The following is a 115,343-nucleotide window of genomic DNA, read 5'->3' on the forward strand; positions in this document are numbered from 1 at the left end:
CCAACGGTGTATAGGCTGTAACCTGCCGGTCCAGAAATTGAGCGACCGGGCTCAATCCAGATGGCTGGGCAAGCCAGACCACGTTCAGCACATTGGCGCTGCACACTTTCAATCAGCGCTTGCACCAAGTCTTCTGGTCGGCGGGGCTGGTGCTCATCCGTATAGGCGATTCCAAAGCCGCCGCCCAAGTCCAAGACTGCTGGCTGGAAGTGCCATGACTGGCAGAGTTCAACCAAACGTTGACCGGCTAATTCAAAGCCATCTTCTTCAAAGATTTGTGAACCGATGTGTGCTGATAAGCCAAGCAAATCCAAGTATGGATCAGCCTGCGCAATTTCATAGGCTTCTTTAGCTTGGCCCGATTCCAAATCAAAACCAAACTTTGAGTCAACCTGACCCGTTTGGATGTAGTCATGGGTATGGGCTGAAACACCAGGAACCACCCGGAAAATAATTTGCTGGGTTTGTTGCCGTTCTGCTAATAGGTCTTGCAACAGGGCCAACTCAACAAAATTATCAACAATAATCGTGCCAACCCCCTGGTCGAGGGCAAAGGCCAAATCAGCTTGGCTCTTGTTATTGCCATTGTAGGAAACTCGGTCCATTGGGAAGCCGGCGGTGACAGCCGTATAAATTTCACCGGTGGAAACCAAGTCCAAGTGCAAGCCCTCTTCTGCCACTACTTGGTACATCGCCTGGCAGGCAAAGGCTTTGGAAGCATAGGCAACCGCACCATCCTGATTGGTGTTCGCAAAGGCTTGCTTGAAGGCCCGCATTTGCTGGCGCATCACCGCAACATCATAGACATAAAGCGGCGTGTTGTATTTTTCGGCCAGGTCGGTGGCTAAGATACCACCAATTAGCAACTCATCGTTGTCATTCACCTGCAAATGATCTGGCATAATAAAGCTCCTTTTGTTTGTCAAAATAATTTCTGCTGTTTAAAAATATTCATCGTCTGGTCTGCCCAGATTTAATCAACCAGTTCACGGTTTAACCGCGCTTGGAAACGAATTGTTAACTCCCAGGGGTCGATTTGGCAATAGCGAGAAAAGTCCCAAATGGTGATTTCCTGGTCGCCGTCTGTCCCAATGAAGGTCACCGGCGTCCCAACTGGCACTGGCTCATCAACGGCAATCATTAACTGATCCATCGCCAATTGGCCAATGATTGGGGCTTTCTTACCGTTAACCAAAACTTCAAAGCCTTGGGCTTCACGGGGAAGGCCATCGCCGTAACCAATTGGTAGAGTGGCCACCCACTGGTCCTTGGTGGTTTGATAAGTCGCCCCATAAGAAACGCTGGCGCCCTTTGGTAGTTGCTTAATCATTGCGACCGCCGATTGCAGGGTCAAAACCGGTGCCAAATAGTCATCGGCTCGAATTTCACCGGCCGAAGGTTCAACCCCGTAAACGGACGTTCCGGCCCGAATCACATCGGTGGGGATGGCATCAACCCGGTAAAGGGCTGCCGCCGAGTTGGCTAAGTGAACCAACGGTGGCATTGTCAGGCCATCGGTTAGTTCATGCCAGGTAGCGACTTGCTGGGTAAAGTAAGTCGTATCGACATCATCGGCCGTGGCAAAGTGAGTCATGATACTTTGATAGGTCAATTGTTGGAGGTCTTCTTCGAGGTCGGTAATTGCTTGGCTCAGCTCATCACGACTCCGAAAACCGATCCGACCCATGCCGGTATCAACCGCCAAATTAACTTGTAACTTTGGCCCACCAATTCGCAACAGCTCATTGGCAGTGGCTAACCAGTCGCGGTCAGCAACCGTGGCGATAATTTCATAATCGGCCAGTAGCTGGGCCTGGTCGACCGGTGTCAAGCCCAAAACCAGGATTGGCTGGCAAAAGCCTGCCTTCCGCAAGGCAATTGCTTCATCCAAGACGGCAACGGCTAACCCATCGGCCCCACCCTCAACGGCTGCTTGGCTCATTTCCAACAAACCAAAACCATAAGCATTAGCTTTAACCGTTAAAAAGATGAACTTCGCCTGACTTGACTCACGCATCACTTTTAAGTTTTTGGCAACGGCCGCCTTTGAAATCAAAATGCGACTGGGACGGTGAGTAGCGACTACCATAATGGCCTCCTTAGGCAATAAAAAAAATCCAAGCAACGGGGGTTCTTCGCCCTGTTACTTGGATTATTGTCTAAAAATAGTCACAAAAAAACAGTTGAATAGCTCCCCGCTGCGCTTGCAGCGACAGTCCAATAGCTCTTAACTATTGGCCCAGCAAGATGGCTTTGACCCCATCAAACTTCGGCAACCGCCCCTTTCACTAACACGCGGTTAGTTACTCTTGTTGGTTGCGACCTCTATTACTTATTAAGTTGTCATTAATATACATGAGAAACTTTCTCATGTCAACAAAATTGACAAATATTTTCCAGCCCTAACAGAAAAAGGCAGCCAAAATGGCTGTCTTTTTTCTTAATTATTCAATATATTTTTGGTAAAAGTTCGCTTTTATACGCTTGCGCCGGTTATTAACGACTTCCAACTGGTTGGCTAACGCTTTAACTTGTCCTTGGTTAAAAGAGCCAAGTAAAACGGAACCGCTTTGCTTTTGCAAAGCCACCAATAACGGTGCCAGGCTTTTCACATCAATAAACCGATGCGCTTGCGAAATCAACGCAATCGGCGGTGCTTGCAAGTTTTGTTGCCAGATTGCCGACAAGTAATCTGGCAAGACAATCAGAATTGATTGGTCTTCCAAGGCACTTTGTCGGGCCGCTTTCGCTAGTGGTGCCGAACTGTCTTGCGCATAAATGACATAGTCATCGCCGTATTTGTCCGACAACTTATAGTACCAGTGGCGTAAAGCCGCCAGGTCCTCAACGATTACGACCATCCGTTTCATCCCCGCTTCCACCAGTAATTCGATCTGCCGTTCTTCCGTTCGACTGGTCGTGACCACGGTTGGCAGGCGTTGGTCGGCACTGTCTTCAATGGCATTCTTTTCGGGTAGGAGCGCATTTGGCGTCTGGGCCAAAAAGTGTGACAGTTCATCTGGCAAATAAGAAGAAACCACCAAGACCTTATCAACCTGTTTCAAGAAGTACTTTTGATAAAGTAGGTCCGTTTTGACCGAGAAGACCAAGCTTTGAACGGCTGGTTCCTTTTGAATTTCCCAATTCAAATTGGCCAGGTATTCCTGGTGCGCTGACAACCACGCCACCTTATCAAGTTGGGCCTGCAGTTCCGGCTGTACCATCTTATGGTTAAAGTCCGCCTGATCGGCCAAGGCAACAATGTCTAGTAAGCGATTTAAGACTGCCTTAGCGGCCTTGAGTAGGCCAACATTCAGCTGATGGCGGTCAATCTTATTGCTGGCTTCTTCCCAATTATGCAAAGCGACTTTCCACTGTCCCTGCACCTTTTTGGGCAAGGCACTGGCTTGATCGGCTAAGCGGGCCACTTGGTCTTGATAAAAACTGAGTGGCAAGGTGAGGCCAAAGCCCTCTTGAATCGCCGTTAGTAGGCCAATCGGCTTTTCCAAGATGGCCACCGGTCGGTCCTTTTTACCACTTTTTGCCTGTAGTTCTTCACCGTTGGCAAAGAAGGCCGCAAAGGGCATCAAGACGACATCGGCCGCAATCGCCCGCTGCCATGCTTCTTGGAAGTACTTCCCAGTTTGGTCCGACCGGACTAAACTCAGGGCTGGCTGGTTTTGAATGCCTCGGGGCAACTCGACCAAGGCCTTTTCATGACTTTCACTGAGCCAAACCACGATGCGTGCCTGCCAAAAGGTCCCCCCGTCTTTCTTGGCCAGCCGTAGGCTGTCTTGAAATTTAACGGGGTCCAAATAATCTTGAGGCGAATAAAGCAAAGACACTGCCAACTTCTGCCTTGGCAAGACCTGTTGTAAGTCGGCAATTTGTTCGGCTTGGTGCCTGAGCAAACCAACATCGTGGGCCAAGAGATAAGTGGCCTGTGACCGTTTCTGGTAAAACAAGGGGAAAAGATAAGAGATGGTCTTTGGTACCTTAGCCGGGGTTAAGAGCTGATAAACCGTGCGTTTGCGCTGGGCCAAGAATCGCTGCACTTGGTTCATCACTTCCGCCTGGTCATCTTCAACCTGGTAAGCTGGGCCCAGTGCTTGATTTTTGGCCGCTGCGCTTTCTGGGTAGGCTTGGTCTGTAGCCCCGTCAGGAGTACTTGCTTGCTGTTGGTTTAACTTCAACTCGCTTAAGCGGGAATCCTGCCCGGCGCCAATCCCCAGATTTTCAAAACTTTGATTGGATGGTCGTTCCGAAACGGCCATAGCCAAGAATTCTTGGCTCTGCCGTAACAGACCCCAGTCGATGCTGGTCAACGTTTTCTTTGTCTTTTCCGGCAGCGACTGCGCCTTTTGCCACAAGGACAAGAGCAAGTAGGCGGTGGCCTCGGCGTCCGCATTGGCCCGATGAGCCTGTGTTAAGGGCAAGTTCAAGTACTTGGTCAAATCAGAAAGACGGTAACCCGGCGCCGTTGGGTACAAAATTTGTGCCAATTGCACCGTATCAATGGCTACCAAATCCAATTTCGGCAAACCGACCCGGACAAATTCAGCGTTCAAATACGGATAGTCAAAATTGACGTTATGAGCGACAAAAACCTGCCCTTTTAACAGCGCCTGCAAAGATGGGGCGATTTCTTCAAAGTAAGGAGCATCGCGGACATCCTTTGGTGAGATATGCGTCAGCTGTTGGATGCGCTTATCAATCGGTTGGCCCGGGTTCACAAAGGAATCGAAGTGCTCAACGATTTTTTTATTTTTTACAAAGGTCATCCCGATTTGAATAATCCGGCCACCTTTTTCAACGGATGGCTGGGTTGTTTCCAAATCGACAATCACAAAGGCGGCTGATTTTTTCATCAGGACTCCTTTCACGTTTCATTGAGATTAGGACACAAAAGAAAACTTTTCATTACTTTCAGCTCTTTTTTATCCCTTTCTTTTCCCAGTTATTTTACACTACTTAGGCTTCTGCGGTACAATATTAGCAGTTATTGGAGTCATTTACTATGGAAAAAAAGACAGTCGGCTACGGCCATTCACATGCCAAAGCCATTCTAATCGGGGACCACGCCGTTGTTTACCAACAACCGGCCGTGGCAATCCCCCTTTTAAACTTACAAATTACCGCTAGCATTCAAACTTTGACAACCGGTCAAACGATTATTTTAGCAGAACAAGCCTACGATCTTTCAGACCTTGGCGCTGATTTAGAAGGCCTACGCCAACTAATCATCGCCCTCTTAACTGATTTAACAGGTGCAAAGCAAAGTTTTCTACTTGAAATTAATTCGGTCATCCCCCAAGAACGCGGTTTTGGTGCCTCGGCGGCCCTCGCTACCGCCGTTACCCGGGCCTTTTTTGATTGGACTAACCAAGATCTTAGTCAAGAACAACTGGCTCACTACACTGATTTGGCGGAAGACATCTCCCATGGTTCCCCATCCGGTATCGATGCCGCCACAGTCTCATCAACAGAGCCCGTGTGGTTCCACCACCATCAGACAGAGCCCTTTGCGACCAATTTGGAGGCCACTTTAGTTTTGGCCGATACCGGCGTTCGCGGCCAAACGGTGCGCGCCGTCAACATCGTCAAAGATCAATTAAAGAAAAACTACGATGTAACCTGGCAGGCAATCAACCACCTTGGCGAACTGGCCTTTACGGTCAAGGAATCCCTCGCTAACAATGACCCAGACACTTTGGGAAAGCTTTTCACCCAGGCACACCATGACTTGCAGACTTTACAAGTTTCCCATCCCAAATTAGACACCCTGGTTAACGCCGCCTTAGAGGCCGGTGCCCTTGGTGCTAAGCTAACCGGATCGGGAATTGGCGGGGCAATGTTTGCCTTGGCCAAGAACAACGACCAGGCCCTAGCTATCGCCGAAAAGCTCCAAGAAGCCGGTGCGCGTGAAACTTGGATTGAGCCCCTCACCGCTGATTAATCGCCGCCAAACTGACGGATGCACCTTTCAATTAACCAAAACTACCCCCACTAAAGGATAACCGCTATGAATGACAAAACGGCAACCGCCAAAGCCCATACCAATATCGCGCTAATTAAGTACTGGGGAAAAAAGGACCGGGAATTAAACTTACCCACGACTTCTTCTCTTTCATTGACGCTCAATGAATTTTACACCATTACGGCCGTCACTGAGGGTAAGGAAGACACCCTGTTGATTAACAACATGATGCAAGACCCCAAGCGAATCCATCAGTTTCTCGATTTCCTACGGCAAAACGTTGGGGACTTTCCTCCTTTGACCGTGATTTCGCGTAACATGGTGCCAACTTCGGCTGGTTTGGCCTCTTCGGCCTCATCCTTTGCGGCGTTGACCGCTGCCGTCGCTAAGTACAACGACTGGGATTTATCCGAAAAAGAATTATCACGCTTGGCCCGCCGTGGTTCAGGATCGGCCACTCGGTCGTTTTTCCCGGGCTTTGCCGTCTGGCATGAAGGGACTGACGATGAATCGTCTTTCGCCGAAGCCCTGCCAGCCACTGATTTGCCAATCGCCCTCGTCGTTTGTGAAATCGCTGGGACCGTCAAAAAGGTTTCTTCTTCTGACGGGATGATGCGCGCCATGACCTCACCAAATTATGCTGCCTGGGTCGAAGAATCCAAGCAACAATTTGAAGAAATGCAGGCCGCCATTGCCGCTAAGGACCTAGCCAAAATCGGTGAATTAGCCGAAAAGAACGCGCTGGACATGCACGCCTTGAATTTGACGGCCACTGACCGTCGTTTTACTTACTTCAACCAAATGACCCAAGACATCTTGGCTAAGGTCAAAGAACTGCGCCAAGCAGGATTCTTAGCCTATGCGACTTTGGATGCTGGGCCAAACGTTAAAATTATTACTAGCCAAGACCAGGCAGAAACAATCCAGGCCAAGCTTAAGGAAGCCTTTCCAAAGTTGCGCTTAGAAATCGCCACCCCAGGTCCTGGCTTTAGCTACATCAAGGAAGACTAATTCGTGACCACCACCGAACTGACAATCCCGGGTAAACTCTTTTTAGCCGGGGAATATGCGGTAACCAGACCGGGGCAACCCGCGATTTTAGCAGCGATTGACCAGGGGATGACCCTAACGGTATCTAGCAGCGCAAGCCTAGCCGTCGGTCAAGTGCAAATCGAATCCGATGCCATCGACACCCCGCTGCTCTTTTCCTGGGAAGACTTCAAAGCATTGGTCCAAACCCCAGCCAGCCAAGTGCAAAAAACGAGCTGGTCCTATGTTCAAATCGCCTGTGCCCTCTTTTACCAGGAGCACCCGCTGCTCAACTTACAGGTCACACCCGGCTTGTCGATTAAAATTCAGTCACAAATGCGCGGTGAGGAAGGCAAATTAGGACTGGGCTCCTCTGCGGCCGTTACCGTTGGGACCATTAAGGGCTTGGCCCAGTACTATGGCTGCCAAGACAGTCCACTAGCCTTATTCCAGCAGGCCGCCTTTGCCCATTACTATGTCCAGGGGTCAGGTTCCTTGGGGGATGCCGCTTCGGCGACCTATACCGGCGTGATTGCCTACCAAGCACCAGCCTGGCTGGGTCAAGTTGACCAGACGACGCTCACCTTAGCCGACTTTAGCCACTTGGATTGGGACCAACTAAAAATTACCCCAATTAACTGGCCGGAAAACTGGCAACTCGCCATCGTAGCAACGTTTAGCCCAGCTTCCACTCAAAAGGCCTTAGCCAAAAATTTCTGGTCGGATTCCTTTGCCCAAGAATCGCAAAGGATCATGGGTCAGGTCCAAAAGGCCATTCACACGACCAACTATCCGAGTCTTAAGGATAGCTTGCAGGCCAACCAGGACCTCCTGGGGGCCAATTTGCCAGCCGGTTACTTAACCAAAGCGCTGGCCGCCTTTTTAACGATTTTAGATCAAGAGCCACTAGCCGGTAAGGTTTCTGGTGCCGGTTTTGGCGACAACGGTTTCGTGGTCTTCACCGACCAGGACCAAATCGAAGCCTTTTCCAAGGCAATTCAGCCGATCGACTTGCACCTAATCCTGCCGCGAATATACCGCGACAGTCATTTCTAAGCACCTCATTTCAGGAAAAACTATGGCAAATACACACTCCAACCGTAAAAATGAACATCTGTCATTAGCGACCAAGTTTTGGCGCGACCAGGAAAACCCTGTCGTCGGTCCGTCTTTTCAAGACGTCCGTTGGCTCCCTGTTCCTTTAACTGATTTGGCCGTCGCCGACGTCGACCACCATGTTCAGCTTTTAGGCCACGACTTTGACTGGCCATTCTTTATTGAGGCGATGACCGGTGGGTCTGCGTCTGGTGGGCAGGTGAATGCTGATTTGGCCACTGTTGCCGCACAGACGAACTTGGCAATGGCCGTTGGTTCTCAGTCCGTAGCCCTAAAGGATTCGTCCCTAGCGGCTTCCTATCAAGTGGTCCGGCAAAACCACCCCACCGGCTTTTTAATTGCCAACCTCGGTTCCGACCATCCAATTGAAAACGTCAAAGCCGCCATCGAGATGATTGATGCCAATGCCATCGAGCTACACATCAACGTCGGCCAAGAATTGGCCATGGCCGAGGGCGACCGCCGCTTTTACTGGCTTGATAACCTGGCAACCGTCATTGCCAAAAGCCCCGTGCCCGTTATTATCAAGGAAGTCGGCTTTGGCATGAGCCAGGGCTTAATCAAGCAAATCGCCGACCTGAACCCCGCCGCGATTAACCTTGGTGGTGGTAATGGGACGAACTTCGCCCAAATTGAGCAACGACGGGACCGCGCTCAGCAAAATCCCCTCGACCTGTCACAATTTGGTCTAAGCACGGTCGAATCATTGATTGCCGCCGAAAAAGCGCATATCACTTCTGATAAGGCCTTACCGGCAATTATTGCGACCGGCGGTGTTCAATCGGTGAATGACGTCATCACTTCCCTCATGCTTGGTGCCAACGCAGTTTCCTCAGCCGGCCACTTCCTCCAAGTTCTGATGGCAGACGGTCGAGATGGCCTGCAACAAGAAATCGAGCACTGGCAGCAAGCCCTGCCCGAACTAATGACCCTTCTAGGAGCCAAGACCGTCACCGATTTAGCGACGGCCGACCGCCTTTACCAGGGCGACTTACCAAATTCAATTCAACAACTTTAAAAGAGCATCGCGGCTTTCACTAAACCGCGACGCTCTTTTTTTATAGTTTCCGAATTTTTTTGGCTAGGTCTTGGACGCTAATGCTTGTAATTTGCGGCTGGCCAATCCCCGTCAAATAAACAACGGCCAGTTGCCCATTGCGATTCTTCTTATCCAAGCGAATCCGTTCGACCAGGTCCGGTTGACTTAACAAGGGCGACCGGCTTGGTAAGCCGACCACCTTCAACCGTTCTTTCAGCGTCTCGGTCAGTGTCTGATCATCGGTCAATAAGCGGCTGATGGCTACCATACCAATACTGACGGCCTCGCCGTGGCGCAACTCACCCTGGCTCAACGCCTCAACCCCATGACCAATCGTATGGCCAAAGTTGAGCAGGCGGCGTTTGCCACCCTCGTGCTCGTCGGCCATGACCACCGCTGCCTTAAAGCTAACGGCCTCTTCAATCAGCTCTTCCGCCAGGGTAATAATCATTTGCGGGGCATTCACCTGACAGATTAACCGCCAAAAGTCGCCACCAACCAGGGCAGCTGCCTTGACTACCTCCCCGTAGCCAGCAATTAGCTCCCGTTCCGGCAAAGTTTTCAAGACCATTGGATCAATTAACACCAAGTCTGCCGGGTAAAAACTACCCAGCAGATTTTTGACCTGATGGGCATCAATGGCCGTCTTTCCACCAACCGAACTATCTACCTGGGCCAAAAAAGAAGTCGGCACCTGAATTAAGCCAATCCCCCGCATGTAAATCGAGGCGACAAAACCGGCTAAATCTCCAATCACCCCGCCACCCAGTGCCAGGACACCGTCCGTTCGCGTCAGGCCAAATTGAGCCATCTTGGCGGTTACAGCCATCACCTGGTCAACTGACTTGGCGGCTTCTCCATGGGCAACAATCGCTATTTCAACCTGAAAGCCAGCTTCAACCAGGCTATCAACCACTTGCTCTAAGTAGAAAGTGGCGACGTTATCATCCGTCACGACAAAGACTTTTTGCGCCGACCAAATCTGGGCCACTTCCGCTCCCAGGCTGGCCAAGAGGCCCTGGGCAATCTTCACGGTATAATCTTTTTCTTTTGCGGTCACAACAATTTCTTTCACATCAATCCTCCATCAAGACTGCCTTAATTTTTCGGGCCTTGTCTGCCATCACTAGCAAATCTTCGGGCAATAAGGCCTGTGGTCCATCCGAAAAGGCTTGGCTTGGATTGTCGTGGATTTCAACGATCAAGCCTGCCGCCCCCGCTGCCACACCCGCCAAGGCTTCTGGAATCACCAAATCATGGTAACCCGCCGCATGACTTGGGTCGACCATTACCGGATAAGGCGTCAGTTCGCGCAGCACTGGGACTGCCCCAACATCGAGGGTATTGCGATTATATTTGTTATCAAAGGTGCGAATACCACGCTCTACCAATATAATTTGCTGGTTGCCGCCGGCCGCAATGTACTCAGCAGCGTTCAAGAGGTCATCAATCGAAGCCGACATCCCCCGCTTCAGCATCACCGGCAGCTTTGTTTTACCAACCGCCTTTAGCAAGGAGAAATTTTGCATGTTGCGGGCCCCAATTTGAAAGATGTCGGTATAGCGGCCAACCAAATCAACATGACCCTCATCCATCACCTCCGTCACCACGTCCAAATCAAAGGCATCGGCGGCCTTGCGCAAGTATTTCAATCCCTCTTCGCCCAAGCCCTGAAAGGAATAGGGCGACGTTCGGGGCTTAAAGGCACCGCCGCGCAAGACCGTGGCACCAGCCTGCTTGGCGACTTCGGCCATTTTCAAAAGGTGGTCCCTGGATTCGACCGAACAGGGCCCGGCCATCAGGGTCAGGCTCTGGTGGTCAATCTGGCTATGGGGCGTCTTGACCACAATATCATCTGGATGAAAGACCCGGCTGCTCTGGATGGCTTTTGGGTGGCTGTGCTCGATTTTTTTGGCCGTTGCCAAATCAGCTTCGGCTAGATCAGATTCAGTGATGCCTGTGATTGCGATTCTCTCGCCATGAATAAAAACATCCGTCTGTTGACCAAAACGGTCCTTTAATTCTTGAATCTTCGGGTCGGTAATTGATGCAAATTCGATAATCATTTCTTTCTCCTTTAACAAAGCAAAATTCCAACAAAAAACTCTCGTGAAGGCTCCTACCACCACGAGAGTTTTTACCGATGATTATCTCGGTCCGCCATGGTAGTAACCTTGTGCGTGACCGAGGAACATGTTGAAGCTATTGGCCACACAAAATGGAGTGTCTGCTCCATCCTGTGTGGATTAAGCAGGCGCTTTACCAATAGCTATAAAATCGAACCGTCATTCCATTTTGCAACATGTCTTTTTCCTCCGACAATTAATTGTTGCTGTTATTAAAGCACGAAAAGAAAGTAAAATCAAATCGTTTCATCATCTTTTTCACATTTTATACATATTAATTTAATATATGCAGATAAAATGCTATTTTTTTAGCATTCCCATTAAAAAAACAACAAAATAAAAAGTCCCGCAACACTGCGGAACTTCATCTACTTACTGACCTTTTTGGGCCAAATAATCGAGCAACCACAACACATCTTCCCGGTTCACCAACCGGTGTTCCTGGTAGTTGTAAAACATTGGTTGCACCTGATTAATCAAATGAATATCATGTTGATTTTGGGTTGACCGAACAATGTCACAGGCATCCCCAATCGTTGGAATATCTGGAAATTGATATTCACTCATAATCGACCCCATCACGGTATCCGGCGACTCATGCAGGAGGGCCTCAATATACTTCAATGCGTCCATTCACCCTCCTAACTTTACTACGCGGCTTATTGCACCGCCTTGTTTAGATACTCATCAACATCATCCCAGCTCGAAACGGTGTCCTTTACGCCGGTTGTTTCACTACCCTTGTGCCAGGCAAAGGCTGGATACCAAATACTGTGCTTTTCTTGGTTCAAAGCCTTGATTGCTTTCACCTCAGCCTCAGTCAAAGCAAAGTCAGCAATCTCACTGTTGGCAATAATGCGTTCTTCGTGAGCCGACTTTGGAATCGTGATGGCGCCCATTTGGTAGTCAAAACGCAAAATCACCTGGGCAACTGACTTACCGTGAGCCTGCGCAATCTTTTCCACAGCGGGGTTAGAGAGCGCTTCACCACCGCCAAGTGGGCCCCAAGCTTCCATGGCCATTCCGATTCCATTCATGTACTGGAACAGAGATGTCTGCTGAATTAATGGGTTGAATTCCATCTGGTTAACCTGTGGCATCACCGTGCCGGCAGCCAACAAATCTTGGATTTTTTCTTCGTTGAAGTTTGAAATCCCAATGGCTCGGACCTTACCCTCGTGGTAAAGCTTTTCCAAGGCATGCCAAGTATCAACATACTTGCCATCGACTGGCCAGTGAATCAGCAACAAGTCCAAATAAGTCAGGCGCAGCTGCTTTAATTGCTCTTCAAAGGCAGCCAACGTCTTTTCATAGCCCTGATCACCGTTAAAGACCTTGGTCGTGATAAAGAGGTCCTTGCGGTTCAAATGGTTATCTTTCAAGGCCTGCTGAATCCCATAGCCAACCCCGGGTTGGTTGCCATACTGCTTAGCCGTATCAATCAGGCGGTAACCATTCTTGATGGCTGTCTGCACTGACTTCGCTGCTTCCGCATTGGATGACTTCCAAACACCCAGACCAAAGACTGGCATTTCAACGCCGTTTGCTAGTGTCGTTGTTTCTTGCAAAATTGAATTTTCCATTCGACTATTCCTCTCTTTTCTATATCGTCTACCCCTAGTTTAAAACAAAAACCCTCCCGGTTTCAAACCATAGAGGGAAGTTTTTATAATAAATTGGAATAAAAATTGGGATGACGATGCCAGCCGTCGCACGCTACTAACAGCTACAGGTTGGCAAAGGATGCATTTCAACCAAGCACGGGCACGGTTGCGATTGCCAGCCACGCCCCTGCCCCAAAAAATCGAATCAAGGGCCAAATTAGCCTAGTGCCCCAATGACCAGCCACCGTCCAAGGTCAAAACTGCGCCATTCATATAGGACGCTTGCGGGCTCGTTAGGTAAAGCGACAAGTCCGCGACCTCTTGGGGGTCGGCCCAACGTTTGGCCGGTGTTTGTTCCGCCACCTGCTTGGCCATCATCCCATCCCCGGCGAAGTCAGCCGCGTTCATCGGTGTTTGAATCGCGCCCGGAGCAATGGCATTGGCTCGAATGCCTTGGCTGGCATAGTCGAAGGTCATTTGCTTGGTCAAACCAACCAAGGCGTGTTTGGCCATGGTATAGGCTGCGCCACCGCCGCCAGCCTGCAGACCAGCAATCGAGGCCATGTAGACCAACTGGCCCCGGCCCTGCTCCACCATCTGGGGCAGGACCGCCTTGGTCAGTGCCACCGCTGGCCACAAATCAACGGCCAAGACGTTCTCAATCGTTTCCACCGACTGGTCTAATAGCGGTTGAAAACTGTCAAGAACACCAGCAGTACTCAAAAAGATGTCAAAGACGGGAGTGTCAGCCGCCGCCAATTTGGCCACCAGTTGGTCCAAGTCTGCTCGTTGGCCCAGGTCGGCTTGGACTTTGGTCAAATGGGGATGGTCATAGTCGATTGTTTGGCGGTCAATCGCCGTCACATTCGCCCCGGCGTCCAAATAAGTCTTCATTTGGCAAAAACCGATGCCTGAAGCGGCACCGGTCAATAAAATATTTTGATTGTGATAGTCTTGTTCAATCATTATTTCTTCAAGTCAACAATCTTAGCCAAAGCGTAAATGACAACACCACCAACAGCCAAGGAAACAAATTCACCCGGCACCAAGGAGACATAGTAAGAAACCCAGTTCGCCAACAACGATGATGACGAATGGTCCGGTGCAAAGGCACCATGGGCGTTGATAGCAAAGGCAAAGGTAAACTCTGCGGCCAAAATCGCCATACCAATTGTCAACACCACAATCGTGGAAATGACAATCTTGATCAAGGGCTTTTCCACCTTACGGGTGAAAAGATAAGTCAAGCCGGTCATAATCACCGTGCCCAACGTCCCAAAGACCCAGTCAATCCACCCTAATGGTGAGACCATGTTGGCAATCAAGACCCCCAGACCCAAGGCCACCACGTAACGCTTGTTCCAAGCGGATAAGTGGTTTAACCCCTCTGACAATCGCAATTGGACTGGTCCAAAGCCAATCGGTGCGACCATCATCGTAATCGCTGCATACAAGGCAGCGACGACGGCCGTTAAAGTCAGGTTTCTTGCGGATGCAAACTTTGGTTGATTTTGATTATTCATTTGATACTCCTAGTTTTGATTAAGCGGGATGGTAGATGAACCGCTATTATTAAGGGTGCCTCAAGTCAGCCGTTAAGCTGACGCTAGACATGAAAAAGATTCGGCCAAAACCGAATCAAGGTCAAACTATATTTGTTTCAGTCTACTGCACTAACTGACCTATGGGCGGCAATTGCACGACTTAGTTTTCGTCCATAAAGTCCTTCAAGTGCTTTGAACGTGAAGGGTGGCGCAACTTCCGCAATGCCTTCGCTTCAATTTGACGAATCCGTTCACGCGTCACACCAAAGACCCGACCAACTTCTTCCAAAGTCCGTGTCCGACCGTCTTCCAATCCGAAACGCAAACGCAAAACGTTTTCTTCTCGGTCAGTCAACGTATCCAAGACGGATTCCAATTGATCGCGCAGCATTTCATAGGCTGCGGAATCGGCTGGTGAGATGGCTTCGTTATCTTCGATAAAGTCACCCAAATGTGAATCGTCCTCTTCACCAATTGGTGTTTCCAACGAAACGGGTTCTTGAGCAATTTTCAAGATTTCACGAATCTTATCAGCCGTCAAATCCATTTCGGCACCAATTTCTTCAGGAATGGGTTCACGACCTAAGTCCTGGAGCAATTGCCGTTGAATTCGAATCAACTTGTTGATGGTTTCGACCATGTGGACTGGCACACGGATGGTCCGGGCCTGGTCGGCAATGGCACGTGTAATCGCCTGACGAATCCACCAGGTTGCATAAGTTGAAAACTTAAATCCCTTGGTGTAATCGAACTTGTCAACGGCCTTCATCAGTCCCATGTTACCTTCTTGAATCAAATCCAAGAATTGCATGCCTCGACCAACGTAACGCTTAGCAATTGAAACAACCAAACGCAAATTGGCTTCTGCCAATTCCTGCTTAGCTTCTTCATCACCGGCTTCAATCCGCTTTGACAATTCGATTTCTTCGTCACCCTGCAACAGGCTAACGCGACCAATTTCCTTCAAATACATCCGGACAGGATCGTTAATCTTGATTCCTGAAGTATCTTCGGCGTTTTCCAATTCATCCTTTGAAGGCTTGTTTTGCTTAGCCTTCAAAACTTCGGGTGCTGGATCACCAGATTCATCAACAATTGAGATTCCGGCGTCTTCAACCTTTTCCATCAATCGTTCGATGTTTTCAGTATCCAAGCGGAATGGTTCCGCAATTTTTTCAGATAATTCGCTATATTTAATTTGCTTAGCAGGCTTATATTCCTTCAGCAGTTCACGCACAGCCTTATCATAGGCAGCCGACTTCATTGGGCCGGACTTCTTAGCTGGCTTCTTCACTGGTTGCTTGGCAATTTCAGCCGCTTCTTCTGGCGTCTTTCCTTCTGCCAGGGCTAGCAACTCGGCCTTCCGGGCCCGACCGTGATAAGCAATGTGTTGCTCATCAAGGTAATCTTTAATTTCAGAAATTTTACTTGAGCTTGAAATTTTTGCCATTATATCTCCTATTTATTGGGCGTGCTGTTTTCTGAGGTTGACCAACTCAGTGGTTAATTGAATCAAAGCGGTATCATCGTGCTGGCTCATCGCCAAGGCCATCTTCTTCTTCAAGTTTTCCACTTGGGTCTGATATGGCGCCTCTTTCATGATGATTCTCAGGTAGTCATCAACTGCATCCCGTTGAACTTCTAGTGTACCAAATTCTCGGTCAATTGCCATCATTTTCTGGTTCAAATCCGGCTTCTGGACAAAGTCCATGAATCCTGCCAAATCAAATCCCTGACCGGCCTGTTGCTGATAAGCTTCAAAAAGCATCATCAATAACTGGTACTCCGGATGGACAAAGGCAAAGTCCGGTAACCCCTTCACATAAGCCAAAATGCCAGGTGCTTTAATCATCGCCATCAGCAGGCCTTGTTCGGCCCGTTCGACTTGACTAATCCCCTCATCCAAGTGACTAGCAATGTCACTGGAAGAGGAATAACCGGCACCTGCGCTGGCCATTTGATTCAGGCTATCAAAGTTACCACCATCATCTTGGTCCCAGGCAGGCTCTTGCCAATCCATTTGCTTTGAACCAAAGCCTGACCGGTTAGCCTTCTTGGCTGCAACGGGCTTTTTCTCAGTACGGGCGTGACTCGTTTGGTACTGCTGTAATTCGGCTTTCAGTGCTGCATAGTCCGAGCCGTATTCATCACTAAACTGCTTTAAGAAGTAGTCTTGTTCGACTGGACTCGCATCGGTCAAGATCGGCCAAGCTTCCTTTAAGAATTCTAAGTACTGCGCTTGATTCTGTAGGTTTTTACCGTTCTTTGCAGCTTGAATCAAAAATTCAGTTGGCGTCAAGACGCTGTGGTCCAAGGCTTGCTTCAGTGCATCCAATCCCCGTTCCCGACGAATTTCATCAGGATCGCGACCATCCGGCAAGGTAATCACGCCGATTTCAATTTGTGGGGCCACCTGCCGAATCAGTGGAATCGAACGCTTCGCTGCCTTTTGACCAGCAGCGTCACCATCGTAAATCAAAAGAATTCGATCAGTAATTTTCGCCAGTTCCTTCACGTGGGCATCTGTCAAAGCAGTTCCCATGGTTGCCACCGCGCCTTCGGCACCCGCTAAGGCGGCCGAAATCACATCCATAAACCCTTCAAAAATCATGGCTGGTTGACCAGCCCGAATGGATCCCTTTGCCTGGTCAAAATTATAGAGCAAGTGTCCTTTATTAAAGAAAGGGCTTTCCGGCGAGTTCATGTACTTCGCTGGATTATCAGGGTCAAGTGAACGGCCAGAGAAGCCGCGAACCTGACCGCGGTCATCTTTAATTGGCCAAACCACTCGATTGTTAAAGCGGTCCCGACTAATTTCATCATCTTGTTCCAGGAACAACTGACTTTGCTTTAACAAGCCTTCATCAAGGTTATGTTCCCGCGCATAAGATAACAAGACATTATTGCTGGGCACAAAGCCCAAACCATAACGCTTAATGGTTTCATCATCTAACTGACGGTCATTATGCAAATATTCGAGCGCCTGCTCCCCAGCAGTCGTGTTGAGCAGAATGTGTGTATAAAGCCGTTCGGCGTTACTATACAAATCAAAAATCCCGGCATACTTTTCTTGCCGAGCAGAGAGTTGCCCCTCGTACTTATCCAAACCTGAAATATTCAGGTCCTTGGCCAAAGACAAAACAGCTTGGGGATAAGTATAGCCTTCCTTTTCCATCAGAAAAGAAAAAGCCGTTCCGGACCGGCCACATGAGAAGCAGTGAAAAACTTGCTTCTTATCATCAACAAACAACGATGGTCGGCGGTCTTCATGGAAAGGACAGGAGCCGTTCCATTCACGACCTCGCTTGACAAGCTGGGTGTAATTTTGAATTAAATCCACCAAGTTCGTTTGCGACCGGACTTCATCAATTACACTTTGTGGAATCCGCTCTGCCATACGCCTCCTCGGGGTCCCCTGATGCGAGAGCCCGCACTTTCACCTAATACAATGCTGTCTACAATTATAAAGAAATTTAGCCATTCTGTCAAAGCAAAAAGCCCTGTGCTCAGAAGGGCGCAGGACTGATAGACTGACTGGTTGATTAATGGCGGTTTTTCTTGAAAAAGCCAGCCACTGCAACCGTCGTCACACCAATTGCTTCAAAAGAAAATAACATGGAAAAACTCGATTTTATTACGCGCGCAGCAGTATGTGGCAATGACCCATTATCTCGGTTGTCAAAGAGGTCCACTCGCTTTACTATCGGACTAGCTGAGCTGGCCGCTGCTGAACCAGTACTTGGCGACCCACTAGCCGTGCCGCTCGTGGTCGAGCTTGGTTGGTGGTCCCCATTGATTTCCACCTCAATGGTTTGATTGATATCCTGGCCCCCCGCTCGAAAGACCAACTGAGTTGGGTCAACTACCTGATAGCCAGCAGGAATTTGATCGTGTAAGTTGACTACCTGCCCCTCGACCGTTGTTTCTTGTGCGCTAGAAACAACCCGACCGTGATCAACAAAAGTAACCGTCACCGGGTCAATTTTAACCAAGTAAAAGGCGACTGGTTGTGCCGGATTCAAGGTCTGGTCCAAGGCAAATTGGTCCGTTGTTCCCTGCTTGGTCGTACCATCCAATTGATACAAAGTCGAACCAACCAGTTGATAGCCCGCAGGAATCGACACCGTCACAGTTGACCCAGGAATCCCCTGAATAATGTAATTACCGCCAATTTGTTGCTTGGTAACCGAATCAAAGAACTGGTAGGATTGCCCAACTTGCCAATCCCCTGGATTAGCTTGGCCATTATTAATTTCACTGCCCGAAAGCACTACTAATTTGCCGTTACTATCGTAGCGATTCCAGGTCGCCTTTGGCATTGTTGCATCCAAATCATTATCACTGGTCATGACAAACTTAGACCCCAATACCAAATGGGTCAGGTGTGATGTATACTGGTTAGCCGCAAAGGGCGAAGTACTCGAATCCGCCATCCCAGGATCCATCAAAAACATGTTGGCCTGGCTACTATCATCCGTGTTATCTATGCCACTGATATCAAGGTTTTTCAAACTAATCGTGTTGGCAAACATACCACTTGTTCCTTCGCCGGTCGTCGCACCCCGTGTTATGGCACCCGCCTTTGTCAGCTTGGCGTTCCAAGAACTTAAGTCCAGCGACTGCAAAGACATGTCATTAAAAAACAAGTCGCACATGTTATTGACGTTACTGACATCCAAATTGCTAATGCCCGTAATCGATTGGAGCCGGTACATATTGGAGAACATCCCCCACATATCAACAACATGGCTCATATCAAAGTTCGAGACATCTAAATTGGTCAACGACTTTGTCCCGTTAAACATATCGTACATTTCAGTCGCATTTTATGTATTAAAATGACTAAGGTCGATACTTTGTAACTGGGCATCGCCCGAAAAGAAACCAGTAAAGTCAGTTGTTTGCGAAGTATCGAGATTTTGCATCCCCTCGATCGACGTTAAATTTGAAAAACCTCTCAATGTGCCAAGGGCATTTTGACCCGTCTTGACTGGTTGCGTGAAAACAATTTTTTGTACTTTTGCTTGGTCGGCTGGGCTCAAAACCGTTGTAGCATCCGTTGGCAAAACCCCTGCAGAACCATCATCCGCTGCACCAACTGTCAAAGTTCCGGTCGCTGGATCAAGGGTTGCGTTAGCTGTACCCCAATGGAAATTCGTGCTCCGTGCCAGACCAAGCACCGGATGATTCCCGCTCGTCCATTCCCAGCTGTTCCCCAGCATGGTTCCTTGGCCGTACAACGATGAAGAGTCAAAAATCAAACCCGCATCCTTCACCGCACTTAAATTGCGCGTTTCTAGACCAATCACACTTGTTAGAGCTGGCGTTACAGTAGTCGGCTGAGTAAACATCCCTGCAATTGACTGAACATGACTCATGTCCCAGGTACTTAAATCAATCGTTACCAAACTTTGGTCAAGGGCAAACATATTGGTCATGTTGGTTACTTGACTCGTGTCCAGACTAGCACCAGGCAAAAGCGTAAAACTAGTCATCGAAAACAGGTCTGTAAACAAACCAGTAGCATCTCCAACGAGCTGAACATTGCCAGAAATTTGAACCTGTTTCACAGCCTTAGGATCACCAATCTGCTTATTAAAAAACGTATACAAATTACCGTCAGTAGCCCCATTAATCGTTCCTGAACCAATGGTCATCACACCAGTATTCGTGTCAAAAGTCCAGCTAGCACTCCCCCACGTCCCGGTCTTAATTGTGTCTTGCGTGGCACTGCTATCCGCTTGGGCATGATTGTAGGTGACGAGCGGAGCAGCAACAGCTATCGTACTAAGTGTCGCTGTTGCCAATAACGCTGACCGCCAACTAGCTATTTTAGTAACATTCCCCTTCATTAGTTCTCACCTCGCCTTGCTTATGGCCTCATTCTAATCCAAACAAAAGACAAAAACAATTCTAAGGTAATCAAAGTGAAACAAAAAACCTGCGCTCAACTGAGTACAGGTTTTCAACTAAAACTAGATTATTCTCGTGGATTCTTCTTAAACAACAAAGCGAATACAGCCACAACTGCTGCCACAAAAACGCCAACAAAGTTCTTTTCAACCGCCTTCACGGCCGTCTTTGGCAACTCTATTTCCTTTTTGCTGCTACTAGAGGTGTCAACATGCGTTGAATTCGTTTGTGAATCCCCGCTACTTTGCTTGGTATCGTGGTCCCCGTGGGTTTCGACCTCAACATCACGCGTCACATCCTGGTCAGTGACTTTAACCGTTAACTGACTTGGATTAACAACTTGATAGCCAGCTGGAATACTATCTTGGAAGTTAGCAGTTTGATCTTCATCAACTGACTTCTTGGCAGTCCCAATCACCTTGCCATGATCGACAAAATTAATCGTGATTGGCACAACTTTAATTAAGTAGAAAATGGCTGGCTTGTGAATGTCCAACGTCTCATCCAAGGCGAACTGGTTCGTCGTACCGTGTCGAACATCACCATTGGTTTCATAGACGTTTGAGCTAATCAACCGGTAGCCATCAGGAATTGGTACTGTCACCTCTGTTCCAGGTAATCCCTGAACGATGTGATTACTACCAATTTGCGCACCTGTTAATAGGTCGAAAAGCTGGTAAGACTGACCACCCTGCCAATTTCCAGGGTGAGCGTTTCCATCACTAATCGCATTTCCAACGATAACCACCAGGTTGCCGTTTTCATCGTAACGGTTCCAAACCACATTTGGCACCGTACCATCCAAATCATTCTCACTCTTTAATAAGAACTTTGGACTCAAAACAACATGGGTCAAATGTGCCGTGAACTGGCTGGCATTAAGCGGTGAAGTTGACATATCGACCAGGTTAGGGCTCATTGTAAACATGTTTTCTTGTGCAGGATCAGCGGTGTTATCCAAGTTACGGATATCCAGGCTCTTCAAGCTCACCGTGTTGGCGAACATGCCACCCGTACTATCATTATGGTCAGCGGGCAAACCTGCAATTGGTGCTAACTTTGCGTTCCATGAACTCAAGTCCAAGGCTAGCAATGACATATCATTTAAGAAGAGGTCGTGCATGTTCTTGACATTGCTGACGTTCAAATTATTAATGCCATTGATTGCCTGGACCCGGTACATGTTGGCAAACATTCCCGACATATTGACCACATTACTCGTATCAAAGTTGGAAACATCAATGTTCGTTAGCGCCTTGTCCCCATTAAAGAGATCATACATGTTGGTGGCATTGTGCGTATCAAAGTGACTCAAATCAATGCTCTGTAACGCAGTGTCATCACCAAAGAGGCCACTAAAATTCGTTACCGCTGAGGTATCCAAATTCTGCATGCCTTCAATCGAAGTCACATAAGAAAAACCGCTAAGGCCTGAAGTAGCATCTGCTGCAAATTTAACTGGTTTCGTAAAAACAATCTTTGTGACTTGCTGTTGGTTGGTTGCACTCAAGTAGGCGGTTGCGTTAGTTGGCAACACACCTTCAGAACCGTCATCCGCTGCTCCAACAGTTAACGTCAACGTTGTTGCATCGTAGTGAGCATTGGCCGTTCCCCAGTGAAAGTTGGTATTGTGATAAATGCCCAATGGGTGGTTACCGGCAACCCACTCCCAGGTATTCCATGAAAAAATTCCTTGGTTAGCTAAGGGCGTTGACAAGAAGATATCACCCGCGTTGGTCACAGCACCCAAGTCACGGGTCTCTAAACCTGTCACATTAGTTAACGATTTAGCATTTTCAAACATACCCTCGATATTTTTAACATGACTCATGTCCCAGGTACTCAAGTCAATTGATTGCAAAGCAAAGTTCAGTGCAAACATATTGGACATGTCTGTTACCTGGCTTGTATCCAATTGGCCACCTGGTTCAATAGTAAAGCTCGTCAAAGCCGTCAATGAATTAAACAAAACATTGGCACTGCCAACTAATTTGACGTCACCGTTAATTTGAATTTGCTTAATACCAGTGATAGCATTCGGAATAACCTTTTGCAAAACGTTATCCGTGGCACCATTAATCGTACCGGACCCAATCGTTACGACCCCTGAATCTGGATAATAAGTCCACGTTGCCGTTCCCCATGTACCACTTGTGCTGGAAGTCTGAGAAACAGTAGTATCAGCCTGCACATTGTGATGTGACATGGCTGGTGCCGCAACGATTAACGTACTAAGGACGGCAGTTGTTACTAATACTGACCGCCAGCTATTTGTCTTTGTATTGTTTAACATTTGCTTATTCCCCTCTGTCTCACTCATTAATCTTATTCTAAACTATTTTAGACATATAAGCAACACTTCTGTAATGAAAAAGAAACAAATTATGTAACAATCCAACAAAAAAAAGTCTCTCAACTTTTTTTGTGAGAGACTTCTTTCAACAAAGCATTTGTTTTTTAAATTTTAGTGCATAACCGTAATCAGCAAACCACCCAAGATCAAGATGATTGCACCACCGATTCGGTTACCCATTTGCGCGAAGGCAATTAAGCCCATTCGATTTGAAGCTGACAAGACGGCCACGTTTCCAGTTCCACCCATTGAGTTGTTGATCATTCCAGCAGAAATTGCTGATTCGACCGGGTACAAGCCAAAGAGCTTACCAAGAAATGCACCTGCAATTCCAATCGTCACTACTGAGACAAAGGCACAAACGACCAATTGCCATGACAAAGTAGCCAACAATTTGTTCATATCAACCAAGGCCAATCCAATACCAGCCAACAAAGCCTGTGTGGTTTTCGAAACAATCAAATTTCCAAACATCACAGCTGAATCTTCGTAAAACTTTGGTACCAAGTTCAAGGCTTTGGCCACAATCACGGCCAAAATCAAGAAGGCAAAGGCGTTAATGCTTGGCACAAGTGCATTCAACAAGTTTCCAATCATGTAGAATGACAAAGCGACCATCATCCCTACTAACATTTGTGAGTAGTTGACTGCCGGTGCTTCTTCTTGCTTAGCATCCCCGCCTGCCATGTCTTCGTTCGTCTTCAACAATTGGCCTTGACCATTCATCTTTGACTTAGCCGTAAACTTAACCAGCAATGATGAACCAATAATCGCCATCAAATTTGCCAAGACAACAGCTGGGAAAAGTTGGTTCAAAATTGATCCGGCCGAAACATGCAGGGCTGAGCCATAGATGTTTGAAAGCGGAACAATTCCGGCACCGATTCCACCTGCCATCATTGGAAAGGCAACATACAAGGCTGTGTGGTTAAAACCAAGCCCGAGTAGTTGACCAACAAAGCTGACAACAAAGAATGTAATGATCATCGCCCCAAAGGCAACTGGCAAGAAACGCACAGCTGACTTCAGCAACAGCTTCCGGTCCATCTTCAAAATGGCTGACGTAATCAAGGCCACGATGTAGAATTCCAAAAAGTTCTGGGTTGAGATGAAGGTCCGGATAGTCACAACGGCTTCCTTAGGCACCACACCAGTACCGGCCAAGATCGAGCCAGCAACAACGGCAAATGCTGAACCACCACCCAAATATGAACGAAGGATTGGTAGGTTGTTACCAACATAGAAGAAGATTCCCCCAAGCATTACTAATGCAAAGAGGCCCCCACCCATATTATTTGGTAACAAACGTAGGAATAATACAGTTCCCAGTAGGACCACCATAATTAAAAAGGCAACCCCACCGATTCCTGCAACTTGTAGCTTACTTTCGATTTTGGAAAGAATCCCGGCACCTTGCGGCGCCTGTGTTTCCTCAGACATAATATCTCCTCATCGCAAAGCAACTTTAATATCTTAACACGTTTTTAAAATTAATCAAATATTTTTATTACTACATAAGCATAAAAAAAGACCCGCAAATGCGGATCCTTTTGATGATTATAATTCGTTTTTCTTGTTACGGGCCAAGAAGAGCAATGAACTCAAACCAATAACACCTAATACTGCTAATGCACTAGCATTACGGTTAAATTTGGCTGAAGTCTTAGGCAAAATGCTCTTTGAACTTGCCTTTTCACTATCAGAAGTGGCTGCATTGGTAGCTCCGGTTGTGCTTGCTGCACTAGTTACGTCCTCGCCACCAGTTGTTGGCAAGACGGCTTTGTTGGCAGCTGCTGTGTTAGTTGCTGTTGAGGTTGATTGGTTAGAAGTTGTTGATGAGGCTGGTGTTGCGGGGGCATCAATTAATGGAATTGAATTTATTGCCGCAACAGCCGCAGCTTTAATAGCAGCAAACTTTGCCGAACCATCTACAACGTTTCCGCTAACATTGCTGCTGGCAAGAGCGTCATCAACCTGTTTCAAATAATTGTCCAATACAGAACTAATCTTTGAGGTATCAGCCACTTTACCGCTAGCACTCTTTGAACTAGCCTGACTAGCAATGTAATTCAAGACATCCTTTGCACCGGCTGCGTAAATAATATTGCTATTCGATGTTGACTGTATCTCGTCAAAGTCCGAACTCGTGTAATAGGTAGTTGCTTGATGAAAACTAAGAAAATCTTCAAAATTGGAAAGATCGTGGTCTTGCTTTTCCTGTTGAATTGCATTCTTAATATTTGTCTGTGCACTTTCAGGTAATGAATCTGAATCATTAATTTTTGCAGCTGTCTCTACCACAGGCTGCTGTGCTTGGATTTGTTGCGCTCTCATACTGTATAATTCAAATAAAGTAGTTGGATCAAGCTTTATTAATCCATTCAAATCTTGAGTCTTAATATAATTTAACTCATCCTCGTAAGACTTATTGTAAGCGACAATATCACTTGGAGTATAATACTGAAGATAAGTTAGTAGAGACACTGCATACCTTTGAATCCGAGTCGAATCTAACGTATTAGCGTTCACTAAATTTTGAATCGTCGTCGCATCTGTTGCTAAGTCAATTTGATTTAGCAAAGTTGTCTTGGCTTGATCACTAAAGATTGAAGTAAAACTACTAATCAGATTCTGATACATTGACGCATCAATCGCGTTATTTGGCAAAGGATTGCTAATTGCATTTGTTAATGTTGATTGTAAACTCTGTATTGCTTCATTTCCATTGGTAAAATTATAACCTATGGTCGTTTCGGCTTGCTGTTTTTGAGAATAGAATCGATCATTTGGATTTAAATCAGCACTAGCAACAAGTCCCTGTGGGAAAGAAGGTAACACATGATTGTTACCAGCAACTTGAACAAATAACGTAACAGTCACAGAAGCTGTAGCCGCAATAACCAGTCCCTTTCCAGCTTTAAACATCTTATATTTTAAATTCGTCCCAAACTTCATAACAATCTCCTAAAAAACAGGCGTAACATTTGTTACCTAAAATATACATCCTGTTGCACAATATGTCAAATATATTTCTATAATTATTACATTTGTAAATAAATGAGTCCCAAAACATATAACATTTTGGGACTCATTTATTTATGAAGTTTTTTATTTTTTAGTGTTGTTGCTTCTTATTTCGGAAAGCTAACAAACTAATGCCGATTCCAGCAATCGCAAGAACTGCAACGGAATTAAAACCACGAACAAATTGTTCTGCGGTCTTTGGTAAGCTATTCTTAGTCTCTGAATCTGATTTTTCAGGTGTTGCTGCAGAAGATTGGCTACCAGTATCCGTAGAACTCGTATTGCTACTATTATCTGCACTTGATTGACTATTATTCGATTCATTAGTAGCCGATGCTGCCGGAGCATCAATCAATGGAATTGAATTTAATTGAGTTGCTGCCTGTGAGATTAAATCATTAAAGCTAACACCATTGAATGTTCCATTACTTATATTAGCATAAGGAGTAGAATTTAGAGCCGTATCAACTTGCTTATTGAAATTATTTAACACATTTTCAATTTCTTGCTTATTAGCCACTTGACCATTGTTGGAAGATTTTGACTCTGCTGCCTGAGCAAGATAGCTAAGTACTGATTTCACTGCACTCTGGGCAACTTGCTGGTCACTACTATTCATAATCCCATCAGCGTATGAATCATTATCCTCTGCCTTATCAAAGAAAGTCTCCAAATCCATTACGTAATCTTTTGAAGTAGCTTCCTCAATACCACTTTGAAAAGCATCTTGCTCACCTTGCGACAACTTGCTCAAGTTAATCCAATTAGAAACATTTTGAATTGCGTGTGAAAGCCCTCCACCAATGTTGTAAACGTCTTGCGAAGCTGCACTAAAGTTAGTGGCAGCAGCATTTGCAGAATCACGGGTAGTTGCATCTTGTATTTTTTTAAGGGCTAAATTATAAAATGCAATAATATAATTCTTATCACGATTCGATTTAATACCTGCTGCTTGTTCAACACCACTAACTTCAGACCACAAAACAGGGGTAGCTAGCGAATTAGCTATAGTAATTTTGTCTTGCAAAAGATTTAAAGCATTGGTAGCGTTTGTTGTTGCCGTATCAATATCCGCAGGTGTGTTAGCTGCTTCAATCGCTGCATTAGCAGACGACTGTGCTTCTTGAATCAACTGAAAATAGGTTGGAATCCACACCGTCAAATCAATACCTGATGTATTATTTGGAGTATTAGTCATATTTTGATTATTAGTAGTATCAGTTGTAAGTGTGGCGTACAATCCTTGATAAAGCGACGAAATTTTTTGCTCCGCAGTTTGCTTATTTGCCTTAAGTGGATCAGTATCCAAAATAGCGGCACTCACCCTCGTCTCCGCCGGCAAGCCCACCGCGTGTTGCACACCAGTCGTCTCAAACAGTATTGCTGCTCCTAGGGTAACAATCGTTCCGAAGACCAGCCGTTTACCTGCTTTAAACATCTTATACTTTACGTTATTTTCCTGTCCCATACTTTACCTCTTTTCGAACCATTACAATTTACAACTAGAATATACCAATATGTTTCTAATATATCAATTTTATTTCGAAAAAGAGATTTGATGACACAAAAAAAGCAACTCGCGCATTCCTGCGGGTTGCTTTTTGTTTTAAAGTGTTTGAATGATTAATGCCAAACGGTAATCAAGACACCGGCGATAACCAAGACGATGGCTCCACCAATACGGTTACCCATTTGAGCAAAGGCAATCAAGTTCATCCGGTTGGCAGCTGACAAAACAGCAACGTTACCAGTTCCACCCATTGAGTTGTTAGCCAAACCAGCAGTAACTGATGCTTCGACTGGGTACAAACCAAAGAGCTTACCAAGCAAACCTGATACCAACGTAATCGTTACGATTGAGATGATAACCAAAACAGCTAATTGCCAAGTGAAGGCCTTCAACAATTGGTTCAAGTTCAACAAAGCCAGACCAACACCAGCCAACAAAGCTTGTGTCATTGTCTTAACGATCAATTGACCGAACAAAACAGCTGAGTCTTCGTAGAAACGAGGAATGATACCAAGTGCCTTAGACAAGATAGCGATCAAGATCAAGAAGGCGAAAGCGTTGATGCTTGGGAACAACTTGTTCAACATCGTTCCAACCATGTAGAAGGAAAGTGAAACCATCATTCCGATCAACAAACGTTCGAAAGTAATCTTTGCCAAAGGACGTTCAGTAGTATCGATACCTTCTGAAACCTTCAACAATTCTCCTTGTCCATTCAACTTTGACTTCTTAGTGTTATCAACCAAGAAACCAGCGCCGATGATAGCCAACAAGTTTGACAAAACCAAAGGTGGGAACAATTGTGACAAGATTGGTCCTGATGAAACGTGCAAGGCAGTACCGTAGATACTTGAAAGTGGCACGATACCGGCTCCAACACCACCAGCCATCATTGGGAAGGCAACATACAATGCAGTGTGTGTGAAGCCAAGACCAAGCAATTGACCAGCAAATCCTACCACGAAGAATGTGATAATCATTGAACCAAAGGCAACTGGCAAGAAACGCACAGCTGACTTCAACAACAACTTACGATCCATCTTCAAGATGGCCGAAATAATCAATGAAACAATATAGAACTCCAAGAAGTTAGAAGTGGAAATGAATCCCTTGATTGTTGTAATTGTCTGCGTAGGAACTGCTCCAGTTCCTGCAAGAACGGCTCCCGCAATCGTTGCGAAAACTGACCCACCACCCAAGTATGAGCGGAAGATAGGTAAGTTGTTTCCAAGGTAGAAGAAAATTCCACCGAATACAACAAGGGCAAACAATGCCCCACCCATATTATTAGGCAAAATGCGCAAAGCAATGACAGTGATTAACAAAAGAATCATAATTCCAAATGTCACACCGCCAATTCCAGCGATTTTTAAATTATTTTCAATTTTTGAAAAAATGCCCGACCCCTTTTCGGGGCTTAACTCTTCATCCATTAGTGTTCTCCTGTGTTTTTAGTGCTTTTGAATGCTTTATTATTGTAGCACTTATTTAAATTATTTTGTACCGCTTTTTTTAATTTTTTAAGATAAAAAGGTTAAAATTTCGTTATTAAATTCTTCTGGAGACTCCAGGTGTGGCAAATGTCCGGTATTTGGGATAACAACTACTTTTGAACTTTTGTTAAACATTCCCTCAAAGTCGTGATAATAACCGGGTTTGCAGAGCGGTGAGGCCCCACCAGCCACAAAGAGAGTTGGCAAGGTACAATCATACAAATCACCGCGCCAGTCTTCCAACAGGTGGTTTCGGAGCAATGGATAGACCAAATCAAAGTTAAACGGTGCCGCATCCTTTTCCTTTTGCAACATCGCCTTAAAGTCATCGGCCACAGGCGTCACCGTCAGTCGCTGCTTCAAAAATGTTGGCGCCACCATATCAAAAGTCATCCAGTTCAAGCCCTTGATCCCGGCTGACCAAGTATCATCATTCAACAGCTTTGGCGTTTCATCAACAATCACCAGTTGCTTTAGCCGCTGTTCGCCAAAGAGCGAAAGATAGGCCCAAATCACTGACCCACCCATCGAGTGGCCAAACAACGTGATATCCTGCAGGTCAAGCAAGGTAATCAACTCCTGTAAGTCAGTTGCCAACCGTGAGACTCTGAGGTTCTTACTCGTCCGCTCTGAGCGGCCATGGGAGCGCCAATCCATTGTGACAACGCGGTAGCCTTGTTCCTGCAACAAAGTAACCTGGTTAGCCCATTCGGCCTGAATACCAGAAAAACCAGATACCAGCACCGCTACCGGCCCTTGTCCCTCATGGTCTTGATAATTAATCGAAACGCCATCAGTTGTTTTAAAGAATGCCATTACTCTCTCCTTTTACAGTAAGCCAGTCAGTCGGCCGATAAAGACCGTTAAAATCAAATAATCCGCTGCCCCACCAATACTCAAATGTTGGTCGATAAATTGCTGGTCCAGGTCCTCCAAGAAGGCCATACCTTCTGGCGTGGTTGCCCCACCGAGCTTTTGATAATCTAAGGTCCACTGCCGCATTTGTTCGACGATTGCCGGATCACCCGCTCGCTTAATCAGCGTGGAATCCTCAATTGCCCCAGCTAACGCCATCAACGTATCCAACAAACGTTGGTTAACCGTTCCCTGGCTTTGACGTAGGGTTGGCAAACCAACTTGACTCAGCGCTAACAAGCCGTCCTGGACTTCGCCACGCACACCGGTCAGTTGATAGCGGCGGTACTGGCTTTCGCCGGCCGTTTCCTGTTGGGCTGCGACTTGTTCGGCCAAGTCTTTGGCAACCATGTCAGCGCCAATTTGCCGGACAATTTCTTGAACGGCTGACAAAGTCGTTGTCTGGTCGCCCCTAGTAGCGTAGGCGTAGGCCGCTATGAGAATCCCCAGGGTGAAAATCGCGCCCTTGTGGGTGTTGACCCCATCCGTCGCAGCAAACATCTCTTGCTCCGCCTGGATTCCAACAGGGCGAATTTCAGCTAATAACGCCGTTAAATCCGTCCCAGCAAAGGCCCGACCATGTTGGTAAACCGTGCGAAAATATGGTTCTAAGGCCAGACTTGAATCGATAAAAGTAAAGGCGGTCATGTCGTGATGGGCCCCAAGTGAAACAGGGTCAACCAAGCCAGGCTTAGGTGTCGCCGTCACCTCGTACAGGCAAGCGGCCAAGGCTGCTCGCACCGTTTGGTCTTCATTCCAAACAGGAATAACCGGATCGACCACAAAGTAATCCAGGTACATCGCCTCAATCGCCTCATGTAAATCAGCAAAGTCATGACGACCGGCTTTGGCACAATACTTCGCCGGTTGGTCACAGACTAAACATTGACGGGGCGCAAATCCCAGGTCTTCCCGTGATAATTGATAAGAATCGGCCGTGGCCGCCATCACATCGCTGTCAAATAACCGGCCTAGGGCATAGTCTTGCTCAAAGGCCATCGTCACCCGCTTCACAGCCGTCAGGTCCCCATCAACGACCAAAAAGCCTTCCGGCCCCGTCATCCGTTCGATGCCAAGCCAGACTTTTTGGAGGGGAAAGTCTTTCAGGTCAGCCTGAAGAACTTGCCAACCGGCTCGAAAAATCTGTTGGATGGCTGGACTGTTTTTCACTTCACCAGGAATATTTAATTTTACGGCTACCACCACCGCATTTGGAAAGCTTTGTTCCAAAAAGTTTTGGCTTTGGGACCGCCAATCGCGGTTATCTAAAACTTGTGCTAAGTCCACCGCTTTTCCACCGGCAAATACCTGCTTTGTCATTCATACTCCCCTTTTTACAGCGCTGATCTTCACGCAGAAAACTTCAAAAATTGATTTTATCACATATGTACCCGGACAACGTCCGGATTTATTGTACCAAAAGGCAAACAAACAAAAAGGCCAGGATAACCCGGCCCTTTTTATTGAAGCATTAGTCCTTAACTTCTTTAATCACATCGATCAAAGTACCATCACGGTATTCAGCCAAGGCAACAACACGGTCAGTGAATTGCAATGGTTGTGCCTTACCAACAAGCTTTTCAGCCTTTTGTTGTAATTCTTCAATAGTGAAGATTGGCAAACCAGGAACCTTTGACAACGTATCAACCAAGTCTTGACGCTTAGGGTTGATAGCGATACCAACTTCAGTAACCAATACATCGATTGAGTCACCAGGAGTGATAACAGTTGTGACGTCAGGAACGATTGTGGCAATACGACCACGAACCAATGGTGCTGAAATGATTGTCAACTTTGACGTAGCGGCATCTTGGTGACCACCAATGGCACCACGGATAACACCGTCAGAACCAGACATAACGTTAACGTTGAACTTTGTATCAATTTCCAAAGCAGACAAGATTGAAACATCCAACTTGTCAACCATGGCACCCTTGTTAGCAGGGTCAGCATACCATGAAGCATCGATTTCTTGTTGGTTAGCGTCGTTCTTCATTGAAGAAGCGGCACCCTTATCGAAGTCTTGCACATCCATGATGCGGCCAACAAGACCTTCGTTCAACAAGTCAACAGTTGGCTTTGTGATACCACCAAGAGCAAATGATGCCTTGATTTGGTTTTCAATCATTGAGTTACGCAAGAAACGCGTAACGGCCAAGGCAGCCCCACCAGAACCAGTCTGGAATGAGAAGCCATCCTTGAAGTATGGTGAATGAGTAATAACATCATTAACCATTTCGGCAATTTGCAATTCCTTAGGATCCTTAGTGAAACGAGTTGCACCAGAACCAATCTTGTCAGGATCTCCAACCTTGTCGACCTTAACAACATAGTCAACTTGCGTTTGCTTGATTGAAGCAGGTGTGTTTGGGTATGGCATCAAGCTGTCGGTAACCAAAACAACCTTGTTAGCAAATTGAGCATCGATCAAAGCGTATCCCAATGAACCGAAGGCAGCATCACCGTTCATACCGTTGGCGTTACCCATTTCATCGGCGTTTGGCACACCCAAGAAAGCAACGTCAATCTTAACTGCACCTTCTTCGATGGCACGAGCACGGCCACCGTGAGAACGGAAGATAACAGGGTTCTTCAAGGCACCGTGAGAAACGGCATCACCCAATGAACCACGCATACCTGATGACGTGATGTTGGTAACAGTACCCTTTTGGATAGCTTCAACAACGATATCGTTCATCACGTTTGTCAATGATGAAGGTGCCAAAGTCAAATCCTTGTAACCTGCATCGATAATTTCACGCATCACCATGTTGAAGACGAAGTCACCTTCACGGAAGTGGTGGTGGAATGAAATGGTCATACCATCTTTAACAGTTTCTGAAACAACCTTCTTGATTGATTCAACAACCTTTGAAGGTCCAACTTGTGCAGTCACCTTTGGTGCTACACGTTGAATTTCGGGGTTACCAAAATCAACTGTCTTGAAGCCTTCGTAGTTATGGTCTTTTAAAATTTGGTCCGGAATTTCCCGGTTGACATTATTTTTCAACGTAGTTTCCCTCCGCATCAACAAGGTTGTTAGCCTTAGCCAACTTCATTACGCGTTCAGCACGCAATACAACAGGACGGTCAACCATTTGACCGTTCATAGCGATAACACCTGAACCCTTGCGCTTTGCTTCTTCGATAGCAGCAATCACGTTTTGAGCGTTCAAAATTTCCTTTTGAGTAGGTGCATAAACTTTGTTAACCGTCGCAATTTGACGAGGGTTAATCAAAGACTTACCGTCGTAACCCAACTGGTGGATAAACTTCGTTTCGCGTTCGAAGCCTTCCATGTCATCCAAGTCAGTAAAGACAGTATCGAATGCGGCAATACCAGCGGCACGGGCTGCGTGCAAGATGGCGTTACGTGCATACAACAATTCTTGACCGTCAGGGTAACGGTGAGTCTTCATATCAGTCGTGTAATCTTCGGCTGACAAGGCGATTCCGATCATGCGATCAGAAGCTGAGGCGATTTCGTAGGCATTAACAACACCCATAGCTGATTCGATGGCAGCCATCAAGTGAGTTGAGCCAACTTCGCGACCGAATTCCTTTTCGGCAGCTTCTACCAAGTTTTCCAATTCGTGGATCATGTCGGCGTTTTCCGTCTTTGGCAAACGGATAACATCGATACCGGCCTTAACCATAGCCTTGATATCATTTTCGTAGAAAGGTGTGTCCAAACCGTTGATACGAACAACCAATTCGGCGTCTCCGTAATCAAAAGTTTGCAATGCTTCGTATACCAAGAAACGAGCTGAATCCTTCTCGTTCATGTTAACGGCATCTTCCAAATCAAACATGATTGAATCAACACCGAAAATACCAGCATCCTTAATCAAACCAGGGTTGTTACCTGGCACGAACATCATTGTTCGGCGTAAACGTTCGTCTGCAGCCATTAGAGTACCTCCCACTGTGGTTGATCAGCAATGTCCAAGGCGCGTTGCGCTGCCGTGATGGCGCGAGCCTTGATAACAGGTGTCAAAGCACCCTTATCAACAACCTTTACCAAAACGTTGTCGATGCCAAATGCATCCAAAACTGCCTTGATGGTTGCCTTGATGTCGTCACCAAATTGCTTGGCAACGTCTGACGTTAAGTCAAACTCAATTCCCTTTGTTCCTTGGCTCAGCATGATTTGGAGATCAGATGATTCCAAAGTGCCGGCCATGGCCGTCTTCTTAATTTCCATTAATATTTTGTCCTTTCGTAATCCGGTTCTGTAGTTCAGCCAGGTGATCTTGGATAAATTTGGCAGTCGTTTTCGGTACCAAATGTGTCAGCTGATCAAGCTGCCCTTCTTTGATCAAGGCGCGCACCGCCGTGGCGGTCACTACTTGCTCCGAATCGGTTTGAGTTAAACGAGGTACTTCTTTAACAGTCACTTCTGGTGGCAAAATCGCCATCAGCGTTTCATTATAAAGGGCTGTTGTGTGTGACTTTGGTTCGGTTCCCAAGTACCGGGTTTGGATTCCCAGTGGCTTGGCAATCTGTTCTTTAAACAAAGAAGCATCCAGGGCCGTTTGATAACGGATGGCTTGGTCTTGATCCTTAATAAAGTATGCTGGAAATGACAGGTAAGAAACCATGTAGTCTCCACCGTTCACAACCACGACATTATCAAGGTCAGCCGTTCCTTCTTGAACCAACTTCGTCCGCTCTGCCGTCGCAAACAAGGAAACGTCCTGGTTCACAACGAAGACGTAGACAAAGTCATTTTGCTGAGCCGCTTGCTCAACCAAGTAACGGTGTCCCTTAGTAAAGGGATTGGCATTCATCACGATACTGGCAACTGTCTGAGCCGATTCAGGCTTCTTTGGCAAATTAGCCCGATAAGTCGTAATGTTTGGCGTTCCCTTTTCAAGAATCAGCCCATAGTCTGTCTTGGCCAAAGTGTTAAAACCAACATGTTCAAAACTCTGTTGGTACTGCGGCTTGGTAAAGACAAAAATTTGAAAATGACCAGCTTGCGCTAACGCCATCTCAAGAGCTGAAACCACTTGGTTGAATCGAGCACCAGAGGCACCCGAACCATCATCCAAGACGGCAATGTATTTGATTGTCTTGCCAGCAATCGAACCCGTTCCAACCAGCTGGTCTCGGTCATCATACAAACCAAGCGTCTGGTCAATCGTGTCGACTTCTTTGTCGGCGAAAACAGTAATACCGCGGTCAGCTAAGAATTGCTGCCAGGCTTTTTTACTGACCGGGTTGTTCAGATAAATATCTCTAATCGTATCGGTCATAATAAATCCTTAGTCCTTCTTTGCGTAATCCAAGACTGCTTGGGTCACAGCGTCAACAACACCGTCTTCAAAGACACCAGGAACAATCTTGTCTGCAGTTACGTCCTTCACCAAACCGGCCAAACCAGCGGCTACTTGTACCTGCAAGTCCATGTCGACGTGCTTCAAGCCAGAAGCCAACAAACCACGGAACAAACCTGGGAAGACCAAGACGTTGTTGACTTGGTTTGCCCATTGTGATGAACCAGTAGCAGTAACGGCAGCGCCGCCTTCCTTGGCTTCATCAGGCAAGATTTCAGGAACTGGGTTAGCCAAAGCGAAGACGATTGGGTCCTTAGCCATCTTCTTGACTTGGTCAGCTGTCAAAACCTTGGCATCTGACAAACCAATAAAGACGTCTTGGTCAGCAATCACTTCGTCCAAAGTTGAACCAGCAACCTGGTTCACTTGGCCAGCAAGTTCACGTTGGAATGAGTTGTAACCTTCGTCGTCTGAACGAACAACACCGTGAATATCAACCAATGTTTGGTTCTTCACACCAGCTGCCAACAACAAGCGAGCAGTAGCGACACCAGAAGCACCAACACCGTTAACGACAACCTTCAAGTCTTCCAACTTTTTGCCAACAACCTTAGCAGCGTTCATCAAACCTGCCAAGACAACGATGGCCGTTCCAGTTTGATCATCGTGATAAACCGGAATATCGAGTTCTTCGCTCAAGCGACGCTCGATTTCAAAGACACGTGGTGCAGCGATGTCTTCCAAGTGAATCCCAGCAAATGAAGGTGCGATGGCCTTAACGGCTTCAACAAATTCATCTTCGGATACTTGGTTCAATGCCATTGGAATTGCGTTCACGCCAGCAAAAGACTTATAAATCAAAGCCTTTCCTTCAACGATTGGCAAACCAGCACCGGGTCCAACGTTTCCAAGTCCCAATACCGCTGATCCATCCGTAATAACGGGGATCAACTTACCAGAAACTGTGTACTTAGCCTTATCTTCCGGATGAGCTTCGATTAACTTTGCTAATCCAGCCACACCTGGTGTGTAGGCCTTTCCTAAATCTGAAGGAGTTTTGATGTCAAAGGTCCCTTCGACCTCCAACACTCCTTGCTTGGCGTGCATCGCCAAGACTTCGTCCATATCTACCATGGTTTCCTCCTTTTTGTGAATGACCACAGCTTTACTAGAATAATTGTAAAACTACTGTCCCCAAATGTAAAGAATTTTATTTAATATTTTTACAAAAAAAGCCCTTTTTTAGTTGTTTTTTAATCTTTAAAATTTTTTTCCATCTTTCAACTTGTCTAATATTTGAAAAAATAAGACATTTTATTATGAAAATACTTAAAAACATAGTAAAATAAACTTAATGATTTCCGTTATTCAAGACAAATTAAAGGATAATTTACGAAATCTATAAAAAATAGAAGCAGAAGGATAGCAAATATGCCCACAACGGACCCAAATTTATTAGCACAAATTTCGGAAGACTATTATTTGAATAAGTTATCTTTTGGTGATATTTCAACCAAATACAAGATTTCACGCTATTTAATTAATAAGTACTTAAATGAAGCTGTCAAGGCCGGTATCGTCAAAATCGAAATCGCCTCAACTGCCAATCGCAATTCGCAATTGGAACAGGTTTTCAAAGAAAAATTTCCAAACACTACTTGCTACATTATTCAAGATGACACGACCACAACGGCCACGTCTGAATTAATTTCAAATTATGCCGCTAATCTGGTAATCAAACACCTCTCTCATGACTCTCACACCGTTGGGATGACCTGGGGTGACACAATGTATTCCTTGATTGATTCAATTACTTCAAACCCATTGGACCATGTTAAGTTCACCCAGTTCGTCGGTGAAAACATGAAGTATAACTCAACCGCCGGATCCGTCCGAATCGTTGAGCGGGCTGCCAAGAAGGTCGCTGGTGAATTTTTGACCTTGCCTGCCCCACTTTACTTATCAAACGATGATGTCCGCAATGGTCTTTACGAAGCAGTTGCCATCAAGCAAACCTTGGAAACAGCCAAGACCATGGATACGATTTTGACTGGGCTTGGTACGATTGCTTCTTTGGAATCAATTAGTATTTGGAACCAAAACATCAACAAGCTTTTCCCAGACGTCAAATTGGGTGAAGTTGCCGGAATGGTTTATGGCCGCCCTTATGATATTCAAGGAAACATCCTTAACGTTGGTTCCGATAAGGTCGTTGGTTTGGACATGAACACCATCCTTGCTGTACCAAAGCGAGTTGGGGTTGTCCGTTCAAAGTCTAAGGCCAAGGCAACCATCGGTGCCCTTCGTGGTAGCTTCGTGACCGACTTGATTATGTCTGAATCACTTGCTTACCGCATCTTAAATGAAGAACAGGCTTAAACAAAAAAAGGACGAAACTTTAAAGTTTCGTCCTTTTTTGTGTTTTATGCTGCTGTTTTCTTTGTAAAAATTCTTTGGAAAAGCAGGCCAAGCAACAGTCCTACCAAAGCAGGCACCAGCCAGCCAAAGCCAGCACTGGCACCGAAGAAGTGGGCCTGATACCAACCAGTATGAGTGACCATTCCGACTTTGTAAGAAACCAAGCCGCCCAAGTTAGCGGCAAAGGGCGCGTTGGACAAACCATCAAAGACGGCCGTCACCAAGGTCAAACCAGCCGTCCAACCGTACAACCACTTGCTTTGACCGAGCCATGGCGATAGCAATGACAGCAAAATCAAGACAATGGCGATTGGGTAAAGGAACATCAAGATTGGCAATGCCCAAATGATAATCTTATCCAGACCCAGAGTCGCCATCAAAAATGACAAGGCACAGGCGATTGCTAGCCAGATTTGGTAAGACAACTTAGGCCAAACCCGGTTTAAATCATGGGCAAATGAAGCCGTAAGTCCCATCGCCGTCGTGAACACGGCTAGCGTGCCCATCACGGCAATGAAAATTTGACCAAAGCGGCCAAAGTAATAAATCATCACGTTTGTTAAGGCAACCGCCCCATTTGTTGAAATACTCATGTGAGCCAATGAGGTCGTCCCTAGTAAGATCAAACCAACGTAAATCACAGCCAAAACAATCATTGACAGTGTACCCGTCTTGGCAATCACCTTGGCGATGTCCGTCGGCTTTTGATAGCCCATGTTCTTGATTGAGTGAACGATCGTCACGCCAAATACCAAGGCCGCCATCGCATCAACCGTGTTGTAGCCCTCAATGAAAGCTGGCGCAATCGCGTTTTGTTGGTAGGCGGCGGTGACCGCCTGATGCGTTGAGCCCATTGGCGCAACCATGGCCAAAATGAAAATGAAGGCCAACATTACTAAGAAAATCGGATTAAGGTAGCGACCAATGATATCTAACAACTTCGATGATTGTAGGGAAGACCAGAAGACTAAGATAAAGTAAATCAAGGCAAAAATAATCAGACCCAGCTGCTGTTGGCCCTTTGGCAGCCAATTAGCAAAGGAGAAAGAATAGGCAACTGTTGCCGTTCGTGGCGCCACGATGATTGGCCCCAAGCACAGTTGGATAGCTACCAAGAAGAACAGGGCTGGTCGGTGGCCCAAGGGCCGAATCAAATCAAAGACTGATTCCGACTTTGTCACCGCTAAGGCTAATAGCGCCAGTAAGGGCAAAATTACGGCACTCAGCAAAAAACCGACCGTTGCCGGCTGCCAATTGCCACCGGCAATCTGACCAAGATGAACAGGAAAAATTAGGTTCCCCGAACCAAAAAACATTCCAAAGATTAATGAAAACAAGAGTAGTGCTTGCTTCCAATTGAGCTTTTTTTCCATTTGATGAACTCCTAAATCTCTAGCAGAGCAATCGCCCTTCTAGCAAATACCAATCAATTTTACAGGAAAAAGACTGTCCTGGCTAGAATAAATGAGTAAAAAGCCAATAAAAAAAGGCCCTAATTGGGTCTTTTTTACCTTAACGGTTAATAATCTTGTCGATAGCAGCCAATTCATCGGCGCTAAAGTCCAAATTCTTGGTAAATTCAAGGTTGTCCATCAAGTGATCAACGGAAGAAGTTCCGATTACCACGGAAGCCACCCGCTTATCTTGCAACAACCAGGCCAAAGACATTTGACTAAGCGTTTGCTGACGTCCTTGAGCCAATTCGTTCAAGTCACGCAACTTAGCGGTCAAAGCATCGCGGCCGTTTTCAAACAAGAAACCATTTGTCTTATGAATTGGGAAGTCTTCTGGCACCCCGTCCAAGTAACGGTCGGTCAACAGCCCTTCGGCCAATGGTCCATAAGCGAACAAGCCGGCATGGTGTTCATCCAAAATGTCTAACAAGCCAGAGTTCTTTTGTTCCTGATTTAGCATGTTGTAAGAAACTTGGTTTCCAATAAAGGGTGTTCCCAATTCCTTAAAGATTTCAGCAATCGCCTTCGTCTGTTCGGCTGTGTAGTTGGAAACCCCAACATACAAGGCCTTTCCTTGACGGACTAGTGTGTCAAGAGCTCGAGCCGTTTCTGCCAAATTGGTATTTGGATCAAAGCGGTGCGCATATAAAATGTCGACATAGTCCAAGTTCATCTTCAACAAAGACGTATCCAAAGCATTAATCAGCGTCTTACGTCCTGAAAATTCACCCATTGGGCCAGGCCACATGTGGTAACCGGCTTTGGTGGTAATCACCAATTCGTTTCGGTAAGGCTTCAAATCAGACTTGTAAACCTGACCAAAGGTCTCTTCGGCGGTTCCGTTATTTGGACCGTAGTTAAAGGCATTGTCAAATGAAAAGATTCCTTCATCAAAGGCCTTCAAAATCACCTTGCGAGAATTTTCCAGGGGCATTGTGTCCCCAAGATTACGCCACAAACCAAAAGAAACGGCGGGCACAATCAAACCGGAATCAGAAACTCGGCGATAAGGTAACTTTTCATAACGATCTGCTGCTGCTTGATAAACCATGCTTAATCCTCCAATATTTTTACTAATTCTGCTGCAATTTTTTGGTGGGCCAAGCCATCAGGATGATAAGGCCGCGTTTGAATGCCCCATTCGTGAGCCGGCACCACGGTAAAGGAAGTAAACCGGGCTACTTCTGCGGCCACAATTGCTGCAAAAGCGCCGTTCCAGGGGGTCAATAAATAGAAATGCGCCTCGTGGAACCGTTTCACTAACTCCAGCAAATAGACACGCAGGCCAAAGGCAAATTCCTGGTCTGTTGCCCCATAGTTAGCATCATTGATACCGTAAGCCACCACTACCTTGGAACTATGAACCCGTCGGCGGGCAATGCCATCCCCCACCTGCCACAAAGCATCAATTGCTCGTGGCTCTTGGAAGGGGGCCCGGTTCGTCAAGCCCGTCCCACCATAGGCAATCCGGTTCAGCGGCAACTGCAATTGCTTGGCCACTAATGATGGAAACGACTGCGTTGGTTGGTGCTGGTCGTGGTTGACTCCCGCCATCGCTTCACCGGCAACAATTGAATCACCGACAAAGGTTAGATAGTCACTGCTTTGCCAGTCAATGATTGGCTGTAAGTTTTGGTCGCCTGACCAAGCACCGTCCTCAATCACGAGTCCACCCTGCCAAAAGGCCACCTGGCCAGATTGCCATTGATTCAGGGTCAACTGGTACTGATGATCAGCCTGCAAATGCAAATCCAGCACTTGCTCTGGCACAATCAACTCTTCTTGGTCAACACCATCAACCGTTAGAGTCCAGATTGACTCCGGGTAGTGCTTGGCAAAGCGCAACGACAGCGTTCCCGCTGTCTGACTTTGAAACTGTATAGAAGCACCATACTGAGAAGTCCATAGTCCCTCTTCCGTGGCTGACCATTCCGGTGAACTGAGTCCTAATAGATCGATGGTCCTCATGACAATTCCTCACGCTGGTCTGGACTCATCAACACCTTGGCCATCGACTTTTGGGCAATCACTTGTCCAATTGCTTCAGCGAAGAGACCCGCAACCGAAACCACTTCCAACTTATCAAAGTGCTTTTCGGCTGGAATCGGCACCGTGTCCGTTAAGACAACATGGTCGATGACTGACTCTTGCAAATCGCTCGCCGCATGGCCCGACAAGACGCCGTGGGTGGCCAAAGCATCAATTGACTTAGCCCCGGCGGCCTTAACAGCATCGGCGGCCTTAATCATCGTTTCACCGGTATCAATGATATCCGCTAAGATGATGGCATGCTTGTCAGCCACTTTTCCGGTCACCGTTGCCTTAACCCGTGGGTCACGGTCCTGGTCCACAATTGCCCATTGGGCGTCCAAAACTTCAGCTAGGCGCTGAACCAACTTCAAGGTTGATGAACCCGAAGCAACCACCACCACGTCAGACCCAGTCAAGCCGCGGTCTTCATAGTACTTTGCTTGAACCGGCATCGCAATCAAGTGGTCGACTGGAATGTCAAAGAATCCCTGAACCTGACTAGTATGAAGGTCCATCGTCATCACACGTCGGATTCCTTGGTCTTCCATCAAATCAGCCAACAACCGGGCCACAATTGGTTCGCGTGACCGGGTCTTGCGGTCTGACCGAGCGTAACCAAGATAAGGAATAATCACATTAATCGACTTAGCCGAAGTTCGCTTAGCCGCATCAATGAAAATCATTAATTTGATGAAGTTATCATTGACCGGTTCGCTGATTGGTTGGATCACGTAAACGTCAATTCCACGAACAGAATCCACAATCCGTTCGTAGATTTCATTATCCGCAAAGGTTTGAATCTCGACCGGCGAAACGGGCGTTTTTAATTTTTTAGCAATCGCTTCTGTCAATTCGGGGTTCGTTCCCAAATCAAACAAGCGATATTCTGGATTAGCAGTCATAAACTCTCCAAAAGTTATTTTATAGCTGATGAGCTGAATTCAATTTTTCAGCTCATTCAAGCAGACATTTACTCAAATGTATATCTGCTTCCATTATACAAAATTTAGGGCTCGACAGGCATAAAATCATAGGGTGAAATCTGGTCCATCCCCACCATTGGGTTCGCCAAGGCCTGGTCAAAGTTGGCCGTGGTCAACTCGTTAGTTGAAAGAGCTGGCGCGGCTTCGACCTGATTCGTGGCTGGCACCTGCTTGTCGGCTGCAGTTGCTCCTTGGTCGAATCTTGACTCGCTCGACTTTGGTGCTGTCTGCTGAGACTTCGAATCAGCCTGGTAGGTCGCGACCTGTTCTTGCACCGCATGATCAACTGGCTGAGCGGCCTGTTTTGGCTTTGCAGCAGCAACATCCGCACCGTTCACACCCTCACCTGCCAAGAGGCTTTGCAACAGCGTTTGTCGCAGTGGTACCGGATGGGTGGCTGCGTACTCATAGGCACTATAGTCCCCAACCATGACCAACGACTCCTTGGCCCGGGTGATGGCGGTATAGACCAAGTTTTGATTGAGCATAATTTTAAACTGCCCAGTTAAAACCAAAATTACTAACTTGAATTCATTCCCCTGGGCCTTATGGATCGTTGTCGCATAGGCCAAGGTTAACTGGTTCAAAGTCTTTGAGGTATACCAAACTTCTTGACCATCAAAGTCGACCACCAAAGAATCGGCCGCCACCCCTGGCTCCTTCTTGTAATGAATGGCAATCACCCGACCCATGTCGCCATTATAAATGTCTCGTTCGGAATCGTTCTCTAATTGCAGAACCTTATCCCCCAAACGAAAGACCGTTTCACCTTGCTGAAGGGTCTTTTGCCCAGGTTGAACGGGATTAAAGAGGTCTTGAGCCTCCTGATTCAAGGCATTGACCCCGGCCGGTGTTCTGTACATCGGTGCTAGTACCTGCACCTGATCGGCCGTGAAGCCCTTCTTAACCGCTGCCCGCAAGACTTGAATCACGGCTTTGGGCACTTGATCGGCCGTTGTCAGGAAGGTCGACCGATCGACTTGATTTTCTTGAAAATTGGCCGGCAGTTGACCGGCATTAATGGCCTGGGCCAAAGCCGAAATGCTTGACCCTTTGCCCTGGCGGTAAATGTGCTCAAGGGACACGTGGGTCACCTTTGGGCTTTGAATCAAGTCATAAAGCACATTTCCTGGACCAACGGAAGGCAATTGGTCCGCATCCCCAACCAAAACAACATGCATATTGTCTGGCAGCGCAGCAAAAAGACTAGCTGCTAAGGAAATGTCCAACATTGAGGCCTCATCAATGATTAACAAACCACCCGAAATCGGGTTATCCTCATCAAATTCGGCATCGTCCCCCTCGGTAATCCCAAGTAGACGGTGGATAGTGGTGGCCTCATAGCCCGTAATTTCTGTCATGCGTTTGGCAGCTCGACCAGTTGGCGAGGCAAGACGCACGCGGTTTTGCTTAACCCAGTCCTGGTCCGTCTTTTCACTTTGGGCTTGGTGCCGCACAAGTGATTCCCAGGTTGCGACTAAGGTTTTCGTAATCGTCGTTTTCCCAGTTCCCGGCCCACCGGTCAGAACAAAGACCTGGTTGGTCAAAGCATCTTCGATCGCCTGCTTTTGAACGGCATCCAGGTCTAAGTTTTCTGGGACAACGAAGCTGGTATCAACCAGGGCTGAATCCGTTCGCACGGCACTGCGCCCATCAATTAAGCTTTGTAACTTTTCGCCCACCAGAATTTCGGCATCAGCTAAAATTTTGGCTTGGTAAATGCCATCCTGATAGACGAGCCGGCCCTGGCTTACCAATCCCCCCAAAGATTGGTCAATGACCTGACTAAAGTCCGGTAATTCACTTTGCAAAGTTTGCCAGGCCGCCTGTTTGGCTTGGTCGACCGTTAGATAGGTATGACCAGCGGAATAACAAGCATTTAAGATTCCAGCATAAACCCCGGCCCGAATTCTTTCAGGGTCATCAAGGGCAAAGCCGGCGTGACGAGCAATCGCATCGACCTTCTTAAAGGGCAGACCATCAAATTCGTAAACCAGACGGTAAGGCGTGTTTTGTAAAATGTCCTGGGCTTCTTCCCCATAGTGGTCAAAGAGCCGACCGGCCAAATCGGCGGATAGACCGACCTGGTGACCTAAAACAAAGAGTTTTTCCAGGCCAAGGTTCTCCTGCAGCTTTTCAGCGAGTTCTTTGGCAACCTTCGGTTTTAAAATGCCATCTAAGACACTGGCATCGGACAATATCAGGTCAATCGCCTGAGTACCAAGCTCATTGACAATTTTTTCAGCCGTCTTCTTACCAATTCCGGCAAAGTCACCCGAGGCAAAAAAAGCAATCAGACCCTTTTCGTCGGCTGGCATCTGATTTTCGTAACGTGCGGCTTGAAACTGCTGGCCGTATTTGGGGTGGGTCACTAACTGACCATAAAAGGCATAGGTCGAACCGGGTTTGACCGAGGCAAAGGTCCCGGTCACAATCATCTCTTCTTCGGACCAGTCGTCCAAATCAGTATCCTCAACAGTCACCGATAAAATTTTAAAATAGGAATCATTGGCCGAAAAAATCACATTTTGCAATGTTCCCAAAATTTGATTGTCTTCCGTGACTGTCCTGGCCATAACTTTCCTTATTCGTTCTCTTATGTACACGCCTCGCGGCGTTTTGTAGCATTAAATCGTAGTCCCAGCATCCTGGTCCTTATTTAAGTAACTAGTTTCGTTCCACTTGACCAAGTTAAAGTCCTGGCCATTTGGGCTTTCGATAATCGTCGTTGAAGTATTTGATAACCCACCCAATGAGCGGATTTGATCACGCGGAATCCCCAACAGGCTGGTCATTCCAAAGGTCAAAATCAAACCGTGAGCCACCACCAAAACCGCATCGTCTGGATGGTTGGCAACAATTTCTTGAATCATCTCCTGAAAACGGGCAACGGCCTTGGTATAGCCTTCACCACCAAAGCCCTGGCCTTCAAAATTCTCCAAATGGTTCTTGTAAGTATCGTAGGCTTCAGGGTAATTAGCCTGAACATCAGCCATCGCCTGTCCTTCCCATTCACCCAAACCAACCTCAACAATGTTGGAATGCAAGGACAAACGGGGCTTCTTTGGCAAGGCAGCTTGGATGGTTTCAGCAGTCACCTTAGCCCGTGGCAGTGGTGAGGCATAAACTCGGTCAATCCCCTTATCCTGCAAAAAGCCGGCGACCTTTTTCATATCATCATAAGAACCGGGTAGTAAAGGAGAGTCCCCCTGGGCTCCCTGAAAACGCCGTTCTAGATTCCATTCAGTTTGTCCGTGGCGGACGAAGTAAAAAGTTGTCATGATTGTTTTTTTAATACCTGTCGCTCTTCGAGTTCCTGCAAATAGTAGTGATAAATCTCAACCAAAGCATCCCGGTCATCGCGGGCAAAAATATCAACCGGTGCCTGGGCGCCAGCTGAAACCGTCGCCATCTTGAAGCCAGTCAAATCTTTGTTGACCGTAATTTTTAATTGGATTGACTGGTCAATTGGTAGGTCCGGTTGCAAGGACCGCTGTAAGACATAGGCCCCGGCATTATTGGTCAAAAAGCCCAAGTCCAACAGGGTAAATTTCTTAATTTGGGGGTTTATTTCATAAGTGCCGTCGTTTGGAACGGTCACCGTCTGTGCAAATGCCATCTGTTTCTCCTCTAGTCGTTATTTCATTAAAAGCGTAATCCCTTGGGGAAAAAGTTCTTCAACTGGCCGTTAACAAATTTGGCCCAGCCAAGACCATTGCCATTGGCTGTCACCAGGACAAAGCCTTTCTGCAGGTCGGCCTGGGTATTCAAGACATCACCATGGACATAAGTCCGGTATTCCTGGTCTGAATCAAGGGCGTAAACCTGGGCTGCCTGGTCGGGATGAATTGCCAAGGCCAAAGCGTGATCGGGTTCAAAGCGGTTTTTCTTCATCGTTCCCAGGCAAAGACCTGCCCGCAACACCTTGAGCTTCGCTAAATCAGGACAGTCCTTTGGCAAGAGAAAGATTCGGTCACCAAAACTCTTCAGGCGCTGAACATCTAAAGCAAAGCCTGGCAGCGTCTCAGCAAAGAAGTCCTTCACTAACTGCAGGTCAGCCGGAGCTAATTTGCTAGGCTTTTGTAACTTTGTTTCCTTAACGGTCTCAGCCTCGTCAACAGCAGCTGCCTTTTGTAGCCGGGCCACGAAGTGACCCTCGCCAGGTAGGTCTTGCGGCCACAACCGAGCCGTTTTTGCCAAATCAGCGCCACCATCGGCCCATTCAGGTCGACCGTCTTTGATGCCAGAATTTTCTGGCCGGTCAATTGCCTCTACCGTAAATTCCGGATAAGTCGACCGTAACCAAGCAATTGTTTGCTCATCTTCTTCCGGTGCGAAAGTACAAGTGGAATAAATCAATGTCCCACCCGGTCGCACTAATTTGACGGCTGATTCCAAAATTTCATGTGAGCGCACGGCGCATTCAGTCGGATAGTCTTCTGACCAATACTGGATGGCATCGTGGTCCTTACGAAACATCCCCTCACCAGAACATGGGGCATCCAAGAGAACCTTATCAAAGTAGCCTGGTAAAGCCTTGGCCAAATCGCGGGCATCCATCGACGTCACGATGGCGTTTTGTACACCAAACCGTTCAATATTTTCGGATAGAATTTTCGCCCGGTTAAAGAAAATTTCGTTAGTGACCAGTAGGCCCTGGCCCTGCATTTGGCTGGCAATATGAGTTGATTTACCACCTGGTGCAGCCGCCAAATCCAAGACTCGTTCTCCCGGCTGCGCGCCCACGACCTCGCCGACAAACTGGGCCGAAGGTTCTTGGGAATAGACCAGTCCGGTCACGTGATCGACGCCCTTGCCATCAACCTGACCAAAGTAGCCCCATTTTCCGTAGGGCACTTTTTCAGCTACCGATAAGTCTTTTGGCGTGGTTTGAGCTTTGAGCGGGTTAATCCGGAAACCCTTTTGGCCGGGTTCTTGAAGGGCCTGCAAAAAAGGCCCACTGGCATTTCCTAGCAGGTCTTGGTATTTCGTCTTAAAGGCTTGCGGTAAATCCATTGGGCACTCTTTCTTTGATTATTTCTTAAAGGTATTTAGCATCCTCTTCAGGATCTTGGCTGGTCAAAATCTTTGGACCATCCTTAGTGATGGCTAACATGTGTTCATACTGGGCCGACCAAGAACCGTCTAAGGTCCGAACCGTCCAACCATCTTCTGGTGTATCATCGGTTTCGACTTCCCAGCCGCCAAGGTTAATCATTGGTTCGATGGTAATGACCATTCCCTCCTTCAAACGCAAACCATGACCTGGCTTACCATAATGAGGAACCTGGGGATCTTCATGCATTGTTGGCCCAACACCGTGACCAATGTACTGGCGCACATCACCATAACCATTTTGGTTTTCGGTATAGTCCTGAATAGCCCAACCAATATCACCAATTCGGTTACCAATCACTGCTTGGTCAATTCCCAAGTACAATGACTTTTTAGCGACTTCCATCAGCTTTTTCACTTCCGGTGACACATTACCCACCGCATATGACCAAGCTGAATCTGAGACGGCACCATCCAGGCCGACAACCGTATCGACCTTCAACAAGTCGCCATCCTTCAACTTCAAGCCCTTTCGAGGCAAGCCGTGAGCAACTTCATTGTTCACTGAGATTGTCGTTGCATACTTAAAGCCCTCAAAGCCAATTTGCAAAGGCACTCCACCACGGTCTTCGATATACTTCTTACACTTCAATTCAATGTCCCAAGTATCGACTCCTGGCTTGATGTAGTCACGCAACATCAAGTGCATCCCGGCGATGATGGCGCCGGATTTCTTCATGGCCGCGATTTCACGCGGTGACTTTAAACTAATCATCAGTTACCCCTTTAATGTTAAATTACTTTCATTATATCATTTTCAAGCCGCTTTTTTGTTGGCCTTCTGCTGACATTTTTTTGTAATCTGATTGACAAATGCCAAACCATTTTCCATAATAGAGCTAAATAACAAGCAAAAGGAGAGTGTGTCATGAAGAACTTTTTATTGGGTGCTTCCCTCTTTGGGAACGCCGCTTTAGCTTATCTCTTGTTAAAGGATGACGAACGAGTTGCTGACTTCAAGCAAAAGGCCAACGATTGGGCGGAATCTGGTAAAGAAAAGGGCGAAGAACTTTTCGAACAAGGCAAGCAAAAGGCTAGTGAATTGACTGAAGCCGGTAAAGAAAAGGTTGCTGCTACAAAGACAGCCGCCGATGACTCACTCGATGAACAATTAGCCAAGCTCAAGAAGCGCGCTGGCGTTGACCAAAACTAAGATAAAAAAAGGGACGAAAATTTCGTCCCTTTTTTATTTGCAATCAATATTCTAAAACGTTATTTCTGCCAAAAGGCTGACCACTGATGAGCCTTTTGCCACCAGTGGGCTAGCGGTTGGTTATCGGCCGTTGCCAAAGTCAGTTGCCGTGTCTTTTTGGCAACGGTTGGCAGGTACTCCGTCTTCAAAGCCGGATTAATCTCCGCTACAACCGTCCCCTTGCTTTGGCTGTGATTTGAGAGCGACTTTGGTAGGTAATAACCCAGCTTCGTCTGTCCCTTTTTCAACCAGTACATCCGTTGACTTTGCAGCACAACTGCTTGTTGCCCGGATTTCATGTTGAGGTTTTTAATCGTTTGCTGTGTGCCTAGTGGCTGGCCAGCTTTAAAGCTAACTGAATCAAACTGATTCTCGACCTGGTTAACCACATCAATGGTAGCTTGGTAACGGTGAACCTGATCAGTATAAGCTCCCGCTCCGGAAACAACCGTGATAAATTCTCGGCCGCGGCTGTCCTTAACCAAACCAGTTAAAGCGCCACCCGAAGCCGGAGTTGATCCAGTCTTCAATCCTTCAAAGGTTAAATTCTGTGGATTTTGTAGCTTACCCTTGATTTCTTGGTCAAACTTACCCGCTTCCGTCAGTTTAATCTTAGTTTCATTGGCCGTTGGATGGTAAACCAAACCACGCTTCTCATAAAAAGTCCGTAAGCCGGGATAAGCTTGCAAATCCTGATAGGCTAAAATTGCCAATTGTTCTGCAGAGGCAGTGTTTTCCGCGTCAGCTTTGGCCGTTTTCACCTCATAATCAGAGGCATCGCCATTCACTTGACCAGCCGCGTTGTACCACTTAGAGCCCGTCAATTTGAGCTGTTTAGCCCAACGTTCGAGCGCGTGTTGCTGTGTTTCGTGCGAGTCTTTAGCAAAGTCGGCCAAAGCCAAAGCCGCATCATTTGCACTAGAGGTAAACATCGCGGCAAAGAGCTCGCTGACTGGTAACTTTTGCCCAGCCGAAATCTCTAGATGAGCAAAGGTGGCATTGTCCTTTTTGGACCAGTCCGACTGTGGCGTAATTTCAACTAAGGTGTCCCAGTTAAAGCGCTTTTCCTTAATTTCTTGTAAAACGCCATAAGCCGTCAGCATTTTACTCTGCGAGGCAATCCCAATTTGCTGTTGACTATTCTTTTTTCCGAGAACCTGACCCGTTTTGGCATCAACCACAATCGCATTTCGAGCATCAACCTTTAATTTAATTGGTTGAGCTACTTGGCTTTGCCCTTGCAAATGCTGGGCCGGTTGGTTTGCAATCAATCCTAAGAGCAAATACAGTAGCAATGAAAAGGCTAAGATGCTGGCACAAAAAAAGGCCAACCACTTACCGCGGGAATGGTCATTTCTGTCTAGCTTTTGCTGTAATCGTTTCAACCGAGACTTCGGTCGATCTAACGACAAAGTCATCGTCGATGGTGTTTTCTTTTTAAACATAGGCAAACTTAGTGAGTACCGAAGAGTCGGTCACCGGCATCCCCCAGTCCTGGCACGATATAGCCATCATCATTCAGCCCTTCGTCAATCGAAGCAGTATAAATATCAATATCAGGATGAGCGTCCTTAACGGCCGCAATTCCCTGTGGTGATGAAACCAAGGTAATTAACTTAATCTGTTCGGCACCACGCTTCTTCAAAGCTGAAATAGCATCTTTGGCTGAGCCACCCGTTGCCAACATTGGATCAACCAGCAAGACTTCACGTTGGTCAATATCTTCTGGCAACTTGATAAAGTATTCCACTGGTTCCAAAGTCTTTTCATCACGATACATACCAATGTGACCGACTTTGGCAGCTGGAATCAGTTGTAAAATACCATCAACCATTCCCAAACCAGCTCGCAAAATTGGTACAACGGCTAGCTTCTTCCCGGCTAATTGCTTCTTAGTGGTTTCTTGGATGGGCGTTTTCACCTGCACATCTTCGAGGGGCAAATCGCGGCTAGCTTCATATGTTAACAGCATTGCCAGTTCGTCAACTAGGGCACGAAAGTCCTTTGTTCCCACCTTTTCATCACGAATAATCGTTAACTTGTGCTGAATCAATGGATGGTTTACTTCGACAACTTTTCCCATGCTTATATCCCACTTTCCAAATAATCTTTTTATCACTACTAGTATAGCAAAAGTTTGGAACTAATCGCCCCTCTTTGACAAAAATTAAATTTCTCTGGCAATTTCATCCTTGAATTGAAAGGACCCCTTTTTTTAGTTATAATAACAGAGTTCGCGCTTATAGTTTAACGGGATAAAACGAGGACCTCCTAAGTCTTTGCTCCCGGTTCGAGTCCGGGTGAGCGCATCATCGTCAACTATTTGGATTAAAAAATAGTAATCAAAAACCAGCCAACTTAAACATAGTCGGCTGGTTTTGTTTATTTATGCTCTTAAATTGGGTAACTTAGCTAGCAGCACGCGGCCAATAATCATCACCAACAAGCCATTGGCAATCATTTCAAAGCCAGAATTAAAGCCAAGAATGCCCACTAACCAGGTGAACAAATGCGCCTTTGGAATGCCCATCCCAGACACTGCAAAAACCTTGAACACTAAAGTCGTACTCAAAATCACGAAAGCAGTGTTCAAAAAAGCTGCTAAAGCGCCCGTGATGAAAAAGCGAACCAAGCTCAAGCGTTCCTTAGTGAGCCAGCGGCTGGCCAAAAAGCCAATAATCAAGCCAACCAGCAACCGTGGTACCAATGCCGTCAACGGATTTGAAAAAATCAGGGCACCAATGGTCCCGGGATGCGTTAAGGCACGCACCCAAGAGGTCATTCCCCAAAATAAACCGACAACCATGCCAGACCGTGGGCCCAACAAAATTCCTGCTAAAGCAGCAGTCATCGGCACAATTGTTACGGAAGCCCCTAGAAAAAAGGCCCCCAACGGTAATGATCCTAAAAACGGCACAACACTTTGTAGTAAAACAATGGCTACAAAGAGTGTTGTTGCAACAAATCGTTGCGTCTTTTGCGATGACATTTGCACGCCTCCTCAGTCTTTCAATCTCAGAAATTATACAGAGCAGGCCAACAGATGTCAATAAAATGGTCTAGATGATTCTTCCTATCGGCTTAAAAGCTAATTAAGAGTTTATTCAATCTTGGTGCATAAATGTCACCAAAACGAACAAAGTGCATCAAAATATAATAAAATTCGTACCACTTAAACCGGTCTTGGTAACCATCTTCTAATGGATAAGCGGCCTGATAAGCGCGATAAAAATCATCGTTAAAGCCCGGGAAAACTTTGGTCACAGCCAAGTCAAATTCGCGGTCGCCATAAAATGAATTTGGATCGATAAAGACTGGCTCATCATCGTTATCAAACATAAAGTTGCCGGCCCACAAATCGCCGTGAAGCAAGGTTGGCTCGACTTGGCGGACGTGTTCATCCGCCATAATGGTCTTTTTGAGATTTTCAAAGTGGTCCCCTCGTTGCGACAGCCACAACGCCTTTTTTTGGGCAACCGTCATTAACGGTTCCAAGCGCTGTTTCACAAAGAATTCTCCCCACGAAGACGACCAAGTATTGTCTTTCGGCACATTATCGTAGTCGCTGTTCATCTCAAAGCCAAAGGCCTTCCCCTTGACCCGGTGCAAATCAGCCAGCTTTTGTCCCAATGTCTCCTGGTTACCGGTACCAGCTGGCACCCAATCCATTAACAGGTAGGCATTGCCTTGAATTTCGCCCTGTTTCATCACTTTTGGTACTCGAACCGCCTGAGACAAAGCCTTTAAAGAGGCAATCTCATGGTCAAAGTAATCTTTACTTTGACCCGGTTGCACCTTCAAAAAATAACGTTGCATGCCCGAATAGAGTGAATAAGTTTTATTCACGTCACCGCCACTGACCGTTTTCACATCATGCGGATCTTGTAGATTCAGCCGTGTGATAAAGTCCATATTAATCTTACTAACTGCTGCCCTTTCGCCCTCCTTAGTGAGAAATAAAAAACAGCTCTCCCAATGGGAAAGCTGTTTTTAGGAAAATAAGGGCCTTTAAAGCGGTATTTGTATCAATAATTAAATTGAAAAACGGTCCAACCATAAAGTCCCCCTTTGCTGTTCTTGCCTTAACTTTACCACAGATATTTTAGTAGTAACAAGTCCCAAGCAAAAAAATTCAAGAGGAAGTTATAAATTATCACGACCGCTAGCCCGATCAATAATGGTCTGGCCGTCTTCTATCGTCAATTTTCCGTCTTCGTAAACCGTTTGCAGCAAGTCCTCGCCCGGTGTCTCTTGACTAACCGTATGCAACTTGCCCTTTTGGTCAGCGATGACCTTTTGCAAGCCGGCCTTCGAAGCCTTCGAAGGATCCGTCTTTGGCTGCTTTTTAATCACTAAGTTGCGGCCATCCGTGGTGTGGGCGTAAGCGGCTTTGATGGCAAAGCGTTCAGTATCACGCGTGAAGCCTTCTTGCAGCAGACCGCCACCCGAGCCAACCACCAAATTATCCGTTGACCAGCCATGGCGAATCAATGCTTCATAAAGGGCAATAATCGTATCCGCCTTCATCCCATCACCCTGAATCAGGCCGACGTTATGCTTCAAAACCTTATAGCCCTTATCATTGGCCTCGGTCCCAAAAATTTCTGCCAGCATATCCAAGACAGCCAAGTCAATCGTCTCGGGATCGCCAGAGTCGGGGCGCAAAACAACCCGACCCGCTCGCTTTTTAATCCGCGTTGACAATTGTTCTGAGCCAATCACGTGACGAACAAAGTTAAAGGTGTCATAGGAATCAATCACAATTGAAACCAAGGCATCATCGGGTGTTCGGTCCAATTGAGCATTGACGTAATGAAACTCACCTTCGTCAGGACCATAAGCAGTCGCAACCGAATGCTCTGTCGCCCAGATTGACTGTGCCCGACCGGCCACACCATAGATATGCTCAAAGTAATTTGAAGCCAAAAGGTTATCGGACCCACGGAAATGCAATAAGTGAGCCGCACCACCCTGTTCACCGGCTTCAACACCAGTGGCACCGCGGAAACCAAAGTCATTCACCATCAATGGCAAAGACGCTTCCGTCCCTGTTTTTTGAACGAGTGGCAAGAGCCGCTTCTTGATATACATCGAATTGGTGGCGATGGTCGTTGGGTACCAAACGTGCATCAACAATGATTCCAGCGCATTTAATGACGTGGCAAACCAGCTCCTAGTCGACTCCAGGGTAAAGAGTGCCGTCCCAGCCGGCACTTCCATTCCTTCAGGCAGGGCCTTGATTTTGACGGGGAAATAGCCCAGTTCCTTCACCTTTTCCCAAACATCGCGGTTAAAGTATTCCTTCGTCCCAAAGGTTTCTTCTGAAACTTTTTCTGCCTCATCAATCATTTCAACCGTGATTGGCGTTTGAAAGTAATCTTTTAAAATCATCGACAAACCAAACCAGGAAATTGTCGGATACTTACCACCAATGCGGGCTTCACCGTACGAATACAATTTGTCAATGTTTTGTGGATATTGCAAATGATGCGTCAACTTATAGGCATCTGTCGCTAAAATTAAATTAATTGTCATGGTTTGATCTCCGTCAAAGGGGTTTGAGCAATGCGGTTGGTAATATCGGTAAATTGCGTCTTTGATCGATAACGTAAAATTCGCCAATCATAATGGACATTCCCGTGAATTTCATCAATGTAGGGGGTAAAGTCATCTTGCAAAGCCAAAATTAAATAACCGGCAAAGGCAGCCGTAAAGTCTGCCTCACTTTCCACCACTTGAACTAACTGACCATCATCAAAGAAACCGACCACTAAGCGGTCACCCTGCCAGTCGCCTTCTAACGCCCACTTTAAGGAAATCCAATCAGATAGGGTCAGACCAAGGTTTAATAAGTAATCAGTACTCAAGCGAATGTGAATCGGATGTTGCCGGTCAGCTGGCTGACTGGCCTGCCCTCGTGCATCCAAATTAGCTGAAAATTCTAGGCATAGCCGTTCCAACGCTGGTACCGGCAAGGCCTGTTTGCCCATCCCAAATGAGGATAGAACGACCGTGCTCAGGCCAGTTACCTCGGCAGTCGCCATCAAACTTGTCTGACTTAATTGTTGTAATTGTCGAAAATTGTTCATGTGTACATTATAGCAATCTCAAATTTGTTTGCCAAAGAAAAAGCAGGTTAGCTCACGCGCTAACCTGCTCAAAATTTATTTTTGCTTTTTCTTGCTAAAGATTGAACGCAAGACGGCGATGATTGATGGCAACAAGGTTACCACCACAATTCCCATAATAATCAATGAGAAGTGTTCACGGACAAAGGGAATATTTCCAAACAAAGCACCCGCTCCCGTCGCAATGAAGGACCATGAGAAGGCTGCAATCGCTGTGTATTCAACGAACTTGCGGAAATTAAATTCTGACAGTCCTGCCACGAATGGCACGAATGTCCGCACGATTGGGATGTAACGGCCTAAGATAACTGCCATTGATCCATGCTTTTGGAAAAAGGCATCCGCCTCGTCAATGTGCTTTGGCTTAACCATAAAGGAGAATGGTCGGTGGTGTAACAACTCCCGACCACCAGTTCGAGCAATCCAGTAATTGACAGTATCACCAATCATTGGGGCGATAAAGAACAAAATCATAAAGACCCAATGGTTCAAGCCAGCTTCTTTTCCTGCAGGCGTCATTGAAATTGCACCTGCGGCAAAGAGCAAGGAATCACCTGGTAAGAACGGCAAAACTACCGCTCCTGTTTCCACCAAGATAATGGCAAACAAGATCAAGTATGTCCAAATACCAAAGTGTGAAACCAAATTGGCTAGGTGAACATCGATGTGCAAAGTAAAATCAATTAAAGTACTCATTATTTTCTCCGTTTGGAATAGGCCAGCAAAAGCTGTACTAGCCGGTGACATTCAACAAGAATCGCCTTGTTGGGGTGATGGGTGTTAAATGGCGGTTAGGTCCTATGACAAAGCCTTAGGCCTTCTTAAACGCCTGAACAATCGTGAAGCCAATCAACCAGATGGTTGCACCAATAGCTGGTACCATCGCGCTCTGGTTAAAGAACAAAGTCAAATAGATCAAGACAAAACCAATGATAGCCACTGGTACAAAGAACTTAGGGGCAACCATCAAGAAGCCGTCCTTCAAGTAATCATTTGACTTACGGTATTGCCAATAAGTAACCAATGTCAAAACATAAATCATAATGAACAAATCAGTTGATGCTGAAGTGACAAAGGTAAAGGCATCCGAAATTTGTGGCAAAACGGCAATGATTGCTGAACAAGCAATCAAAAGTGCCGTAATCAAAACCGCGTTAGCAGGCAACTTGTGGCTTGACATCTTAGTAAAGCGCTTCAAGATTGGGCTCTTTGATTCAACAGCCAGTGAGTAGAAGTTACGCGAGGCTGAGAAAATCACTGAGTTCAAAGCAGAAGCAGCTGAAGTCAAAACAACAAAGTTAACCAAGGCTGCGGCCCAGTTAATTCCAGCAAGCTTGAACACAGCCACGAATGGACTTTGGTTGGCTGGAATTTGTTGCCATGGATAGATAACCATAATGGTTGCCAAGGCACCCAAGTAGAAGAACAAAATTCGGAAAGGAATTTGGTTAATGGCCTTTGGCAAAACCTTACGAGCATCCTTAGTTTCGGCTGCTGTCATTCCAATAAATTCCATTCCAACAAAGGCAAACATGACCATTTGGAAACTATTGATAAAGTTTCCGGCCCCATTTGGCATCAATGAGAAGTGGCTAAACAAGTTTGAAACTGAAACAGTTCCTTGGCTTGTCTTGAAGCCAGTCAACAACATGATAATTCCAGTGGCAATCAATGACAAGATCGCCACAATCTTAATCATGGCAAACCAGAATTCGGCTTCACCATACAATGCTACCGCAATTAAGTTAACTGAAGTTAAAATAACCAGGATCACAATTTGAATCAACCAGGCTGGCCATGATGGGAACCAGAACTGAACGTACTTCCCAATTGCCGTTAATTCGGCCATTCCCATAAAGGCAACGGTCAACCAATAAGACCAAGAGGCAAAAGACCCAGTCTTCTTCCCCAAATACTTTGACATGAAAGCAATGAAGGTGTGTTGCGTTGGATCAGCATACAACATTTCACCAATGGCACGCATCACCACGAACATCATCAAACCGATGACGGCATACGTAAGCAAAATTGCTGGTCCAGCAAAGTGAATCGAATCACCGGCACCCATGAAGAGTCCGGTTCCAATTGTCCCACCAATTGCAATCAGTTGGACGTGACGGTTACTGAGCCCTTTGTCTCCTTCAAGGGCTCCGCTATTTTCTACAGACATGATGTATCTCTTTTATTCCTTTTCAAACATTCTTACAAACAACAATCGATTCACGATACATGAATCGATTGCCTGTTTAAATTTATTCAGTTACACGAGAGTAGTTCGCAACATCCTTCAAGACCAAGTCTTTAAATTCAGCAGCTGTCATCTTCTCAGTTTCTTGTTGGCCGTAACGACGAACTGTAACCGTTTGGTTATCCTGCTCATCATCACCCAAGACCAAGGTGTATGGTACCTTCTTGGTCTGGGCTTCACGAATCAAGTAGCCCATCTTAGCTTCCTTGGTTTCAACGTTCGCCCGCAAACCGGCTTCCTGCAATTCTTGCTTAATCTTGTTAGCATAAGCACCGTGAGCACCGTTGTTAACAGGAATAATTTGAACCTGCAATGGGGCCAACCAAGTTGGGAAAGCACCCTTATACATTTCAATCAAGTAAGCAGTGAAGCGTTCCATCGTTCCAACAATTCCACGGTGGAGCATCACTGGGCGGTGGTTATCTTGACCATCTTCACCAACATAAGTCAAGTTGAAGCGTTCTGGCAACAAGAAGTCCAACTGGATGGTTGACAATGTTTCTTCACCACCCAAGGCAGTCTTTGTTTGGATGTCCAACTTTGGACCATAAAAGGCTGCTTCACCCGGTGCTTCGAAGTAATCCAAGCCCATGTCGTCCATGGCCCGCTTCAATTGCGCCTGTGACTTTTCCCACATTTCATCATCATCAAAGTACTTTGATGTGTTTTCTGGGTCACGGTATGACAAACGGAAACGGTAATCCGTGATGTTAAAGTCTTCGTAGACGGCCATTGTCATCTTCAAGATTGACTTGAATTCCTCTTCCAATTGGTCAGGAGCGACAAATGTGTGACCATCGTTCAAAGTCATTTCACGAACACGTGACAAACCAGTCAAGGCACCAGACTTTTCGTAACGATGCATCATGCCCAATTCAGCGATTCGCAATGGCAAATCACGGTATGAGCGTGGCTTGTGTTGGTAAACGGAAATGTGTGAAGGACAGTTCATTGGACGCAATTCCAAGAATTCGCCATCACCCATGTCCATTGGTGGGAACATGTCTTCCCGGTAGTGGTCCCAGTGACCTGAAGTCTTATATAAGTTCAAGTTTGACAAAACTGGGGTATAAACATGCAAGTAATCGTTAGCCAATTCCTTGTCAACGATGTAACGTTCTACCTGGCGACGGATTGTTGCCCCATTTGGTAGCCAAACTGGCAAACCAGATCCAACCTTTTGGCTTGTGAAGAACAAGTCAAGGTCACGACCGATATTCCGGTGATCGCGTTCCTTAGCTTCGGCCCGGCGTTGCAAATCCGCTTCCAAATCATCCGCATTCCAGAAGGCCGTTCCATAAACTCGTTGCAAAACGGCGTTATCGGACTGACCACGCCAATATGAACCGGCAACTGAAACCAACTTAAAGTGCTTAATCCAGCCAGTAGATGGTACCAAACCACCACGGTCCAATTCGATGTGTTCTCCTTGAACAGCAACCGTGATTGGCTCGTCGGCTGGCAAGTCGTTAATTAATTCAACCTTGTATGGATCGTCTTTGAAAGTCTCCAAGGCTTCGTCACGCGTAATTTCGTGTGACAAGATTGGCAAATCTTCCTTAACAATCTTTTTCATCATCGCTTCGATTTCAGGGAAATCATCAACTGAAACCTGGTTACCGGCACCGTTATCGGTGTCATAGTAGAAACCATTTTCGATGAATGGACCAACTCCGAAGTGTGCATTAGCAAACTTTGGCAAACGACGCATTGCTTGTGCCAGCAAGTGCGCGGTCGAGTGACGCAGGATGTCCAATGATTCGTCATCGGCAGTGGTAATCAATTGAAAATCGCCACTTTCGGTTAATGAATCGTTCATCCCCACATAGTGTCCATTTAGCTTTGCTGAAACAGACTTTTTTGCCAATGACTTTGCAATTGAACTTGCAACTTCGATTGGCTTGATGCCAGCCTCGTAAGACTTTTTGGCGCCATCAGGGAAATTTAAAGTAATTTCTGCCATTATGATTGCCCTCTTTCTTTATTTAAATTGTTGATTGGAAAAACTAGGTATAAAAAAAATCCCTTCGTGCGCTTGCACAAAGGGACGTGTCACCGTGGTACCACCCAATTTTCAGGCGAACAAAATTCACCTGATCTTTAGGACAATTAACGGTGTCACCCGGGCTAACTTTAAATGGTAATCGCTAGCCATTCCGAGGTAGTCTTGTGTAAAGATTCCTACTCACTTTCAGCAACCGTGAGCTTTCTGCTAAGTTTCTCTCTACCAAGTTGTCCTCATCAACAATTTGATAAATTTAATATAACACGTCTCTTTAAAAATATCAATTATTTCAAATCAGCCAAAACCTGGGCCAAGGCCTGACGGGCTTTGTCATCGTGATCCAAAATACCGTTGTCATAAACGTTTTGCAAGGCTGCTACTTGATCTTTACTCAATGCCATTTAAACATCCTCCTCTTATTTGTCCCCAATTATAAGGCACTTTCTTGGAAAATACTAGTCTAAGCAAAGCAGGATTCCCTGCTTTTTGTCCTTAAAATTTGTATAATGATTTTAAGTCATAAAAACAAAGGAGACTGACTATGTCTGCAGCAAATCTCAAGGCCCAAGTTGTTTTTGCCACCATTACCGGTAATAACGAGGCAGTCGCGGACCTGATTATCGATGCCTTAGAAGCACGTGGGGTCACCGTTACCAAAAGTGAAATTTCCCAAACCGAACCAGAAGAACTCAAAGACTACGACTTAGCCTTTGTCGTTCCCTACACCTACGATGAAGGTTCCCTACCAGACGAGGGACTCGACTACTTTGATGACTTGGCCGACGTTGATTTAACCGGCTTTGTCTATGGCCTAGCCGGATCTGGGGACACCTTTTATGGTGACCTCTACTGTTTGGCACTCGACTCCTTTGATGAACAATTCCAAAAAACTGGGGCAAAACGCGCTGGTGAATTAACCCGCATTAATCTTTACCCAACTGAAGCCGACCAAGCCACTTTGACCAAGCTGGCTGACGAAGTGCTGGCAAAAGTAGGACAATAAAAAAAAAAGCCCGCCTGCTTTATTTAGACGAACTTCTACTAAAAAAAGCAAACCGCGATGGTTTGCTTTTTTTATTGACGAATTAGTCTTCAGCAGTTGTGTAAACGGCCAAAACATCTTCGTTTTCTTCCAATTCATCAACCAGCTTATCAAGCTTTTCACGGTCTTCATCAGAAATTGCCATTGGGTTTTGGGCAATCATTGAAACTTCAGCATCAGCAAATTCATAACCAGCTTCTGTCAAAGCAGCTTCGACAGTCTGGAAATCGTTTGGTTCCGTGTAAATTTCAAAGGCTTCATCGGAAGTCTGCACGTCTTCGGCACCAGCTTCAAGAGCTGCTTCCAAAATCGTGTCTTCATCCAAGTCAGGGTTTTCTGCACGGTCAATGACCAAGTAACCCTTACGATCAAATTGGAAGGCCACTGAACCAGAAGTTCCAAGTGAACCACCAAAGTGCTTGAATGAGTTTCGCACAGAAGAAACTGTTCGGTTGATGTTATCAGTTGAAGCTTCCACCAAAACGGCTACTCCAGCAGTTCCATAACCTTCATAAGTTACTTCTTCGAACTTGGCACCACCGGCACCTGAGGCCTTATCCAAGGCCCGTTGGATGTTGTCCTTTGGCATGTTAGCTGCCTTGGCTTTATCAACAACCAAACGCAATGAAGCGTTCATTTCGGGATCAGCACCGCCAGCCTTTGCTGCAACATATAAGTCGTGCGCAAGCTTTTGGAAAATTTTTCCACGCTTAGCATCTTGGGCGTTTTTACGACCTTGAATGTTATGCCATTTACTATGTCCTGACATTGTGTCTTCTCCTTAAAAATTAAAATACAATTTATTGTAACAAAAATTGCATTAACAAACCAGGGGTAATTAGTATTGGTTCCCCCCGAGGATTTCTAAGTAAGTCATCGCAGCAGAAGCAATCAAAGCAGCTAAAATATCATCCAAGTAGACGTTAACCGAGTCCGTCTTATCGTTAATTTCGCCAATCAAGCCCGGCTTCAAGTCATCCAAAAGGCCATAATGAACCGTAGCAGCGGCCGAGAACTGTTGGGTAATGGCAATCGCCAAAATTTCATCAACGTTGTGGCCATTGGCATCCCGGCGCAACCGGGGCTTCAATGGTTCAGAATCGGGCATCACGACCGCTTGTTCATCCAAGTAAATCGCAGTCAAAATAATATCGGCGACCTCATCCTTGTGCAAAACGCGGTGAATGGCTTGGTCCAAAACATCCCCATCAACTTCATCGTGGTACTTATCAACCAAAAAAGTCTCAGTACCAGTAAAGACATCTTGTAAGGTCACGCCGCGGTTAATCAATTTGTCAATTGCTGCTTGTTGTAGTGCTTCAGTCATGCTTATTTCTCCTTATTCAAATCAGGGTTTTGATACAATTCAACATTCAAAACATTTTCAATAGCAGCCAAGTTATCAACGATGTTCTCTTCTTGCCCCTTTGGCAACTGGTTCAAGGCCAGCAAAGTGTATGCATAGTCACCAACGGCGCGATTAGAGAGTTCCTCAATGTTCAAATTCAGTTCCCCAACCACTTTGGTAATTTGACCAATCATGTTTGGCACGTTATTGTGCAAAACCCCTAAGCGATATTTGCTCGTAAAGGGCTCATTGATGTCGGGATAATTAACTGAATTGACAATGTTTCCAGTCGTTAAATAATCATCTAATTGCTTGGCAGCCATCAATGCCGATGTGTCTTCCGCTTCGACCGTGGAACCACCAATGTGTGGGGTAATAATCACCTTGTCGCTGTCAAAGAGGACATCGTTACTAAAGTCAGTGATGAACATTCTTAATTTGTCGGCGTTCAAAGCAGCCACCGCCGCTTCATCATCGACGATGCTACCTCTCGAAAAGTTAATCAACGCCGCATTATCCTTCATCATGGCTAATTTGTCGGCATCAATAAAGTGATGGTTCTTTTCGGTATAAGGAATGTGGACCGTGACGTAGTCTGATTCTTTCAAGACTTCTTCAACACTCTTGGCGTGCGTGATATGACGATCAACCCGCCAAGCGGTGTTAGCGCTCAGACCTGGATCGTAGCCAATCACCTTCATTCCAAATGAAAGAGCGATGTTGGCAACCTTCGAGCCGACATTTCCTAAACCAATCACGCCCAAAGTCTTTTCGTAGAGTTCAGTACCTCGGTAACCACCCTTATTAGACTCTGTCCGTAGTGACACATCACCACCACGAACTTCTTTCGAAAAGTCGATGGCCCCAATAATCGGACGAGCTGCCATAATCAAAGCCGCCACTGTTAACTCTTTGACAGCATTGGCGTTTCCACCCGGCGTATTAAAGACGGGAATGCCTCGTTTTGAAAGGTCATCCACGGGAATGTTGTTGAAGCCTGCACCGGCCCGGACAACGGCCTTAACGGAGTTCGGAATCGTTTCGTGATGGAGGTCTTGGGACCGGAGTAAGATACCATCGGCCGGCTTGTCAGCATTAATTTGGTAGCCGTGTTCCTTGAGGTAATCAAGACCAGTGTGACTAATTGCGTTATAAGTTTTAATATTCATGATTAATTTTCCTGCTTTGCCCTTTCCAAAAATGCAATCAAGGTGTCAACTGCCGCCATTGGCTGCGCATTGTACAAGGAAGCCCGAAAGCCCCCAACCGAACGGTGACCAGCTAAGTTGTGGATGCCCTCTTGGTCGGCCTGCTGGCTAATCTTGCGGTCTAAATCGGCATCCCCAGTGGTAAAGACCACGTTGGTTAGTGATCGATCAGCACCTTGAACGGGCACTTGGTAAAAGTCAGATTCATCTAAGTATTGATAAAGCTTTTCAGCCTTTTTCTGGTTATTTTGGTACATTTGAGCCACGCCACCCTGGTCACTAACCCAGTCAAGCACCAGGCTTAATGCATAAATACTAAAGACCGGCGGTGTATTATACATTGAATCCTTATCAATATAGGATTGATAACGCATCATTGGCCCAACTCCGGTGATTTTCTGTTCTGCTAACCAATCCTTTTTAATGATGGCCACCGTGACCCCGGCTGGCCCCAAATTTTTTTGCGCCCCGGCAAAAATAGCAGAGAACTTCGTGACATCGTAGGGTTCGGCCAAAATATTGGAAGACATATCGGCAACCAGGTGCCCGGTCGTTTGGGGCAAGTTGTCTTGGTGGTAGGTACTACCTTCGATGGTATTATTGGTGGTGATGTGGAGGTAATCGTATTGTTCTGCTTGAAAATCCCCAGGCAATTCAGGTAAAAAACGGTACTTGTCAGCCTTAGAGCTACCAACAATCTCAACAGACTTGCCGACCGCCTCAGCAGCCTTCGCCGCTTTATTGGCAAAATTACCAGAATCTAAGACAGCAATTTTCTTCTTTTGGTTGGCCAGGTTTAAAGGCAACATTTCAAACTGCAAAGAGCCACCACCTTGTATGAACAAAACGGCATAATCTGCTGGAATAGCCATTAACTCGCGCAAACGCTTTTCCGCATGGGCAATGATTTGTTCAAACTTAGCACTGCGGTGTGAAATCTCTAAGATACTATAATGAGAATTTTCCTCTTGTTCCAAATCTTTGCGAATCTGCTGAATTACCGAACTCGGCAAGACCCCCGGTCCGGCCGAAAAATTATAACTGGTCAACTTCTTTCTCCCTTCTCCAAACAAAAAAGCACAGAACGCCACTCGCGCCCGTGCCTAAAACGGTTTAAGTTCAAATGAAAGACACAAAGTAGACAAGGTATTAGCCTAGACGCCAGTAGCAGATTGTAGTCCATCCATCGTTGATTAGTCCCCAGTATTTGCGGGTCTAATTTTCTTCAATCTAAGCCCCATTTTTACGAAAATTACAATGAAAGTCAAGACTTGTAATTCCACTTTATTAAAGGTATACTAATTTTTGTTTGTTGCCGACGTGGCGGAACTGGCAGACGCGTATCGTTCAGGTCGATATGGTGATTTCACCGTGCAGGTTCGATTCCTGTCGTCGGCATCTAAGCCAATTTTTTCAAAACACGTAGAAGCTACTGTAGACACTAACCAAGTGTCGCAGTAGCTTTTATTTTTTCTTTGAAATTTATCAAGAAATTTACTGTTTTACAACGCATTCAATGGGAGGAATTTACTACCTTATGTCATCACACTATTTACAGGCCATTTTAATCCTTTTGCCAATGGGTATCTTAGCTGGGATTGTTAGTACCACTGCTGGCCTTGCTTCACTTGTTTCTTACCCAGCTCTTTTAGCGGTTGGAATTCCACCCGTATTTGCCAACGTGACCAACACAGCCGCCTTGGTCATGACCGGAATCGGTTCAATTTTTTCATCAAAAAAGGAATTGGGCAACCATAAGAAGGAACTTTTCCAAATTTTGCCCTTAACAGTCCTTGGAAGTATCCTGGGCGCCTGGCTATTGCTGTCACAGCCCGCTTCCACATTTGCCAAAGTTGTGCCCTTCTTCGTTTTGATGGCCGGCTTACTATTAATGTCACAGATCAGCAAATCAAAGAATAATCCACTGAACTTGACCCGTGACGAATCAATGGAAAACGACGCCCACTCTCCTGCCTATAAGGTTTTAATTACCATTGCGATTACCTTAGTCGGCATGTACTGCGGCTACTTTGGTGCCGCCGGTGGTGTCATGTTGTTGGCCATTTTGTCAGCAACAACAACGATGCATTTTTCATCTTATAATGCCGTCAAGAACGTCTCACTGGGTGCTTCCAATTTGATTGCGACCTTAATTTATGCCTTTACCGCCCACATTTACTGGGGGATGGTGATTCCACTTGGAATTGGGCTCTTTATTGGTGGCTACATTGGCCCACAAATCGTCCGTGTGATTCCAGAAAAGATTTTAAAGATTATCGTTAGTATTTTGGCCATTCTTTTGGCCGTTGACCTTTTCGTTAAGGCTTACTATTAAACAAAAGCAGCACAGCTGTGCTGCTTTTTCTTTGTCCTAAAAAAGGCCCACTGTCGTCATTTCAGTGGGCCTTTGACTATTCAATTGTTAGATGGTTGCGCTAAGTCTTAGTGACGCAGTTGGTGGTCTGCTTCGACATAGTGCGCTTGAAGTAAGCGACTAGCAAAGAAAATAATCAAACCAACAATCAAACTTGATGCAGTCACATCACTCAACCAGTGTGCGCCTATTCGAACGCGGCTCAAACCGGTCAAAATTCCCATGGCAATCCCAAAGATTGTCATTGCCTTTTGCCGGCTGATATTTTTCCGCGGTACTAAAAAGGCTAAGTATAAGAATAACCAACCAGACATCGTATGCCCTGATGGGAATGAAGTATGGTGGTTATTACCGTTCAAATGATACCAAGGTGTAAATTGGCTCATTGCTTCTCCATGAACGGTCGTCATTTCATAAGGGCGAAAGCGGCCCCAAATTGTTTTCATATCATCGATTGTGGTGGTGGCAACGTAGACCACTGCAACACCAATCAATGCTGCTTTTAACAGATAAGTTAACTCTTGATCGTCTTGATGACTAATCCAGACCTTAAAGGCAATCGAGAGTAAAAATGTTAAGGCAATTGCAAATGCCCAACGCAATGAATCCGGATACTGACCAGCCGCAGCGGCTTTGGTAACGAATCCCATCGCTTTATCATGATTCACATTGTAAATCATGGTAGCGGTCCGGGTAAACATGTCTTGCAAGACCACCAGCATTTGATTAAAGGCAAAGGCCAACAATCCAGTTGTCATAGCGTAGCGAGTTAAATTACCTGAAACCCGCTCCCAGCTAATCCAAGCCAGAATTTCAAATACGGCAAACAAAACAATGTTTGGACCCTGATTAGCGTAATTCTGGAACAGATTTCCGAAAAACGAATTCTGATCCATGAAAGTACGCGAGACGTCCTTATCAAAGAACGTAGCAAACAACAAAACGGCAAACCCAATAATTAAGAAAGTTGTGAGTGTTTTTTTCTCTCCTGTGGTTGTGACGAAACTACTTGAATCTTGAAAACCTGTCCCCTCAGTGGCACGTTTTTCCATCGACATCAGCAATTTTTCCTTCCTTTCTGTTGATGCCTACATTTTAATCCGTCTAACCAAATTTCACAATTACTTTTTATAAATTATGCTATAATTTATTTGTACTTTTTAAAAATACATTATCCAAAATTCACTAAAGGGAGAAACAACATGAAAGTATTAGTAATTGGTGCCAGCGGAATGGCTGGCTCAGCAATCGTCAAATCTGCCCTAGCCGCCGGTGACCAAGTTACTGCAAACGGCCGCTCTCAAGAAAAACTGGCTGACTTGCAAAAGAGTTTTCCTGAAATTGACATCTTGGCCAAGGACGCATTTGCTCTGACAAAAGAGGAATTGCTAAACTTTGATGTCGTTGTCGATGCCTTTTCTGCCCCAACAAAGTCCTACTTACAAATTGACCTCGCTGCTCACTTGGTTCACCTTGTTCGTGAGGAACAAAGCCCAAGACTTGCTTTTGTTCTTGGTGCCGGTTCCCTACATACCGGATCAGACCAGCATTTGGTCGTTGATGACTTGGCTAAGGCACCGAATGCCGAATCATGGATTGAAATTCCTGAAAGCCAACTCTACGAATTAGAATACTTGCGCCACGTTAAAAACGTTTCATGGTTTGGCCTCTCCCCTTCCCAAGAATTTGTAGCCGGTGATGCTGACCCAGAACCATTAGTTGGCCAGGAAACGTTACTTGTGAACGCGGAAGGCAAATCATTTACCACTTCAGGCACGTTGGCAAATGCCTTAGTAGCTGAATACCATCACCCAGAACATCTAAACCAACGGTTTACGGTTGCCAACCATTAATCAAAAGCAATCATGCTACTAAAAAAGGTACTCAAATTGAGTACCTTTTTTGCGTGCAAATATTTTCAGCCCTTCTTACGAGTAAAGAATTCCTGAATTTTTTCACCACGACTTTCATCGTCTTCATCGGGAAGCTCTTCTGCCGCCGCGAATTGTCTTGGCTTATCAGCCCGACGTAACCGTGGCATGTCAGCGCTTTCGCTTTCAGTCTGAACCACAGGTGACGCTTCCAGTTGTTCATCAAAAACGGGCTCTTGTTGTGCAGTTGAATTAGCAGCCTGGCTGTCCGCTTCAACTTGCACAGGAGCATCCCAGACGGGTTGCACTGGTTTTGATTGTTCCACCGGTTGAGCAGGAATTGAGGGCTGAGCCAGCTCAGTCTTGGTTGGCTCTGCTTGAGCCGCTGGTTCTACCGGCTGAACCGTTGATTGCTGTCCCTTAGTCTTCTTCCGCTTCTTTTCCTGCTTGAGTCGTTTCTTTTTAGCCTTGATTCGCTCAGCCTTTTCTTCTTTAGTTTCCGGCCACTCAGGATAGCTCAACTGCTTCAAAAGCTGAACTTGTGGTAACGGCACCAAGATTGGACTGGTATTCTTCGCCAATTTTTGACTAACCAAAAAGCCATCATCCGGGCTCAGACTATGATCGATTTTTTCTGGCAATGAGGCAATAAAGTCTGCTAAACCGCTTGACCGTCGCTCAAAGCCAGCCGGTAGTTCCAGCTGGTTGGGGTCCGGTATCATCGCCTTAGACCCCTTCACCGCCTGCCGATATTGCAAGGCCGCCATCGCTGAAATTAAGCCATAGCCAACGAACTCAACGTTCTTTGCCTTAGCCGCTTTCTTGGCTTGGGCAATGATTTCCAAGACACCCTGATCATAAAAGTCCTGACAGTGAACTAAATCAGTTGCCAAATACAAAACGGCTTGGGGAGACTCTTTAACAACTGAAATGGGATAGTTTGTCCGTTCCAGTTCAGGCTCTGCTAAAATCACCCGCAGTGTCTTACTAACAATCTTCTCTGGCAAATCAAGGTAAGCACCGAGGTGGTCAGTTACCAACTGATCATTGTCATGAAGCCAACCCGCTACCTTTTCCGCTACAGTAACCTCATAAAAGGTAAAGTCACCGGTTCCAGCCGACATCAGGTCCAAACGGTAGTGATCATATTGATCCGGCACCCGTAAGTCCAGCCGGTCCGTATTTTGGTACTGACTGGCAATTACCTGATTTTCGCTGTTATAAAAAGTCCAGTTTAAATACGCATGCATCCGTCGGGAGTTTTTCACCCGCCGGGTTGCCTGATAAATTTGACCCGGACGTAAACGGGGCAAATCCGAAATTGCCTTGCCTTCAAAGTAATTAGCGGAGTCCGTCCAAGTCGCAATCACCTGTCCCGAAGGAAGGAAGTGGTTGGTATAGTGCACTTCATCTTCCCGCAGAAAATCGATAACCGCCCCTTGCAGTTCCTTTAACGTGGTTTGTGGTTGCCAATAAATTTGATATTGCATTAATTCCACTCCCCTCGTTGAATTTTCCTAGCTTGTTGTTTAATTTCAGTTGACAGGAAGTTGATCATTTCGTCAACCTTTTCCTCGTGCAGTCCTGCTTGACGAAGACGGTGGACGTTGACATGGTGGTCATCCAAATACGCCAACAACTCGCCCAGCGACTGACCATCGTAATGGTCTTGATCCATGGTAAAGAGCGAAACCGCTGCATTTGTCCAAGAAATCTGGTCAAGCATCGGCCACAGCTTACCATCGAGTTGCTTGGTAGCGGCTAAGTCCAACCGGCCCGTTAGGATATAGCGGACGTCAAGCGGCCAATCATAGTTTTGGCCACGGTGAGCAAATTCACCCTGAGCAGTAAAAGTCCCCAAATTAATAATTGGTTTAGCCAAAACCAGATGGCTGGCCCCAATTTTACCAGCATAGTACATCGCTGGATATGAACCCATCGAATAGCCGACAAAGATTACCTCATTTTTTTCAAGACCCAAGTCCTGCCGTGCCTGCTCAATTTTTTTAGTTACCAAAGCCTCATAGTCTTCGTTACCGACCATAAAGGCCCCCCCTTGGGCCCGGGGATCCGTAAATAAGAGACGAGGATAGCCAATATCTGCTAACGGCCCCATCATCTCAAAGCCCTCAACGTGCAACCGGGTCCCGGCAAACAACACTACTAACGGTCCTTTTTTGCCACCACGATTGAAATAAGACAAGACTTCTTGACCATCTTCGGTTAAGTCGCGTTGCCCGCCTGGCAAAAAGTAACCCAGGCCATGGCGCGACTTGCGTTGGTGGACGTTATGCATATCAAGTGTCCCATGACCCTTGGCTAGCACCAAAATCTGGTAATCCTGGTACTTGGCCGGCGCCTTAATGGCCGTTACTTGGTCAATCGACTTTCCCTGCAGCATCTGCATTTGCTGTAAATTACCATTATTGTAAAAGACAAAACAGAGGGCCACTTCCGCCTGTTCACTTCTTTGGTAATCAAAATAAATCAAATTTTCCTGACCGGGAATAAAGTCACCCGGATAGGTCTTCAAGGTTCCAACCTGAACAAAGTCTTTGCCAAAGTCACCGGACAATTGAACAGAAAACCGGCCAGTTCGTTCCAAGTGCCAACCATAATTGGTCACGGGGACAAATTGGTCCTCTGAAAACCGAGTTGGGAAGCCCGCCTGACCTAAATAAAGGTCACGTAAAATTCGTTCCGAAACTTCGTCGGTCGTTTTTTCTTCAAAGTAAAAGGCACCACGCTGTTGCAAAGCCTGCTGTAATTCTGGATTAAAGTTTTGCAAATCACCCAGGTAAATCACCCGATACATCGGCCAATCCTGAACTTGACGGGCAATCACCAATGAATCGATGACTGGGTCAGTCAATAAGACATAAGTGTAGGCCAAAAAACTCGGGTCTTGTTGCCGAGCTAAAAGAACTGGTAAATCCAAACTCGTTGTGTAATGCCAGTCTAGGGCATCCGTTTGGATTTGATCAGTCCAATCCGTTCCTCCAATTTGTAAAATTGACAGATGGGCCATCGCGGTCCTCCTTTAAAATCCATTCCATCCAAAGCTGGTCAATCTCAGCCTAAATGTTCTGCAAAGCTGCCAGCCAGCGTTGACTTAACTTATCTTTGGTAAAGTCTAATTGCAAGTCGAGGAGCTTTTGCTGGCTCATTTGCCAGTTTTCCTGATTCAAGAGCCACTCTAAACGATCGACCAGGTCCTTCGTACTTTGAATCTGCTGTGCATCTCCCAACTGGTAGGCCGTTTTCACCTTCGTTAACATTGGAACCGCATGGGCCAAAGCCTGCGCGTGCAAAGAAAGATCGACCTGATCAGCCAAATCTAACACCACTGCGGCGGTATCCAAGTAGGCGTGCTGTTGCTGGCTATTTTGCCAATCAATTAAGACAAACTGGCTAGCCAGGACTTCCTGACGTTCTTCTGAAAGGTCACCAACTTGCTTGATTAAGTCGAGTTTGTCGGCCAATAACTGCTGGAAACCAACCTGCCACATATCGTTTTCAACCACCAGGGTAAACTGCGGGTTCTTCATGGCAATTTCAAAGAGAGCGGTAAAAATATGGTTGGCATAGTCAGCAGACATCAAGCCCAGCCGCCAATAACAAACAAATTGCCCCTTTGGCTGTGATTTTTTTTGTGACAAATCAACTTCATAGGGTCCCAAAACCAGGTTCTTGCTAGCGAGATGTTGGTCATCTAAGCGATTTTGCCCGGAAACCGTGTCGAATTCTTCGATTTCCTTTCGACTAACCTCTTGGTTCAAATCGGCCCCAAAATTTGGATAGTCTAACACCAAGACTGGTTGGTGGCGTTGGATTTGCTCAGCAATCGCCAAATTATCCGCATTTGGTTCAACTAAGACCGTCTCGACTTCCTTAGCAGCCAGCAAATGTTCTACGACTAGGCCGCGAATTAATTCATTCATCGACGATAAGTTTTGTGTCGATCCGTCTGGCAACTGTGCTTCAACCAGGCCAGTCCGGTAATCTTGCTGTGCGACCACAAAACCACTTTGGCTAAGGTAGGCAATTTCGATCAATTGATTATCATCGTAAGTCAGGACCCGCGAAACAAAGCCACGGTCGTCAATGGTTAGCTGTTTGTAGGGCTTGCCGTGCTGTAAAAGATCAATTCGATCAATCATGTCAGCCGCCGGATATGTGAAGTAAACCGTGGCATAGTGCGTTAAATCAGCCAAGACAACAATCCGGTCATACATTCGGATAAATTGCGCCCCGGCCGGCCAAGTAAAGTCATCCAAACGAAGCGGCTTACAGTCAGTCAGCGTTACTTGCTGAAGGGCATCAAAGGCCGACCAGTATTGAATCTTTTCGATTTCAGCTTGGGCCAACCATGAGCGGAATTTCGGCAAGTACTCCGACAAAACCGCCAATACCTGTTCATCATTGCTTAAGAGCAGCTTCGTCAAGGCCAGGGTACTGTCAACCTGGTTTTTTGGATTTGAATTGTCATGCCATGTTGGCAATAATAATACGTTCAAAGTGCTCTCCTTTATGAACCGACATTACTCGTCAAGTTGGTCTACTTTATTGAGGGGTAAACCGGCAGATTCCAAAATAGCGTAGTCTGCTGGTCGTACCAAGACCTTGGTAATCACGTGATTTTTCTGCAACAGAACTTCTTTTAGTGCCGGAATGATTTCTTGTTGCTCATCTAAAACGCCAGTCGGCAAGACCAAAGTTGTCCCAGGAATCGCCAAATCAAATTCTCGGCCAAAGCGGCTAATCTGGATTTGATAATTCTTTTTCGCCATCATCACCGCTTTTAAATAGTTTTCCGCGGAAGGGTATTGCTGGCCGCGTTGGTCAATCACCAAGTTCCGCAATCCTTGAAAATAAAAATCTTGCACTAAGATTTTTTTGGCATCCAAATAAAAATCGGACTGTAACAGCTGACCGTTATGAAAATACTGTTTAGCAAAAAGCCGGCCATTACGCTGATAAATATCCTTGCGGTCAACCTGTCCAGCTGCCGTCAGCCAAGTGACAGCCTGCACCAGGCGATTCGAATTGGCAAACCAGCGCACATCGGCTAGGACCCGGCCAGATGAAACAATACTTTTGGACCAATCTTGGTTCACAACTAGCTGCGCTTGGTTAGGCACCGGCAGGTCATAAAACCAGAGGCCCTCGCCATCGACTTGCTCTGCTAGGTAGGTTTGACTATACAAGTCATAAACCTGGTGTAACTCGAGCCCCAAATCAATGGCAATTTGGCAGGCATCCTCGTGGGGGCTAGCCAACCAGAGTTCATCTAGGTTGCCCGTCCGCACCTGCTCAATTTGCCAAGCAACGGCTGAATCAGTTTGTTCATCAAATGTATTGATTAATCCAACGCGCATGCAAGCCTCTTTTCCAAATCCACCCAGGCGGACTCGATTCGATCCAATTGATAATTTTCAGCCACCTGGACAGCACCGGCAGACAAGGCATCATAGCCCGTAAAACAAGCTAAAATTGCGGCTGACAAATTGTTCACGTTTTGTTCACGACTCGCATCGTCAACAGCAAAATCAGCTAAATGGCCGTCCTGACCACTAGTGACCAATTCCTTTGCACCAAAGTCATTGGCATAAGAAGCAATCGGTAAGGCCACCGATAAGGCCTCTAAATAGGTCAAACCAAATCCTTCCGAATAGGAGGCGGAGACAAAGACGTCATAGGGACGGATGTCCTTGGTTACCTGTTGCGACAACCCGGCCAGCTTTACTCGGCTAGCCAAACCTGCATCCTTTGCCTGTTGAACTAACTTGTCCTTTTCGGCCCCGGCACCATAAATGGTTAAGATCACATCATGTCCCTGTCCAACTAAAATTTTCACGGCATCAATCATTTGATCCAAATGCTTTTCTTGGTGTAAGCGCGAAGCCGTCACCAGGCGCATTTGACCGCCTGTCCATTGCTTAGCCGGCGCTACCGTCGTCACCCCACCGACCGGAATTACCACGATTTTATCGATGTTCGCCGCCTTGGTATAACCTTGTAGGTCACGGTGCATGGCCTCTTTTTGGGCCTTGGTGGCAACCACCAGCGCATCATACTGGTCCAAATGATCCAGTGAATACTGGTAAAAGTTATTAAACAGCGGATGCCCACCTAAATTTTCAACGAAATGGTTGGCATGAACCATACCAACAATCTTTTGCTGACTACCACTTTTCTTTGCCCTAACCAAGGCTTCGTCGTAAAACGTGCCACGGTCAATAAAATAGGTACTTTGACCAAAGTGCTTGTCGAGTTGGGCCAGGAAGAAGGATACTAACTTTTCAAATGTCTGGAAAAAATAATTTTCGCCTCGGAAATTTTCCAGCAAAATATTTTGCATGACCTTAACACCAGGTCCTGGTCGATAAGACCAAGTCACACGATGGTCCCCCTGCACGAGTTCCACCTGGGCATCATCGACAATATAGATTTGGTCTTTTTCACTGTAAAGCTTATCCTTCAACCGCCGAATAGTATAACCGCCGGTTGCTTTCTCCGTGACAATTCGCTGCGTGTTCGTCTGATCCGTTAAAACTCGGCTCGAAAACGTTCTCAATTGCTTGGACGAACTACCATTTTCCAGGTAGGCGGTCGGGTCATCCGCTAGCAAAAAGTCATAGAGGCCGATAACCTCTGCCTCTTTTAAGCCCCACTCCCGCAAATGGGTATGTAATTCCGGCAGCAAGTCAGAAAAGACTAATTTGAAGGGCATTTTCTTGGCGGAAAAACACTGCGCCCGGTAAAATTCGGCATGTTCAACACCCGAATTGCCGTGGCCAATTCCTTGATTTAAGAAAAAGTTCATCCATCCCCCTCGCTTTCTGGCTCCCACCGAATTTTGAAACTAAAGAAAAAGTTAACCAATCACTTGGCTAACCTGACTAAGAATTACCGTTGTGCCAGTGCTTGGGCAGCTGTGATAATCGCTACCTTGACGACATCATCCTTGGAAGCTCCCCGTGACAAATCAGAAACAGGCTTGGCCAATCCTTGCAAGATTGGACCAATCGCTTCAAAGCCACCCAAACGTTGAGCAATCTTGTAACCAATGTTACCTGCTTCCAAACTTGGGAAGACAAAGACGTTTGCTTGACCAGCCACCGCTGAGTCGGGTGCCTTTGCTTGAGCAACCCGTTCAACAACAGCCGCATCAAATTGTAAGTCACCATCAATCTTGTCGGCCAATTCCGGTGCGAGTTCTTTAGCTAACTTCGTTGCTTGAACCACTTTGTCAACTTGCTCAGCCTTAGCCGAACCCTTAGTTGAAAATGAAAGCATCGCCATCTTTGGATCAATGCCAAAGACCTTCGCAGTCCGTGCGGATTGAACGGCGATTTGAGCCATTGTTTCGGCATCAATGTCAATATTAATGGCACAATCAGCAAATACAAAACGTTGGTCGCCCTTTTGCATAATAAAGGCCCCTGAAATCCGGCGTGAGCCTGGAGCAGTCTTAATCAATTGCAAAGCCGGACGAACCGTATCACCCGTTGGGTGACTAGCACCAGAAACCATTCCGTCCGCATCGCCAAGCTGAACTAGCATCGTCCCAAAGTAATTGACGTCTTTAAGCCACTTGTAAGCTGTCTTTTCGTCCGTCTTACCATTACGGCGCTCAACAATTGCTTGAGCCATCCGTTCCTTTTGGCTATCTGCCACCAAGGCCAAATCAATGATTTCGATTTGGTCCAAAGTCAAATCACGTTCTTTAGCAACCGCTTGGATGGCACTTGTATCACCCAAAACAATCGGATGAACAAGACCTTCTGCCGCTAATTCTACCGCCGCACGCAAAACCCGGCTATCTTCGCCTTCTGGAAAAACCAATCGAAGATTTTGACCCTTAATTTGTTCTTTAAACTGATCGAAAAGTGACATTTCTCTGCTCCCTTTTTACTAAGCAATCTTTTTCTAAAGTATATCAAAAAAATAGTCTTCTTTGCCCTATTTTAACCAGTCAATCGCCCCTTCTTCATGCTTTTTTAAGAATTGGTTTACCTGGGAAAATGGTTTGGACCCAAAGAAGCCGCGATAGGCTGCTAAAGGGCTTGGATGTGGTGCCTTCAGCACTAGATTATTAGTTTGATCAATCAACTTTTCCTTTGACTGAGCCGGCTTGCCCCAAAGGACAAAGACCACCGGCTGATTGCTGGCGCTGGCTGCTCGAATAATCGCATCCGTTAGCGGCTCCCAAATCTGTTTTTGATGGCTGTTGGCTTGATTTTCGACAACCGTTAAAACAGTGTTTAGGAGCAAGACCCCCTGGTCAGCCCAACTAGTTAGGCCATGGTGACTGCGTTCTTGACCCAGGTCTGCCGCTAATTCTTGCAGGATATTGCGTAAGGATGGTGGCATTTTTTGATCGTCTGGCACTGAAAATGCCAACCCCTGAGCCTGGTGCGGCTGATGATAGGGGTCTTGCCCCAAAATCACCACCTTCGTCTGGGCCAGCGGCGTCGTTTTTAAAGCAAAAAAGACGCGGTCACGGTCAGGGTGAATCACCTGGTCCGAGGAGTAGACCTTGTCCAAGAATTGTTGCACCAAAGTCGGATAATCATTTGGTAAGTACTGAGCCAATTGCTTGTCCCAATCAGTATTCGTCAGGTGAAAGTCGGCCATGGTATACTACTCCTCAGAAATCTCTTTAATATTAATGTACCAAAGCAAAAACCGGTGTCAAAGACTTTCACACCGGTTTTAACCTTTCTTAAGGACTTCGCATGATCACTAGGGAAAAAATCACTGAATTAACAGAAAAATATCAAAACCGTCCCGAAGCATTAGCTAAAATTGAGGCGGTTTCAGCAACCTTGACTGCACTTGACCATCACCAATTACCACAGCAGCCACTACCACCCTTGCCCTACTCCTATCAAGCCCTACGGCGCCAACCAGCTCTCTTGCCGCTTGATGACGTACTTGCCGACTTGCGCTCATCCTTAATCGAGCAATATGGACTCTGGTTTTTGCCAAATCAGGCTTGGCTCAATGACCTTAGTCGCTGGCTGAATCACCGCCCGCTCATTGAACTCATGGCCGGCAATGCGGCCATTAGCGCCGGTCTACAAGGACTAGGTGAGACCGTCCTGGCCGTCGATACCTTTGATTGGCTCGGCCAAGATAATGAGCGGCCAGCCCCCTGGACCCAGGTCATTCAAGACGATGCCCAAACGGCGGTTCAAAAAGCCATTCAGCGTCGATCCCCTTTTGACTTTGAAAACGACCCAGTTTTTCTGCTCTCCTGGGCACCCGATACCACCGAAGACGATTGGCGTCTGTTAACCTATCTTCGGCAGCATTTGCCAGATTTCACCCTCGTAGTTATCGGAGAAAAAGATGGCGCTACTAACTCCAAAAAGTTTTGGCAGGAAGCCAAGCTGGACCGGCCAAAGGCTTTAAATCAGCACTACCAGCCCTTTGATACCATTCAGGATGCTGTCTATTTGGCTCATTAATTCTAAACAAAAAAGGGAAGGGAAATCCCTTCCCTTTTTTATTTATAAGATTGGCGCCAATAGGCGCGCCACATACTGCTTAAAGGTCAACCACCGGCCCTGCTCAGCAAAGCTAGCTGGTGTCTGCAAAGTCGACAATTTCAAGTCATCTTGATAATGCTTGGCTAACTCTTTGGCCACCTTTGAATCGTACATAAAGGCATTAATTTCAAAATTCAGCTTAAACGAACGAAAATCAAAGTTAGCAGAACCAACCGAAGCCAAGTGGTCATCCACCACTACCGTCTTCGCATGTAAGAAACCATTCTGGTAGTAATAGACCTTGACCCCATATTCAGCCAATTGGGATGCATAATATTGGGTGGCCCGATAAACAAACATATGGTCTGGCATACAAGGAACCATAATCCGAACATCAACTCCCGAATTAGCCGCAATTCGCAAGGCATCGAAAGTCGAATCATCCGGAATCAGGTATGGTGTCTGAATCCAGCAGCGCTTTTTAGCCAGCTGAATCAAACGAATGTAGCCCATCTTAATTTGCTCATCATCATTTTCGGGACCAGAGGTAACAATTTGTAAGTTCGTCCGCCCCTGATTTTCAGCCACTAGTGCCGGGAAATACCGGTCGGCCGTTACCTGCATTGGGTGCTTGGGGTCTGAAGCGTTCCAGTCCAACAAGAAGTGTTCCTGCAAATAATAAACACCCGAACCAGTCAACCGCAAATGGGTATCACGCCAGTGACCAAACTTTTTGTGCCGACCAAGGTACTGGTCACCAATATTAAATCCACCGACGTAGCCAATTTGGCCATCAATCACCACAATCTTGCGGTGATCACGGAAGTTCAACTGAAAATCAATCAGGGTGAACCGTCGCTTCAAGAATGGTGCGGCATAGCCACCAGCTTGCCGTAGCGGCTTAAAAAAGCTTTTGAGGGTTCCAAACGAGCCCAAGGCATCATAGACAACATGGACCTCGACACCCGCTTGTGCCCGTTCCACCAAAATGTCGCGGATTTCATGCCCGATTTCGTCACTATAAAAAGTATAAAATTCCAGGTTAATACTTTTCTGAGCGGCTCGTAAGTCGGTCTTAAGTTGTTCAAAGAAAGCCTGACCGCTGGTTAAAATCTGTACCTGATTAGACGTTGCCAAAGAAGTTTGATTCAAATTTTGAAACAGGGTTACTAAAGACCGTGCCTGACGTAACGATGCTTCCGATTCATGACCTGATTTGACCTGCTGGCCAAAGGACTGATTAGCAGCTGTCATCAAGGCCTGAATCTTATCATTTATCGCCGTTGTATCTTGCCTTTGATAGGCAAACAACCGCCGTTGTGATAGCTTTCGACCGGCAAACGAATAGATAATAAAACCAAGGACCGGAATCAGCGTCAACACTAAAATCCAGGCCCAAGTCGCTGCGATATCTCTTGGTTCACGAAAAACCGTAATGAGCGCAAATATCGTGTTAATAATAAAAATAACCGCGAAGGTAATCAGCATCTCTCATCCTTTGCTTCATGGACCGGTATCAGGCTAAAATCCAATCACCCTTAGTATTCCATCAAGGCCACAAAGGGTACTTCACCGGCTTCCATGATCTTCTCTCGACCATGCAAATCTTCTAATTCGATAATAAAGGCTACTCCAGCGACGACGCCGCCAAGTTCTTCAACAATCTTACGAGTGGCGTTAATCGTACCACCAGTTGCCAATAAGTCATCAACAATCAAAACTCGTTGTCCTGGACGAATAGCATCCTTGTGGATTTCAAGTTCATTCACACCACCATACTCCAGGGTGTAAGAAGCAGAAACTGCTTCACGAGGCAACTTACCAGACTTACGTGCTGGCACAAAACCAATGCCTAAAGCATAGGCCAAAGGTGAACCAACGATAAAACCACGTGATTCAGGACCAGCAATTAAGTCCACATCTAAGTCCTTGGCAAAGTCGACAATTTGGTCAATGGCTTCCTTGTAAGCTTTACCATCCCCCATCAAAGGTGAGATATCGCGGAAGGAAACACCTGGTTCGGGATAATCTTCCACTGTGGCAACATAATCATGTAAATCAATTTTACTCATCATCTATCTTCCTCATGCCGGTCTATCCGGCGAAATACCGTTGGTAAGTAACTGAATCTTCCAAGGGCTTTTTACTTGTACTTGGCAAGCATAAAATTGTCCCTGCATTCATTTTAACAAAATGAAGGTCCAAAAAAACCTGAATCATTAATTTAAATTGCTTTTCTTGCATTGAAAGTTCGGATAATACGCTTTCAAGATGGCTAATCACGTCCAAATCTTGGTGTGAATACAAATATTTATACAAACGGGCAAAGTCGGCATTCGTCGTTTGACGAATCACAGCGGCTAAGGACATCCCCGACCGCGGCTGAATAGCCTGGGCCGCTTGCTCCAACTTATTGGTTGCTGAGGCAACTGCCTGACCAACCGCTGACTTTGGTTGAACCGCATTAAAAGCAACGTCTTCTAGCATTAGCTGCAAACGAGTTTTACCGGCAAAGGTATTGATACCAACCTTACCAGCCATCGTTGCTGATTGCTGTCCTTGCGCCTGCTTGACCAGGTCTGGCTGATTAAAGGCCAGAGCCTCGACCTGACCACGGCCACCAGCAAAGTTTAACTTCAAGTGCTGCTGGTCGGCCCCCATCGTTTGAACACCCTGTAAAGCAACGTCCTCCAGAGCCAAAATTGGCTGTGGGTTGCCTTCGCCAAAGGGTTCTAACTGGGATAATTGTTGGTAAAAACCAGGTGTAAGCATTTGCGGCTGTACCACCAAATTAATCTTCAACGGCTGGCTTTCAAAGGTGAGGTCGTGTGCCCCCTCCTTGACCAGCTCCATCACAGTGGCTAGTTCATCTGCTGCAATACCGACTCCAAGCGCGCCTGCATGACCACCAAAAGTGACATAATGTTCACTGAACTGAGCTAAAAAGGCGTGCAAATCAAAACCGGCATAGGACCGACCGGATCCCTTATAAATCCCATCCACTAGGGACAAGACCACCACTGGTTTATGAACCAAATCGACTAAGCGTGCCGCCACGATTCCTAAGATTCCTTGATGCCAGTTCTCACCTGCTACGAGCAAGACATTACTGTCGGCTAACGTTGAATCGAGTGCCTGCACCTTGGCCTCAGCCAAAACACTTTCCACCAAATCCCGACGCTCATCGTTTAGTTTTTCAACTTGCTTAGCCATTGCTTTAGCCGCTTCGGGATCTTTGGTCAAAAGTAGGTCTAAGCCTAACTGACCATCAGCCAAACGACCAATTGCATTTAACCGTGGCGCAATTTTAAAGCCAATCGTTTCAGCCAAAACCGGTTGGCCACTGCTATGCTTGGCACTCTTTAGCAATGCTTCTAGGCCAGGGCGAGGCTTTGTTTCAATTTCCTTTAGGCCCCAGGTCACAAAGGCCCGATTTTCATCGGTCAAAGGCATCACATCAGCGACTGCCCCCATCGCTACCAAGTCCAAAAATTCCGTTGGCAAATCCACTAGTGATTCGGCCGGCTGGCCATCTGCTAAGATTGCCTGAGCGACTTTGAAGGCGACTCCAGCACCTGAAAGACCCGCAAAGGGGTAGTTTCCTTCCGGATGTAGCGGATGAATAATGGCGTAGGCATTTGGTAATTCTGCCGGCAAAGCGTGATGGTCTGTGACCACAACGTCGACACCAGCGTCCATTGCCCAATTAATCGCTTCGTTACCACTCACCCCGTTGTCAACGGTAATAATCAAGGTGGCCCCAGTTTCTTGAATCAAGCGCTTATAGGTGGCAAGGTTTGGACCATAACCATCCGTAAAGCGATTAGGAATATAGGGGGTCACATCGGCGCCAAGTGAAAGCAGGGTTTCGACCATAATGGCAGTACTGGTAATCCCATCGACATCATAGTCGCCATAGACCAAAATTTTTTCACCGGTGAAGATTCCTTCTTGGATTCGTTCAACCGCAACATCCATTTGATAGAACTCGGCTGGGTCATGAATACTGGCAAAATCCGGGTGTAAAAAGGCTTCCGCTTTTTTAACACTATCCAGACCGTTTTGTACCAAAAAGCCAGCCGTCACTGGGTTTAAATTCAATTGTTTTTGTAATTGCTGGCTAATTGCTAAATCAGGTTGTTCCTGCAACTGCCAATTACTTGGAACCATGCTGCTCCTTCTTAAATGGGACATCAACAATATCAAAATCCCGGGCGACATAAGTATTTGGGAAAATATTCTTCACATCGGTAATAAAACGCTTCAACAGTGGGCCGATGTAGCGAGCCGAAATATGTGTCAACACCAGCCGTTGCACATTATTTTCCGCTGCAATCTTGGCCGCATCCCGCGACGTTGAGTGACCGTGGGCCCGAGCTAATTTAACTTCCTCACGGCTTTGACCATAAGTTGATTCATGAACTAAGACATCGGCATAGCGTGCGAGATCAGCTGTTTGATCATTTGGTAAAGTATCATAAATAAAGGTCACCACCCGACCTGGTTGGGCTGGGCCAAGGTAATCCTGGCCATTCACTACCCGACCGTCATCAAGTGTCACTGTTTCACCAGCCTTCAAGCGGCCATAAACTGGTCCGGCTGGAATTTCGTCTGCCCTGACTTTGTCGATCAGCAATTCACCTGGGTGGGCCTTTTCTTCGACCCGAAAGCCCCAGGCTTCAATCCGATGCTTCAATGGTGCTGCCACCACCTTAAAGGTTTCATCTTCAAAAATGGTCCCTGCTTCTAACTCAACAAAATGAACAGGATAAGTCAAATGCGTCTCAGAAACTCGTAAAGCCGCTGTGACAAAGGACTTCAATCCCTTGGGCCCGTAAATAGTCAAAGGCTCATTTTTATCCGCTCCCTGGAAGGACCGTGATGATAGCAGGCCTGGCAAACCAAAAATATGGTCACCATGCAAATGCGAAATAAAAATCTTTTCAATTTTTCGTGGACGAATTGTCGTCTGCAAAATTTGGTGTTGAGTCGCCTCACCAACATCAAACAACCAAACCGCATTGCGCTCGTCTAACAACTTCAAGGCAATGCTTGCCACATTACGAAATTTAGACGGTTGGCCCGAGCCGGTTCCTAAAAATTCCAGTTCCATCAACTTGTTCCTTCATTCCTGACGCTAAACCCCTTTAGGACTGGTCTTCTGCCAGTTCACTTTTAATATCATCGAGCAGGTCGCGTTCTTCATTTGTAAATTGCCGGTTCTCTAATAAGTCCGGCCGACGCAAATAAGTCTTCTTTAAAGCCTCTTTTAAGCGCCATTCTTTAATTTTGCCATGGTTACCTGAAGTCAGTACCTCAGGGACCGTCAAGCCGCGAAAATCGGCCGGACGAGTGTATTGTGGGTATTCCAGTAAGCCATCAGCAAAGGAGTCGCCCTCCGCCGATTCAGCGTTCCCTAAAACATTGGGAATAAAGCGCACCGTGGCATCAATCATGACCATTGAGGCTAGCTCGCCCCCGGTCAAGACATAATCACCAAGCGATAATTCTTCATCGACTAAGGTCTTAATCCGCTCATCATAGCCTTCGTAATGCCCGGCAATAAAGGTCAGGTGGTCATAGCCTGCTAACCGCTTAGCATCGTGATGATCAAACTTCTTACCAGCTGGATCCAATAAAATCACATGACCAGCACTTTGATCTGGACTAGCTTTTTTAACCGCCTCTAAGGCATCAAAAATTGGCTGTGGCGTTAAGAGCATCCCGGCACCACCACCAAAGGGATAATCATCAACGTTATTATGTTTGTTAGTCGTGTAATCACGAAAGTCTGTTACTGAAAAATCTAAATCGCCTCGATCAACTGCCTTACCGATAATCGATTGGCGCATTGGTGCAAACATGTCTGGGAACAAACTTAGTACATCAATTTTCATCGTCTAAGAGCCCTTCTAGCACATCAATCGTAATCACCTTATCAGCCACGTTGACTTCCTTGACCACGTCAGCAATCACTGGAATTAACCCTTCTTGGCCACTTGGACGTTTGATAATCCAAACATCATTAGCACCAGTGGTCATGATTTCCTTGACCTCACCAACAACAGCGCCTGCCAAGTCAACCACCTGACAACCGATGATTTCGTTGTAATAGTACTCACCCTCAGGTAATTCATCGCGGTCAGCTGAATCAACGTACAAGTCTTGCCCCTTAAAGATTTCGACTTGGTTGATGTTATCAACCCCTTCAAAGGTCAGTAACCACATGCCCTTATGGACACGAGACTTAGCAATCTTTTCCTGATGGTATTGACCATTATCGTTACGATAAAGTACTTGGCCCTTGGCAAAACGGTCTTCAGCAAAGTCCGTAATGGCCTTAACCTTCAGTTCACCCCGAATGCCGTGAGTATTGACAATTGTTCCAATTTTAAAATATTTTTCAGTATCCATACACTCTATTATAGCAAAGCTTAGCGCCTGTTTTGCCCCTCAAAAAGAAAAAACTACCAAATTTGTTTTGGTAGTTTTCAAGATTAAAACGTAATTTGTCTTAAACCAATTCCAACAAGTCAGCCTTCTTAGCTGATGATGGGTAGCTAATGCCTTGGGCGTCCAAGTATGCCTTGATTTCGGCAACCTTGTTCTTAGCTGTTGGCTTTTCAGAAGCAGCAGCAGCTTCTTCCTTCTTAGCAGCAGGCTTTGCCGCTGCCTTCTTGGCAGCTGGCTTTTTTGCCTTTGCAGGCTTTTCAGCTGCAGCAGCAGCCTTTTGTTCTGCATACTTAGCCATGATACCAGCCTTTGACAACAAGTTGCGAGCTGTATCTGATGGTTGTGCACCATTAGCCAACCAAGCCAAGATCTTTGCTTCGTCCAACTTTACTTCTGCTGGAACAGCGATTGGGTTATAAGTACCCACTGTTTCAATAAAACGACCGTCACGAGGTGAACGTGAGTCGGCGATAACAACGCGGTAGAATGGGCGCTTCTTAGCACCCATCCGCTTCAAGCGAATTTTAACTGCCATGTGTAATTTCCTCCGTATTTCTTTACTCCATTATTATCACAGAAAACAAAAACGATGTCAAGTGTTTTTACTTGACATCATTTTAAAATTCATTTAATGATTTTTTTAGCCTTCAAAACCTTCGCTCACAGCCGCTGGATAGTACTTCCGTACCAAATCAGCTTCTGCCTTTGACAGTTCTGGGAAGGCAGGGTCAGCACCCAAGTCTTCGTGGTAGCGACGGTCACGTGGTGACAAACCACCGCGGGCCTTTTCAACCAAGATGGCAACATCATCAAAGACTGGTACATCAGCACCGGCAGTGGCAGCATCCTTCACATCAAGTTGTGAAACCATCATAATCAAACGCAAATCCAAGTTCAAGTCAGTCAAAACTGCTTGTTGCTCAGCGGTTAAGTAAAGCGTCAAAGCTGCTTCTGCGTTCTTTCCAATCATGTTAGCGGAACGAGCTTCTTCCAAAGCCTTATTGGCAGCCGAACGGATAGCAAAGACTGTTTCCCACTTGGCCAACAAATCTGTTGTATCACCCAAGTCGGCAACTTCAGGCATGTCTTGCAAGTAAGCAAATTCAGTTGTCGTATTTGGCATGTATGACCAAATTTCTTCTGCCGTATGTGGCAAAACTGGCAACATCAACTTCGTCAAAGCCGTCAAAATTTCATAAAAGACCGTTTGCATTGAGCGACGCAATGCTGAATCTGGTGCTTCTACGTAGACAACATCCTTAGCGACATCCAAGTAGAAGGCTGACAAATCAACGTTGATAAAGTTAATCAAACGAGTGTAAATTTCGTTCAAACGGTAGTTATCGTAACTATCCTTCAAATCAGCTACCAGATTATTCAAGATAACCGTTGCATACTGATCATGAGCGGCCCGGTCCTTGAAATCGACCTTATCCTTGGCATAATCAAAGTCAGATGTGTTCGCCAACAAGAAGCGCATGGTGTTACGAATCTTTCGGTAAGAGTCCGCCACTTGCTTCAAGATTTCATCAGAAACCGGCATATCCTGTGACGTGTCAACGGAAACCGTCCACAAACGTAGGATTTCCACACCAAATTTGTCCCCGACATCCAATGGTGAAATCGTGTTACCCAAAGACTTTGACATCTTGTTTCCCTTACCATCCAAGGTAAATCCTTGTGACAGCAAGTTCTTGTATGGTGCCTGTCCAGTAACGGCTACGGAAGTAATCAATGAAGAGTTAAACCAACCACGGTATTGGTCAGAACCTTCCAAGTACAAATCAGCTGGGTAATCCAATTGAGGGCGTTGACGCATCACACCATTCCAAGATGAACCAGAGTCAAACCAGACATCCATGATGTCTTCTTCCTTCTTGAACTGGCCATTTGGTGAGTGTTCGTTTGCGTAACCTTCTGGCAGCAAGTCCTTGGCTTCACGTTCAAACCAAACATTTGATCCGTGCTTTTCCACCAACTGGGCCACGTGTTCAATAATGTCTGCATCCAAGATGGCCGTGCCGTCTTCTGCATAGAAGATTGGCAATGGCACACCCCAAACACGCTGACGTGAAATGACCCAGTCACCACGACCAGCAATCATGTTGTGCAAACGCTTTTGACCCCATGCTGGGAAGAAGTTCACCCCGTCAATTTGGTCCAAGATATCTTGACGGAAGTTGTCGATTGAAGCAAACCATTGTGGCACGGCACGCCAGATGATTGGCTTCTTTGTCCGCCAGTCAAATGGGTATGAGTGCGTGATTGATTCCTTCGCCAAGAACAAGCCGGCGTCAGTCAACTTCGTAATTACAGTCCCCGTCACATCATCATAGAAGCGGCCTTCAAATTCAGGACCGGCATTCTTGGTCATGTTTCCCTTTTCATCAACGGTGACCACGACGTCCAAGCCATACTGCTTTGAAACGTTGTAATCGTCTTCACCAAAACCAGGGGCCGTGTGAACCAAACCAGTTCCAGAATCCAAGGTAACGTGGTCAGCGTTCATCACAACTTCTTCGGCATCTTCATCCCATGGGTGGTAAGCTGTAATCTTATCCAAGTCTGCACCCTTGTATGAATCCAAAACTTCGTAATCTTCCCAACCAAACTTAGGGGCAACCGTTTCCAGCAATTCCTTGGCAACCACGTACTTCTTGTCTTGACCAGCAGGCTTGACCAAAACATAGTCGAAATCAGGGCCTAAGGTAATTCCACGAGAAGCAGTGACCGTAAATGGCGTTGTCGTCCAAACAACCAAATAAGTATCGCCATCCAAGACACCCTTACCATCCTTAACTCGGTTAGCATAGTAAAGTGATGTTGACTTGATGTCGTGGTATTCGATTTCGGCTTCAGCCAAGGCTGATTCTGATGACCATGACCAGTAAACAGGCTTAGCACCCTGGAAGATGTAACCCTTCTTGGCCATCGTACCAAAGACACGTAGTTGAGCAGCTTCAAATTCGGGTTGCAAAGTAATGTATGGGTGGTCCCAATCAGCCATGATGCCCAAACGCTTGAAGTCTGTCCGTTGCTTATCAACTTGTTCCAAGGCAAAGTCCTTGGCCAAGTTTCGCCACTCGCTCTTTGGCATTGACTTGCGGTCGTGACCAGCCTTGGTCAATTGTTGTTCGATTGGCAAACCGTGCGTATCCCAACCAGGAACGTAAGGGGCATAGTAGCCGTTCATGTTCTTGTAGCGAACAATAATATCCTTGGTAATCTTGTTTAAAGCGTGACCCAAGTGAATGTTTCCATTGGCATATGGAGGTCCATCATGCAAATTAAAGTGAGGCTTTTGTTCGTTTTGGGCCAAACGTTGGTTGTAGAGGTCTTCTGCATACCAAACTTGTTGGCGTTCTGGTTCCGTCTTTGGCAACGAACCACGCATTGGAAAATCAGTTTTTCCTAAATTCAAAGTATCTTTATATTTCATAAGAGAGCTCCTTTTTGTCTAAAGACAAAAACGTCCTGCCTGCCCCATATCGGGACAGACAGGACGTTTTTGACGTGGTACCACCTATCTTTCGCTAGTTAAAAACTAACGCTCTAACTGGCGATAACGGACCAATCCGCTCATGCTTACTATTAGTTCAGCCTGAGAAGGCAGATAAGAGATGCAAGCTAAGTTGAGTGACTGACCATCTTTCACCGGACATGGCTCGCTTACAGTATCAACTTAGCTGACTAGCTTACGCCTAAATCAACTTTAGTTATTTTCTTGATTATTATCTGAGAAGACAACAACAGTTGGGTCTGCAGCCTCTTCCTTATCTTCAGCTTCTTGCTTGGCCTTTTCTTCAACGACTTCACTTTCAACTTCTGCTTCAATCGGTCCCTTAGCAAAGCCTGGAACTTCTTTTAGGTCAGTTGGTAATGAGGCCTGTTCGCCGGCTGGGCCAACTGGTTCGGCTGAAACATGAGAATAGCTAGAACTTTCAGATAAAACTTGCTGAGAAAAATCCGAAGCAGGCAGCAATTCAACTGCTTGTGATAATTCGTCTTGTGCCAACAATTCCTTTTGCTGATCAATCAAAGCAGTAAATGATTGACGGAAACTATCAACACGCTGACGCAAACGGTTTTGTTCATCAATTAAATCAACGTTTTCTTGTGCCAAGCGAGCTGATTCAGCTTCGGCCTTTTGACGAGCTTCATCAACAATTTGTTGTGCTTGGCTTTGGGCGTGGGTCAACTGTGACTTAACTTCTGTTTCAGTTTCAGAACGCAACCGTGATGCAGCGCTTTGTGCAAACATGATTGATTCATTCACTTGTTCACGCTGGCCTTCTAACTCTTCGATTTGCTTTTGTTGCTGACGGTTTTCTTGTTGCAACTTGTCATAGTCTGCCAACAAAGTTCGATAGTCATTATTAACATCATCCAAGAATGAGTCAACTTCGCGAGCAACATATGCCCGTGAGCCTTTACGAGTAAATTCGTGATTTAAAATTTCATCTGGTGTTAATGCCATGTATCTCTCTAGCCTCCCAAATCCATCTCAACGATGAATAATATTAAAAACTGCTTTGATTTTATCCTTTTTACTCTGTCCTGACAAGCTTTCCAGGGAAATTCTTCCAAATTTTCTCACAGAAATCACATCTTTCAGTGAAACTTGCCGGTCTTTCTTGCTTTCTTGCGCCCAATTGACTTGAACTTGGTCACTGTCAATCAGTTCCTGAGCCTTTGCCCGCGAAACATTGAAAGCTGCTGCTATCACAACGTCTAACCGCAAAGAGCTGACCAACAAAAACTGTTCTTGGCCATCGGCTTCTTTGATCAGTGCTTGATCAGCAGCCAAAATCTGCCAATTAATCTTTGCCTTGGCGACTTTATCGATTGAAGATTCGATAAAGGGAACTAAGACCGAGTCGACCACAACTTGAGCTTGACCATGGTTTGAATCGATGACGATATCACCAATACCAGACCGATCCAAACCCGCATGGATCAAAGCACCCAAGACGTCCTTATGACGGATATCAACAAATTTCACCGGAAAGTTCAGAGATAATAGCGTTAAATCAAAATCACTATCCTCAACCTCAAAAAATTCTGGTGCAATCACCACTCGCTGACTTTCCGCCTGGGTAAAAATCCCATTTTCAACCATTTGTAAGTCAGATTGCTGGTTAACAATCGTTTGTACAATGTAACGCTGTCTTGGGTTTAGCAACTTGGTTTGTACTAGACGATAATCTGAAGCCGCTTGATTCACCCAATCTTTGGCCTGCTTGACAAAATCAAGTTCACTGGCATGAAAATGCTGACCAATTGTATCACTGCTAGGCATCTACTTAGACCAGCCAAACCAAGAGGTATTGTGCAATATCCAAGACAATAAACGCTGCTACTGGCCGCAAATCAATCATTCCGCCAATGGGTTTAATAAATGAAAACCATGACAAATATGGTTGAATCAGTTTACCTAATTCCCGGCCAAACCAAGAGTTGTAGGCTCCAGGGAACCAAGACATTAAAACGTAAACGATTAATGCATAAGAATAAATTTTCAACAGCCACGCAATAATTGTGACCAATAATAGTGGAATCATTTTTTATTAGTACCGATTTTGGTTATCCAAGTTTTCGCTCATTGAACCGGCTACTTCATAGCTAGCGGGTGTCAACAAGAAAATCTTTTCACCAACCCGTTCCATCGAACCGGAAACAGCATATACCGCCCCGCCGATGTAGTCCAAAATACGCATTGCTTGTTCTTCTTCTAGTTGCGAGAAATTAACAATCACAGCATCACCTTCGATAACCTGACTCGCAATTGCCCGTGAATCGGCATAAACCTTTGGCTCAAACAAAGCAATGCGAGGTTGTGTTGCCCCTTCAGCACTTGACTGACTTTGGTTTTTAAAAGCCGTCATTTGCTTATTTGCAGGCTTTGGCCGAGGTGCTGGTTCTTGTTCTGAAATTTCTTCGTAGCCTTCTTCTTCGTAGTAATCATCATCACTCGAAAATAGACGCTTAATTCCTTCAAATGCCATGAATCAATCCTCCTTATCGCTTCTTGAAGAATGGTGGTTGATCATCATCTTCACTTGATAGGTCTAAATCAATGTTTTGGTTGACCGGTTCAACCGGGTCAAAGGCTTTCTTTTGAACACCATCGAACTGGCCTTCTTGGTTGCTTGGACGCTTTGTCGTAGTAATGTCCCAGTTTTTGAATGGATCATCATTACTTGCACCTGCATCCGCTTGTCCTTGATCAGTTCGATCAAAGAGACCGTTTTGAGCGCTTTCCTGTGCTTGTGCTGCCGGACGGGCTGGTCGGTTCAAAGAAGAAGCACCAGTAGCCTGCAAACCAGTGGCAATAACCGTAATTCGGATTGAATCTCCAAGATTTTCATCGATTGACGTTCCGAAAATAACGTTCACGTCGCGACCTGCTTCTTGGTTAATCACGTCAGCAGCCGTTTGAGCTTCATAAAGTGACATATCTGGGCCACCAGTGATATTCAGCAAGACATCTTCTGCCCCTGCCATGTCCACTTCCAAAAGTGGTGATGAGATAGCGGCCTTAGTAGCATCACTTGCTCGTGATTCCCCATTGGCAACACCGACACCCATCAAAGCTGGTCCGGCATCTTGCATCACCGTCTTAACATCTGCGAAATCCAAATTGATAAAGCCTGGGCTAGTAATCAATTCAGAAATTCCACGAACACCTTGTGAGACAACGTCGTCAACAATCTTAAAGGCTTCTGACAAAGGTGTCTTTAAGTCGATTCGGTCCTTCAACTTTTCGTTGGTGATCACAATTAGTGAATCAACTGATTCAGCCAATGCTTCCAAACCTTCGACTGCATACTTTGAACGCTTTGGTCCTTCCCAAGAAAATGGGCGAGTCACCACAGCGACCGTCAAAGCACCGAGGTCTTTGGCAATTTTAGCAACAATTGGTGCGGCACCGTTTCCCGTTCCACCACCCATACCAGCAGTGACAACAACCATGTCGGCTCCCTCCAAGGCAGCCTTTAGTTCTTCTGCTGATTCTTCTGCTGCTTTGGCACCGCGTTCAGGATTTGAACCGGCACCCAGGCCGCCAGTTAACTTTGGTCCGATTTGTACCTTTTGGCGTGCCTTTGACTTATCTAAGGCTTGGACATCAGTGTTGGCAACAATAAAGTCAACCCCTTGGATGCCCTCGTCAATCATATGGTTGACCGCATTAGAACCACCACCACCGACACCAATTACCTTGATGACGGCACCGTTTTGGCCTTGCGTTTCGTCGATTGTAAAATCCATGAAAGTACTCCTTTGGGAATGATTTATTCGTTGTCATCAGGTTCGGCAAACAAAGAGGTCAAAGACTTCTTCATCCGCGAGAACATGCCTGACTTTTCTTGTTCGGGATCGGCATAAACACCATCGTCGCCTTCGGCTTCAATTACGCCTTGCTTTCCCTGGTCAACGAGATGATAGGTGCTAGCAGCTGTTTCAGCTGTTGGCTCAACCTGTTCGCCCATTAAGACCATCTTAATTTGCACCGCCAAGTTACTCTGAAAGGCTTGGTGTGAGGCATAAGCTAACGCCCTGGCAAAACTTGGGTGACGCAAACCAATTTGTGTTGGTTGAGCCACTTGAACATTTTGACCAAAATGTTCTTGAGCTTTAGCCAATAACCCTGGTGTGGCAGCATTACCACCCGTGATTAAGAAACCACCCGGCAATTCGTCAGCTCCGATTGTTTGTAGCTGTTGACCCAAACGGTCAAAAATTTGATCATAGCGGGCTGCCATAATTTCTGACAAATAGTGTTCGTCAACTGGCTTTTTGTCAGTTAAGCCAACGGCATCAACATAAAACTGTTGCTGAGCTGAGGCTTGGAATGGATCAGCTGACCCATACTTTTTCTTAATTGATTCTGCATCTTGGATACTAATACCCAAAACAGTTGAAATATCCTTGGTAACTTGAATGCCACCTTCGTAATCAACCGTCATGTACTTCACTTTGTGGTCGTGGACAACCGAAGCGGTCGACTGACCACCAGCCAAATCAATCAAAATCGCACCAAAGTCCTGTTCGGCATCATTCAAAAAGGCTGGCGCCAAAGCAATTGGTGCTAAGACCAACGACTGAATTGCCAAACCGGCTTTTTGAACGGCAATCTTGATTGAATCAACCACCTTAGCTGGCGCCAAATAGGCTAATCCTTGCACTTCAAGACGGACACCAATCATATCGGTTGGATCCTTGATGCCATCAAAACCATCAACGATAAATTCGCTTGGCAAAAATTCAACCACACGTTGGTCCTGCAATGCCAGTGTATCTAGCGCTTGCCTAGTGACGTTGACCACGTCTTGGTTGGTAATTTGTTTATTTTGATTTTCAATCGAAACTAAGCCGGCAACCTTTTCGATGTCGACATGGTTAGCAGGTAAACCTACCACCACTTCGTTAATTTCGATATTTGCTTTTGAAGCGGCCTGCGCTACAGCTTGTTGAATAGCTGCTGCAGTCTCATTCAAATCAACGATCACACCACGGCGTAATCCGGCCCCAGGGGCGCTTCCCGTGGCGATGACATTGAAACGACCATTCTCACTTTGGGCAACGACCACTTTCACCATGGTTGTGCCGATGTCTAATCCAACTATCACGCCATCTTGGGTCATGCATTTTTCCCCTCTTTAATAAAAATTTTAGAAACTAAACCTAAAAATAATCTTATCATATTCTACCTTAGTACGGTAGGCTTTCCAGGCTAATTTCTGCTAAGTTTTGCTTTTTTTAATTGCTATACGGATATGAGTACGAACCGTACTGTAAATCAATCACACCTTGACTGGACATCTGTGCGGCAATCCCAGCATAATAACGCATTTTAGCAGCTAAAGTACCCTGGCTCGCATAGACCGTGTTACCATCGTTCATCACTAAGATTAATTTGTCCGCGTTATTGCCATCGGGGGCAAAGCGGATTTCACCAATATTCAGTCGCAACGCCGAATCTAAGGACGAAACTGCCTTGGCCACTTTTTTGACCCGACTTTGACTAGTAAAGTCCATGTAAACTGGGCCCTGACCATCTGGTTGGCTGACCCGGCTGCGATTACCCGCCGAATCCAGCTGATACCATTGATTTTTTTCTTGAATAAAACCGGCATTAATTTTCTCGCCGGCCTCAATATTGACGGTTTGATTTGTCAATGTAATCTTAACCTGTGAGATTTTGCCGTTACTATTTTTTAATTTTTGCCCTAAAAAAGTTTCCTGCAAGAAAACTTGGTAACGGTAATCACCAGGCTTAATCCCAACTTGTTTTTCAATTGTTTCAGTCGGAATATTCCCCGCATCAACATTGACAACATTAATTTTTAACCAAGGCTGCCAAACGAAGAGAATTGCTGCAATCACGGCCAAAAAAACCAGAGCCACACCGGCACCGGTTCCTGTTTTCTTGCGTGTAATTGTGGCAAATTCCTCTTCCAAGCTAATTTCCTCTTAAATCACCGACTTAATCAAATCGTAGAAACGATCACCAGCATCTGTGATACCAACCGCCGCAGACTGTTTTTCCATTGCTTGCGCCTGGGCATCGTCCAATAGCAAGGCATCCGCTGCCTTAACCAACGAATCGCCATTCAAGTCCGGTTCCTTGATTGAAAGAGCGGCGCCCGCTTCAACTAGTGAACTGGCGTTCTTAGTCTGGTGGTCACCGGTAACAAATGGTGATGGCACCAGAATTGCTGGCAAGCCAAGAGCAGTTAACTCCGCAATTGAAGTCGCCCCTGCCCGCGATACCAACACACTGGCCTTTTTCATCACGGCCGGCATGTTATCAATATAAGGCAGCACCTTAATATGGTCACCCAAAGTCAGGTTTCGTTCGGCCAGCAAGCGGTTAAAGTTGTCAATCCGCTTTGGGCCAGCCACCAAAACGACTTGATAAGGCCGGTCGTTAAAGGCTGGAATGGCTGCCAGGGTGGCCAAGTTGATCGCTGGGGCCCCTTGTGAGCCACCAAAGATTAGCAAAGTTTTCACGCCATCCTTTAAGCCATAGCTTGTCCAAGAAAAATCAGATTGCAAATTAGCCACTTCTTGGGCCCGTGGGTTACCAATTAGAACCGTCTTATCGGCTGGGAATTGGTCTTTAGCAGCTTCAAAGCCCAAACCAATCTTAGTTGCTCCCCGTGCCAAGAACTTATTCGTGATCCCTGCCACAGAATTTTGCTCATGAATCACGGTTGGAATCTTCATTTGCTGAGCGGCATACAAAACGGCTCCCGAGACATAGCCACCCGTTCCAACGACAACATCCGGCTGAAAGCCCTTTAAAATTTTTTTGGCTTCCCGCACCGCTTTCAAAAAGAGATAGACAGTTTTGAAGTTGCTAGCAGATAATGACCGAGAAAATCCCTGAACATCCAGTTGCATAAAGGGAATCCCCGTTTGCGGCACGATATTTTTTTCGACACCACGGTAAGAGCCGATGTATAAGAACTCTGCATCCGTTTCCTTTTGTTCAATAATTTTTGCTAAAGCGAGTGCTGGATAAATATGACCACCCGTTCCGCCACCTGACAAAACAACTTTCATTTTTTAATCTCCTTATGCCAAGTTCATGGCTGCGCGCAAGGCCTTTTCGTAGGCTTCACCGCGAATTTCAAAGTTTGGATATTGGTCCCATGAGGCCGCTGCCGGTGAGAACAACACGACTTCACCAGGCTGAGCCAGCTTCACCGCTAACGGTGCCGCCTCCTCAACTGATTCAACTACTGTCACGGGTAAATTCAAAGACTTGGCCAATGCCACCACCTTATCCTTGGTTTCACCAAAGGCAATCACCTGGCGGACGTTTTTTAAGTCTGGCGCCAAACGCATCAGGTCATCCCCACGGTCCAAGCCCCCAGCCAACCAAATAACTGGCTGATCAAAAGCAGACAAGGCCGCTTGGGTTGCCTCAATGTCCGTTGCCTTGGAATCATTGTAATAGATTACATCGTCTTGCTGGAATAAGAATTCCAAACGGTGCTTAACTCCTCCAAAGCTTTGCAAAACATGGCGAATCCCAACTGGGTTAGCCCCAGCCACAGTCGCCGCAGTCGTTGCGGCCAAAACGTTTTCCAAATTAGGACGGCCAACCAATTTGACATCGGCAAACGGCATCAAAACTTGACCGTCAAAAACCAAGTCATCCCCACTTTGGTGAGCGTAGGCCGCTTGGTTACTAGCATCAAATTCCAAAACCTTGGCCGCCGTCTTAGAAGCAATCACTGGCGTGTCCGGTCCCTCTCCGTTCAAAATCAAGACTTGATCTGCAGTTTGGTCTTCCGTGACATGGATTTTTGCCGCCAAATAAGCTGCGCGGGTATGGTGGAAGTCCAAGTGATTAGCAAAGACATTCGTAATCACAGCGATGTCTGGTGCAAGCGCAGGAATGCCCAGCAATTGGAAGGATGATAATTCCAAAACCAAGGTATCAGCTGCCGTCAAATCACCAACAACTTGGCAAACTGGTGTTCCAATATTACCGGCTACAACCACTTTGCCCTGCGTTGCGTCAGCCTGGAGCATCTTCCCCAATAAAGTCGTCGTGGTCGTCTTACCGTTTGAACCGGTCACCACAATCAATCGACCTGTGAAGGTTGAGAGCGCCACGGCCACTTCCGTTAAAATCGGAATCTCTAACTTGACTGCTTTTTCCAGCAGTGGTTGTTCATAGTGGATACCAGGGTTTTTCACCACGTAATCAGTATCCTCCGCCAAAGCATCTGCCTGGTCGTTAGCCGCAAAGACCACGCCCGCTTCCTGCAGTGCCTTGATTTCATCGTCAACCGGAATCGCATCGCGGTTAGCCACCGTTACCTGGGCGCCCAGCTCGAGCAAGCGCTTTGTGGCTGCTTTGCCGGACTTGGCCCAGCCAAGTACCAATACTTTTTTATTGTTGAAATTCAATTTTGCCATCTGCTTCTCCTAACAGTCTACACAATGAATATAAAACAGTTTATGTACGGTAGTTTACACTACCCGTCTTCTCTTTAAAAAATTAATAAGGCAATCACGGCCAAAATTAAACCGACCGACCAAAAGGCGATATCAATTTGCCATTCACTCCAACCAAACTTTTCAAATGAATGGTGGATTGGCGACATTGGAAAGACCCGCTTTTGGAAAAAGTGATAGGAAACCGTCTGAATAATCACCGACAAAGTTTCAATCACAAAGACTAGCCCAATGATCAACAACGAAATCACAGCGTGCAGAAGAATTGACTCAACGGCCAAACCAGCCCCCAGTGCCAATGAACCAGTGTCACCCATAAAGATTTTGGCCTTTGGCAAATTGAAAATCAAAAATCCAGCCAAAGTTCCAATCAAAACAAAGTTAAAGGAAACCATCGACCAGCTACCGGCCTGCCAGGCGAGCACGGTATTAGCCCCATAGGCAATCACAGCCAGGCCACCAAGCAAACCATCTAAGCCATCCGTTAGGTTGGTGGCGTTTGACCAGCCGACCAACCAAAACCAAATAAAGATCACGTAGAAATAGCCCAGGTAAACCACACCAAAAACTGGCAAATTAAGAATGGCCGGTACATGTAATGACCAAAGCAAAAGCATCACGACCACGGCCGATAAACTTTGCGCCGCCAACTTTGGCTTAAAGGCAAAGCCGTCATCCGCGTGACGAGCCAGCTTTAACACATCATCGACTGCGCCAATCAAGGCAAAGCTACCGATTGCAACCGCTAAAGTCAAAATGGTCGTGAAAGCTGTCCCATTGGCATAGGTTCCTGGCAAACAAAAGGCGACGACTAAGGCAACCAGAACAAAGACCGCGCCACCCAGTGAAGGTGTGCCAGCCTTTTGCTGGTGGTCAGGACCAAGTTTGCGAATGACCGCCTGTTCCTTACTTTGCTTTAGCTTCTTAATTGTAATTGGCATTAGCAAGGCGGTGATCACCATGCCCAACAAAAAATCTAAAACCACTGACATTTATGTTTTCTCCTTAAAGTTAACGTCAATTTTTAATTGTCCGGTGACCGGTGTCCCCGTCACTTGACTCTGCTTTTCACCGTAGCCCGATCCAGTTAAGGTCATTTTCACTTTGGCTAAATAACCCCAAGCTAAGACTTCATTCTTTGTCCAAGAGGTAAAGTCAGGAACCGTTACCTTGCCCTTAGCGGTCAAGAAGATTAACTGTCCCTTAATCGCATTTTGGTTACCCTTAATTGATTGTGCCGAAACGTTACCAGTTGACCCAAGGGTCGTTACCCGCAAACCGGCATCCTTTAAGGTCTGCTCAGCTTGAGCAATTGGCAAGCCCTTCACATCAGGCACCGTAATTTGATTAGTCTTGGACTTAACCCCAGCACTACCATCGTTAAGCGCCTGAAGCATTACTGGACGGAAGACATTGTTCAACGTAATCTGAATATTAGCATCCGGGAAAACCTGCGGCTGACGAACGGCTATATACATAATATACTTGGGATTTTGCTCTGGCACAATTGCCATCACCGAATGAATATCATTGGTCAAACCATCCAAGTACTTTCCATTTTCAGAAATTTGCGCGGTACCGGTCTTCGCCGCCACTTGGTAGCCGGCATCTGCTAAGCTATACTGCTTGGCCGTACCATCATCTGCGTTAACAACGCCAGTCATCGTTTGCAACACCTGCTTGGCCGTATCTGCAGAAATTGGTTGCGCAACCTTTTCGGTCTTACCACGGTAGGTCACCTTTCCCGTTGACGGATTGGTCATCTTATCGACCAAATATGGCCGAATTTCTTTACCACCGTTGGCAAAGGCGGAATAAGCCTGCAAGAGTTGGACCGGCGTCACTCGAATGGCTTGTCCATAGGCCGTATTGGCTTGGTCAATTGGTTGGGCAAAGGACATCGAACCAGATTCTTCATTTGGCAAATCCGTCCCCGTCTTCTGCAAGAAACGGAACTTGGTAATGTACGACTTCCAAGTTTTGGCACCCAAAGCCTGCTCAATATGAGCAAAACCAACGTTCGATGAACGCTCGTAGGCTTGGCGGTAGGTCAAAACCCCTTCGTTATTTCCAAAGGCATCGACCACCTTTTGGCCGTTAATTTCATACGTTCCAGATTGATAAGTATCATTTGGCTGCCACTTACCTTCCTGGATAGCGGCCGCTAAGGTAATCGTCTTCATCGTTGATCCAGGTTCAAATGAGCCCTGGTTCAACAAATTTTCCCAGGTATCCGACAGGCCATCTTGCGTATTTGGATCAAAGTTTGGTCGCTGCGTTGCCGCCACAATTTTACCAGTCTTAGCCTCCATCAAAACGGCCATGGCTGACTTGGCTTTCGTACCAGCAAACAAAACGTCCATCCGGTTTTCCAGCGTCGATTGCAGCTTTTCATTCAGTGTCAGCGTGACGTCGTCACCGTTTTGGACTTGGTTTTTCTTCGAAGTCTCATCTTGACTACCAAGCGAGGTCTGAACCCCGTCCTTCCCACGCAAAAGCTTATTTTCAAAGGCCTCCACCCCTAAAATACCATTCAAAGTTCGCCGACCGACGCTATTTTGAACAGAATTCGTTAGGCCAATAATATGCGAAGCCATCCGATTATTAGGGTAGTAGCGCGCTGGCTGAGAATTAAACTTAATTCCTGGCAGCTTTAGCGCCTTAATTTGGTTATACTGATCGACGCTTAAGTTCTTTGCTTTTGGCCCAAATTCAACCTGTAGCTTATTAGAAGTCAGTTGACTATAAAGAGCGTCGTAGCTGATTCCCAAAATGCTGCTAAGCTTCTGGGCGGTATCCTGTTTGTCAACGACATAATCCGGTTGACCGGCCTTAGTGACCTGCTTTTTATCCAAGACAGCATACATATCGTAAACGGTCGAGTTATCGGCTAGGACTTGACCATCCGAATCCAAAATTTGGCCTCGAGTGGCGGGCACCGTTTCCTTTTGCATAAAGGTTAGCCGGGTCGCCGTCGTTAAATTATGATGGTTAACTTCTTTAAACCCAGCAATTTGAAAAAGACGACCACCCATAATCAAAATAACAAAGAAAGCCCCCAAAAAAAGGAGGCCACCAAAACGCTTTGCATTTCGGGTTATTTTTTTACCGAGTTGTCGTCTTTTATCTTGCTTCATCTGCTTATTGGTTTACATTTCGGACGTTATCTGTGCTTTGTTCCATATTAGCCGATTTTGCAACCTTTTCCAAGTTGTCACGGTTAGTTTTTGCTTGAATTTCACCCCGATAAGAATCATTATCTTCTTTTACCTGAGTAATCTTTTGAGAAATTTGTTGGTTTTGCGCATCAATGCGTTGCATAGAAACCGTTGTGGCAACGGTTCCAAGCATTAACAGCATCACCACGGCCGACATAAAAATCACCAGGCCGCGTTCTCTTTTTGTCCAAACTGCCGCTTGGTATCTTTTTTTGGTACGAACTTTTTTGACAGCCGGTGTCGGTTGTTCTGGTAAGGCTGTCGCTACGTTTTGGTATCGATAAGCGTTTTGTGCCATTTGGAACTCCTTTACTCTAAATTCAAACAAAAACTAATCGTTAACTTTTCATCCACCGCAACAAATACTAAGAATCATCGCGTTTCAAACGCACGATTCCGCGCAGCTGCGCCGAAGCGGAACGGTGATTTTCTTCCTGTTCCACTTCACTTGGGCGGATTGGCTTTCGTGTCAGTAACTCATAATCGGCTTGCATTTGTTCTGGTAACAGTGGCAAACCGCGTGGTAGGTCCGGTTGAGCGGCCCTTTCCCGAAACATCTGCTTAATCAACCGGTCCTCTTGAGACTGGAAGGAAATCGCAGCAATTCGGCCTTGAACAGCTAAGAGGTCCAAGGCTTGCTCCAAAGAGTCTTCTAGGGCGCCTAATTCGTCGTTAACCGCCACTCGAAGAGCCTGAAACGTCCTCTTAGCCGGATGGCCACCATGACGCCGTGCTGGTGCCGGAATGGCATCCTTAATAATTTCAACCAAATCAAAGGTGGTTTCGATCGGTCCCTGCTCACGGGCCTGCTCAATCTTACGGGCAATTGCCTTACCAAAGCGGTCTTCACCATAACGGGTCAAAACACGCACCAAGTCAGAAAACGGCCATTCATTGACAATAACTTTCGCCGTTAAGTTTTGACGACGGTCCATTCGCATATCCAGTGGCGCATCGTGGTTATATGAAAAGCCACGGTCCCCCTGATCAAATTGAACCGAGGACACCCCTAAGTCATACAAGACGCCATCAACTGCTTGGATGCCGCGTTCGTTCAAACTAATCGTTAAGGTCCGGAAATTTTGGAACACCAAGACTAATTTGCCAGCAGCAATTTCGTCTGCATATTGTTGTTGATTATGTTCAATTGCCGTCTGGTCCTGATCAATAGAATACAGGGTACCAGTCGTCAATCGTTTTAATATTTCACCGGTGTGACCACCACCGCCAAGGGTAGCATCAACATAAATCCCATCGGGTTTCACTGCTAAGAGCTCAACAGCTTCTTTTTGGAGGACTGTTACGTGTTCAAATGCCATTTACTTGTCCTCCTTTCATCTACTTAAATTCAAATTATGTTTATTTATCGACCTCTTTAAAAATCAAAGTCGACCAAGCCTTCGGCAATATCGTCAAAGTTTTCAGCAGTATCTTCTGTATAAGCCTGCCAGTTGTCTGCTGACCAGATTTCAAATGAGTCACCCGCACCGGTCACGACCACTTCCTTGTCGATCTGTGCATAATCCTTTAAATTTCCGTCAACAATCACGCGACCCTGCTTATCAAATTCAGCTTCTTTAGCACCAGCCAAAACAAAACGCTTAAAGGCCCGGGCTTCTTTTTTCCCGAGCGGCAAATCGTTTAACTGTTCTTCCAAATTCTGCCAAACAGACATCGGCATCGCCCGCAGGGCGTGCTCCATCCAGCGCACAATAACAAATGAGTCACCGAGCTGGTTTCTAAATTTAACCGGGATGGTGAGCCGGCCCTTAGGATCTAAATTATGTGAAGATTCTCCCATGAACATATAAGCCCACCCCCCTTTCTTAAATTTAACTTAACATTAATTTACCACATTCCCCCACAATCCTCCACTTTTCTTGTAACTTTTTTTAAAATCAGGTAACAAAAAAGGCATAAACCTTGATATATCAAGGTTTATGCCTAGTGGGGGAAATCCCCTATTTTTTCAAAATTATCGACATTACCACGAGGATAATCATCAAGAAATCCCCAATCAGCGAACAAAAGCGCAGATAATGGTGGAAAAAGCGCAAAACTTTTTGGCCATTTCGGACAACGACAAAGCCCCACACAGCGCCAATTAGTAACAAAAGCAAGATAACTGCCAATAAATCACTTCGATAAAAAACAGACCCCCACGTCTGGTACACCAAAACAAAGGTGGGCAGTAGGGATAAATCTAAAACATTTAATTTAGGAAATGTACGATAAAAAAATCGCCACATTACAATGATCAACATTACCATCAACCAGATGGCCGGCCAAAAGAACCAAGTCATAATTTGTCACCTCATTTTTACTTTACCAAGGCAGGTGGTAAATTTCAATTTTAATCGCGCATATGTTATGATATTTCTAAATAAACCAGGAGATTGTCACTAAAACCATGGCAAAGAAAAAAGCAAAATCAAAAGCAACTGTAGCAAAAAACAACGCTGACACGACCTCAGCAATCGACCTTGATCTTGAAGCGGAAGTTAACCGTCAACTGGCCAAACGCCCCATTCCTAAGGTTGAAAAGAAGAAAAAGAGTAAGTTCCAGGTTTGGACTTGGGTTATGGCAATCTTCATGGTCACCGTCATGGCTGGCTCCGTAATTTATGCCGCTATTTCATCAATCACCAATTAATGAATTAAAATAAAAAAGTCGACCAATTGGTCGACTTTTTTTGTTGTTTTTATTCAACTGAGATCAAAAATGGGTACAAGCCCTGACCACCGTCATGAACTTCGCACTCTAAATCTTCATCAATTTCTTCAACAGCTTCAGTCAATGCCTTGATATCCTTCTTCTTGGCATCCTTACCAGTGATAATTGTGACAATTTCACTGTCTTCATCCACCATTTTGGCGAGCATTTCCTTAGCAGTTTCCACCAACTTTGGTCCAACTACTTGAATTTCACCGTCAATCATCCCAAGCCAATCGCCCTTCTTGATTTCACGACCATTCAAAGTTGTATCGCGAACCGACTGAGTAACTTGGCCAGAAACAACCGTTGCCAGTTGTTCAGTCATCGCTTCTTGGTTTTCAGTAACTGAAGCAGCTGGGTTATAGCCCAACATCGCCGTCAATCCCTGTTGAATTGTCCGCGACTTAACCACTTCAACCGGCACATCAACCATTTCCTTGGCCTGATCAGCCGCCAGGAAGATGTTTGAATTGTTTGGTAAGATAATCGCTGACTTCGCCTTCGATTGGTTAATCGCCTCGACAAAGTCCGCCGTTGATGGATTCATGGTTTGACCACCAGTGATCACTTGGTAAACCCCCAATGAATCAAACAGCTTAGCAACCCCATCACCGGCCGCAACAGCAAAGACCGCTACGTCTGGAGCGGGCTTTTGTTCAGCTTGCTCGGCTTGGTTCAACTTGTCTTGAGCAGCCTGTTCATCGATGACAGCCTGCTGTTGGTCGCGCATGTTATCAACTTTGACCTTTTCAAGTGAACCAAATTCACCACCCCAGTGAATAATTGCGCCAGGATCTTCGGTATGAACATGAACCTTTACCACTTCATCATCGTTAATGACTAGCAGTGAATCACCCTTATCGGCAATGTAGTCGTAAAATGTTTGGTAATCAAAAGGCTTTTCAACAGTCGTTCCCTTGCCAATTTCCACCATAATTTCAGTACAGTAGCCATACTTAATATCTTCTGGTCGGAGCGATTCGTTAGCTTGGGCCCCAGCATGAAGCTTGGAAACCATTTGGTCCAGCTCAGCATTATCAGGCGTCTGCAAATTTTCTTCAGAAATCGTTCCTGAAAGAACGTCAGAAAAGGCTGACAATACCAATACCAAACCTTGACCACCAGAATCGACAACACCAACTTCTTTCAAAACTGGCAACAAGTCTGGCGTCTTATCCAAAGCAACTTGAGCAGTCTGAGCCACCGTTTCCATCATCGTTGGTAGGTCCTGACCGGCGCTAGCAGCTTCATCAGCAGCAGCCGCTGCTTCACGAATCACCGTCAAAATCGTTCCTTCAGTTGGCTTCATCACTGACTTATAGGCTACTTGGGCAGCCATCATCAAGGCATCTGCTAAGTCGCGAGCCGACAAAGTGGCCTTATCAGCTAATGAATCAGACATCCCACGGAAAATCTGCGACAAAATCACACCAGAATTTCCACGGGCTCCCATCAACAAGCCCTTTGAAGTTGCCTTAGCCAAGGCACCAACCGTTTCAGCTTGTGAGTCACGCTCATATTGAGCTCCTGAAGCCATCGACATGGCCATGTTCGTTCCAGTATCACCGTCCGGAACCGGAAAGACGTTTAACTTATTAATATTTTCCGCATTAGCGGTCAACTTGGCCGCGGCGGCATTAACCATCTTGCCATAATCAGCGGCAGTAATGGTCATAATTTTTTCTGCAGTCATCTTTGTTTTAATCCTTGGTTTCAATTCCCTGGACAATTACATTCACTTCAGGAACATGGATTCCCAGGTAACTATCCAAATAGTACTTCACCTTGCGCTGAACGGAAGAAGAAATATCCGCTAACTTCATGCCATATTGCACAACGATATAAACGTCAACAATAACACCAGCATCGGTCTGAGAAATCACAACGCCTCGACCGTAGTTTTCGCGGTTCAAAATTTGGTTTACTCCGTCACGCAAAGCAGCACGTGAAGCCATTCCAACCACACCAGGATTGGCAATGGTGGCCCCACCAACGACTGACGCAATTACGTCGTTTTCAACCTTGATTTCACCATTTTGTGTTTGAATCTTAATTGCCATAACGTTGTTGCAGAGCCAATGGCTCCACGTTCCTTTCTGTTTACGATACTTCTATTTTACCATGTTCACCGCGAAGGTTCTAATTTTATAAAGGTACTTTAAAAATAAAAAAACCACCCGAAGTGAGTGGTTTTTAAACACGTTCGATTGAACCGTTCTTTAATCCGGCCTTCAAAGTACGTGCCGTTAAGTAAACTTTCTTAGGTGCGGAACCGTTAATCTTAACAGTAACCTTTTGCAAGTTTGGCTTCCAGCTACGACGACTTGAATTCAAGGCGTGTGAACGTTGATTACCAAAACGGGTGCGTGCACCAGTAATTGCATCTTTTGCCATGTCTGACCCTCCTATCCGAGCCGAGGTATTGTTCATGCTCTTCTTATCAACAATACAATATTCTACCAGAATAATAGGGCTTTGACAAGGATTTACCACGATTTGTTTCGTACAAATACCGACAAAAGAAAAATCCTCAGTAAATTGCCCCACTTATTCGCATTCGCTAGCGCAATTCAACGAGTCATTTACTCAATTAAAAACCTCAAGCGTATTTCTTCAAGATATCAGCCAATTGTTCCTTGTTATGGAAACCAACCAACCGTTCCACTGCTTGGCCATCCTTTGTCACAACCAAAGTTGGGATTGCTCGGATACCAAAGTCAGCTGGAGTTTGCTGGTTTTGATCAACATCCATCTTGTAAAAGTTAACGTTTTTCACGCCATCTTCTTCAGAAAGTGCATCTAAAACAGGTGATTGCATCTTGCAAGGGCCACACCAAGTTGCCCAAAAATCTGTAATCGCAACACCAGTAGCGGTGTCTTTTTCAAAGTCTGCATCAGTAATTGCTGTGACAGCCATGTTAGCTACCTCCATCTTTGCTCTGCGTAACTACTAGCACACCACTTGTGAAAGACAGGTGTACCAATTCATTAACAAATTCATTCGATGACCACATTATAGCCCGACTTTCAGGCTGTGTCAAGGTATACTTGGCGTCAATAATTTTCAAATTATCAACTATACCCAATGGCATAAAACCAAGGTATTTCATCCCAGCAATCTGCTTCACCGCCTTATCACCTGGCAAAAGATAGCGCACCACGTTTTGCCGGTCCACCAAGAATACCTTTTCAGCGATGAGTAAAAAGCCATCCATGGCCGGGAAGGTCAAATTGGCTAACAAATGGTCCATTCGGCCACCCGTCGCCCCATAAAGATAAATTTCGTCAGCCCCCATTTGGTCGGCATATTTAATAGCTAATTGACCATCCGTGAAGTCTTTTTCCGGTGGGAAACGGTGAACATCGTTTGTTTCCAAGTGCTTTGTCAAGGCTGCTAGCTCTGTTGCCGTCAATGAATCAAAATCGCCAACCGCCATTTCAAAAGCAATGCCCGCTCGATAAAGGTGCCAAGCACCGCGGTCAGCACCGATCCACTGACCGGGTTGATCAAAGAGGTCATCTGGCCAATAGGCCGACGGCCCACCGGCTAAAATATTGACGCGCATACATTTCTCCCCTATTTGCCAAAAAAGCCAAGCAAAACGATGTTTTACCCAGCTTTATTTTTAAAATTACTTTGTCAAATCCAACAACTTGGCTACCTTAGCAGCAGGATCTTTCTTGTCGTAAACGTAAGAGCCAGCGACAAAGACGTTAGCACCGGCAGCAGCGGTCATCACGATTGTCTTATCGTTGATACCACCATCAACTTCGATATCGTAATCCAAGCCATTGTCCTTTTTGTAATCAGCCAATTCCTTAATCTTAGCAACTGTTGCTGGCAAGAATGCTTGACCACCAAAGCCAGGATTAACCGTCATCACCAAAACTTGATCAACCATCCCCAAGACAGGAACAATGGCTGATACAGGTGTTCCAGGGTTGATAACAACTTCTGCCTTAACACCGGCCGCCTTAATCATTTGCAAAACGCGGTGAATGTGTGGTGTTGCTTCAACGTGAACACCAATCAAGTCAGCACCAGCTTCTGCCAGTTCTTCTACGTGGTTTTCTGGGTGAACAGCCATCAAATGCACATCCAAAAACAAATCGGTTTGTGGACGCAATTGCTTAACCCAAGCAGGTCCATAGGCCATTGATGGAACAAAAGAACCGTCCATCAAATCAATATGCAAATACTTAGCTCCGGCCTTTTCAACCAAAGCAACATCTTCACCCAACTTTGTTACGTCTGCGCTCAAAATTGATGGAGCAATAATTCCTGCCATGTTTTTCCTCTTTCTAAAAGTCACTGTCGGTTAACAGTACAGTGACACCGATAACCTACTGTCGCCACTTTTGATTCGTTTTTTGGTAAACTGGTCGTTTTCCCTTAATAATTTGGTAAAACAGCTCATAACTATTATACCGTGCCTGAGAAATGCTGCCAAGCGCAACAGCCTCTTTCACCGCACAACCTGGTTCATTAATGTGAGAACAGGTCCTAAACCGGCATTGACCACTTACTGCCTTGATTTCAGGGAAGTAATCGCCCAACTGCTCAACCGGAAAGTCAAAGACTTCATAGGATGAAAATCCAGGCGTATCAGCAATCAACGCTTGGTACTTTGGCACCTCAATTAGTGATACCTGGCGGGTGGTATGTTTTCCACGCGATAAGGCCTTGGAAACCACACCGGTTTCAAGATTCAATTCCGGCGCTAAGGTATTTAGTAATGTCGACTTTCCAGCTCCGGTTTGACCCATTGCAACGACAACTTTGTCCTTTAAAATCGGTGTGAAGGCTGCTTCAAGGTCATCCGTTGATTGGACAACATCATAACCAACCCGTTGATATTCCGCCACCGTTTCTTGGAAGTCTGCTCGCTGCTTGTCATCAAATAAATCCAGCTTTGAAAAATAAAGCACTGGGCGTACCTTGGCTGCCTCTAAGGCAACCAGTTGTCGATCCAACAAATTTTGCGAAAAAGCGGGTTCGACGACCGAAGTCACCACAATCGCCAAATCAACGTTGGCGATTGGTGGACGCACCAGGTCATTTTGGCGGTCATGCAAAGCCCAAATAAACCCCTCGCCGTTTTCAGATTCATAATCCGCAAAATCCCCAACCAACGGGCGGTGATTTTTTTGGCGAAACTGACCGCGAGCACGGGTTCGTTCGACTGTCCCAGCTTGATTCATAATGTCATAATAACCGGCAAGTGACCGGATAATCCGTCCTGTTTTCATGCCCACAGTATACCATATTTTTAGCCAAGGTCGCCCAGTTAAGCCAGTCCAGTCAAGCCAGCCATGCCAATAAAAAAAGAACCCGCTAGGGTTCTTTTATTTCTTAACTTTTGCTTGATGCACTTGACGATGAGCTAGATGAATTACTATCCGAATTTCCCATCGAAATCGTCAACGTTAACGTCTTATCCAGTGAGAACTGTGAATCAGCAGCAGGGTCTTGCGAAATCACCTGACCACTTGGCTGATTAGAACTTTGGTTAACAAAGTTCAACTGAACATGGTTACTGTTGGCCCAATTAATGGCATCGCTTTGGCTCTTACCAACTAAGTTTGGTAAGGTCACCTTATTGGGACCAGAAGAAACGGTCAAAACAATCGTAGTGCTACTTGGGTCAGCAGCGTTTCCAGCAGTCACTGACTGCGAAATCACTTCCCCACTTGGCACATCATTGCTTGCCTGGGTCTTCTTCTTAACAGTAAAGCCAAGGTTGTTCAATTGAGAAGCGGCATCGCCGTAAGTCCAACCAGTGTAATCAGACAAGGTCACCTTGTCACCACCAGAAGAAATGACCAATTGAACGGAAGTTCCCTTCTTCAAATACGCACCGCTACCCGGCTTAGACTTAATCACATTGCCCTTTGAAACGGACTTTGAAGTCGTATAAGTCTCGTTACCAACCGAGAAACCAGCATCCGAAAGTTTTTCCTCGGCCTGGCTTTGGGATAGGTTCGCCACATTCGGTACCGTGACATAATTGCCCTGGGCGTAAACATAACCACCGATTCCAGCAGCGGCCAAGACCAACAAAATCAACCCAACGACAACCTTCTTTGCCGACTTAAACTTAACACCGTTTTTAGATAAAACGCTCCGCACGTACTTAGGCGTGCGGTCAACCAATTGGGCAATTTCTTTAACAGACTTGCCCTGCTTGGCGTAGTCGATAATTTGATCTTGTACGCTTTTGCCTTCTTCTGGATCAGTCAAAACTTCAGGGTCATCAACGTATGGTCGTTCTGACCAGTCAGTATCAACCAAACGGGTTTCATCAGAAGTTTCAGGAACATAACGGGCCTCTTGCGACCGGCGCTTTGACAAAGACGTCTTGAGGTCATCAGCCATTGACTCAGCTGAGAAATACCGGTCTTCTGGATTTTTGGCCGTTGCCCGCAAGATAACGTTTTCCAACGGTTGTGGTATTTGTGAATCAAAATCACGGACAAAAGGCATTGGCATGTTGCCGTGCTTATAAGCCACCTGGTCCGGTGTATCCCCTTGATAAGGAACCTGGTTGGTCAACATCTCATACAAGATTACCCCAAGGGCATATAAGTCCGACCTGACCGAGGCTCCCTTACCAATTGGTAATTCAGGTGCCAAATAATGAATCGAACCAATCACCGTATGCACCTGAGTCATTGACTGTGACCGCTTAACCGTTGCAATCCCAAAGTCGGTAATCTTAACCTGGTTGTTTCGGTCAATCAAAATATTTTGTGGCTTTAAATCGCGGTGAATAATGCCGGCCCGGTGGGCTGCGCCAACCGCATCCAAAATTTGTTCCATAATATCAACAACTTGCTGATACGGAATTGGAAAATGCTGCTGAATGAAGTCTTTCAAATCCATACCATCAACGTATTCCATCACCAAATAAGAGGAGCCGTCGAATTCACCGGCATCATAGATTTGAACAATATGGTCATTGACCAAAGTTGTGGCGGCTTTGGCTTCACGCTGAAACCGTTCCACTGCATCAGGCTGGTCTTTAATGTCCAACCGAATCATCTTTAAAGTAACATCACGCTTCAAATAAGTATCAAAGGCTAGGTAAACATTGGCCATGCCCCCACCGCCCAGCGGACGCACTACCTGGTAGCGGTGATCAATCATCGTTCCTTGTTCCATTAGTTCTGTCCCTCCGTTCGGTGCTTGTTTGCTTGAAACTCTTCAAAGCGGTTTTGCTGAGGCTGTTTGCCAGCCCGATTTAACTGCTGGTTAGGATTGGTTAAATCCGTCACCAATAATGCTGTAATATTATCCGGCGCATGACGAGCCACAGCAGCTCGAATTAAGGCCCGAATTCGCTCGGTCAGGTCTAAGACTGAACCAAGCGGTGGCAAGTTACCTGGCCGTTTCATTCCCGGCTGCAACAAGGCAACCTGGTCATCAATGTCTAAGACTTTGGACAAACCGTCACTGGTCAAATACAACCAGTCACCCTCTTTAGGCGTAAAGGTTGTCCATTCCAAACCAACTTTCTGGTTGACGCCAAGATAACGCGTTAATGAATTTGCTTCCGGAAGGCTTTCATCATAAATCTGTCCACTATTCCGCTTTAATTCATTGCGCACCGTGTGGTCAAACGTGAGTAGCTTCGCCTTTTTATCGCGCAGCAAATACGCCCGCGAATCGCCCGCATTAGCGATCAAAATTTCGCCCGGTAAGCAAACGGCCAAGACTAAGGTTGTTGCCATCTCATGCACCACCGGATTTTTTTTGCCGGCTAACAAAATCGCATTGTTCGCCAAGTCCGCTTGGTGCACCAGCCAGTCTTTGACACTGTCTTGGTCCTTCATATCACGTTTTTCCCAGGCCTGGCCGAGCGTCTCCACCACCATCTGGCTGGCTTGCTTTGAGCCAGGGTTAGAAGCAACACCATCGGCGACGAGCACAAGTGCTTCACCGGATTGGTTATAGTAGGCGCCGACCGCGTCTTGATTGTCTGCCCTCTTTGGGCCCTTATCACTGATGTAGGCAATTGCCATTGCGCTTAATCCTTTCTCCTTTGAAAGGTGGCGACGAAAAAGCCGTCTGTCTCGTAATCATCGGGATAGATTTTCAATACATCTTCTACCCGATTACCCTTAATATCCTTTTCAGTAGTGGTCTTAACCAGTTCAATTGCTGGATTTTCAGCTAAGAACTTGGCCACAACTGCATCATTTTCCTGATTTAGAATGGTACATGTACTATATACCAAACGGCCGCCAACTGCCAACCGTTGGACCGCTGCATTCAAAATCGCTAACTGAAGATCGGCCAAATGCAAGACATCCGCCAATGATTTTTCATAGCGAATTTCGGGCTTGCGCCGCAGCAAACCTAAACCAGAACACGGAGCATCAACCAAAATTCGGTCAAAGTCGTGATCAAATGCTTGTGGAATTTCACGAGCATCAAGCGCCTTGGCCTCGACCTTATCTGCCAAACCAAGCCGTTTCGTATTGGCCTTAATCAACTTTACTTTATGGTCATGAATATCAAGGGCGACTACTTTCGCATCGCCTGCTAAGTACTGCGCAATTTGTGTGGTTTTTCCGCCTGGGGCGGCCGCTGCATCCAAGACAGAATGCACCGATTCATCCAACCCTAGTGATTCAACCGGCAGCATCGCCGATTCATCTTGTACGGTCAACCAACCATCAAGGAAGGGCTTAGAAGAAGCCACGTGACCGCCGGTCACTACCAAAGAATCCTTGGCAACCTTGGAGTCACGAACGGTTAACCCTTCATCCTCCAGTGCTTGCCTGGCCTGGGCAACCGTGGCCCTGGTCGTGTTAACCCGCACAGATTGCGCCGGTGCCTCATTCAAAGAAGCCAAGATTGACTTCGTTTTCTCGTCGCCAACCTGTTCTTCTAGCGTTTCCACCAGCCAAATCGGCACCGAATAAGAAATCGATAGGCGCTCAATTGGGTCCTTTATCTTGGCCTCATCCCGAACGCCAGTCCGGTCAATTTGATGCAAGATGGCCGTGACAAATTTGGCAGCACCAGAATGGCCTAAGACCTTAGCAATCTCAATACTTTCGTTAAAGATGGCATGCTTGGGGATCTTGTCCAACTTGTGCCACTGGAACAAAGCGGTCAAAAGTAGCTCTTTGACCCACGGTTCCAGCTTCTTGCCTTTGACAAATGGGGCCAACCAGTACTCTAGCAGTAACCGATATTGGATTGTCCCATAGACCAAGGTGGTCAGCAGGCCCTTATCGGCAGGTTTCAACTGGTGGCTCTTAATCACTTGGTTTAATTGCAAGTTAGAATATGCCCCATTTTTAATCTTTGCTAGGGTGACAACCGCTAGCAAACGGGGATTTTGACTGTCTTTAATCTTATTAGGCATTAACTTCCTCGACGTTAATCCATTGGTCGCCAACCGCATACTTTTGGCCAGCACCATTCAAATAGGCCGAAACGGCCATCACACTTTTACCAGCCGGCTGGAGCTCATCAATTTGTAGTTGAGTTCCCTGCGCTGCGGCAACGACCAAATGCTTCTTATCCTTGACCGTAATCACACCAGGCTTGGCAGTCGTCTTTTCAGCCAGTGGCGTTGTTGCCACCAACTTAAACTTCTCCCCACCGACTAAGGCGTGGGCCGGGTGTGTTGGATAAAGGCCCCGAATATGCCAATTCAATTGCTCGGCCGTTTCAGTGGCAAAGTTCAAATTTTGTTGGTCACGGCTAATATTAGGTGAAAAGCTGACCAAATCAGGATCTTGTGGCGTGGCAGCAACCGTTCCAGCCGCCAACTTTGGCAAATTGTTCAAAACGAGGGAAGCGGCGGCTTCACTCAATTTGGTGAACATCGTCCCAACATTATCTTGCGCTTCAATCGGCACCTTGACCACGTCAATCACATCACCGGCGTCCATTTTCTTGACCATGTACATCAACGAAACACCAGTTTCCTTGTCACCATTCATAATGGCATAGTGGACTGGTGCCCCACCCCGATACTTTGGCAGCAAGGAAGCGTGAGCATTCACAGCGGCAACCTTAGCTGCTTCCAACAGCTTTTCAGGCAAAAATTGACCAAAGGCAGCTGTGACAATAAAGTCTGGCGCTAAGTCCAAAATTTCAGCCATTTCTGCCGAACCGCTAATTTTTTCCGGCTGCAAAACTGGCAAACCGGCCGCTAAAGCAGCCTCTTTGACCGGGCTAGCCGTTAATTTTTGCTTCCGTCCCTGGGGCCGGTCTGGCTGCGTCACCACTGCCAGAACATCGTATGCAGCGTCCGCCACCAAAGCTTCTAACAATGGCACAGCAAATTGGGGTGTTCCCATGAAAACAACGCGATAGGTCATTTACTTCCTCACTTGTTCTGAAAAAATCCATTTTGCCAAAAAATGGCAATTTCTTTTATTATAGCAAATTCCGCTAGCAACTACCGGCAGCACCGATTGCTCAACTACATAAAGGTGACCGGGTCACGGCGGACCGCCAACTGAAAACCAGCCTCAGCATTTTGCGACCGATCCACCAAATCTCGCAGCAACGCATCCACCTCGTGCGGCTTCTTCATCTTCAACAGCATTTGAAAGTAGTAACGGCCTTTCAGCTTGGCAATTGCCTGCGGTGATGGTCCCAACATTAAGACATCTTCGGGGAGGTGTTTTTTCAACCACGCCCCGATTTTGGCACTTTGAACGGCCACCAAATTCTCATCTGAATGAGACGTTTGAATCTGGATAGTGTAATAATATGGCGGAAATTCACCGGCATGGCGGATAGCCATTTCTTGCCGGTAAAAGCCCTCGTAATCATGGTGTTTAGCATAGGTTAACGCATAGTGGTCGGGATTAAAGGTCTGAATTACGACCTCCCCGTGCTGCTGTCCACGACCGGCTCGACCAGCCACCTGGGTTAACAATTCAAAGGTCTTTTCACTTGCCCGAAAATCCGGTAGGCCAAGGCCAGTATCAGCGTTCAAAACCCCAACTAAGGTGACATCCTCAAAGTCGAGTCCCTTGGCCACCATTTGCGTTCCCAAAAGAATCTGTGCCTTCTTAGCACCAAAATCAGCCAAGGCCTTGGCCATCGACCCCTTCTTCTTGGTCGTATCCTGATCCAAACGGATTACCGGATAATCTGGTAATAGTTTATTCAACTCGGCCTCGACTTTTTCCGTTCCAGTCCCATAATAGCGGATCCGTTTTGACCCACAACTGGGGCAAATTTGCGGAATGGCCGTCTGATAATCACAGTAGTGACATTTCAGAGTTTTTGTATCCATGTGCAGAGTCATCGCCAGATTACAATTGGGGTCCTTTGGCACATAGCCGCAATCACGGCACATCACAAAGGAAGAAAAGCCACGCCGGTTTAACAGCAAGACTGCCTGTTCACCACGGTCCAAATGCGCCCGCAACTTTTCCAACAATTCGCCCGAAAAGTTCGTGTCACCCTTCGTCATCACGGTTTGACGCATATCAACAATCTCAACTGGTGGCAAAGTTGCCGCGGCGGCGGCCCGTTTGGTTAACTTTAGTAACTGATAGACACCCTTTTGTGCCCGGGCCCGACTTTCCAGTGATGGTGTCGCCGAACCCAACACAACGGGTGCATGGTGAAAATCACCACGCCACAGGGCCACATCGCGGGCCGAATAATGTGGATTTTCACTTTGGCTGTAAGACGTTTCGTGCTCTTCATCAACAATAATCAAACCTAATCGGTCCAGCGGTGCAAAGACTGCTGACCGGGCCCCCACAACAACTTTTACCTCACCGGCTTGAATCCGTCGCCATTCATCATAGCGCTCACCGGCTGACAAACCGGAGTGCAAGACAGCCGTGGCATCCCCAAAGCGGTCTGCCACTCGTTTTTGCATTTGCGGCGTCAAAGCAATTTCTGGTACCAAAAACAAAACCTGTTCGCCGCGGTCAATGGCTTCCTGAGCTGCCTGCAAATAAACTTCCGTTTTGCCCGACCCGGTAATTCCTTCCAGTAAAAAGGTTTTATTCTGTTTTGCAATAATGGCTGCCGTAATGGCATCATAGGCAGCTTGTTGGCCATCATTTAAGACCTTAACCGCTTCAACCTTGCCCCGGGCCATCGCCTGTGGCCGGCGCTTAACTTCAACTTGGCGTTTGGTCAACCAACCGTTTTTCACCCCAGTATTCAAGACAGCTGCCGATAGGTCGAGTTGAGCCAGCCAGTCGCGCTTGCTAAAAGTCTGTCCGAGATGTTCCAAACAAAAATCAAGCAATCGTTTCTGACTTTTGGCAGAGGCTCGCAAATTTTCCTGTGCGGTCACCAATAATTCGCGGTTATCCGTCACTTCGTAGGCCAATTCCGTCTTAATTTGTCCCTGATTTTCAATCACAGTTTCAATCGTTAAGGCGCCAGTGGCTGCTAATTGGCGAATCGCCCGCCATTCCTTGGCGGAAAAATCTTTCGTCTTAACCAACCGTTCCTCTTGCCCATCTAAGAAAGTCGCGCGGTCCAAATCAGTCAAGGTTGGCCCCGCTATCAAGCGCTTACGATAGGAAGCCTTCAAAGCCGTCGGTAACATCAAAGCTAAAAAGGACACTTGATATGAAAAGTTATTTTGGGCCAGCTCTTCCGACAAAGCCAACATTTCTTTGGTCAAAACTGGTTCATCATCCAAAACCGCCAAAATATCTTTGACCTGGTCGGCCGCTAAATCATCCGGCAGATCAACATCCCGGCCCAAAACATAGCCCAACACAGACCGGTGACCGAAGGCAACCAAGACGCGGACACCAGGCACAACGGCTGTATCTAATTCAGTTGGCACCAAATAGGTATAGGGCCGGTTCGTTTGCTGAGTTGGCACATCAACAATCACTTGCGCATAAGTTGTTGGCATATCGGTCACCTCCCTTCATCAAATCTTTCTCAATAGGATAAACTGCCAAGTTAAAGTTTAGAATAAAAAAGTCCAACGTTGGTCGGACCACATTTGGCTTAAACCTTTGTCAGGTTAATACCAACCTTATCTTCAATAATCTCCAAAGCCTGCATGTAGCGAGCATAATAACCGGCGGGGTCATCGGCTTCCCCCACCCGGTCCAAGGCAACAGCCTTATCATAAAAACCATAATCTTTAATTACTTGCCACAAGTGCATATCAAAGATTTCACTTTCCTCGGCATCAGCACCATTTTGTACGGCGACTGTTGGCGGAATCACCAAAATCAAATCCAGGTCTTCTTCGGCAATCGTATTTTCAAAGAGTGGCAACAGCCGGGTCAAATCTTCCTTTGGCAGCCAGGCCCTGGCCTCAGCCATCGTCACCATTGCATCCGTATCAAAGAAGGTCAAACCGTTGTTAGCCGGCGAATTAATTTCGTTTGAATTGGCATCATACTGCCCCTGAATAATCCGCGAATAATCTTTTAGAAGCAATTCGCTATCAAATACGTTTGATTGTTCTTGGTAAGTCCGCGAGAATTCAACCGAAAATGGTGAATTCGAAGTCCGCGCCAAACGACGAGTCAAAGTTGACTTTCCCGTTTGTGGTGCCCCAACCACCAAAATCTTCTTGGCAAAGTGGCGCCGAAAGACGCGATTAATATAGTCCCAGTTACCCAACGGGTCGTTGCGGACCGCCGTCGCCGACACCTTCAAAATCGTCCGATCCATCAAAGAAACGCGGAAACGGCCATCCTTTGGCAACATCTTTTCCAGCATTTCCTTGTAGTCAGCTTCACCGGTATAAAGCGTAATCAGTGCATCCGGATTGACAATATTTCGTTGGATAGTCTCCGTTAACCGGTCCGTCCATTCTTGCCAACCATTTGGCATTTGTGGAATATCATCCTCGTTAATGTAATCAACCTTAATGGTGTCTTCATCATTAAAGGCTTCCCGCAAATAGCGAAAACGCTTCTCAACCGGCAAACCAATTTGGTCCCCACGGTCGCCGGTATACCCAGAAGTAATCACCACCACCCCGTCATTGAGGGCGGCTGCCTTGTAAATCTCAGCTTGATGACCAATATGCATCGGTGCTAATGTTCCAAAGAACACACCAATGCGATCACCCGTTAAGTTTGCTTTGACTAAGTTTTTCTTGACCATCAGTTTTCCTAACTTTTTGTATCTTTTGATCAAAGCGCTGCGACATTTCGTTCCAGCGGATATTAGTACTATTATACCAAAGATGGCCAGCCCTTTAAAAAATGCTTTGCTGGCTGACCAAATCTACCGATAGAGTGCATTTATTATCCCGAGTTGACCACTTATGCTAGTCAGGAAACCAAATATCGGTTATCGCGAGCTTTTTTAGTTAATTTGTTTTAGAGTAAATTCATGAAAAGTAATCAAAGGAGATTCAAATGAAGGTATCAGTCAACATTAATCCAAATGCGACCAGCCCAAGCATTCTGATTACTGCTAAAAAACAAACAGCAGAAATTATTTATTTAGAGCAAAAAATTCAGTCCATCGTTGAGCATTCAACCCTCTTCATTAAGGATAACGACGATTACCGGCAGGTGAGCCTAGACCAAATCGAACGCATCTATACCGAACAGCAAGACGTCTTTTGTCAGATTGAGGGACAACGCTATAAACTGAAAAAACGAATTTACGAATTGGCCGAATTTTTACCAGCAAAAATTTTTATTCAAATCTCGCAATCTGAACTAGTTAACCGGCATTTTATCGACCGCTTTGCCCTGAGTAAGACCGGTGCCTATCAGGTTGTTTTCAAAGATGGGCAATTCACTTTTGCCTCAAGGCGCTACATGCGAAAAATTAAGAAGGAGGATTTACACTCATGAAAATCATCAAGAAAATGTTAGTTGGAGCCTCAATCGGCATCAATATTGGTCTTTTAATGGCATTATTTTTTTCCTACTTGTATGGTTCAAAAAACTTCAGCCCATCCAGCACAACCTTTACGGAACATTTTGACCGTCCCCTATCTGCCGTAAACGTTTCAATTATTCTCTGGGCGTTGATGGGCATTGTCTTTAGCCTAGGTAGTATCATCTACCAAAACGACCGCTATAGCATTACCAAGCAGTCTGTCCTCCACTTTACCGTTACCTTTACCGGCTTCACATTCCTAGCAATTATAGCCGGCTGGTTCCCACTTTCAGTTGCCAGCCTAACCTGTTATACTCTCACCTTTATTT

Annotated in this window: 101 protein-coding genes, 2 tRNA genes, 1 pseudogene, 1 riboswitch and 1 other annotated feature (2 of these 106 running past the window's edge); of the genes and pseudogenes, 15 read left to right on the forward strand and 89 right to left on the reverse strand. The window is 46.2% G+C overall.

Annotation, left to right across the window (positions count from 1 at the left end):
• The 3 genes from lysA to BLW39_RS02610 all read right to left on the reverse strand — a co-directional run.
• Positions 1-902 carry the 5' portion of a diaminopimelate decarboxylase gene (gene lysA / locus BLW39_RS02600; RefSeq protein ID WP_059377098.1) on the reverse strand. Its footprint begins 397 nt before the window's first position, so 902 of the gene's 1,299 nt are visible here — the first part of the coding sequence; the start codon lies at positions 900-902; its stop codon lies beyond the left edge, outside the window.
• Positions 903-973: 71 nt separating this feature from the next.
• Entirely contained in the window at positions 974-2,089 is a 1,116-nt protein-coding gene (gene alr, locus BLW39_RS02605) for an alanine racemase (protein ID WP_059377102.1), read from the reverse strand.
• Between the two features lie 91 nt (positions 2,090-2,180).
• Positions 2,181-2,336, reverse strand: a riboswitch (Lysine riboswitch).
• Positions 2,337-2,444: 108 nt separating this feature from the next.
• Positions 2,445-4,868 (reverse strand): exonuclease domain-containing protein, encoded by a 2,424-nt coding sequence (locus tag BLW39_RS02610; protein WP_059377105.1) that lies wholly within the window; start codon positions 4,866-4,868, stop codon positions 2,445-2,447.
• 149 nt (positions 4,869-5,017) lie between these two features.
• Here BLW39_RS02610 and mvk point away from each other — a divergent pair, with 149 nt between their 5' ends.
• From mvk to fni, 4 genes are all read left to right on the forward strand, one after another.
• On the forward strand, positions 5,018-5,956 hold the full coding sequence (gene mvk, locus BLW39_RS02615) for a mevalonate kinase (RefSeq protein WP_059377114.1): 939 nt from the start codon (positions 5,018-5,020) through the stop codon (positions 5,954-5,956).
• 66 nt (positions 5,957-6,022) lie between these two features.
• Positions 6,023-6,988 carry a diphosphomevalonate decarboxylase gene (gene mvaD / locus BLW39_RS02620; RefSeq protein WP_059377116.1) on the forward strand — a complete coding sequence of 322 codons (966 nt, stop codon included), beginning with the start codon at positions 6,023-6,025 and terminating at the stop codon, positions 6,986-6,988.
• Positions 6,989-6,991: 3 nt separating this feature from the next.
• Positions 6,992-8,062, forward strand: coding sequence for a phosphomevalonate kinase (locus BLW39_RS02625; RefSeq protein ID WP_059377118.1), 1,071 nt, complete (start codon positions 6,992-6,994; stop codon positions 8,060-8,062).
• Positions 8,063-8,084: 22 nt separating this feature from the next.
• Positions 8,085-9,140 (forward strand): type 2 isopentenyl-diphosphate Delta-isomerase, encoded by a 1,056-nt coding sequence (gene fni / locus BLW39_RS02630; RefSeq protein ID WP_074717732.1) that lies wholly within the window; start codon positions 8,085-8,087, stop codon positions 9,138-9,140.
• 40 nt (positions 9,141-9,180) lie between these two features.
• On the opposite strand, the gene aroB is transcribed toward fni, so the two are convergent.
• The 21 genes and pseudogenes from aroB to BLW39_RS02740 form a co-directional block, all read right to left on the reverse strand.
• The gene (gene aroB, locus BLW39_RS02635; RefSeq protein ID WP_059377125.1) at positions 9,181-10,236 is read right to left on the reverse strand and encodes a 3-dehydroquinate synthase; all 1,056 of its coding nucleotides are present in this window, start codon (positions 10,234-10,236) and stop codon (positions 9,181-9,183) included.
• 1 nt (position 10,237) lies between these two features.
• Positions 10,238-11,227 carry a 3-deoxy-7-phosphoheptulonate synthase gene (gene aroF / locus BLW39_RS02640; RefSeq protein WP_059377127.1) on the reverse strand — a complete coding sequence of 330 codons (990 nt, stop codon included), beginning with the start codon at positions 11,225-11,227 and terminating at the stop codon, positions 10,238-10,240.
• A 432-nt stretch (positions 11,228-11,659) separates the two neighbouring features.
• Positions 11,660-11,920: a hypothetical protein gene (locus BLW39_RS02645; RefSeq protein WP_059377135.1), complete on the reverse strand. Its 261-nt coding sequence runs from the start codon at positions 11,918-11,920 to the stop codon at positions 11,660-11,662.
• A gap of 26 nt (positions 11,921-11,946) precedes the next feature.
• On the reverse strand, positions 11,947-12,870 hold the full coding sequence (locus tag BLW39_RS02650; RefSeq protein WP_059377144.1) for an aldo/keto reductase: 924 nt from the start codon (positions 12,868-12,870) through the stop codon (positions 11,947-11,949).
• Positions 12,871-13,113: 243 nt separating this feature from the next.
• Positions 13,114-13,857, reverse strand: coding sequence for a 3-oxoacyl-ACP reductase (locus tag BLW39_RS02655; RefSeq protein WP_059377153.1), 744 nt, complete (start codon positions 13,855-13,857; stop codon positions 13,114-13,116).
• A complete protein-coding gene (locus tag BLW39_RS02660; protein ID WP_059377156.1) occupies positions 13,857-14,414 on the reverse strand; it encodes a QueT transporter family protein in 558 nt (185 codons plus the stop codon). The genes BLW39_RS02655 and BLW39_RS02660 overlap by 1 nt, the downstream gene beginning before the upstream one ends.
• A gap of 181 nt (positions 14,415-14,595) precedes the next feature.
• Positions 14,596-15,885, reverse strand: a complete 1,290-nt coding sequence (rpoD, locus tag BLW39_RS02665) for an RNA polymerase sigma factor RpoD (protein ID WP_074717735.1) — start codon at positions 15,883-15,885, stop codon at positions 14,596-14,598.
• A 12-nt stretch (positions 15,886-15,897) separates the two neighbouring features.
• Positions 15,898-17,832 (reverse strand): DNA primase, encoded by a 1,935-nt coding sequence (gene dnaG / locus BLW39_RS02670; protein ID WP_059377159.1) that lies wholly within the window; start codon positions 17,830-17,832, stop codon positions 15,898-15,900.
• 145 nt (positions 17,833-17,977) lie between these two features.
• Positions 17,978-20,287 (reverse strand): annotated as a pseudogene (locus BLW39_RS07190) (BspA family leucine-rich repeat surface protein).
• 128 nt (positions 20,288-20,415) lie between these two features.
• On the reverse strand, positions 20,416-22,641 hold the full coding sequence (locus BLW39_RS02685) for a BspA family leucine-rich repeat surface protein (protein ID WP_059377171.1): 2,226 nt from the start codon (positions 22,639-22,641) through the stop codon (positions 20,416-20,418).
• 171 nt (positions 22,642-22,812) lie between these two features.
• A complete protein-coding gene (locus BLW39_RS02690) occupies positions 22,813-24,141 on the reverse strand; it encodes a 2-hydroxycarboxylate transporter family protein (RefSeq protein ID WP_059377175.1) in 1,329 nt (442 codons plus the stop codon).
• A 117-nt stretch (positions 24,142-24,258) separates the two neighbouring features.
• Entirely contained in the window at positions 24,259-25,656 is a 1,398-nt protein-coding gene (locus BLW39_RS02695; RefSeq protein ID WP_059377177.1) for a hypothetical protein, read from the reverse strand.
• A 160-nt stretch (positions 25,657-25,816) separates the two neighbouring features.
• Positions 25,817-27,193, reverse strand: a complete 1,377-nt coding sequence (locus tag BLW39_RS02700) for a KxYKxGKxW signal peptide domain-containing protein (protein ID WP_059377180.1) — start codon at positions 27,191-27,193, stop codon at positions 25,817-25,819.
• 155 nt (positions 27,194-27,348) lie between these two features.
• Positions 27,349-28,668 carry a 2-hydroxycarboxylate transporter family protein gene (locus BLW39_RS02705; protein WP_059377182.1) on the reverse strand — a complete coding sequence of 440 codons (1,320 nt, stop codon included), beginning with the start codon at positions 28,666-28,668 and terminating at the stop codon, positions 27,349-27,351.
• 87 nt (positions 28,669-28,755) lie between these two features.
• Positions 28,756-29,544 carry an alpha/beta fold hydrolase gene (locus tag BLW39_RS02710; RefSeq protein ID WP_059377184.1) on the reverse strand — a complete coding sequence of 263 codons (789 nt, stop codon included), beginning with the start codon at positions 29,542-29,544 and terminating at the stop codon, positions 28,756-28,758.
• Between the two features lie 12 nt (positions 29,545-29,556).
• Complete coding sequence (gene citG / locus BLW39_RS02715; protein ID WP_059377187.1) at positions 29,557-30,963, reverse strand: triphosphoribosyl-dephospho-CoA synthase CitG; 1,407 nt, start codon at positions 30,961-30,963, stop codon at positions 29,557-29,559.
• A 151-nt stretch (positions 30,964-31,114) separates the two neighbouring features.
• The gene (gene citF, locus BLW39_RS02720; RefSeq protein ID WP_059377199.1) at positions 31,115-32,653 is read right to left on the reverse strand and encodes a citrate lyase subunit alpha; all 1,539 of its coding nucleotides are present in this window, start codon (positions 32,651-32,653) and stop codon (positions 31,115-31,117) included.
• On the reverse strand, positions 32,643-33,554 hold the full coding sequence (gene citE / locus BLW39_RS02725; protein WP_059377202.1) for a citrate (pro-3S)-lyase subunit beta: 912 nt from the start codon (positions 33,552-33,554) through the stop codon (positions 32,643-32,645). Before citE ends, citF begins: the two co-directional genes overlap by 11 nt.
• The gene (citD, locus tag BLW39_RS02730) at positions 33,554-33,847 is read right to left on the reverse strand and encodes a citrate lyase acyl carrier protein (RefSeq protein WP_059377205.1); all 294 of its coding nucleotides are present in this window, start codon (positions 33,845-33,847) and stop codon (positions 33,554-33,556) included. The genes citE and citD overlap by 1 nt, the downstream gene beginning before the upstream one ends.
• Positions 33,837-34,901 (reverse strand): [citrate (pro-3S)-lyase] ligase, encoded by a 1,065-nt coding sequence (gene citC, locus BLW39_RS02735; RefSeq protein WP_059377209.1) that lies wholly within the window; start codon positions 34,899-34,901, stop codon positions 33,837-33,839. Before citC ends, citD begins: the two co-directional genes overlap by 11 nt.
• A 9-nt stretch (positions 34,902-34,910) precedes the next feature.
• Positions 34,911-36,056: an NAD(P)-dependent malic enzyme gene (locus BLW39_RS02740; protein WP_059377212.1), complete on the reverse strand. Its 1,146-nt coding sequence runs from the start codon at positions 36,054-36,056 to the stop codon at positions 34,911-34,913.
• Between the two features lie 297 nt (positions 36,057-36,353).
• Here BLW39_RS02740 and BLW39_RS02745 point away from each other — a divergent pair, with 297 nt between their 5' ends.
• Positions 36,354-37,301 (forward strand): sugar-binding transcriptional regulator, encoded by a 948-nt coding sequence (locus BLW39_RS02745; protein ID WP_059377216.1) that lies wholly within the window; start codon positions 36,354-36,356, stop codon positions 37,299-37,301.
• 44 nt (positions 37,302-37,345) lie between these two features.
• Here BLW39_RS02745 and brnQ read toward each other — a convergent pair whose 3' ends face one another.
• From brnQ to map, 9 genes are all read right to left on the reverse strand, one after another.
• Entirely contained in the window at positions 37,346-38,713 is a 1,368-nt protein-coding gene (gene brnQ / locus BLW39_RS02750) for a branched-chain amino acid transport system II carrier protein (RefSeq protein ID WP_059377219.1), read from the reverse strand.
• 139 nt (positions 38,714-38,852) lie between these two features.
• Positions 38,853-39,845 carry an aldo/keto reductase gene (locus BLW39_RS02755; RefSeq protein WP_059377222.1) on the reverse strand — a complete coding sequence of 331 codons (993 nt, stop codon included), beginning with the start codon at positions 39,843-39,845 and terminating at the stop codon, positions 38,853-38,855.
• Between the two features lie 2 nt (positions 39,846-39,847).
• Complete coding sequence (locus BLW39_RS02760) at positions 39,848-40,762, reverse strand: SGNH/GDSL hydrolase family protein (RefSeq protein ID WP_059377227.1); 915 nt, start codon at positions 40,760-40,762, stop codon at positions 39,848-39,850.
• A complete protein-coding gene (locus BLW39_RS02765) occupies positions 40,759-41,727 on the reverse strand; it encodes a ribose-phosphate diphosphokinase (RefSeq protein WP_059377230.1) in 969 nt (322 codons plus the stop codon). The genes BLW39_RS02760 and BLW39_RS02765 overlap by 4 nt, the downstream gene beginning before the upstream one ends.
• 104 nt (positions 41,728-41,831) lie before the next feature.
• Entirely contained in the window at positions 41,832-44,384 is a 2,553-nt protein-coding gene (recD2, locus tag BLW39_RS02770; RefSeq protein ID WP_059377232.1) for an SF1B family DNA helicase RecD2, read from the reverse strand.
• 51 nt (positions 44,385-44,435) lie between these two features.
• Positions 44,436-45,089, reverse strand: coding sequence for a histidine phosphatase family protein (locus BLW39_RS02775; RefSeq protein ID WP_059377237.1), 654 nt, complete (start codon positions 45,087-45,089; stop codon positions 44,436-44,438).
• Complete coding sequence (locus BLW39_RS02780; protein ID WP_059377240.1) at positions 45,086-45,427, reverse strand: cysteine desulfurase; 342 nt, start codon at positions 45,425-45,427, stop codon at positions 45,086-45,088. Before BLW39_RS02780 ends, BLW39_RS02775 begins: the two co-directional genes overlap by 4 nt.
• A 26-nt stretch (positions 45,428-45,453) precedes the next feature.
• Positions 45,454-46,824 (reverse strand): RsmF rRNA methyltransferase first C-terminal domain-containing protein, encoded by a 1,371-nt coding sequence (locus BLW39_RS02785; protein WP_059377242.1) that lies wholly within the window; start codon positions 46,822-46,824, stop codon positions 45,454-45,456.
• Positions 46,825-46,849: 25 nt separating this feature from the next.
• The gene (map, locus tag BLW39_RS02790) at positions 46,850-47,638 is read right to left on the reverse strand and encodes a type I methionyl aminopeptidase (RefSeq protein ID WP_059377244.1); all 789 of its coding nucleotides are present in this window, start codon (positions 47,636-47,638) and stop codon (positions 46,850-46,852) included.
• A gap of 153 nt (positions 47,639-47,791) precedes the next feature.
• Here map and BLW39_RS02795 point away from each other — a divergent pair, with 153 nt between their 5' ends.
• Positions 47,792-48,076 carry a hypothetical protein gene (locus BLW39_RS02795; RefSeq protein WP_059377246.1) on the forward strand — a complete coding sequence of 95 codons (285 nt, stop codon included), beginning with the start codon at positions 47,792-47,794 and terminating at the stop codon, positions 48,074-48,076.
• A 59-nt stretch (positions 48,077-48,135) separates the two neighbouring features.
• Here the strand turns inward: BLW39_RS02795 and BLW39_RS02800 are convergent, their stop codons facing one another.
• Both BLW39_RS02800 and upp read right to left on the reverse strand, forming a co-directional pair.
• On the reverse strand, positions 48,136-49,560 hold the full coding sequence (locus BLW39_RS02800) for a serine hydrolase (RefSeq protein WP_082138821.1): 1,425 nt from the start codon (positions 49,558-49,560) through the stop codon (positions 48,136-48,138).
• Positions 49,561-49,568: 8 nt separating this feature from the next.
• Positions 49,569-50,198, reverse strand: coding sequence for a uracil phosphoribosyltransferase (gene upp, locus BLW39_RS02805; protein WP_059377249.1), 630 nt, complete (start codon positions 50,196-50,198; stop codon positions 49,569-49,571).
• A 153-nt stretch (positions 50,199-50,351) separates the two neighbouring features.
• On the opposite strand from upp, the gene BLW39_RS02810 reads away from it, so the two are divergent.
• Positions 50,352-50,424: transfer RNA gene (locus BLW39_RS02810), tRNA-Arg, on the forward strand.
• A 77-nt stretch (positions 50,425-50,501) separates the two neighbouring features.
• On the opposite strand, the gene BLW39_RS02815 is transcribed toward BLW39_RS02810, so the two are convergent.
• The 7 genes from BLW39_RS02815 to thrS form a co-directional block, all read right to left on the reverse strand.
• Complete coding sequence (locus BLW39_RS02815; RefSeq protein ID WP_059377252.1) at positions 50,502-51,104, reverse strand: ECF transporter S component; 603 nt, start codon at positions 51,102-51,104, stop codon at positions 50,502-50,504.
• A gap of 92 nt (positions 51,105-51,196) precedes the next feature.
• The gene (locus BLW39_RS02820; protein WP_059377255.1) at positions 51,197-52,027 is read right to left on the reverse strand and encodes a fructosamine kinase family protein; all 831 of its coding nucleotides are present in this window, start codon (positions 52,025-52,027) and stop codon (positions 51,197-51,199) included.
• Between the two features lie 231 nt (positions 52,028-52,258).
• Positions 52,259-53,650, reverse strand: a complete 1,392-nt coding sequence (locus BLW39_RS02825; protein ID WP_059377259.1) for a nicotinate phosphoribosyltransferase — start codon at positions 53,648-53,650, stop codon at positions 52,259-52,261.
• Entirely contained in the window at positions 53,647-54,204 is a 558-nt protein-coding gene (locus BLW39_RS02830) for a hypothetical protein (protein ID WP_059377262.1), read from the reverse strand. Before BLW39_RS02830 ends, BLW39_RS02825 begins: the two co-directional genes overlap by 4 nt.
• Positions 54,205-54,279: 75 nt before the next feature.
• Positions 54,280-54,939 (reverse strand): VTT domain-containing protein, encoded by a 660-nt coding sequence (locus BLW39_RS02835; protein WP_059377265.1) that lies wholly within the window; start codon positions 54,937-54,939, stop codon positions 54,280-54,282.
• Between the two features lie 115 nt (positions 54,940-55,054).
• Positions 55,055-56,413 (reverse strand): amino acid permease, encoded by a 1,359-nt coding sequence (locus BLW39_RS02840; RefSeq protein ID WP_059377268.1) that lies wholly within the window; start codon positions 56,411-56,413, stop codon positions 55,055-55,057.
• A gap of 82 nt (positions 56,414-56,495) precedes the next feature.
• Entirely contained in the window at positions 56,496-58,454 is a 1,959-nt protein-coding gene (gene thrS, locus BLW39_RS02845) for a threonine--tRNA ligase (RefSeq protein ID WP_059377269.1), read from the reverse strand.
• A 77-nt stretch (positions 58,455-58,531) separates the two neighbouring features.
• Positions 58,532-58,745 (reverse strand) — a binding site (T-box leader).
• Between the two features lie 292 nt (positions 58,746-59,037).
• On the opposite strand from thrS, the gene BLW39_RS02850 reads away from it, so the two are divergent.
• Positions 59,038-59,499, forward strand: a complete 462-nt coding sequence (locus BLW39_RS02850; protein WP_059377272.1) for a flavodoxin domain-containing protein — start codon at positions 59,038-59,040, stop codon at positions 59,497-59,499.
• An 82-nt stretch (positions 59,500-59,581) separates the two neighbouring features.
• Here the strand turns inward: BLW39_RS02850 and BLW39_RS02855 are convergent, their stop codons facing one another.
• From BLW39_RS02855 to serC, 4 genes are all read right to left on the reverse strand, one after another.
• Positions 59,582-60,307: a YebC/PmpR family DNA-binding transcriptional regulator gene (locus BLW39_RS02855; RefSeq protein WP_059377275.1), complete on the reverse strand. Its 726-nt coding sequence runs from the start codon at positions 60,305-60,307 to the stop codon at positions 59,582-59,584.
• Between the two features lie 69 nt (positions 60,308-60,376).
• Positions 60,377-60,865 (reverse strand): phosphatidylglycerophosphatase A family protein, encoded by a 489-nt coding sequence (locus BLW39_RS02860; RefSeq protein WP_059377282.1) that lies wholly within the window; start codon positions 60,863-60,865, stop codon positions 60,377-60,379.
• 2 nt (positions 60,866-60,867) lie between these two features.
• The gene (locus tag BLW39_RS02865) at positions 60,868-62,058 is read right to left on the reverse strand and encodes a 3-phosphoglycerate dehydrogenase family protein (RefSeq protein ID WP_059377286.1); all 1,191 of its coding nucleotides are present in this window, start codon (positions 62,056-62,058) and stop codon (positions 60,868-60,870) included.
• On the reverse strand, positions 62,058-63,143 hold the full coding sequence (gene serC / locus BLW39_RS02870) for a 3-phosphoserine/phosphohydroxythreonine transaminase (protein WP_059377289.1): 1,086 nt from the start codon (positions 63,141-63,143) through the stop codon (positions 62,058-62,060). The genes BLW39_RS02865 and serC overlap by 1 nt, the downstream gene beginning before the upstream one ends.
• A gap of 265 nt (positions 63,144-63,408) precedes the next feature.
• Between serC and BLW39_RS02875 the strand changes: the two genes are divergently transcribed.
• Positions 63,409-63,492 (forward strand) — tRNA-Leu (locus BLW39_RS02875).
• Positions 63,493-63,631: 139 nt separating this feature from the next.
• Complete coding sequence (locus tag BLW39_RS02880) at positions 63,632-64,429, forward strand: sulfite exporter TauE/SafE family protein (RefSeq protein ID WP_059377293.1); 798 nt, start codon at positions 63,632-63,634, stop codon at positions 64,427-64,429.
• A gap of 107 nt (positions 64,430-64,536) precedes the next feature.
• On the opposite strand, the gene BLW39_RS02885 is transcribed toward BLW39_RS02880, so the two are convergent.
• Positions 64,537-65,526: a phosphatase PAP2 family protein gene (locus tag BLW39_RS02885; protein WP_059377295.1), complete on the reverse strand. Its 990-nt coding sequence runs from the start codon at positions 65,524-65,526 to the stop codon at positions 64,537-64,539.
• Positions 65,527-65,670: 144 nt separating this feature from the next.
• Here BLW39_RS02885 and BLW39_RS02890 point away from each other — a divergent pair, with 144 nt between their 5' ends.
• A complete protein-coding gene (locus BLW39_RS02890) occupies positions 65,671-66,321 on the forward strand; it encodes an NAD(P)-dependent oxidoreductase (RefSeq protein WP_059377298.1) in 651 nt (216 codons plus the stop codon).
• A gap of 65 nt (positions 66,322-66,386) precedes the next feature.
• Here the strand turns inward: BLW39_RS02890 and asp3 are convergent, their stop codons facing one another.
• The 7 genes from asp3 to BLW39_RS02925 all read right to left on the reverse strand — a co-directional run bounded on the left by asp3 (position 66,387) and on the right by BLW39_RS02925 (position 74,979).
• Entirely contained in the window at positions 66,387-67,829 is a 1,443-nt protein-coding gene (asp3, locus tag BLW39_RS02895; RefSeq protein ID WP_059377301.1) for an accessory Sec system protein Asp3, read from the reverse strand.
• Positions 67,829-69,367, reverse strand: a complete 1,539-nt coding sequence (gene asp2 / locus BLW39_RS02900) for an accessory Sec system protein Asp2 (protein ID WP_059377310.1) — start codon at positions 69,365-69,367, stop codon at positions 67,829-67,831. Before asp2 ends, asp3 begins: the two co-directional genes overlap by 1 nt.
• A 49-nt stretch (positions 69,368-69,416) precedes the next feature.
• Positions 69,417-70,856 (reverse strand): accessory Sec system glycosyltransferase Asp1, encoded by a 1,440-nt coding sequence (asp1, locus tag BLW39_RS02905; RefSeq protein WP_059377318.1) that lies wholly within the window; start codon positions 70,854-70,856, stop codon positions 69,417-69,419.
• Between the two features lie 24 nt (positions 70,857-70,880).
• Entirely contained in the window at positions 70,881-71,717 is an 837-nt protein-coding gene (locus tag BLW39_RS02910) for a hypothetical protein (protein WP_059377324.1), read from the reverse strand.
• Positions 71,702-73,165 (reverse strand): glycosyltransferase, encoded by a 1,464-nt coding sequence (locus BLW39_RS02915; protein ID WP_059377327.1) that lies wholly within the window; start codon positions 73,163-73,165, stop codon positions 71,702-71,704. Before BLW39_RS02915 ends, BLW39_RS02910 begins: the two co-directional genes overlap by 16 nt.
• A gap of 83 nt (positions 73,166-73,248) precedes the next feature.
• Complete coding sequence (gene pta / locus BLW39_RS02920) at positions 73,249-74,238, reverse strand: phosphate acetyltransferase (protein ID WP_059377329.1); 990 nt, start codon at positions 74,236-74,238, stop codon at positions 73,249-73,251.
• Between the two features lie 66 nt (positions 74,239-74,304).
• Complete coding sequence (locus BLW39_RS02925) at positions 74,305-74,979, reverse strand: uracil-DNA glycosylase (protein ID WP_082138823.1); 675 nt, start codon at positions 74,977-74,979, stop codon at positions 74,305-74,307.
• 101 nt (positions 74,980-75,080) lie between these two features.
• Here BLW39_RS02925 and BLW39_RS02930 point away from each other — a divergent pair, with 101 nt between their 5' ends.
• Positions 75,081-75,815 carry a hypothetical protein gene (locus BLW39_RS02930; RefSeq protein WP_059377330.1) on the forward strand — a complete coding sequence of 245 codons (735 nt, stop codon included), beginning with the start codon at positions 75,081-75,083 and terminating at the stop codon, positions 75,813-75,815.
• A gap of 42 nt (positions 75,816-75,857) precedes the next feature.
• On the opposite strand, the gene cls is transcribed toward BLW39_RS02930, so the two are convergent.
• From cls to mraZ, 22 genes are all read right to left on the reverse strand, one after another.
• Positions 75,858-77,324 carry a cardiolipin synthase gene (cls, locus tag BLW39_RS02935; protein ID WP_059377334.1) on the reverse strand — a complete coding sequence of 489 codons (1,467 nt, stop codon included), beginning with the start codon at positions 77,322-77,324 and terminating at the stop codon, positions 75,858-75,860.
• A gap of 50 nt (positions 77,325-77,374) precedes the next feature.
• Complete coding sequence (locus BLW39_RS02940; RefSeq protein ID WP_059377337.1) at positions 77,375-77,908, reverse strand: adenine phosphoribosyltransferase; 534 nt, start codon at positions 77,906-77,908, stop codon at positions 77,375-77,377.
• A 22-nt stretch (positions 77,909-77,930) separates the two neighbouring features.
• Positions 77,931-80,006, reverse strand: a complete 2,076-nt coding sequence (recJ, locus tag BLW39_RS02945; protein WP_059377347.1) for a single-stranded-DNA-specific exonuclease RecJ — start codon at positions 80,004-80,006, stop codon at positions 77,931-77,933.
• Positions 79,993-80,949 carry a ribonuclease Z gene (rnz, locus tag BLW39_RS02950; RefSeq protein WP_059377353.1) on the reverse strand — a complete coding sequence of 319 codons (957 nt, stop codon included), beginning with the start codon at positions 80,947-80,949 and terminating at the stop codon, positions 79,993-79,995. The genes recJ and rnz overlap by 14 nt, the downstream gene beginning before the upstream one ends.
• Positions 80,950-80,983: 34 nt before the next feature.
• Positions 80,984-81,733 carry a tRNA (guanosine(37)-N1)-methyltransferase TrmD gene (gene trmD, locus BLW39_RS02955; protein WP_059377362.1) on the reverse strand — a complete coding sequence of 250 codons (750 nt, stop codon included), beginning with the start codon at positions 81,731-81,733 and terminating at the stop codon, positions 80,984-80,986.
• Positions 81,723-82,250 carry a ribosome maturation factor RimM gene (gene rimM / locus BLW39_RS02960; protein WP_059377370.1) on the reverse strand — a complete coding sequence of 176 codons (528 nt, stop codon included), beginning with the start codon at positions 82,248-82,250 and terminating at the stop codon, positions 81,723-81,725. Before rimM ends, trmD begins: the two co-directional genes overlap by 11 nt.
• 100 nt (positions 82,251-82,350) lie before the next feature.
• Positions 82,351-82,824, reverse strand: coding sequence for a 30S ribosomal protein S16 (gene rpsP, locus BLW39_RS02965; RefSeq protein ID WP_059377379.1), 474 nt, complete (start codon positions 82,822-82,824; stop codon positions 82,351-82,353).
• 105 nt (positions 82,825-82,929) lie between these two features.
• Entirely contained in the window at positions 82,930-85,728 is a 2,799-nt protein-coding gene (gene ileS / locus BLW39_RS02970; RefSeq protein WP_059377388.1) for an isoleucine--tRNA ligase, read from the reverse strand.
• Positions 85,729-86,001: 273 nt separating this feature from the next.
• Positions 86,002-86,766 (reverse strand): DivIVA domain-containing protein, encoded by a 765-nt coding sequence (locus BLW39_RS02975; protein WP_059377395.1) that lies wholly within the window; start codon positions 86,764-86,766, stop codon positions 86,002-86,004.
• A gap of 27 nt (positions 86,767-86,793) precedes the next feature.
• Entirely contained in the window at positions 86,794-87,588 is a 795-nt protein-coding gene (locus tag BLW39_RS02980; protein ID WP_059377404.1) for a YlmH family RNA-binding protein, read from the reverse strand.
• Positions 87,589-87,592: 4 nt separating this feature from the next.
• Positions 87,593-87,850 carry a YggT family protein gene (locus tag BLW39_RS02985; RefSeq protein ID WP_059377407.1) on the reverse strand — a complete coding sequence of 86 codons (258 nt, stop codon included), beginning with the start codon at positions 87,848-87,850 and terminating at the stop codon, positions 87,593-87,595.
• A 6-nt stretch (positions 87,851-87,856) separates the two neighbouring features.
• Positions 87,857-88,294, reverse strand: coding sequence for a cell division protein SepF (locus tag BLW39_RS02990; protein WP_059377410.1), 438 nt, complete (start codon positions 88,292-88,294; stop codon positions 87,857-87,859).
• Positions 88,295-88,307: 13 nt separating this feature from the next.
• Entirely contained in the window at positions 88,308-89,558 is a 1,251-nt protein-coding gene (gene ftsZ, locus BLW39_RS02995) for a cell division protein FtsZ (RefSeq protein ID WP_059377418.1), read from the reverse strand.
• A 23-nt stretch (positions 89,559-89,581) separates the two neighbouring features.
• Positions 89,582-90,934, reverse strand: coding sequence for a cell division protein FtsA (ftsA, locus tag BLW39_RS03000; RefSeq protein ID WP_059377428.1), 1,353 nt, complete (start codon positions 90,932-90,934; stop codon positions 89,582-89,584).
• 115 nt (positions 90,935-91,049) lie between these two features.
• The gene (locus tag BLW39_RS03005; RefSeq protein ID WP_059377432.1) at positions 91,050-91,751 is read right to left on the reverse strand and encodes a cell division protein FtsQ/DivIB; all 702 of its coding nucleotides are present in this window, start codon (positions 91,749-91,751) and stop codon (positions 91,050-91,052) included.
• 12 nt (positions 91,752-91,763) lie between these two features.
• Positions 91,764-92,858, reverse strand: a complete 1,095-nt coding sequence (murG, locus tag BLW39_RS03010) for an undecaprenyldiphospho-muramoylpentapeptide beta-N-acetylglucosaminyltransferase (RefSeq protein WP_059377441.1) — start codon at positions 92,856-92,858, stop codon at positions 91,764-91,766.
• A 12-nt stretch (positions 92,859-92,870) separates the two neighbouring features.
• Positions 92,871-94,226: a UDP-N-acetylmuramoyl-L-alanine--D-glutamate ligase gene (gene murD, locus BLW39_RS03015; RefSeq protein WP_059377445.1), complete on the reverse strand. Its 1,356-nt coding sequence runs from the start codon at positions 94,224-94,226 to the stop codon at positions 92,871-92,873.
• Positions 94,227-94,300: 74 nt separating this feature from the next.
• A complete protein-coding gene (gene mraY / locus BLW39_RS03020) occupies positions 94,301-95,257 on the reverse strand; it encodes a phospho-N-acetylmuramoyl-pentapeptide-transferase (RefSeq protein WP_059377450.1) in 957 nt (318 codons plus the stop codon).
• Entirely contained in the window at positions 95,258-97,402 is a 2,145-nt protein-coding gene (locus BLW39_RS03025) for a peptidoglycan D,D-transpeptidase FtsI family protein (protein WP_059377453.1), read from the reverse strand.
• 4 nt (positions 97,403-97,406) lie between these two features.
• Positions 97,407-97,781 carry a hypothetical protein gene (locus BLW39_RS03030; RefSeq protein WP_059377455.1) on the reverse strand — a complete coding sequence of 125 codons (375 nt, stop codon included), beginning with the start codon at positions 97,779-97,781 and terminating at the stop codon, positions 97,407-97,409.
• A gap of 67 nt (positions 97,782-97,848) precedes the next feature.
• Entirely contained in the window at positions 97,849-98,802 is a 954-nt protein-coding gene (gene rsmH, locus BLW39_RS03035; protein WP_059377460.1) for a 16S rRNA (cytosine(1402)-N(4))-methyltransferase RsmH, read from the reverse strand.
• Between the two features lie 56 nt (positions 98,803-98,858).
• Entirely contained in the window at positions 98,859-99,290 is a 432-nt protein-coding gene (gene mraZ, locus BLW39_RS03040; RefSeq protein ID WP_059377466.1) for a division/cell wall cluster transcriptional repressor MraZ, read from the reverse strand.
• A 603-nt stretch (positions 99,291-99,893) separates the two neighbouring features.
• Here mraZ and BLW39_RS03050 point away from each other — a divergent pair.
• A complete protein-coding gene (locus BLW39_RS03050) occupies positions 99,894-100,136 on the forward strand; it encodes a DUF4044 domain-containing protein (protein WP_059377477.1) in 243 nt (80 codons plus the stop codon).
• A 49-nt stretch (positions 100,137-100,185) separates the two neighbouring features.
• Here the strand turns inward: BLW39_RS03050 and BLW39_RS03055 are convergent, their stop codons facing one another.
• From BLW39_RS03055 to BLW39_RS03115, 13 genes are all read right to left on the reverse strand, one after another.
• Positions 100,186-101,892 (reverse strand): DAK2 domain-containing protein, encoded by a 1,707-nt coding sequence (locus BLW39_RS03055; RefSeq protein ID WP_059377479.1) that lies wholly within the window; start codon positions 101,890-101,892, stop codon positions 100,186-100,188.
• Between the two features lie 7 nt (positions 101,893-101,899).
• A complete protein-coding gene (locus BLW39_RS03060; protein ID WP_059377481.1) occupies positions 101,900-102,259 on the reverse strand; it encodes an Asp23/Gls24 family envelope stress response protein in 360 nt (119 codons plus the stop codon).
• 133 nt (positions 102,260-102,392) lie between these two features.
• A complete protein-coding gene (gene rpmB, locus BLW39_RS03065; RefSeq protein WP_047974341.1) occupies positions 102,393-102,593 on the reverse strand; it encodes a 50S ribosomal protein L28 in 201 nt (66 codons plus the stop codon).
• 205 nt (positions 102,594-102,798) lie between these two features.
• Positions 102,799-103,116 carry a thioredoxin gene (gene trxA / locus BLW39_RS03070; RefSeq protein WP_059377482.1) on the reverse strand — a complete coding sequence of 106 codons (318 nt, stop codon included), beginning with the start codon at positions 103,114-103,116 and terminating at the stop codon, positions 102,799-102,801.
• 1 nt (position 103,117) lies between these two features.
• Positions 103,118-103,765 carry a thiamine diphosphokinase gene (locus tag BLW39_RS03075; protein WP_059377484.1) on the reverse strand — a complete coding sequence of 216 codons (648 nt, stop codon included), beginning with the start codon at positions 103,763-103,765 and terminating at the stop codon, positions 103,118-103,120.
• A 66-nt stretch (positions 103,766-103,831) separates the two neighbouring features.
• Positions 103,832-104,488 carry a ribulose-phosphate 3-epimerase gene (gene rpe, locus BLW39_RS03080; RefSeq protein ID WP_059377487.1) on the reverse strand — a complete coding sequence of 219 codons (657 nt, stop codon included), beginning with the start codon at positions 104,486-104,488 and terminating at the stop codon, positions 103,832-103,834.
• 55 nt (positions 104,489-104,543) lie between these two features.
• Positions 104,544-105,449 (reverse strand): ribosome small subunit-dependent GTPase A, encoded by a 906-nt coding sequence (gene rsgA, locus BLW39_RS03085; RefSeq protein ID WP_059377496.1) that lies wholly within the window; start codon positions 105,447-105,449, stop codon positions 104,544-104,546.
• 103 nt (positions 105,450-105,552) lie between these two features.
• Positions 105,553-107,361, reverse strand: a complete 1,809-nt coding sequence (gene pknB, locus BLW39_RS03090; protein WP_059377499.1) for a Stk1 family PASTA domain-containing Ser/Thr kinase — start codon at positions 107,359-107,361, stop codon at positions 105,553-105,555.
• On the reverse strand, positions 107,361-108,221 hold the full coding sequence (locus BLW39_RS03095) for a PP2C family protein-serine/threonine phosphatase (RefSeq protein WP_059377502.1): 861 nt from the start codon (positions 108,219-108,221) through the stop codon (positions 107,361-107,363). Before BLW39_RS03095 ends, pknB begins: the two co-directional genes overlap by 1 nt.
• A gap of 5 nt (positions 108,222-108,226) precedes the next feature.
• On the reverse strand, positions 108,227-109,576 hold the full coding sequence (gene rsmB / locus BLW39_RS03100) for a 16S rRNA (cytosine(967)-C(5))-methyltransferase RsmB (protein WP_059377504.1): 1,350 nt from the start codon (positions 109,574-109,576) through the stop codon (positions 108,227-108,229).
• On the reverse strand, positions 109,569-110,540 hold the full coding sequence (fmt, locus tag BLW39_RS03105) for a methionyl-tRNA formyltransferase (RefSeq protein WP_059377505.1): 972 nt from the start codon (positions 110,538-110,540) through the stop codon (positions 109,569-109,571). Before fmt ends, rsmB begins: the two co-directional genes overlap by 8 nt.
• Before the next feature lie 104 nt (positions 110,541-110,644).
• Positions 110,645-113,068, reverse strand: a complete 2,424-nt coding sequence (gene priA, locus BLW39_RS03110; RefSeq protein ID WP_059377511.1) for a primosomal protein N' — start codon at positions 113,066-113,068, stop codon at positions 110,645-110,647.
• Between the two features lie 98 nt (positions 113,069-113,166).
• On the reverse strand, positions 113,167-114,282 hold the full coding sequence (locus BLW39_RS03115; RefSeq protein ID WP_059377514.1) for an AAA family ATPase: 1,116 nt from the start codon (positions 114,280-114,282) through the stop codon (positions 113,167-113,169).
• A gap of 257 nt (positions 114,283-114,539) precedes the next feature.
• On the opposite strand from BLW39_RS03115, the gene BLW39_RS03120 reads away from it, so the two are divergent.
• Together BLW39_RS03120 and BLW39_RS03125 are read left to right on the forward strand one after the other, a co-directional pair.
• A complete protein-coding gene (locus BLW39_RS03120) occupies positions 114,540-114,986 on the forward strand; it encodes a LytTR family DNA-binding domain-containing protein (protein ID WP_059377519.1) in 447 nt (148 codons plus the stop codon).
• Positions 114,983-115,343 carry the 5' portion of a DUF3021 domain-containing protein gene (locus tag BLW39_RS03125; protein ID WP_059377526.1) on the forward strand. 83 nt of this gene lie beyond the right edge of the window, so 361 of the gene's 444 nt are visible here — the first part of the coding sequence; the start codon lies at positions 114,983-114,985; the stop codon falls past the right edge of the window. Before BLW39_RS03120 ends, BLW39_RS03125 begins: the two co-directional genes overlap by 4 nt.

This window comes from Fructobacillus pseudoficulneus (genome assembly GCF_900108455.1).
GTDB lineage: Bacteria > Bacillota > Bacilli > Lactobacillales > Lactobacillaceae > Fructobacillus > Fructobacillus pseudoficulneus.

Coding starts and splice junctions, on each gene's coding strand:
- murG (WP_059377441.1), bottom strand. CDS start 92,858: ATGAAAGTTGTTTTGTCAGGTGGCGGAACGGGTGGTCATATTTATCCA.
- BLW39_RS03025 (WP_059377453.1), bottom strand. CDS start 97,402: ATGAAGCAAGATAAAAGACGACAACTCGGTAAAAAAATAACCCGAAAT.
- mvaD (WP_059377116.1), top strand. CDS start 6,023: ATGAATGACAAAACGGCAACCGCCAAAGCCCATACCAATATCGCGCTA.
- thrS (WP_059377269.1), bottom strand. CDS start 58,454: ATGGCAGAAATTACTTTAAATTTCCCTGATGGCGCCAAAAAGTCTTAC.
- citE (WP_059377202.1), bottom strand. CDS start 33,554: ATGGCTGCAGACGAACGTTTACGCCGAACAATGATGTTCGTGCCAGGT.
- BLW39_RS03050 (WP_059377477.1), top strand. CDS start 99,894: ATGGCAAAGAAAAAAGCAAAATCAAAAGCAACTGTAGCAAAAAACAAC.
- map (WP_059377244.1), bottom strand. CDS start 47,638: ATGATTAGTTTAAAGTCACCGCGTGAAATCGCGGCCATGAAGAAATCC.
- BLW39_RS02860 (WP_059377282.1), bottom strand. CDS start 60,865: ATGACTGAAGCACTACAACAAGCAGCAATTGACAAATTGATTAACCGC.
- BLW39_RS02925 (WP_082138823.1), bottom strand. CDS start 74,979: ATGGCCGACTTTCACCTGACGAATACTGATTGGGACAAGCAATTGGCT.
- rpoD (WP_074717735.1), bottom strand. CDS start 15,885: ATGGCAAAAATTTCAAGCTCAAGTAAAATTTCTGAAATTAAAGATTAC.
- fmt (WP_059377505.1), bottom strand. CDS start 110,540: ATGACCTATCGCGTTGTTTTCATGGGAACACCCCAATTTGCTGTGCCA.
- ftsA (WP_059377428.1), bottom strand. CDS start 90,934: ATGACCCAAGATGGCGTGATAGTTGGATTAGACATCGGCACAACCATG.
- BLW39_RS03030 (WP_059377455.1), bottom strand. CDS start 97,781: ATGGCACAAAACGCTTATCGATACCAAAACGTAGCGACAGCCTTACCA.
- BLW39_RS02785 (WP_059377242.1), bottom strand. CDS start 46,824: ATGGATTTACCGCAAGCCTTTAAGACGAAATACCAAGACCTGCTAGGA.
- BLW39_RS02705 (WP_059377182.1), bottom strand. CDS start 28,668: ATGGATGAAGAGTTAAGCCCCGAAAAGGGGTCGGGCATTTTTTCAAAA.
- asp2 (WP_059377310.1), bottom strand. CDS start 69,367: ATGGCCCATCTGTCAATTTTACAAATTGGAGGAACGGATTGGACTGAT.
- BLW39_RS02825 (WP_059377259.1), bottom strand. CDS start 53,650: ATGACAATTAATTTAATTTTAGCGACAGATGCCTATAAGTTGACGCAT.
- BLW39_RS03060 (WP_059377481.1), bottom strand. CDS start 102,259: ATGGCAATTAAGATTCAAACACAAAATGGTGAAATCAAGGTTGAAAAC.
- aroF (WP_059377127.1), bottom strand. CDS start 11,227: ATGATTATCGAATTTGCATCAATTACCGACCCGAAGATTCAAGAATTA.
- BLW39_RS02930 (WP_059377330.1), top strand. CDS start 75,081: ATGATCACTAGGGAAAAAATCACTGAATTAACAGAAAAATATCAAAAC.
- alr (WP_059377102.1), bottom strand. CDS start 2,089: ATGGTAGTCGCTACTCACCGTCCCAGTCGCATTTTGATTTCAAAGGCG.
- BLW39_RS02990 (WP_059377410.1), bottom strand. CDS start 88,294: ATGGCATTTGAAGGAATTAAGCGTCTATTTTCGAGTGATGATGATTAC.
- BLW39_RS02765 (WP_059377230.1), bottom strand. CDS start 41,727: ATGACTGCTAATCCAGAATATCGCTTGTTTGATTTGGGAACGAACCCC.
- BLW39_RS02940 (WP_059377337.1), bottom strand. CDS start 77,908: ATGAGTAAAATTGATTTACATGATTATGTTGCCACAGTGGAAGATTAT.
- BLW39_RS02660 (WP_059377156.1), bottom strand. CDS start 14,414: ATGAATAATCAAAATCAACCAAAGTTTGCATCCGCAAGAAACCTGACT.
- BLW39_RS02850 (WP_059377272.1), top strand. CDS start 59,038: ATGTCTGCAGCAAATCTCAAGGCCCAAGTTGTTTTTGCCACCATTACC.
- mraY (WP_059377450.1), bottom strand. CDS start 95,257: ATGTCAGTGGTTTTAGATTTTTTGTTGGGCATGGTGATCACCGCCTTG.
- mvk (WP_059377114.1), top strand. CDS start 5,018: ATGGAAAAAAAGACAGTCGGCTACGGCCATTCACATGCCAAAGCCATT.
- BLW39_RS02775 (WP_059377237.1), bottom strand. CDS start 45,089: ATGACAACTTTTTACTTCGTCCGCCACGGACAAACTGAATGGAATCTA.
- BLW39_RS02780 (WP_059377240.1), bottom strand. CDS start 45,427: ATGGCATTTGCACAGACGGTGACCGTTCCAAACGACGGCACTTATGAA.
- rsgA (WP_059377496.1), bottom strand. CDS start 105,449: ATGAAAACAGGACGGATTATCCGGTCACTTGCCGGTTATTATGACATT.
- cls (WP_059377334.1), bottom strand. CDS start 77,324: ATGCTGATTACCTTCGCGGTTATTTTTATTATTAACACGATATTTGCG.
- BLW39_RS02890 (WP_059377298.1), top strand. CDS start 65,671: ATGAAAGTATTAGTAATTGGTGCCAGCGGAATGGCTGGCTCAGCAATC.
- BLW39_RS03075 (WP_059377484.1), bottom strand. CDS start 103,765: ATGCGCGTCAATATTTTAGCCGGTGGGCCGTCGGCCTATTGGCCAGAT.
- BLW39_RS02685 (WP_059377171.1), bottom strand. CDS start 22,641: ATGTTAAACAATACAAAGACAAATAGCTGGCGGTCAGTATTAGTAACA.
- BLW39_RS02700 (WP_059377180.1), bottom strand. CDS start 27,193: ATGGGACAGGAAAATAACGTAAAGTATAAGATGTTTAAAGCAGGTAAA.
- mraZ (WP_059377466.1), bottom strand. CDS start 99,290: ATGTTCATGGGAGAATCTTCACATAATTTAGATCCTAAGGGCCGGCTC.
- BLW39_RS02885 (WP_059377295.1), bottom strand. CDS start 65,526: ATGTCGATGGAAAAACGTGCCACTGAGGGGACAGGTTTTCAAGATTCA.
- brnQ (WP_059377219.1), bottom strand. CDS start 38,713: ATGGAAAAAAAGCTCAATTGGAAGCAAGCACTACTCTTGTTTTCATTA.
- dnaG (WP_059377159.1), bottom strand. CDS start 17,832: ATGGCAGAGCGGATTCCACAAAGTGTAATTGATGAAGTCCGGTCGCAA.
- BLW39_RS02840 (WP_059377268.1), bottom strand. CDS start 56,413: ATGTCTGTAGAAAATAGCGGAGCCCTTGAAGGAGACAAAGGGCTCAGT.
- BLW39_RS02645 (WP_059377135.1), bottom strand. CDS start 11,920: ATGGACGCATTGAAGTATATTGAGGCCCTCCTGCATGAGTCGCCGGAT.
- rnz (WP_059377353.1), bottom strand. CDS start 80,949: ATGGAACTGGAATTTTTAGGAACCGGCTCGGGCCAACCGTCTAAATTT.
- citC (WP_059377209.1), bottom strand. CDS start 34,901: ATGACCGATACGATTAGAGATATTTATCTGAACAACCCGGTCAGTAAA.
- rpsP (WP_059377379.1), bottom strand. CDS start 82,824: ATGGCAGTTAAAATTCGCTTGAAGCGGATGGGTGCTAAGAAGCGCCCA.
- BLW39_RS02710 (WP_059377184.1), bottom strand. CDS start 29,544: ATGGCATTCTTTAAAACAACTGATGGCGTTTCGATTAATTATCAAGAC.
- fni (WP_074717732.1), top strand. CDS start 8,085: ATGGCAAATACACACTCCAACCGTAAAAATGAACATCTGTCATTAGCG.
- BLW39_RS02695 (WP_059377177.1), bottom strand. CDS start 25,656: ATGAAGTTTGGGACGAATTTAAAATATAAGATGTTTAAAGCTGGAAAG.
- BLW39_RS02755 (WP_059377222.1), bottom strand. CDS start 39,845: ATGGTTTATCAAGCAGCAGCAGATCGTTATGAAAAGTTACCTTATCGC.
- recD2 (WP_059377232.1), bottom strand. CDS start 44,384: ATGGCCAGGACAGTCACGGAAGACAATCAAATTTTGGGAACATTGCAA.
- murD (WP_059377445.1), bottom strand. CDS start 94,226: ATGGCAAAATTGAATTTCAACAATAAAAAAGTATTGGTACTTGGCTGG.
- BLW39_RS02690 (WP_059377175.1), bottom strand. CDS start 24,141: ATGTCTGAGGAAACACAGGCGCCGCAAGGTGCCGGGATTCTTTCCAAA.
- asp3 (WP_059377301.1), bottom strand. CDS start 67,829: ATGCAATATCAAATTTATTGGCAACCACAAACCACGTTAAAGGAACTG.
- BLW39_RS02820 (WP_059377255.1), bottom strand. CDS start 52,027: ATGGACTTTATCACACGGCTGAATCTACAAGATCCGCATGATGTGAAA.
- BLW39_RS02815 (WP_059377252.1), bottom strand. CDS start 51,104: ATGTCATCGCAAAAGACGCAACGATTTGTTGCAACAACACTCTTTGTA.
- BLW39_RS02975 (WP_059377395.1), bottom strand. CDS start 86,766: ATGGCATTAACACCAGATGAAATTTTAAATCACGAATTTACTCGTAAA.
- BLW39_RS02855 (WP_059377275.1), bottom strand. CDS start 60,307: ATGTCAGGACATAGTAAATGGCATAACATTCAAGGTCGTAAAAACGCC.
- BLW39_RS03095 (WP_059377502.1), bottom strand. CDS start 108,221: ATGGCAATTGCCTACATCAGTGATAAGGGCCCAAAGAGGGCAGACAAT.
- BLW39_RS02655 (WP_059377153.1), bottom strand. CDS start 13,857: ATGATTGAACAAGACTATCACAATCAAAATATTTTATTGACCGGTGCC.
- BLW39_RS03120 (WP_059377519.1), top strand. CDS start 114,540: ATGAAGGTATCAGTCAACATTAATCCAAATGCGACCAGCCCAAGCATT.
- BLW39_RS02985 (WP_059377407.1), bottom strand. CDS start 87,850: ATGATTCCACTATTATTGGTCACAATTATTGCGTGGCTGTTGAAAATT.
- BLW39_RS02745 (WP_059377216.1), top strand. CDS start 36,354: ATGCCCACAACGGACCCAAATTTATTAGCACAAATTTCGGAAGACTAT.
- BLW39_RS02915 (WP_059377327.1), bottom strand. CDS start 73,165: ATGAACTTTTTCTTAAATCAAGGAATTGGCCACGGCAATTCGGGTGTT.
- pta (WP_059377329.1), bottom strand. CDS start 74,238: ATGTCACTTTTCGATCAGTTTAAAGAACAAATTAAGGGTCAAAATCTT.
- priA (WP_059377511.1), bottom strand. CDS start 113,068: ATGCCAACAACTTATGCGCAAGTGATTGTTGATGTGCCAACTCAGCAA.
- trxA (WP_059377482.1), bottom strand. CDS start 103,116: ATGGCTGTCACAGCAATTACTGATGCAGACTTTGAAAAAGACACCGCT.
- BLW39_RS02795 (WP_059377246.1), top strand. CDS start 47,792: ATGAAGAACTTTTTATTGGGTGCTTCCCTCTTTGGGAACGCCGCTTTA.
- recJ (WP_059377347.1), bottom strand. CDS start 80,006: ATGGTTCCAAGTAATTGGCAGTTGCAGGAACAACCTGATTTAGCAATT.
- BLW39_RS02740 (WP_059377212.1), bottom strand. CDS start 36,056: ATGGTAGATATGGACGAAGTCTTGGCGATGCACGCCAAGCAAGGAGTG.
- rsmH (WP_059377460.1), bottom strand. CDS start 98,802: ATGGCATTTGAACACGTAACAGTCCTCCAAAAAGAAGCTGTTGAGCTC.
- BLW39_RS03115 (WP_059377514.1), bottom strand. CDS start 114,282: ATGGTCAAGAAAAACTTAGTCAAAGCAAACTTAACGGGTGATCGCATT.
- upp (WP_059377249.1), bottom strand. CDS start 50,198: ATGGGAAAAGTTGTCGAAGTAAACCATCCATTGATTCAGCACAAGTTA.
- trmD (WP_059377362.1), bottom strand. CDS start 81,733: ATGAAAATTGATGTACTAAGTTTGTTCCCAGACATGTTTGCACCAATG.
- BLW39_RS02760 (WP_059377227.1), bottom strand. CDS start 40,762: ATGAGGACCATCGATCTATTAGGACTCAGTTCACCGGAATGGTCAGCC.
- BLW39_RS02650 (WP_059377144.1), bottom strand. CDS start 12,870: ATGGAAAATTCAATTTTGCAAGAAACAACGACACTAGCAAACGGCGTT.
- rpmB (WP_047974341.1), bottom strand. CDS start 102,593: ATGGCAAAAGATGCAATTACTGGTGCACGCACCCGTTTTGGTAATCAA.
- BLW39_RS02880 (WP_059377293.1), top strand. CDS start 63,632: ATGTCATCACACTATTTACAGGCCATTTTAATCCTTTTGCCAATGGGT.
- ileS (WP_059377388.1), bottom strand. CDS start 85,728: ATGAAATATAAAGATACTTTGAATTTAGGAAAAACTGATTTTCCAATG.
- BLW39_RS02830 (WP_059377262.1), bottom strand. CDS start 54,204: ATGAACAATTTTCGACAATTACAACAATTAAGTCAGACAAGTTTGATG.
- BLW39_RS02835 (WP_059377265.1), bottom strand. CDS start 54,939: ATGAGTACTTTAATTGATTTTACTTTGCACATCGATGTTCACCTAGCC.
- ftsZ (WP_059377418.1), bottom strand. CDS start 89,558: ATGGATTTTACAATCGACGAAACGCAAGGCCAAAACGGTGCCGTCATC.
- rimM (WP_059377370.1), bottom strand. CDS start 82,250: ATGGATACTGAAAAATATTTTAAAATTGGAACAATTGTCAATACTCAC.
- citD (WP_059377205.1), bottom strand. CDS start 33,847: ATGGAAATTAAGAAGACGGCCATGGCCGGCACTTTGGAATCATCTGAT.
- BLW39_RS03055 (WP_059377479.1), bottom strand. CDS start 101,892: ATGACTGCAGAAAAAATTATGACCATTACTGCCGCTGATTATGGCAAG.
- BLW39_RS02800 (WP_082138821.1), bottom strand. CDS start 49,560: ATGTTTAAAAAGAAAACACCATCGACGATGACTTTGTCGTTAGATCGA.
- citG (WP_059377187.1), bottom strand. CDS start 30,963: ATGACAAAGCAGGTATTTGCCGGTGGAAAAGCGGTGGACTTAGCACAA.
- rpe (WP_059377487.1), bottom strand. CDS start 104,488: ATGGCAGGAATTATTGCTCCATCAATTTTGAGCGCAGACGTAACAAAG.
- BLW39_RS02610 (WP_059377105.1), bottom strand. CDS start 4,868: ATGAAAAAATCAGCCGCCTTTGTGATTGTCGATTTGGAAACAACCCAG.
- pknB (WP_059377499.1), bottom strand. CDS start 107,361: ATGGAACAAGGAACGATGATTGATCACCGCTACCAGGTAGTGCGTCCG.
- BLW39_RS02910 (WP_059377324.1), bottom strand. CDS start 71,717: ATGCGCGTTGGATTAATCAATACATTTGATGAACAAACTGATTCAGCC.
- rsmB (WP_059377504.1), bottom strand. CDS start 109,576: ATGCCTAATAAGATTAAAGACAGTCAAAATCCCCGTTTGCTAGCGGTT.
- BLW39_RS02980 (WP_059377404.1), bottom strand. CDS start 87,588: ATGCCTAGCAGTGATACAATTGGTCAGCATTTTCATGCCAGTGAACTT.